Here is a 115,343-nt window from a genome sequence, read left to right as displayed (position 1 = left end):
GACAGCGTTTGCATTCTCGTTAGCCATGCTTCGCGAACCTACGCGATCTGTGATCTGGGCCGCATTTCAGGTCCCACTGAAGCTCACGCGCGATGAGCTCCGGACGGCCTCGCGCGGCGCGCGAAGTATCGGCCGTCCGCCTTGTCGAGGCTGATGGACTGGCTGAATGCCGCGCTCAGATTTTCGGCGGTGATGACGTCGTCCAGAAGGCCCTGAGAGACGACCTCCCCTTCCTTGAGAAGGAGTGCGTGGGTGAATCCCGGCGGGATTTCCTCGACGTGATGGGTGATCAGAACGGTAGCCGGGGCGTCCGGATCGGCAGCCAGTTCGGCGAGTCTAGCCACAAGTTCCTCACGTCCACCGAGATCGAGCCCGGCGGCGGGCTCGTCCAGGAGAAGAAGTTCGGGATCGGTCATCAAGGCTCGCGCGATGAGGACGCGCTTGCGCTCGCCTTCGGAAAGCGTCCCGTACGTCCGATCCGCCAGGTGCTCGGCGCCGAGGCTTTCGAGCATCTCCACAGCGCGCGAGGTGTCCATGGATTCGTACTCCTCGCGCCACCGACCGAGAACGGCGTAGCCCGCCGACACGACGAGGTCGCTGACCTTCTCGTCGCCGGGCACGCGGTTCGCCAACGACGACGAGGACAAACCGATTCGCGGGCGCAACTCGTTGACGTCGACCTTGCCGAGAACTTCGCCAAGGAGGTGGGCAGAACCACTGGTCGGGAAAGTCTCACCGGCCGCGATGCGCAGCAGCGAGGTCTTGCCGGCACCGTTGGGTCCGAGCACCACCCATCGCTCGTCCAGCTCCACTTTCCAGGTGACGGGCCCCACGAGAGTGGACCCTCCCCGACGGATGAGTACGTTGTCGAAATCGATGAGCAGATCTGGATCAGGTAGCGGCACCCGAACATCTTCCCGCACATTCTCCGGCCGTTCACGGCAGGATCATCTTGCGTGTCGCCTCTCATCGAAACTCACACCCCGACGCCCGGGTCTCCGTTCCCACTCGGCGCCCACATCGTGGACTCCGGAACCCAGTTCGCGGTCCACGCCCCAGCTGCGTCGAGCGTCCAGATCTGCCTGATCGACCAGGACGGAAACGAAGATCGCGTCGAACTTCGGCAACACACGTACGGAATCTGGCACGGAATCATCTCCGGGATCGGTGCGGGGCAGCGTTACGGAATTCGGGCGTCCGGCCCGTGGAATCCGCGCGCCGGGCTGAGACTTAATCCACACAAGCTGCTCGTCGATCCGTGGGCGCGCCGCATCGAGGGGGATCTCGGTGATCACCGTGCCCTCCTGTCGTACACCGACGATCCCTTCGGCGACCCGTCGACGGTCGACTCGCTCGGCCACGTGCCGCTGTCCGTGGTGACTCCCGGCCTCGCGCCCGCCGGAGCCCGCCTCGAGACGCCGTGGGAGGAAAGCGTCATCTACGAACTGCATGTGGGCGCGTACACCGCCAGTCATCCAGGAGTACCCGCCGCCCACCGTGGAACGTACCTCGGCCTGACGGCACCGGCCGTGATAGATCACCTCGTCTCACTCGGCGTCACCGCCGTGGAACTGCTTCCCGTACAGGCGTTTCTGACCGAACACAGCGTCCGCGAGCGAGGAATGCGCAACCACTGGGGATACTCGACGGCGTCGTACTTCGCCCCGCATCCCGGATACGCGGCAACTCCGGGCGGCGAAGTCACCGAGTTCCGGATCATGGTCGATGCACTACACGCGGCAGGCATCGAGGTCGTCCTCGACGTCGTCTACAACCACACCTGCGAGCAGAGTGTCGACGGAATCAGCGTCAGCTGGCGAGGTTTGGACGGCCCCGGCTACTACCTTCTCGACGGCGACGGCCGCGACATCGACCTGACCGGGTGCGGCAACACGGTCGACGCCTGCTCCCCCATCGCCGTGCGCATGATCACTGACAGCCTCCGCTACTGGGCCACCGAAATGGGTGTCGACGGCTTCCGATTCGATCTCGCGAGCGCGTTGGGTAGGCCGCGCGGCGGCGGCTTCGACCAGCGGGCGTCCATCTTGTCGGCCATCTCCTCCGATCCGGTACTGACCCGGTGCAAGCTCATCGCCGAACCGTGGGATGCCACTGCCGACGGTTACCAGGTCGGAAACTTCGGACTCCAATGGTCGGAATGGAACGACAAGTACCGCAGCACCATTCGCCAGTTCTGGAACGGCGGATCCAGCGTCCGGAAGGTCGCGTCACGTCTCGCCGGTTCCGAGGACATCTTTGCCGGCAGTGGCCGTCGCCCCTGGGCGTCGATCAACTTCGTCACAGCGCACGACGGGTTCACCGCCGCCGATCTCGTGGCATACAACCGCAAACACAACGAGGCCAACGGTGAAGACAATCGTGACGGCGCCGATCACAACGATTCGTTCAACCACGGAATCGAAGGCCCGAGCACCGATCCCGAGATTCAGGACGCCAGGGCACGTCACGTACGGGCGCTACTGGCCACACTCGTGCTGTCGACAGGTACCCCGATGATCACCGCCGGTGACGAGTTCGGCCACAGCCTCGGGGGGAACAACAACGCGTATTGTGTTCCAGCAGTTGCCTCCCCAGCCGAGTCGTGGGCACTGGACTGGACTACGGCCGATCAGTCGTTGATGCAGTTCGTCTCCCGAGCGTTCGGACTACGCCGAGCAGCACCAGCGTTGCGTCAGCCCGAATTCTTCGAAGGCAGAAGAAGACTGGAGCACCCGGACCTCGTCTGGTTCGACGCTGCCGGCGTCGAGTTCGACGACACCGCATGGTACGACGAGAGTCACCGAACGCTGCAGGCCTGGATCGACGGAGCCGACGTTCGGTCTCACACTCGGACCGGGCGCCCGCTGGGTGACGACAGTTGGCTCCTGATCCTGCATTCCGGTGGACCGGTTCAGGTCACCGTCGGCACTCCGGAATGGTTCGACGGCACATTGACTGCATCGTTCGATTCGGCGTCACCGACCGGCGAACCCGCTTCCACGGCCGAAGTTCCCGTCGGCACCGAGATTTCGCTGACCGGCCCCACGGTCTTGGCCTTACGTTCCGTGACACGTCCTCCGGTCACCGCTGCTGTCATGGAATCCGGCAGCACCTTGATCAGGAATTGAATGGTCGGTCCGATCCCGAAGGCGTACAACACGGTTCCGATGCCAACCGTTCCACCGAGGAGCCATCCGGTAGCGAGGACCGCGATTTCGATGCTGGTACGCACGAGCCTGACCGACAAGCCGGTGCGCGCCACCAGTCCTGTCATCAACCCGTCGCGGGGGCCCGGCCCCATGCCCGCGCCGATGTAGAGAACGCTGGCCAGTCCGTTGAGGAGGATTCCCGCGACCATGATCACGGCTCGAACTGGCATGGAATCAAAGACCGGCAAGAAGGCCAGTGAGGTATCCACCGAGATGGCAATTACAACGACATTGGCGACCGTTCCGAATCCTGGCCGCTGGCGGATCGGAATCCAGAGCAGCAGTACCACCGCACCGGTAATCGCAGTGATCACGCCGAAACTGAGCGAAACGTGCTCGGCCACACCCTGATGAAACACGTCCCAGGGATCCAAACCAAGACCGGCTGTGATCATCATGGCCATCGAGAAGCCGTACAACCACAGACCAACGAACAGCGAGGCGAATCTCCGTATCAACACTCGACCATCTTGATGGCCACTGGACTGTTCATCCATAGCCAAGTTACCGATACTGGACTGGTCGGTTACGTCTCTACGGAACCGCGATGACTGTCATGGAGCCTGGTGCCACTTCCGTGAAACCAGCGTCACGAACCGCGACGGCCTCCGACCGCTTCAATCGGTCTACTGCCTCGGCCCACTGTTTCGGACTTGCGTCGCGTACCGAGCAGCGAAAGTCGTTCTGCGCCCATGCCCAGCACTGTTTCTCGGACATGGCCGCTGCCAACAACATCGAGGCATGCCCTACCTGTGCCGACGCCTTGCCTACCGTCATCTCGAGCGCCGAGTCGATCCACAGCACCGGAAGACCGGGCTCGGGATGGCCAGGCTCGTCGTGCTCCAGGTCGGTGCCACCGATCTGCAACTTCTTGATACGCGGGTCCAGTTCTCCGACCGGCCCGGGAACCAGAGCCCGCGCCTGGGCACCATCCACGTCGACGGTGATTCCCGGCACCTCTTGCGCGGCGAGCCACTGGGCTCCACGCGCTCGGCGAGACACTTTCCGGATCCGGGCACCCACCCACGCCGAATAGTCCTCGTGCCACGGGCCGGGTTCCCCGTCTTCGGTGAACCCGACGCGTTCGTCCAGACACAGAGCCACAGCCGCCGTTGCGGCAGCCTCGAGCAGTGCAGTGCGCTTCGGCGGGTCTGCCTTCGGGATGTGGAGAATGATCGGCATCGCCAACACCAGTGCCGGATCCGCGGGATCGTCTCGCCCTCCGTACCCAGCAGCCAGCACCGCGTGGCGCTCGCGCCAGCGCGAATCGGGGCGGGACATCACAGCTGGATCGGAACTGAATGCTGGATCGGAACTCATGGAATCGGTACGCGTCGCACGCCACCGTCGACGGCGTCCGCAGCCTCGACCTCGTCGCGGGTCACACCGAGAATGAACAGCACAGCATCGAGGAAAGGATGCGACAAAGCAGCGTCCGCGACCTCCCGCAACGCAGGCTTGGCGTTGAACGCCACGCCCAGGCCCGCGGCGTTGAGCATGTCGATGTCGTTGGCACCGTCACCGACGGCGACGGTCTGTTCCATCGGCACACCGACCTGATCGGCGAACTTGCGCAGCGCAACGGCCTTCGCGGCGCGGTCGACGATTTCACCGATCACACGCCCGGTCAGCTTGCCGTCGACGATTTCGAGGGTGTTGGCGTGCACGAAGTCCAGTTCGAGTTCGTGTGCGAGGCCTTCGATGACCTGCCGGAAGCCACCCGACACCACGCCGCAGTGGAATCCGAGACGGCGCAGGGTGCGAATCGTGGTTCGCGCACCCGGCGTCAGTTCGATGCTCTCTGCCACCTCGTCGATGACGGAGGCGTCGAGACCGGCGAGTGTCGCCACACGCTGGTGCAGTGATTCGGTGAAGTCGATCTCGCCGCGCATCGCAGCTTCAGTGACGGCGCGGACCTCGTCCTCGACGCCGGCCTTCGCGGCGAGCATCTCGATGACCTCGCCCTGGACGAGCGTCGAGTCCACGTCGAACACGATCAGACGCTTGGCCCGGCGAGCGAGACCTGCGCGCTCGACCGCGATGTCGACGTTTTCGAGAGCGGCGACCTCGGCGAGTCCGGTGCGCAGCTTCGCGTCGCCGTCCGCCGTATCGGCCGCGCTGACGCTGAGTTCGAGGCCGGTGACCGGATAGTCGGCGACACCACGGATGGAATCGATGTTTGCGCCCTGCTTCGCGAGTTCGCGTGCAACCGATCGCATTGCGCGAGCATTGACCGGGCTACCGAGAACAACGACCGCGTGGGTGGACACCGCGGGCCGTCCGGGATCGGCACCGATTTCGATGTCGACGTTCATTCCGACCGTCGCCATCGCCTGTTCGAGTTCTTCCTGAAGCGCTTCGGGATCGTTCGGGCAGGCAACCATGACACCGAGTGTCAGTCGACCTCGAATCACCACCTGCTCCACGTCGAGTAGACGCACATCGTGCCGCGACAGCGCCGCGAACAGTACCGAGGTGACGCCAGGGCGGTCCGGCCCGGTCACAGTCACCAGAACAGTGGTGTCAGAGGCACCCACCGAAAACTCCGATCGTTTCTTCGTTCGCGTCTTGATCGTCACTATTGTGCCAAGCGAAAGGCCCCACCCGTTACTCGGGCGGGGCCTTCGCTGATTACTTCAGTGTGTTACTTCGCTCAGGAGCGGCTGTCGGTTCCGGGGTCGCCTTCGTCCCCGACCGTGAGCGGCTCGTGACGAGCATCTTCGAGCACGGTGCTGGCGTTCTTCCCGCCGTGGCCGGGGCCGACGTGCGCTTCCGCGCGCATCCGCTCCACCATGTGCGGGTAGTGCAGCTCGAACGCCGGACGCTCGCTACGGATGCGCGGCAACTCGGTGAAGTTGTGACGCGGCGGCGGGCAGGTGGTTGCCCACTCCAGCGAGTTTCCGTAACCCCACGGATCGTCGACGGTGACCACCTCGCCGTAGCGGTAGCTCTTGAAGACGTTCCAGATGAACGGAAGCGTCGAGGCACCGAGTACGAAGGCGAAGATCGTGGACACCGAGTTCAGAACCGTGAACCCGTCCGAGGGCAGGTAGTCGGCGTAACGACGCGGCATACCTTCGGCACCGAGCCAGTGCTGAACGAGGAACGTGCCGTGGAAACCGACGAACGTGGTCCAGAAGTGCCACTTGCCGAGGCGCTCGTCCATCATGCGACCGGTCATCTTCGGGAACCAGAAGTAGATACCGGCGTACGTGGCGAACACGACCGTACCGAAGACCACGTAGTGGAAGTGGGCGACGACGAAGTAGCTGTCCGTGACGTGGAAGTCGAGCGGCGGGCTCGCGAGGATGACACCCGACAGACCACCGAAGAGGAAGGTGATCAGGAAGCCGATCGAGAACAGCATCGGCGATTCGAAGGTCAACTGCCCCTTCCACATCGTGCCGATCCAGTTGAAGATCTTCACACCTGTCGGCACGGCGATCAGGAACGTCATGAACGAGAAGTACGGCAGGAGAACAGCGCCGGTTGCGTACATGTGGTGGGCCCACACTGCGATCGACAGAGCGGCGATGGCCAATGTTGCGTACACCAGGCCGCTGTAGCCGAAGATCGGCTTACGGCTGAAGACCGGGAAGATCTCCGAGACGATGCCGAAGAACGGCAGCGCGATGATGTACACCTCGGGGTGACCGAAGAACCAGAACAGGTGCTGCCACAGGAGCACACCGCCCGTTGCCGGGTCGAAGATGTGCCCACCGAGATGGCGGTCGACGAACAAGCCCATGAATGCAGCGGTCAGCAGCGGGAACGCCAGCAGGATCAGGATGCTGGTGATGAAGATGTTCCAGGTGAAGATCGGCATGCGGAACATGGTCATACCGGGTGCGCGCAGGCAGATCACGGTGGTGACCATGTTGACGCCACCGAGGATGGTGCCGAGGCCGGCGACGGCCAGACCCAAGACCCACAGGTCGGCGCCGACGCCGGGGCTGTGCAGCGCGCTGGTCAGCGGCGTGTATGCCGTCCAACCGAAGTCTGCTGCGCCACCGGGCGTGACGAATCCGGCTGTCGTGATGATCGCACCGAACAGGTACAGCCAGTAGCTGAACGCGTTCAGGCGCGGGAACGCGACGTCGGGTGCACCGATCTGGAGCGGAAGAATGTAGTTCGCGAAGCCGAAGACGATCGGGGTCGCGTACAGCAGCAGCATGATCGTGCCGTGCATGGTGAACAGCTGGTTGAACTGTTCGTTGGAAAGGAACTGCATGCCGGGTACAGCAAGTTCGGCACGCATCATCAGTGCCATGAGGCCACCGATGAGGAAGAAGGCGATGGAAGTCGCCAAGTACATGATTCCGAGCACCTTGGGATCGGTGGTCGTGATCATCTTGAAAATGAATGAGCCCTTGGGTCCCTGCCGCGGCGGGTAAGGCCTGGCCGGCGCTATCGTGGGGACTGGCTGGGGCGCTACGGCAGTCACTGATCCTCCTGAATGTGCCTTTGGTCGCTCCGCAGACTCCGTGAAAGAGCCCTTGGTTGCGCCCGCAGGGTCCGTCGCCCGGGCTGCGGACAACGGCTTCTGGCTTGCGCTCATCGAATCGTAGACCGTGACTCCGAGGCACCGCGACCCGGTCCTACTCTGCGTCGTACTCGAGCATCCGTTTTTGGGGGCACCAAACGAACGACCTGCGGTTTATGTTCCCTCGGGAGTCCGAACCCACATCCGAATCGGCGTGTCGTACCCGTCGAAGAATTCGGCCGGTGTCCGTTTTCGGCCATCTCCTCCACTGATAAGGTCACCCTCGCCTAACTCACCTCAGGAGTATTCAGTGAAATTCTTTCCCCGCCGCGCCGCGCTGGTAGCCGTCGCAGCCTCGATCGCCTTGGTCGTTCCAGCCTGCTCGAGTAACGACGAGCCCGCTGCAACCACCACCTCGACCGAGTCGGGCGCATTCCCCCGCACGATCGAACACTTCCGTGGAAGCACCGAAATCCCGGCAGCACCCCAGCGGATCGTCGCGCTCGACAACAGCTTCACCGACGCCGTCCTTCTCCTCGAATCCCCGCTCGTCGGCTACGTCGACTACCGCGAGCCCGGTCTGCCCGACTACCTCGGATCCTCGCGGGAGGAATTCGCCGCGGACGCCGTCTCGGTCGGCACGGTCAGCAGTGCAAGCCTCGAGAAGATCGCCGCACTGCAGCCGGACCTCATCATCTCCGCCGAGGTCCGCGACGGGAAGAACTACGAGCAGCTCTCCGCAATCGCGCCCACCGTCTTCACCCAGACAACCGGTCCGACGTGGAAGGACAACATCCGCGTAGTCGGTCAAGCGCTGGGCAAGGAATCGCTGGCCGAGGCGAAAATCTCCGAATACGAAACTCGCGCGGCTGCCGTCGGCAAGGAAATCAACGAGAAGGCGAACAACCCGGTCATCTCGGTAGTCCGGTTCGCCGGTGAACCGACCGCACGTCTCTACCGCACCACCTCGTTCAGCGGCATCGTTCTTCAGGACGCCGGATTGAAGCGCCCGGACAACCAGGGACCTGACCCCGCCGACGCCGGCAACATCATGATGAAGATCAGCCCCGAGCTGATCAACGAAGCCGACGCGGACGTCATCTTCATCAGCACCTGGCAGGACGCCGAGGGCAAGAGCGCCGAAGCCGCGAAGCCGTTCCTCGAGAGCCCGCTGTGGCAGACGCTTCGAGGACGCAAGGTCGACGTGGACGATTCACGGTGGATGTCGCCGGTCAGCATCCAGGGCGCCCACATGATCCTCGACGACCTCTCGGACACGTTCGAGGTGGACAAGCAGAACAGCTGAGTCGAACAGCTAACCTGAACGGCGCCCGCTCACACAGGAAGCCGTCGACTTGTCTGTTCTCTCACGCACGTCTGTTCTCTCACGCACGACCGCCCGCACGTCCGTTCGTCGTGTCTCGATCCTGGGGATCACCGCCACGATGCTCGTCCTCGGTGGTTGCTCGTCCGACTCGTCGGACGATCCGGCGAGCACCATCGTCCGGACCACTACGTCGATCGCCGGTGCCGGCGTGATGGGCATCGAACGCGACACCGCCACCGCGTGCCCGACGCCGACGCAAGCCGACCCGGGAGCGGGCCCCGGGGTGAAGCGTCGAGTCGTACACACTGCGGGTGAAACCGAGGTTCCTTCCGATCCCCAACGGATCGTGGTCCTCGACAGTGTCTCGATGGACGCCGTGTGCGCCCTCGGTCTGTGGGAGCGGGTAGTGGGCGCCGCAACCGGTGTCGACTCGCCTCAACCGTCGTACCTGGGTTTCGGCATCTCGGAGATTCCGAGTGTCGGCCCCGTGAGCGCACCTGACGTCAACGCCGTGAAGGCCGCCGCGCCGGACTTGATCCTCGGGTCCAGTCCGGCGTCCGACGGCTTGTACGGGCAACTCGACGCCATCGCCCCCACCGTGTTCGCGGGCTCGGATCCCGTGTACTGGAAAGCGCAGTTCGCCCTCGCCGGCCAGGCACTGGGCCGTTCGTCCGCGGCTGCGACGGAGCTGGACCGCTACCAGCAGGACGTCGTGCAGCTCGGCGACGCATTGAATGCATCGCAGACGCAGGCATCAGTGGTTCGGTTCGGTTCGAAGGACCTGCAGATCGAGGGCCCCGCATCCTTCGCCGGACAGATCCTCAGCGACGTCGGCGTCCGGCGCCCACCGGCGCAGCGATTGACCGATGCGACCACGGCACCGATTCCGGCCGACGATCTCAGCGCCGCCGAAGGGGACTTGATCTACGTACTCTTCGACGGGCCGAACGGTCGTACCTACGGCACCGAGGTCATGAAGAGCGACCAGTGGCAGGACCTCGCCGCTGCCACCGACCGACGTGTGTTCGTAGCGGAAGACGACATCTGGAGCGGAAACGGGATGACTGCTGCCCGTGCCGTATTGGCGGACTTGAAGGGAACCTTGAACGGATATGCCAGCTGACTGGAACGAACCACAACTCCGACATTCGAAGCGGCTCGCCACAACTGTGACGGTCGGGTTCTGACATGCCGATCCCGGAATTCATTGTCGCTTTGCGCGAGAAGGTCGGTCATGCGCCGCTCTGGCTGTCCGGAGTGAGCGTCGTGATCCGCGACGACGACGGCCGGATCCTGCTCACCCGCCGCGCCGACAACGGTCAGTGGGCCGTCGTGTCCGGCGTTCTCGAGCCTGGGGAGGAACCGTCGGCGGCGGCGGTGCGCGAGGCGAAGGAAGAAACCGGCGTCGACGCCGAATTGGTTCGGATCACGAGTATCGATGTCACAGAACCCATTACGTACCCCAATGGTGACGTGACTCAGTACCTCGACGTCTGCTTCCTGGCCAGGTGGACCGACGGAGATGCACACGTGGCGGACGACGAAAACCTCGAGGTCGCGTGGTTCGCGCCGAGCGAACTGCCTTCGGACATGACGGAAACCTCGCGTCTGCGCCTCGCAAAAGCGTTGCAGGACAAGCCGGAAGCGTGGTTTCAGCGCTAGCCCGCTCTCAATACACGGCCGAAGCCCGATTCCCGCGTGTGCAGGAGTCGGGCTTCGGCGTGTAGGTCGCTCTAGAAGTCCCAGTCGTCGTCTTCGGTGTTGACGGCTTTGCCGATGACGTAGGAGCTACCCGAGCCGGAGAAGAAGTCGTGATTCTCGTCCGCATTCGGTGAAAGTGCCGACAGGATAGCCGGATTGACGTCCGTCTCGTCCTTCGGGAAGAGGCCTTCGTAGCCGAGATTGTTGAGCGCCTTGTTGGCGTTGTAGCGCAGGAACTTCTTGACATCCTCGGTCAGACCGACGCCGTCGTAGAGGTCCTGGGTGTAGTCGACCTCGTTCTCGTAGAGCTCGAAGAGCAACTCGAACGTGTAGTTCTTGAGCTCTTCACGCTCGGCCTCGGTGAGCTGTTCGAGGCCCTTCTGGTACTTGTAGCCGATGTAGTACCCGTGCACAGCCTCGTCGCGGATGATGAGGCGGATGAGGTCTGCGGTGTTGGTGAGCTTGGCTCGCGAGGACCAGTACATCGGCAGGTAGAAGCCGGAGTAGAAGAGGAAGCTCTCGAGGAGCGTCGATGCGACCTTGCGCTTGAGCGGCGACTCGCCGTTGTAGTAGTCGAGAACGATCTGCGCCTTGCGCTGCAGGTTGGGGTTCTCCTCCGACCAGCGGAACGCGTCGTCGATGTCGGGGGTGGAGCACAGCGTCGAGAAGATCGAGCTGTAACTCTTCGCGTGCACCGATTCCATGAAGGCGATGTTGGTGTACACCGCTTCTTCGTGGGGAGTGATCGCGTCCGGGATGAGGCTGACGGCGCCGACCGTTCCCTGGATGGTGTCGAGCAGCGTCAGGCCCGTGAAGACGCGCATGGTGAGCTGCTGCTCCTGCGCGGTCAGCGTTCCCCAGGACGGGATGTCGTTGGAGACCGGCACCTTTTCGGGCAGCCAGAAGTTGCTGACGAGGCGATCCCATACCTCGGCGTCCTTCTCGTCCTGGACGCGATTCCAGTTGATGGCGGAAACGCGACTGACCAGCTTGACCATAATTCCTACCTAGCGAGAGAGATACTGCCGAATGTTGGCTTGCCTGAACACTACCCGTTGTGTCGGGTCCGCGATGCCAACACAACAACATGTGTCGCACGCGCCCCTCCACGAGTACAAAAAATGTGATATCAATTAAATATCACTTACCGATGGAAAGCGAGTCTCGCATGACCAGCACACCCACCGTGGCCGAGAAACCGACCGGTGTCGCCACCACAACGATCGCCGAACGCCCAGGCTGGGACCTGTCCGGCAGCTGGATGCTCCTCGGCGGCGTCCTTCTCTTCCTGGCCGGAATCGCGCTGTCCGTCGTTGGCGGAGTTCTGGGACTCTTCGCCCTGATTCCGGTCGGAGTGGTGCTGTTCATCGCGTCACTCCCCCTCCTGATGGGCCTGACCTTGGTGCAACCTAATCAAGCCCGAGTTCTGCAACTTCTCGGAAGCTCGTACAGCGGCACCTTGCGCACGCCGGGACTGCGATGGACAAACCCGCTGACGGTCCGTCGATCGATCTCGACGCGCATCCGAAACCATGAGACCGGTCAGGCGAAAGTGAACGACGCCGACGGCAATCCCATCGAGATCTCGGCGGTGGTCGTCTGGCAGGTGGCCGACACAGCGCTCGCCTCGTTCCAGGTGGACGATTACGAGGAGTTCGTCTCCGTACAGACCGAGGCGGCCGTCCGCCATATCGCCGGTAGCTACCCGTACGACGCCGAAGGCCGAGTCTCGTTGCGCGAGAACGCCGATATCATCACCACCACCTTGTCGGAGGAGGTTCACGCCCGCGTGCGTGCGGCGGGTGTCGAAGTTATCGAGACACGCATCAACAGGCTCTCGTATGCACCGGAGATCGCCAGCGCGATGCTTCGGCGCCAGCAAGCGGGTGCTGTGATAGCCGCCCGCAAGCAAATCGTCGAAGGCGCGGTGTCCATGGTCGACATGGCACTCAAGCAGCTCGAGGAGAAGCACGTCGTCGAACTCGACGAGGAACGCAAGGCCACGATGATCAGTAACCTTCTGGTCGTGCTGTGCGGCGACCGCGACGCACAACCGGTGCTCAACACCGGTTCGCTCTACCAGTAAAGGAAAGGCCACATGGCCACGGATCCAGCTCCGCGATCCGAGCGTAAGAAGATCCTTCTTCGGTTGGACCCAGCGGTACACGACGCCCTCGCCCGCTGGGCCGCCGACGATCTCCGAAGTACCAACGCCCAGATCGAGTTTCTCCTTCGGCGCGCACTCACCGAGCACGGTCGAATGCCGAAGAATGCCGGCAAGATGCACGGTCCCGGCCGCCCGCCGGCCTGATACCCCTGTGCGCCTTTTCGGTAGTAACCACTACCGAAAAGGCGCACGGGGGCGGAGCCCTCTACAGCATGCAGGAAACGCAGCCCTCGACCTCGGTGCCTTCGAGTGCCATCTGACGCAGACGGATGTAGTACAGCGTCTTGATGCCCTTACGCCACGCGTAGATCTGCGCCTTGTTGATGTCGCGGGTGGTTGCGGTGTCCTTGAAGAACAGCGTCAGCGACAGGCCCTGGTCGACGTGTTGCGTTGCGGCAGCATAGGTGTCGACGATCTTCTCGTACCCGATTTCGTAGGCATCCTGGTAGTACTCCAGGTTGTCGTTGGTCAGGTAGGGCGCCGGGTAGTAGACGCGGCCGATCTTGCCTTCCTTGCGGATCTCGATCTTCGACGCCACCGGGTGGATGGAGCTGGTGGAGTAGTTGATGTACGAGATCGAGCCGGTCGGCGGGACGGCCTGAAGGTTCTGGTTGTAGATACCGTGCTTCTGAACCGAAGCCTTCAGCTCACGCCAGTCGTCCTGGGTGGGGATGTGCAGCTTCGCATCGGCGAAGAGTCCGCGAACCTTGTCGGTTGCAGGCTCCCAGGCCTGGTCGGTGTACTTGTCGAAGAATTCACCCGAGGCGTACTTCGACTCCGGGAAACCCTTGAAGTACGAGCCGCGCTCGATGGCGATCTTGTTCGACGCACGCAGTGCGTGGAAGAGCACGGTGTAGAAGTAGATGTTCGTGAAGTCGATGCCTTCTTCGCTGCCGTAGAAGATCCGCTCACGAGCAAGGTATCCGTGCAGGTTCATCTGACCGAGGCCGATGGCGTGAGAGTCGTTGTTGCCCTGCTCGATCGACGGCACCGAGTAGATGTGCGTCTGATCGGACACCGCCGTCAATCCGCGGATCGACACTTCGATGGTCTTGGCGAAGTCGGGCGAGTCCATGGTCTTCGCGATGTTCAGAGAACCCAGGTTGCAGGAGATGTCCTTGCCGACCTTCGAGTAGGACAGGTCGTCGTTGAACAGTGAAGGCGTCGAAACCTGCAGGATCTCCGAGCACAGGTTCGAGTGCGTGATCTTGCCCTCGATCGGGTTCGCCCGGTTCACCGTGTCCTCGAACATGATGTAGGGGTAGCCCGATTCGAACTGCAATTCGGCGACGGTCTGGAAGAACTCGCGAGCTTTGATCTTGGACTTGCGAATTCGCTTGTCGTCGACCATCTCGTAGTACTTCTCGGAGACGTTGATGTCGGAGAACGGAACTCCGTAGATGCGCTCGACGTCGTACGGCGAGAACAGGTACATGTCCTCGTTCTTCTTCGCCAGTTCGAACGTGATGTCCGGGATCACGACGCCGAGTGAGAGCGTCTTGATACGGATCTTCTCGTCGGCGTTCTCACGCTTGGTGTCGAGGAACCGGTAGATGTCGGGGTGGTGCGCATGCAGGTACACAGCACCGGCACCCTGACGCGCACCCAACTGGTTGGCGTAGGAGAACGAGTCCTCGAGAAGCTTCATGATCGGGATGACACCCGAACTCTGGTTCTCGATCTTCTTGATCGGGGCGCCGTGCTCACGAACGTTGGTGAGCAGCAAGGCAACTCCGCCACCGCGCTTGGACAGCTGCAGTGCCGAGTTGATGGAGCGACCGATGGACTCCATGTTGTCTTCGATACGAAGCAGGAAGCAGGACACGGGCTCACCGCGCTGCTTCTTGCCCGAGTTCAGGAACGTCGGGGTGGCGGGCTGGAAGCGTCCGGCGATGATCTCGTCGACGAGTTCGACGGCCAGGTCTTCGTTGCCTGCGGCCAGGGTGAGCGCAACCATGCAGACACGATCTTCGAAGCGCTCGAGGTAGCGCTTACCGTCGAAGGTCTTGAGCGTGTAGGAGGTGTAGTACTTGAATGCACCCAGGAACGTCGGGAAGCGGAACTTCTTGGCGTACGCGTGATCGATCAGGAACTTCACGAAAGTACGTGAGTACTGATCGAGAACCTCGGGCTCGTAATAGTTTTCCTCGACGAGGTAGTCCAGCTTCTCGTCGAGGTTGTGGAAGAACACGGTGTTCTGGTTGACGTGCTGCAAGAAGTACTGACGGGCTGCAGCGACATCCATCTCGAACTGGATCTCACCGTTGGCGCCGTACAGGTTGAGCATGGCGTTGAGTGCGTGGTAGTCGAGACCGTTGGTGGAATCGCCGCCGCGCGCATCACGCTCTACGCTTCCTGCCGCGATCGTGTCAGTGATGGTTGGCGCCACTGCCCGTGCTCCTTCTCTGTTTCGAGATGATTCCAGAACTCCCCCAAGCCTTCTCGTACCCGGTCGACGTCCTCGGCAGTGCCCATGAGTTCGAACCGGTACAGAAAAGGAACGTGGCATTTCTGGGAAATGATGTTTCCTGCATAGCAAAAGGACTCACCGAAATTGGTGTTTCCCGCCGCGATCACTGCTCTGATCAACGACCTGTTGTGTGGATTGTTCAAAAAACGAATGACCGGCTTCGGTACATAACTGGTGTCGCGCCCTGTCACGGTGACCCCGCCACCATAGGTGGGCAGAATCAGCACATAGGGCTCGTCTACACGAAATGAGCCGTCACGGTCATGGATAGGTATACGTGTCGCAGGCAGGCCGAGACGTTGAACGAATCGGTGGGTGTTCTCCGACACGCTGGAAAAGTAGACCAGCGAAGTCATCGGTTGTCACCATTTTCTTGTACGGTGCCCGGAACTACTCAGATGTGTCGGCGGAGGTGTCCACCGCCGACACTGCGGCGCTTCAAGCAGCGACGGTCAGGGTCTTGATGCGATCGGGACGGAAGCCCGACCAGTGATCTTCACCGGCAACCACGATGGGTGCCTGGAGGTACCCGAGAGCCATGACGTAGTCGCGGGCTTCGGCATCCTCGGTGATGTCGATGACGTTGTATTCGAGACCGGCCTTGTCCAGGGCGCGGTAGGTGGCATTGCACTGAACGCAAGCGGGCTTGGTGTAGACGGTGATGCTCATGAGAGTCCCTCTTTCGCTTAGCCAACAAAGGCCGATGTAGTGATGTTCAGCACCGATACGACCGATTGCCGGAGTCTCGCTCGAGGCGTTCCGCGTTGTGGTCTCTCAGTGCTCAAGACACTACACCTAGTGGCCGACAGAAACACATAACGCGAGATGTTGTGAGTCACATCGTTGGAATTCCCAGGTCGCCCCAGTTCAGCGCCTTCATTTCCCGGCGCGTCGGCGTGTCGCGCGTCACAGTTTCTTTTTGTGCTCGCCAGCCTCTCGGAGCCGCGCCACGGACCTACCATGAGCGTCGTGGAAACACCCCCGAAGGACGAGGCTCCACGCCACGAGGCAACCGTGACGAGAACACAGCAGGTGACACCGTTGATGCGCAGAATCACCTTCGGCGGGGAGGGCCTGAGCGACTTCGAGACGAGTGGTAGCCCGGACGAACGGGTGCTCGTCAGATTCCCCCTCGATCCCCCTCACGCCCGTAGTTACACGGTCCGGCGCTGGCAGCCGTCGAAGAACGAACTGGAGATCGACTTCGTTCTCCACGGCCACGGCGGCGCGGCACTCTGGGCCGCGACTGCGCAACCGGGCGAGACCGTTCACCTCTCGACGACGAGCGGGTGGTTCACGCCGCCGGCAGGTTGCGACTGGCTGCTGATGGTCGCCGATCACGCCGCTCTGCCCGCGATCGGGCGAATTCTCGAAGAAGCACCCGACGGTCTACCGATCCACGTCATCGCGCAGGTACCCGCGCCGAGCGAACAGCAGACGTTCACGACGCGCGCCGACGCTCACTACCGATGGATCGAGGAATCGGACTCGCTGCTCGCCGAATTGGCCGACGCTGCCCTGCCCCCCGGCGAGGGCTACATCTGGTGTGCAGTCGAGGCCGCGACCGCCAGACGCATCCGCGCCCATCTGCGTCGAACATGGGAAATCCCGGCACCCCGCATGCACGTGATGGGTTACTGGCGGGAGGACAAGGAGAACTGGGAGCGTCGGTACGCCGTCGTCGCCGACCGTATCGACGCCGCGATGGGCGAAGCGATGATGGCCGGCAAGGATTTCGAAGCGGTTCGCGACGCCGTCGACGACGCGATGGAACGCGAAGGGCTTTAGCGCATATGGGCGTGACTCGCATACGAGTGAGGGCCATACCTTCCGGCATGGCCCTCACTCGTGAAACGGATTACGCGTTGACGAGCTGCTTGCCGGCGTCGACGAGGTCGGAGACGACCTTGGAGACCTGAGCGAGCACCTCTGCGTTCTCACGCGGGTGCAGCTCACCGAACAGTGCGCCGGTTCCACCGATGCTCAGTGCAGTGTCCTCGACGACCTTGCCGCCGGCGATACGGACCGCCTTGGTGGTGTCTTCGTGTGCCCACTTGGCGCCGTTGCCGCTGGGCGAAGCGCTGATGACTGCGACAGCCTTGTCCTTGACTGCACCGACACCGTACGGACGCGAGATCCAGTCGATGGCGTTCTTCAGAACTGCGGGAATGGTGCCGTTGTACTCGGGGGTGACGAGCAGGAACGCGTCCGCGTCGCTCGCAGCGGAGCGCAGTGCGTCGACAGCGGGGATGGAAGCACCCTCGACGTCGATGTCTTCGTTGTAGAAGGGGACGTCGGCGAGGCCTTCGAAGACCGTCAGCGTGGCACCCTCGGGTGCGGCGGACACAGCTGTCTCGGCAAGCTGGCGGTTGACGGATCCGGCGCGCAGGCTGCCGACGAGAACGAGAACATTGGTCTGTGACATAGCGAGTTTCCTTCGAGAGTGGTGCGGTTGGTGGCTCCGGTTGAAAGTTATATCAACTAAACGGACCGCGGTCCACTTACATTCCCCGGCCCTGTAACCTGATCCCGTGAGCGCAATCCCCCTCCCCCAGATCGGCGCCGCGCCGGTCGAGCGCGGTGACGCAGCACGTAACCGCGTACTTCTGCTCGACGCCGCAGCCCTCCTCGTTGCCGAGCGAGGTGTCGACGCGGTGACGATGGACGCTGTCGCGTGCCGGGCCGGTGTGGGCAAGGGCACAGTTTTTCGGCGCTTCGGCAATCGATCGGGACTGATGCAGGCACTGCTCGATCACACCGAGCGAGAACTGCAGCAGGCATTCATGTTCGGCCCCCCACCGTTGGGTCCGGGCGCGCCGCCGATCGAGCGCCTCATCGCGTTCGGACGAGCCCGGATTGCCATGGTGGAAGTACAGGGCGAAGTCCTCCGAGCGGCGGAAAACGCTCCTGAATACCGCTTCGGCGGTCCGGCCCGGGCTCTCGGCATCGCTCACGTCATCGGGCTTCTTCGAGGAGCCGGCGTCGAGGGCGACCTCGATCTGCTCGCTTCAGCACTGTTGGCACCGCTCGAAGCGTCGCTCGTCCTTCATCAGGTGCGCGATCTCGGGATGACCACCGAGCGCCTGGCGGCCGGCTGGGAAGACCTTGCCCGGCGCGTTACTCGATGTTGACTCCCCAGATCCGTCCCACCACTTAATGTGAGCCCATGCGCATCGCTGCAGCCGTCATCGGCCTCCTGACCATCGCCGCGGTAAGTGGTTGCTCCGCTTCGTCCGACTCCCCCGAAGACAAGACGGATCCCTCCGGTCGTGTGTTCATCTCGACCTCCGTGGATGGAACACAAATTCCCGGCGGCGGCCCGCTGACTCTCGACTTCAGCCAGGCCGGTCGAGTGTCCGCGAGCGCCGGATGCAACACGGCAAACGGTTCGGTCGAGTTCAACGACGGCACGCTGACCACCGGCACCATGGCGTCGACCATGATGGGCTGCCCTCCCGGCATCGCCGAGTCCGACTCCTGGACAACAACATTGCTGACCGCCGCGCCGGCGTGGAGCCTCGACGGCGACACCCTCGTCCTGACATCGAAGGACGCCACAGTCACCCTGCAGGACAAGAAAATCGTCACGCCGGATCGACCGCTGCAGGGCACGACGTGGACTGTCACGTCCCTCATCAGTCCCGATGCGATCAGTACGAGCCTGGCTCTGGAGACGTCAGCTCCCGAACTGACGATTGCCGCAGACGGTTCGGTCAGCGGGAGCACCGGATGCAATCGCATGACCGGAAGCGCCCAGACGTCCGACACCACAGTCACGTTCACGCCGATGGCAACCACGCGTATGGCTTGCCCCGAGGAGAACATGGACATCGAGCGCCAGATACTGGCGGTGCTCGACGGCGAAGTGAGCTACACCGTCGACGCCGACACGCTGACCCTGCGCAAGCCCGACGACACCGGATTGATACTGACTGCGCAGGCTTGACCAGACGCTGCAGGCTCGATCAGACGTTGTCGAGCAGCCAGCGCCCCAACTCGCGGGCGCTGGCATCGATCATCGCGGGCCAGTCCAAGGCCGAGTCGTCCGCGTGATCGCTGACGTGTTTGACGAGTCGGCAGGTAGCACCCGCTGCCTGCGCGGCGAATGCGATGGCAAATCCCTCCATGTCGACCAGATCGGCTCGCTGCGCAAGGGCGTCCCGGGTTGCAGCGTCGGCGATGAATGCGTCGCCGGTCGCCAACACCGAGTCGTCACCGCCGGCGAGCACCAAACGGTCCGCGACGTCGTGCCCCAGCGCTCGGATCGCGGTGCTGCTGATGTCGTGATTGATGACGACGCCGGGAACATAGAGGCCGCCGTGGTGCGCGTGCAGCGCACCGGCTGTCCCGATGTTGACGACCAGCGGCAGATCATCCCGCTCGTACCGCGCGAGAGCAGAGGCGACTGCTGTTGCAGCACTGACCTTTCCAATCCCCGTGATCAGCAGTTCGTATCCTTGCGGCACGTATGCCGCTTCCGACTTCGTCGCACTGACCACCAGAACGTTGTTCGCACTCATGTGCGCGACCGTACCGCCCCGGATACGGTGGCACTGCACGCGCCTGCTCACATCGCTAGAGTCCATTCATGGCCACACTGCGTGAAAGCATCATCGAAGAACTCGGCACAAAGCCGACAATCGACGCCGCAGCGGAGGTTCGCGCGCGAGTCCAGTTCCTGAAGGACTACGTGCGCTCGACCCCCGCCAAAGGGTTCGTTCTGGGAATCAGCGGCGGTCAGGACAGCACGCTCGCCGGAGCCCTCGCCCAACGCGCGGTCACGGAACTTCGTGAAGAAGGCCACGAGGCCGAGTTCGTCGCCGTTCGACTCCCCTATGGCGCTCAGGCTGACGAATCCGACGCTCAGATCGCGCTCGGCTTCATCAAGCCGGACCGCTCTCTCACGGTCAACGTCAAGCCTGGCGCCGACGCGACGGCCCGTGAGGCCTCCGAGGCGTTGGGGAACGGCGAACTACGCGACTTCGTCCGCGGCAACATCAAGGCGCGCGAACGAATGGTCATCCAGTATGCGATTGCCGGTCAGCTCGGCTATCTCGTGATCGGTACCGACCACGCCGCAGAAGCGATTACCGGCTTCTTCACGAAATTCGGTGACGGCGGTGTCGACATCACGCCGCTCACCGGCTTGAGCAAACGCCAGGGCGCTGCATTGCTGCAGGAATTGGGCGCACCCGAGAGCACGTGGCGCAAGGTGCCGACCGCCGACCTCGAGGACGACCGACCCGCGCTACCCGACGAAGTTGCCCTCGGCGTCACGTACTCACAGATAGACGACTACCTCGAAGGAAAGGACGTTTCCTCCGAGGTAGCCGAGAAGCTCGAGAAGATGTTCACCAACACTCGTCACAAGCGCACGGTGCCGGTCACACCCCTCGATGACTGGTGGAAGTAACTCCTACCAGAGCTCTTACCAGCGACTAGCTACCGAACAGGCTGCCGAAGACGTCGCCCAGCGAACCCGTTCCCGAAGCCGGATCCTTCTTCGCGAAGTTGGTGGTGCATCCGTTGAACTGCACTGCATCGACCAGCGTCGACGTGGCGGCGGAACCGGTGCCCACACTGACGCCGTAGTGGTCGACTACCGCGTTCGGGTTCGCGGCGACGATGTCAGCCAAAGGCACTGACACGCGGTCCTTGGCGCCGTCGATGTTCTGAGTGCTCCACCACACGCCCTTCTGGAGATCCGCGTGAACGCCGCCGTCAGCCGTCGGCGTGGCGTCGGGTCCCGGGACCCACACCAGGGTGGTGAATCCGTTCTCGAACTTTCCGCCGGTCGTTCCGGTGAGGCGGAGCTGGAACGCCGCAGTCGGCGTGGCGGCGCGCTCGGCAAAGCCGATCGCCTTGCCGACTGCGTCGGACAACTTGATACCGCCGGCCGAATGGTAGGAAACCGAACGATCGCCGGTACCGTCGACGGCCAGCTTCAGTGAACCGTCCTTGTCGAGAACGTTGTCGGCCGAATACGACGCGGTCTGATCCTTCTCGTCGGTGAACGGGATGCCCCACCCGTTCGGCGTCGCTTCGGTGGACAGGGTCGAGCACGAGGCTTCCGGCGCAGAAGAGCCGAGAGAACCGGTGGACGGAAGCGCAGTAGCAATTGCCGGAGCGGTGAGTGCAGCTGCTCCGAGGAGCGCTACGACGACTCCGACACGGCGCGTGGAATTAATCGACATTGAAATACCTTTCACATATCCCGAGTGGAATTGCGCCAAAATTAACACATGTCGACAATTACCAACAGCGAAGGTATTTCTTTTGTCATCCAAACAGATGACAATTCACCTTGGCAATTCGAAGTGCATTCGCTCCCCCAAAAGTAGGAGAAACTAAACAAAACGACCAGTGCTGGACAATTGACCAACAATGGAGAAAACGGAGATAGATGCCACTTGAGCTGGAGTGATCAAGATATAAATATTTGGACCGGCAAACCGAAAAAGGACAATACGTCGGCAGCCCACAAATAGCTACGCCGGCAATTCTCGGACTAGCCTCCAGCGAAAGGCGGAAGAATATCGACAGCGCTACCGGAGGCTCGAGAGACGTCGCGGGTCAACTCGTCACCGACGAGGAAAGCCGAGACCGACAGCACTCGCTCCATCTCCGGTCCGTATCGCCCGACCAGCACCGCCACCAACTCGGCAAGTGTGTTGTCAGGCGAGATGGCGACTACCTCGCTACGGCAACCGGATACATCCGCTGCAGCAGCAAAGTAACGAACCGAGATCGAATGCGGATCAGCCACCAATCGCTCCCATACTTCTTTCCGGCGGAACGAAGTCCGCGGCGTCGATGCCGTGCCCTGCCCACTTGTTCCACATCGCACCGCGCCACAAATCCGCTAGTTCGTCGTCACTTGCTCCAGCCCTGAGCGCGGCACGCAGGTCAACTTCACGGTCACTGAACAAACATGACCGAATTGTTCCCTCTGCGGTCATTCGCGTCCGATCGCATTCACTGCAGAACGAGCGGGTCACGGAAGCGATGATCCCTACCGTCATCGTGGTCCCGTCGACGCGCCATTCTTCAGCAGGAGCCGACGGATCTTCACGGCCGATTGCTTCCAATTCGAAACGGCTTCCCAAAACGGACAACAATTCAGCCGCGGTCACCATGTTCTCGCGTGCCCATGCATGGTCTGCGTCCAGAGGCATTTGCTCGATAAAGCGCAATTCGACGCCGGCTTCGAGGCACCACTGCAAAAGATCCGCCGCGCCGTGGAGCGTTTCACGCATCAGCACCGCATTGATCTTCAGTGGCGCGAGCCCGGCCGCAGCTGCCGCTCGAATTCCCGCGAGAACGGACGGCAACCTGTCTCGACGCGTCAATTCAGCGAAATGGGCGCGATCAACCGAATCCAGGGAAACATTCACGCGAGTCAAACCAGCTGCAGCCAGCTTTGCGGCACGATGTTCGAGCCCAACGGCGTTGGTAGTCATGGAAAGTGGAATTCCTGGCACGCGCGCGGCGCACCCCCCGATGATCTTTTCGAGGTCACTACGCATCAGCGGTTCGCCGCCGGTGAATCTCACCTCGCGAATACCGACTCGTTCGACGCCGATTCCGACTACTCGAATGATCTCGTCGGCACTCAGAAGATCTTCCGCAGCGATGGCCGGCAAGCCTTCCTCCGGCATGCAATACGTGCAACGAAGTGAACACTTCTCGGTGATCGAGACTCGCAGATCTCTGGCAACACGCCCGAACCTGTCGACCAGGAGATCCGTCTCGGGACGACCGGCGAGGGAGGCAGCGTCGAACCGCACGGTGGGAATTCCCATCGAGACCACTGTCATCACTTCACCAACTTCCGTATTGCTCCAGTATGACCGAAAGCCGTACTCCGTGTGTCGGACGGACCACACCGCCTAGGATCAAAACATGTCGAGGTTGTCGAGGTTACTGTCATGAGCGCGCGTTCGGTCGAGGAACACGCGTCGCACATCTCCGGATTGCTCACCGGCCTGCACACCCTCTCTCCGACGGCAGTTCCGACGGCAGAAGCGTTGGGGCGCATAACTTGCTCGGATATCGCATCGCCGGTAGACCTGCCACTCTTCCGCAACTCGCAGATGGACGGGTATGCCGTCGATGCTGCTTCTGTGGCCTCGGTTCCGACCACACTGACGGTTCGAGGCGTGATCGCCGCTGGAAGCGGAAAACCACCGAAACACCTTCCAGGATCGGCATTTCGCATCATGACCGGTGCTCCGCTCCCCGAGGGTGCCGACGCCGTTGTTCCGGTCGAGGACACAACGGGTGTCACCGAGCACGTCGTCACGATCGAACGGGGCAGGTCGGTAGGCGAATTCGTACGCGAACGTGGCAGCGACATCACCGCCGGAATGCTACTGGTCACGGCCGGAACGCACTTGGAACCTCGCCATATCGCCGCGCTGAGTGCTGTGGGCCTGGCCTCGCTCGACACCTACACGAAGCCACGGGTCGCGATAATTACGACGGGCGCCGAACTGAAAAGTGCCGGAACAACTCTCGAACCCGGTGAGATCTACGATTCCAACGGTCCAGCTTTGGCAACATTGGCCGAAGCCAACGGCGCCGATGTCGTATCCGTCGCCCGAAGCAGCGACGACCCCGCCGAGTTCCGCGAATTGCTCTCGTACGCAACCTCGGTCGCTGATCTGGTGTTCACCTCCGGCGGAGTGTCCATGGGCGACTTCGAGGTGGTGAAGGAAACTCTCACGCCTCTGGGAGCACACTTCGGCCACGTCGCAATGCAGCCGGGCGGTCCGCAAGGCACTGCAGTGGTGAACGAAGTGCCGGTACTGAGCTTCCCGGGCAACCCGGTGAGCACGATGGTCTCCTTCGAGGTCTTCGCACGGGGCGAACTGCGCCGGGCCGCGGGCCTGCCCGAGATCCCGCGCGAGCGACTCCCGTTGACTGCACCGCTGCGTTCGGTGGACGGCAAGCGGCAGTTCCTGCGGGCACGCAGAACTGCGGACGGAATCGAACTCGTTGCCGGACCCGGATCGCACCTTGTTGCAGCCATGGCGTGGGCCGACGTCCTGATCGACATCCCCGCCGCCGTGACCGAGCTCGGCGCGGGCGATCTCGTCGACGTCGTCCCGCTCTCGACTTCCTCGATCTGATTCACTCGATCTGATTCAAAGGACACTGATGACCGAATTGACACACGTCGACAGCGAGGGCCGAGCGCGCATGGTCGACGTCAGCGCCAAGGCCGAGACGACGCGTATCGCCGTCGCTGCCGGCGAACTCGTCACGACCGCCGAGGTAGTTCGCCTCGTCCGCGCCGACGGCATGCCCAAGGCTGATGTCCTCACCACCGCGCGCATCGCCGGAATCGCCGGTGCGAAGAAGACCTCCGAACTGATCCCGCTGTGTCATCAACTCGCGCTCTCGTCGGTCAAGGTGGAATTCGGGTTCACCGAAACATCGATCACCGTCGAGGCGACGGCGAAGACTCGCGGACAGACCGGCGTCGAGATGGAAGCACTCACCGCCGTCGCGGTAGCCGGCCTGACCTTGCACGACATGGTCAAAGCGGTGGACCCCGGAGCTACCATGAACGGTGTTCGTCTGCTCACCAAAGACGGTGGTAAGCGCGGACATTGGACCCGCGACACTCAGAACGCACAGACAGCTCCGGCGCACACCTTCACCTCGGCACGGTCCGCGACCGTCCTCGTGGCTTCCACCGGCGGTGCGAACGGCACCAGACCCGACACCACCGGACCCACGATCGCGACCTGGCTACGTGAACGGGACTTCGAGGTACGTGGACCGCTTGTGTACGCCGACGCCGACATCGCGGCGGGCATCGCTGACGCCAAGGAGGGCTCCCCGTCACTCGTCATCAGTACCGGCGGCACCGGGGCTTCCCCCACGGATGCCACCCCGGAAGCTACCCGGGCAGTCTTGACCCGTGAGTTGCCCGGCGTCGCAGAAGCGATCCGGACCAAGGGCCTCGAGAAGACACCGCACGCGTCGCTGAGCCGTGGTGTGGCAGGTCTCACAGGTACGACGGTCATCGTCAATCTTCCGGGTTCTCCCGGTGGAGTGAAGGACGGTCTCGCCGTCCTCGAACCCATCATCGATCACCTGCTCGCGCAGGTCGCAGGCGGAGGAGCGCACGATGAGTGAGCTACTGGCTCGGATCTCCGAGCAACCGATTCACGCAGACACCGTCGACGCCGCCGTTGCCGGTCCGAAGAACGGCGCTGTTGTGGTGTTCACGGGAACGGTGCGCAATCACGATGGAGGTCAAGCGGTTTCGGCGTTGGAGTACCAAGCGCATCCGGATGCCGAACGCTTCCTCCAGACGTGCTGCCAAGAGGTTGCGGCCTCGACCGGCCTGCCGGTTGCCGCGATCCATCGCGTCGGCCACCTCGAGATCGGCGACCTCGCACTGGTCGCCGCCGTCGCCGCGCCGCATCGAGCGGAGGCGTTTGCCGCGTGCGCCGAACTGGTGGAGCGCATCAAGCACGAGGTACCGATCTGGAAGCGGCAACACTTCGCGAACGGCGTCTCCGAATGGGTCGGGTTGTAGGTCGAACGCTCCGGGAAGGTAGAGTTGCGATCACTAGGTGCCTGAAATCGGGCATCCAGCGTCGTAGAACGCAAATTTTCTTGCTGAGTGCTCAATGCACCCGCTCTTCTTACGGCGAAGAAGCCTGCCGACCGGCAGCGCCGCCACCACTGTGCTTGATTGTTCGACCGGTTAATTCCCGTGTCGGCATCCGGGCACGAACACGTGCCCGAAAGGCTCTGAACACACTTGTCTGACATCTCTACGCCCGCTACCACCTTCGCAGCCCTCGGTGTGCGCGCACCGCTGGTGAAAGCTCTCGAAGACGGCGGAATCACTTCTCCGTTCCCGATCCAGATCGACACCCTCCCCGACACTCTCTCGGGGCGCGACGTACTGGGCCGCGGAAAGACCGGAAGCGGCAAGACCCTCGCGTTCTCCATCCCCATGGTCTCCCGCCTCGCCGGCGAACTGTCCGGAGGAAAGCGTCGTCCGGGTCGACCGCTCGGCCTCGTGCTCGCCCCGACGCGTGAGCTCGCCACCCAGATCACCGCAACCCTCGAACCGTTGGCCGCCGCATACGACTTGCGCGTGACCACCATCTTCGGTGGCGTCTCGCAGCACCGCCAGGTTCAGGCTCTCAAGGCCGGAGTCGACATCGTCGTCGCTTGCCCCGGTCGCCTCGAAGACCTCATGAAGCAGAAGTTCGTCAGCCTCGACGCCGTCGAGATCACCGTGCTCGACGAGGCCGACCACATGGCCGACCTCGGCTTCCTGCCCGTCGTCACCCGCATCCTCTCGTCCACCCCGCAGGACGGGCAGCGCCTTCTGTTCTCGGCAACGCTGGACAACGGCGTCGACAAGCTCGTCAAGCGTTTCCTCAAGAACGAGGTCATGCATTCGGTCGACGAGGCCAACTCCCCCGTCGCCGCAATGACGCACCACGTGTTCGACGTCGACGGCGTCGAAGCCAAGAAGGCTCTGGTCGAGAAGCTCGCTTCCGGTACCGGACGTCGCATCCTGTTCATGCGCACCAAGCACCAGGCTCGCAAGTTGGCTCGCCAGCTCACCGAGTCGGGCATCCCGTCCGTTGACCTTCACGGCAACCTCTCGCAGGCTGCTCGCGACCGTAACCTGGCGGCATTCTCCGCCGGTGAAGCGCGCGTCCTCGTCGCCACCGACGTCGCAGCGCGTGGCGTCCACGTCGACGACGTCGAGTTGGTCGTCCACGTCGATCCGCCGGCCGAGCACAAGGCTTACCTGCACCGCAGTGGTCGCACCGCTCGCGCAGGCAGCGCCGGCGACGTGGTCACCGTGGTTCTGCCCGAGCAGCGTAAGGATCTTGCGATCCTCATGCGCAAGGCAGCCATCAAGGTGACCCCGGTCCGTTCGACTGCCAACTCCGAGCACGTCGTCAAGTTGGTCGGCGACATCGCACCGCACGTCACGCCGGCTCCGAAGGCTCCTGCCCAGCCCAACGGTGGACGCGGACAGCGTCCCGCCGGCCAGGGTGGACGCGGCGGCGCAGCACGTTCGGGTCAGGCTCGCTCCGGACAGGGCGGTCAGTCACGCGGTGCTCGCACCGGCGGAGCTGCCCGTCAGGAACATGCCGGTGGTGGCGCTCGCCGTCCCCGCACCGGCGGCGGCGCTCGCACCGCAGGCTCCACCGGTGGCCGTCCCGCACGCTAGGCCACACCGCCGCCCCGCGCGCAACGCAGCCCGGTACAACTCAATAGGTTTCGTAATGGACAGCGTCGGCCAGTGGCCGGCGCTGTCGCCATCCGAAGCGTTCGAGATCCGGAACCTGTTGAAACTCGGTCACCTTGCCGACGCACAGCCACGCAATGGGGCGAACGGGTGACGGAATGCCCATGAGTTCGGTGAGGTACTTCTCGTCGTAGAACGAAACCCAGCCGATGCCGATCTCCTCGGCTACCGCGGCGAGCCACAAATTCTGAATTGCCAGTACCGCCGAGAACAGCCCGGTGTCGTCGACGGTATGACGGCCGAGGATGTTCGGGCCACCGCGCGACGGGTCGTAAGTGACGACGATGCCGGTACCACTCTCGGCGATTCCCTCGATCTTGATGGGGTCGAACGTCGAGCGGCGATCCTCGGGCAAGGACTGCGCGAATTTCACCCGGGCATCGGCGACGTGTGCCGCGAAGGTGTCGAGCGTCTCCGGATTACGAACGACGACAAAATCCCACGGTTGCGTGTTTCCCACGCTCGGCGCGCGATGGGCGGCGTCGAGAATGCGCATCAGAGTTTCGTCGGGGACGATCTCTCCCGAGAACTCGGCGCGAACGTCTCGGCGTCGCCGAATCGCTTCGTACACGGATACAGCTGATTCACTCACGCCCCGACGGTATAGCGGTGCAATCCCAGCATGGCGTCGGGGTGCGGTTCGACCGTTTCTTCGCGCATGCAGGCGCGGAGCGCGCTGCCGACCGCCCCCGAATCCATCCCGGTGCCGATCACGACCAGTTGCGTGGTTCGAGGTTCGCCCGACTTCCATCGCAGCGGCGTGATCCGGACATGATCACCCACCGATTGGATCTCGAATTTTCCTGTGTAGCCCGGAATCTCGAAGTTCACGAAGCCCTTGATGCGGTAAACACCCGACGGCTGATTCTCGAGAAAGTGCGTCAAGGCCCTGGCATCGAGAGGCGTCTCCGATGCGAAATCAACCGATTCGTAGCGGTGGTGCAGGTGATCGTGATGACACGAGCCGTCCTCGTGATCGTCGTCGTGCCCGTCGCGCAGGAGCTCGTCGAGGCTCAGTTGATCGCCCGGAGCAGGAGGGGTCACCTCGCCGGTATCGAACAACAGAGCGGGGTCTATCCGCGAGTGCGAGGTTTCCACCATCGGCGCTCGCGGATTCAACTCACGAATTTCGGCCGTGAATCGCTCGCGTTCGGCGACAGGAACGCTGTCGATCTTGTTGACTACCACCAGGTCTGCCAGGCGGACATGTTGATCGAGCTCGGGATGTTCGCGGCGAACGGTGGAGAAATTGGCTCCGTCGACCAGGACTACCAGGCCGCCGTAGACGACCGACGGGTTCTCACTTCCGAGGACGAGTCGAATCATGTTCCGCGGCTCGGCAAGCCCGCTGGCCTCGATGACGATCACGTCGATCCCGGACTGCCGGTGCGCCAACTTGTTCAGCATCTCGTCCATGTCCGAGACGTCGACAGCGCAGCACAAACAGCCGTTGCTGAGAGAGACCATCGAATCGACCTGACCGGCGACCATCATCGAGTCGATGTTGACGGAGCCGAAGTCGTTGACGATCACGCCGATGCGTACACCGTCGTTGTTACGCAGAAGATGGTTGAGCAGCGTCGTCTTGCCCGAACCGAGAAAGCCTGCGACGACTATTACGGGAATCTGCTTCTTCGCCACCACACAACCTTCCGAAACCACACGTACCGATCAGTGATCGTAGTGGAGTGTGGCTCCGGAAGGTTCACGCTGACAGCAGACTCACACCGTGCAGAGCGGACGGATGTCCGACGTGCCCTCGGTGGTCGGTGACGTCAGGATCGTGCATGCGTTGTATCCACGGGATTCGGCGACCCGGCGGATCTCACTCCAGCCTGCCGCGTCGACGACCGCCGACCGTGAGAGCACGAACCCGGAAAGCCTGAGCGGATCGCCCACCAGTGCCCACGAATAGTCGTCGGCAATGTAGGTGACGATGTAGTTGGGTGGGCCGTCCAAGCTTTCCTGTGAGGGCACCCCGGGGAAGCTCACGTGCAACTGGGCACCCGTTGCTGGATCGGTAACTCGGGCATTCCCGACGATCTCGTTGGCTTGACCGGTCCACGTCGTACACGTGTTCTTCACGCTCACGTTCGACGAATCGACGATCCCGTAACTCGCCCGGGTGTCCTTCGCGCACGCGAGGTTGAAGGGCTGAGGAATCGCCGCCACCTGGTTCCATTCCCCTACGTAGCGCGCGACGTCCAGGTTCGCCACCGGCTGCAAGGGTTCCCAGAGTGGGCTCGCCTGCGCGGTTCCCGAAAACATCGTCGCTGCGGCGCACACTCCCGCAATCGCAATCGCACTTCGCCCCGACCACTTCATGTCACTGCTCCTCGTCTGTACAACGCTCGATCGGCATTGGTTCCTCAAGGCATTCGGAGCTGACGAACTGGAGGATGGGGCGGTATGTAAAACTACTTTTGGTTTGTTATGGACCTACTTCACAAACCTTATGTAGTCTTTGCTAAAAGATAGCTGAAAGTCGGACGGAGCTACTGTGATGAAGGTTGTCGACTTAGGTCTAGAACGCACTCGCTATGCAGTCATCGACGAGACGATCGAGTCGAGGTGGCGCCGCGTCACCTCTATGCAGCACGACGCCGTTGCCGTCGTGACTCCGCGCGACCGGATCACTTTCGCCGAACTCGAACTCCGGACCGACGCATTGGTCCGCGAACTTCGCCTACGTGGGTCACACGGGGCACGCCCGGTTGCGGTCGATCTCGAACCAACGGCCGAGTCGGTGCCCGCCATCCTCGCCACTCTGATTTCCGGTCGGCCCTTGGTCATGATCGACCCACAACTCCCCGAGGCCCGCCGAGCGCACATCATGAGCACCTCGGGTGCAGTCCCGCTGCAGTCGATACTCGACGAGTCTGCTGCGACGGGCTTCAGATTCGACAGCGCGTTGGAACCATCGAGTTCCGACCCTGCAATGATCGCGTTCACGTCAGGCACCAGCGGGGCGCCCAAGGGAGTCGTGTTGAGCCACTCCATGTGCCTGAACAAGGCCGACGAACTCGCCGCAGCAATCGACCTGCGACCCGACGATCACATCGGGAACCTGTTGCCCGTCAGTTTCGGAGCCGGAATCACGGCCCTGATCATGGGCCTGATGAACGGAGTCACGGTCTTCTGCTGGGATCCACGTATCGACGGCGTCTCGGGAATCGACGACTGGCTGATCGAGTATTCGATCACGACCACGCACTGTGCGCCGTCCTTTCTGCGGGCGTGGTCGGATCTCGATTGCGATGCAGCAAATGATGATTCGATCGGTTCCCTACGCGTCGTCGTAACGTACGGGGAAGCAGTTCACGGCGAGGACTACGCGCGCCATCGCAGTCACGGCTTCGCTCGCGTCACGTACGTCAACTGGCTGGCCACCACCGAGACCGGTGTCGTCGCGTACAACGCGTTCCCACCACATTCCGAACTACCCGTCGGAGTGGTACCGGCCGGACGTGCTCGCGACGGCAAGGACGTACAGATCGTCGATGTGAACGGCGTGCCTCTCCCCGACGGAGAGATCGGAGAGATTCAGGTTGTCTCCAGTGATCTTGCCGACGGATACCACGGCGACCCGGATCGAACTGCAACACGATTCGCGCGACTGGGCGACGGAGTGAGCATCTACCGGACCGGTGACCGGGGCCGCATCGACGAACGCGGAGAACTGCAACTGCGGGGACGCGTCGACGACGCCGTCAAGATTCGGGGCTACCTGGTGGAGCCGATGGAAGTCGAGGCGCATATTCGTCGAATTCCAGGCGTCGCCGATGTTTTCGTGGCCGTCGTCCTCGAGAACGATCGACCGGAGATCGTCGCCTACGTGGTCCTGACCAAAGCCGTGATGGCACGGTCGGGCGCCGAGATGCGGCGCGAATTGGCGACATATCTGCCGGCCTGGATGCTCCCCCGACATTTTGTTCTGATGCCGGCGTTGCCCCGCAACGAAAGAGGAAAGGTCGATCGAACAGCGCTGCCCTCCGTCGAGGTGCGGTCCACTCCACCGACTCTCGCCGGGCCCGCCGAATTGTGGTTGTCCTCGATCTGGGAGTCGATTCTCGGTATCGACTCCATCGACCGTGAGGACGACTTCTTCGAACTCGGCGGCGATTCGCTTGCTTCAACCGAAGTGGTGGCAAAGATTCACGACATGTTCCGGATCCGGATCACGGCGGCGGAGTTCGCGGCCGCCAGTACCGTCAAAGACCTTGCAGCGCTGGTGGATCGGCGCAGAATCGATCCCGATGATCGCGTCTGTCACAACACGATGGTGCCACTGAAGCTCGAAGGCTCCGGGCGACCGCTGTTCATCATGAACGGAGCGGGGTGCCCATCGACGACGCTGTCCGCCTTGTCGAAAGCGCTTCACACCGATCGGCCGGTTTACGCACTTCAGCCACATGGCTTCGAATCTCGCGGACTACCCGACCGGTCGGTGAAAGCAAGCGCCCGCCGTTTCATTTTCGAAATCAAGAAGATTCAGCCCACCGGGCCATACCTCCTCGCCGGATACTCGTACGGCGGCTACGTGGCGCTGGAAATGGCGACACAGCTGTCCGAGTCAGGTGACACTGTCGAACACGTCACCGTTCTCGACACCAGAATCTCCACCGAGGCTGCCGCACGACTGGCTGGTCGAGCGGGCATCACTTTGGATCCGTCGATCGTCGACCTTGCACCACAACCATCCACCAATGCCCGCTGGAAGCCGACCAGACGCACCGTCGCGGCCATGTGGATCCGCACGCTGTTCGCCGGCATTCTGCAGTACCCGCCGGCCACCCAGTGGACCGTGTTCCTCTACAAAGGAGGCCAGGCGCTCCGGAAGCATCGGATACGAGCATGCGCCGCGCCCGTCACCGTGATCCGTGGGGCCACCAACAACCGTGGACGCGAGATCTGGTCACTCATTGCCACGGGCTCACTGGATTTCGACGACGTCGACGCGTGCCACGAAGACGTCGTCCGCCAACCGTACGTCCGCAAGACTGCGGCGATCATCGATCGAGTCTGTGATCGAGCGTGACCAGCGCTCCTCATGTCCAGCTGTAGAAGAAAGAGCGGCGCGGAGTGAGGGCCCAGTCGGTCGTCGACGAACACACTCGTTCCTTGACGAACGCACCCGCCCTGCCTGCGACGAACATGCCCGTTGCGTTGTCGACACGAGTGGTCCGCTGGAACACACCTCGCCGCCTCCCGAGACTGATGCACCGGCCTGCGAACTTCGGAGCCACCGGGCGCGGCGCGGAACCTTCGAGTCGATGCAGGATCGTCTCGGCCGCATGGACTCCCAAGGGAATCGCGGCCTGACAACTCATCCTCAGTAAAAGATCACCGACTGCGACCGCATCACCCGCACCGACGATGTTGGGGTGGGACGAGCATTCGAGTCGGTCGTCGACCTTCAGACGACCGAGACCGTCGACGGGAAGGCCACTTCGGCGCGCCAGATCGGGGACCCCGAATTCTGTCGCGAGAATCGTGCAATCTGCCTCCACCCGTGCGCCTCCCGCAAGCTCGCAGGACGAACCGTCGATCCGCGTCACCCGGGATTCGGTGACGATGTCGACCCCAAGATCGGTCAATGTTCTGAGAATTGCAGATCGCGCACGCTCTGACAGATCCGGGGCCACGATTCCTCCGGTCACCAAAGTGATTCGGCTGCTTCGCTGCTCAGCCAATTCTGCGGCAGTCTCGATTCCGGTGAGACCGCCGCCGACAACGCAGACCGTAGCCTTCCCGTCGAGTGTCGCCATTCTGGATTCGAGGCGAACCGCGTCCTCGAACTCGGAGACGCTGAACCCGTGCTCCGCCGCCCCGCCGATAGTGCTGGGTAACTGCCCACTTCCGACTGCGTAGACCAGATAGTCGTAGTCGAGCACACTGCCGTCGTCGAGGGTAAGCCCGCTGACCGCGGCGTCGATGTCCGTCACCGTCCCGAATACTCGGTGTGCCGCACGCGGTAGCGCCCTGTCGAACGAGACCGTCGCGTCGTAGCCAGCCGCGATCATCTGATGGAGCCTGATTCTTTGCACGAAGTGTGGGCGCGGATTCACGACGGTCACCGTGATGTCCGACCGAGTTCTCAGCAGTCGCTTCGCTGCCATGACGCCCGCATATCCTGCCCCGATTATCACCACGTGTGCACTCATGGTTCTCCGTTCCGCCAACGGTCCCCATGCTGAGAATGCACGGGATGATCAGGCCTCATCGCGGACGTTATTGAACATTGACGCCCTGGCGTTATGGCGGTCGACACATCTAGGCAGAACTGTGCTGCATGCAATAGAGACTCGAAAAACACAGGGTCGACAACACAACACTGGCTCGAATACAACAAATGCTCTGCACCGATTGGTGCAGAGCATTTGTCTTGGGTGGAGCTAAGGGGACTCGAACCCCTGACCCCCACACTGCCAGTGTGGTGCGCTACCAGCTGCGCCATAGCCCCGTATTCAGTTCACTCTAACAGTCGAACTCGCAGCGGCTGTTCTGCTTTCCGCTTGCTGGAAGAAAGTTACACCACTTGACTCCAGGGCAACAAATCGCCTGGTCAGAGCGAAGCGGCCGCTCCTCGTCGGAGCGGCCGCTTCAGCTCAGGAGGAGAGCTTGGAAACCCAGTCGCTGCTGCCCGTGTCAACGATCTTGCCGTTCGCCACTACCGTGGGCGTCCCGTTCGACCCGACATCCTTGAGCGCCTGGCTGGCGGCTGCGGCATTGGCCGCGGCGGCTTCGACGTTGGTACCGGAAGAGATGCAGGTTGCCACGTCCTCGGATGCGCCCGCATCACGAGCGATCTGGGCGAGGTCGTCGTTGGTGTGGTCGCTGCTGCCGCCCTCGGCCGGCTGCGTGTCGGTCGCGAAAAGCTTGTTGTGGAATGCGGAGTACGCAATCGCGTCACCACCCTGAGCGACGCAGAGCAGAGCGGCGCCGGCCCGTGTGGAGTAGTCACCGCTGCCCGACGCCCGGTTGAGGAAGTTCAGCATGTGGTACCGCACGGCGACGTCACCGTTGTCGACGGCGGCCGCGAGAGCCTGGCCACTGAGGTGTTCGAGAGCAGCACAGGCCGGGCACAGCGGATCCTCGAAGAGATCAATGGTTGTCGCGGCGGAGGGCTTGCCGAGCAGCACCACTCCATTGTCCTGCACCGTGACGGCAACTTCGGAACTCTGCACGGAGCCGTAACCGTCGTTCTGGGGCTTGTTCTTGCTGTTCGTCCACAAGACACCGCCGATGACGAGGGCCGCGATCACGAGCACCGCGAGGCCACCGATGATGTAGGTGGAGCGGCTCGAGACCGGTTCCGGCGAGTATTTGTTCTTGCTGCTCTTGGTGCTCACGCTGATGCAGTCCTTCGTGCGTCGAAACGATTTACCGATTGCTTACCTTGCCACTGAAGACTGAGTATCCACTGAGAACGCCGCGCGTGATCCGGGCCCCAGTGCGAGTGGCGAACGCGGGAACACGAGCAGCCAGACGGCAAGTGCCAAGAAGCCCAGGTCGCGGAGAATCTCCTTCGAATAGTCCCAAGCGCCGACGTCGGCTGCACCTCCGCCGCCGAAACATCCGCAGTCGATGGACAATCCCCTGGCCCACACCGAAATGATCACCGCAATGAGAACCGTGAGGATGACCACCGAGACTGCAGCGGATGCTCGCACCGCCAACCCGACGAGGATCAGCAGGCCCAGGACTATTTCGACCAGGGGAAGAGCCGTCGCCACCGGACCCACCAGTGACTCGGGCAATAGTTGATAGGCGCGCACCGCGATCTTCGTCTGAACGGGATCAAAGAACTTGAGTCCCCCGGAAATCAGCCAGACGGCCGCCAAACCCAATCGGGCCACAAGACTCACGATGCGAATTGCCACCCGATCGAGAGTACAGAATGCCCGGTCAGTCCAGGTTTGTCCGCGCAGGAGTATCCGTTAGCACCGTCACATCAGTCAGATCTTCTACAACGGATTCGACAGACTTCGTTCGCGACGGGACGAACAACCACCCCGTCGCCGACACGACAACGACGGCTCCCATCACTGCGAAGGCCGCCGAGTACGAAACATGTTGGGCGATCAGCCCGGCACAAATCGGCGCCACTACCCCACCGATGTCGGACATCATCTGGAATACCGCCAGGACGGGTCCACCTCGGGCCGTCGATCCGACAACATCGGCAACCGCGGCCTGCTGGGCCGGACTCATGAGGCCGGAGCCGACACCAGTCACTGCGGCAATGGCGAAGAACACCACGAGGTTGTCGGTGAATCCCATTGCGATGGTTCCCAGACCGCAGATGAGTAGGCCGCTCACGACAAAGGGCTTGCGTCCGAAGCGGTCCGAGAGTCGTCCGGAGACGATCAACACCAACGCATTGCCGACGGCGAAGATCGTCAGGGCGTAGGCCGCAATCGAGGGGTCTCGGCCGAGGAACTCGACGACGAACAGGGGAACCATGGCAACGCGAACTCCGAAGATCACGCCACCGAAGGCGAGGTTCGATCCGAGCGCTGCCCGGTACACCGGAGACTGGAGGCCTTCTGTGAGAGTCATCGACTTCACATCGACAGCCTTGTCCGGTGACGCCAAATGAGATCCACGCAGGCTCACGAAGACAACGAGCGCGGCGATCACCAACGCAATTGCGTAGATGATGAACGGCATCCGCAGACCGAACTGCAACAGCGCACCGCCGACCAGCGGGCCGCCGATCGATCCCATGAGAAAGCTTGTCGCGTACAGACCCGACACGCGGCCGCGACTGTCCGACGGTGACATGCGAATGATCAGCCCGAGGGCCGACACCGTGAACATGGTCGACCCGATGCCGCCCAACGACCGGAACAGCAGAAGTTGCCAGTACTCCCCCGCGAAAGCGCACGCACCGGTCGAGACCGCGACGATGAGAAGGCCGACGATGTAGACCGGCCGCTCACCGAGTTTCTGTACCAAAGTGCCGCTCATCGGCGCGAACACCAACCGCATGAAAGCGAAAGACGAGATCACGATCGTGGCGGCGGTGACCGATACGTCGAAGCTGCGTGCGAACTGAGGTAGTGCCGGGGCGACCAACCCGAATCCGAGGGCGATGACGAAGCTGGCGGCGACCAGTACCCAAATTTCCTGTGGCAGCTTGGCTGCACGAGTTTTCATGTCGCCCGGAATTCTAGCCGGGCGACATGAGCGGTCCGCGGGCTAGTTCGCCTTCAAGACGCCTGACACCAAGTCCTTGGCCGCTGCCTGAACCTGAGCCAGATGATCGGCGCCCTTCATCGACTCGGCATAGATCTTGTACACGTCCTCCGTGCCGGACGGCCTCGCTGCAAACCACGCGTTCTCCGTCGTCACCTTGAGACCACCGATCGCCGCGCCGTTTCCGGGCGCGGCAGTCAGTGTCGCGGTGATCGGTTCACCCGCCAGCTCGGTTGCACTCACCTGGTCGGGAGACAGTTTTGCCAAGACTGCCTTCTGTGCGCGTGTCGCGGGCGCATCGATACGTGCGTACGCCGGGCTCCCGAACTTCTCGGCCAACGCGGCGTAGTGCGCTGACGGAGACTCTCCCGTCACCGCGGTGATTTCCGACGCGAGCAACGCAAGGATGATGCCGTCCTTGTCCGTCGTCCAGACGGAACCGTCGTGTCGGAGGAAAGACGCGCCGGCGCTTTCCTCGCCGCCGAATCCCACAGACCCGTCGAGCAATCCGGGAACGAACCACTTGAACCCGACCGGAACCTCGAGCAATTCGCGGCCCAGGCTGCTCACGACACGGTCGATCATCGAGGAACTCACGAGGGTCTTGCCGACCTTGGTATCTGCGCCCCAACCTGGCCGGTTCGCGAACAGGTACTCGATGGCAACGGCCAAATAGTGATTCGGGTTCATCAAACCGCCGTCGGGAGTGACGATGCCGTGGCGGTCGGAGTCCGCATCGTTTCCGGTCGCGATGTCGTAGCGATCCCGAATCCCGATCAGCGACGCCATCGCGTCGGGCGACGAGCAGTCCATGCGGATCTTGCCGTCAGTGTCGAGCGTCATGAACCGCCAGGTCGGATCGACGAGTGGATTCACCACTTCGAGGTCCAGTCGATGAGTTTCGGCGATCGCGCCCCAGTAGTCGACGCTTGCCCCGCCGAGGGGGTCTGCACCGATCCTGATTCCGGCATCGCGGATCGCGTCGAGGTTGAGGACACTGGGGAGGTCTTCGACGTAGTAGCGGAGGAAGTCGTAGCGTTCGACGCGGTCCAGCGCTTGTGCCGCCGTCACACGCCGTACCCCGGAAAGCCCCTTGCGCAGTAGCTCGTTCGCTCGATCGGCGATAACCGACGTCGCATCCGTGTCCGCGGGCCCGCCGTGCGGCGGGTTGTATTTGAAGCCACCGTCACAAGGCGGATTGTGTGACGGTGTCACGACGATGCCGTCGGCTTTGGCCTCCGGACCCGTCGAGTTGTATCGCAAGATCGCGTGACTGACAGCCGGGGTGGGAGTGTAGGCGTCGCGTGAATCGACGAGGACGACGACGTCGTTGGCGACCAGGACCTCCAAGGCCGACAGCCAGGCCGGCTCCGAGAGCGCATGTGTGTCCCGGCCGATGAACAGCGGGCCGTCGATTCCCTGCGAAGCGCGGTACTCGACGATCGCCTGGGTTGTCGCCAGGATATGAGCTTCGTTGAACGCCGAGTCGAGACTGGAACCGCGATGTCCTGAAGTGCCGAAAAGTACCTGCTGCATCGGGTTCTCGGGATCCGGAGTGCGCGTGTAATACGCGGTGACCAGATGAGGAACATTGATCAGATCCTCTGGCAGAGCCACTTGTCCTGCTCGTTCGTGCGCCACGAATCCCCCTCGGCCCGGTGGTCGACCACTGTGTCGACGCGACTGTGGACAATTGTCTACCCTGGCCGCGTGGCGTGCACGCTCGGCGCCGGATCCGTCAATCCGTGATCTGGATTCCCAACCACGCAGCGGACAGTCCCACGATCAGACTGAGGACGATGTAGATCAGAGAAAGCGCCGTCTGGCGCCTCTCGATCATCCCGACGTTCTCGGTCGCGAAGGTCGAATAGGTGGACAAGCCGCCGCAGAAGCCGGTCGCCAGAAGTGCGGCCATCTCGGTGGAAAGAGCTGCCCCGGTGAACAATCCAAGGAGGAAGCAGCCGATCACGTTCGCGGCGAACGTCGCAGCCGGAAATCCCTTGTACGCGGGCACATACCGCGCCAACAGGTACCGGCCACTCGCACCAGCGCCGCCGCCGAGCGCCACCAGGAGAACTGTCATGCCGACGCTCCGTCCCGCGCGCGGATCCAGCGTTCACCGAGCCCTTTGCCCAGTGCTGCAGCGAGGATCGCGGGAATCAACGTCCCGAGAACATAGAGAATCGATCGCCACGGACTCTCCGTCACGGCGTGAACCGCGAAGGACGAGAAGGTGGTGAAGCCGCCGCAGAAGCCCGTGCCGAGAAAGAGGTACCCAACCTTGTTGTGCACGAGCAGGGCCGCGAGAACACCGAGAACGAACGAGCCGACGACGTTGATGACCAGAGTCGTCCAGATGTGGGGAAAGAGCTCCCCCAGACCGTAGCGGCTGAGCGCGCCCAACCCTCCGCCGACGGCAACCGCGCATACCGCAGCCGGCAGTTTCAGATCACCCATGCTCTGGCCTCACCCGAAAGAGCCTACGTCCCGGAGCGGGCTTTCGGCGGGCGAGGAATGAAGTAACTTGTCCGCTGCTGATACTCGCGATAGCCCGGACGCTGTTCCATGTGTCGCTCGAGCAACCGCGCTCCGGTGGCGAAGACCAGGAAGTACGTCATGGCGATCGGTGAGAGGACGGTCAACACCCCCGGCCACACGGACGCCGAGACGAGGAAGATCCCCCACCAGACACACGCGTCGCCGAAATAGTTGGGATGCCGCGTCCATGCCCACAAACCTTGATCCATGATGTGGCCACGGCTGGCCGGATCGGATTTGAACTCCTCCATCTGTCGGTCGCCGACCGTCTCGAACGTGACGCCGACAATCCACAGCGCGATTCCGAGTACGACAAGAAGTCCGAAGCTGCCGTTCGACACTGCTGCGACCTGGATCGGCAGGGAGACGAACCACAACGAAATCCCCTGCGTGAGATAGATCTTGCGGATCGCATACAGCGTTCGATTACCCGTCGCTCGTCCGAGCATTTCTTCGTACCGCGGGTCTTCACCTTTGCCACGCGATCGAATCGCCATGTGCGTCGCCAACCGCAGACCCCAGATCGCCACGAGCGCAAGCATCAGCAACCGGCGCCAGAGGTCGCCGGTTCCCACTATCGCGGACACGAGCGCGATCAGAACGAAGCCGGCGCCCCACGACACGTCGACAACGTTGTGGCGCCCGATCCGTACACCGATCGTGGCTGTCACCGCCATTCCGACGGCGATCGCCAGCAGACTCGTGAGTGTGACCACTCCGAACGCGCCCCAGTCGAATCCGTTCATCGCCGCGACACCCACTGCGGCCGTACCGGTTCCATACCCGATCGACCATCACCGTGCGGCCGGACCGACAGAATCTGATCGACGCCCATCCTGCCGTCCCGAAATGCAATTCCTCCGCCGACGAGGTAGAGACGCCACACCCGGGCGACTTCGACACCCACGAGATCCACGACGCGATCCCAGTTCGATTCGAAGGTCTCGATCCACGCGTCGACGGTCCGCACGTAGTGCTCACGCAGGGCGTGGACATCCCGCACTTCGAGTCCACCTTCCTCGATCATCGCAACAGTGCGACCGACGGGCCGCATGTACATGTCCGGCGCGATGAACGACTCGATGAACGGACCTCCCCCGGGGTGCGGGCCAGTGCGGGACATCTGCTGAATCAGCACACGGCCACCGGCAATAACATTGTCGTGAAGCGCTTTCACGTAGGTCGGATAGTTGTCCTCACCGACGTGCTCACCCATCTCGATGGACGCGACCGCATCGAAGGGACCGTCGGGAATCTCTCGATAATCTTGGAGGCGAATCTCGACCCAGTCTTCCAAACCGAGCGCGCGGACCTTCGCGTCGACAAAAGCCTTCTGCTCCGCCGAGATCGTGATTCCGACAACGCTGGCGCCGTACTCCCGCGCTGCATGCAGGCTGAGCGAGCCCCAACCACAGCCGACATCGAGAAACCGCAAGCCTCGCGCTCGATCGAGACCGACCTTGCGGCACACCAGGTCCAGCTTGTCTGTCTGTGAGTCTTCGAGCGTGTAGTCCGGTGCATCGGAAGTCCAATAGCCCGAGGAGTACGCCATGTTCTCGTCGAGGATCAATTGGTAGAAATCGTTCGACAAATCGTAGTGGTGCCCGATCGCCTCGCGGTCGCGGGCGAGGCTGTGCAGGCGCCCCTTCACCTGAGCCTGCGACGCCGGCGGAGCCAAAGGTCTCCCGAAAGCACCGAAGGATCGCGCAGCCTTGACCGCGGCCAGGACAAGCGACGGTGTCGGGGTAATCGACCCGAGCCCCCGCTCGGCAGACACCTTCCACACGTGTGTGAGTGCATCGCCTAGATCGCCCTCGACGTCGAGTTCACCGAGAACATATGCCTGCGCAGCCCCCAACTCGCCGGGATTCCAGAGCAAGCGTCGCAAAACGTTCGGGCTGTAAAGCGTCACCTTCGGAGCATCTTCCGGACCTGCTGTGCTGCCGTCCCATGCAGTCAACCGCACCGGAAGTTCGCCGCCGACAAGTGGACTGAGGATGTCCGAGAGACGACCCGCAACGCCGGTACCTTGTGTCGTTCGATCCATTGTGGCAGTCATCGCTGGTTCCTCCGATCGAGAACAATTTGCTGGACGTCGAGATACCCCGACCGAAACCCCGCCTCGGAGTAGCAGAGGTAGAAATGCCACATGCGCGCGAACACTGCGTCGAACCCGAGCGCGGACGCCTCGTCGGTGCGAGCGCTGAATCGCTCGTCCCACAGTCGCAACGTCTGCGCGTAGTGATCGCCCATCGACATCCGCTCACGCACCCGCAGGGTTGTCATGCGCTCGGTGACGTCCTCGATCGCCCGCACCGACGGGAGAAATCCGCCGGGGAAGATGTACTTGTGCACCCAGGTGTAGGTGTTGCGGGTCGCGAGCATTCGATCGTGCGGCATCGTGATGGCTTGGATCGCCGCGCGCCCACCCGGCGCCAGCAGGGCGTCGATCGTCTGGAAGTAGCTTCCCCAGTACTGGTGGCCGACGGCCTCGATCATCTCGACCGACACAACGGCGTCGTACTCCCCCTGTACTTGCCGATAGTCGAGAAGGTCGACCTGAACGCGATCTGCCAGTCCCGCAGCGCTTATCCGCTTCGCTGCCAATTCCTGCTGTTCGACCGAAAGTGTCACCGAGCGCACCGTCGCTCCCCGTTGGGCAGCTCGGATCGCCAATTCTCCCCAGCCTGTGCCGATTTCGAGCACTCGCGAACCGGGTCCGACACCTGCGCCATCCAGCAGTCGATCGATCTTCCGATGCTGCGCCGCTGCGAACACGTCCCACGACGGGGTAGCTCCTACCGACAAATCTTCGAAGAGAGCACTGGAATACGTCATGGTGTCGTCGAGGAACAGTTCGAACATCTCGTTCGAGAGGTCGTAGTGCCGGGAGATGTTCGAGCGCGTGTTCTGCGTCGAATTCCGCTCACTGCGAGGCTGCTTCGGAATGTAGAGGCCTCGTAGCCGCTGCAGGAAGTCGGGAATGAGCGTCGCCACGCGGGAGGCGAAGACTTCCAGGACCGCAGTGAGGTCGGATGCTTCCCAATCGCCCGCCATGTACGACTCGCCGAATCCGATCAAACCACTGTCACCCACACGAGCAGCGAAGTCGTCTGGGCGGTGAATGACCATCAACGGCGAATCGGGGCTACCGCCACCGGAGAACTCACCGTTGGGCATCTGGACACGCAGCGGCAAACGTGCGACCGCCTTGTGGAACAGGGCGCGGGCAACCGGTGATGCAACCCGCACTTTGAGCCCGCTCGGCACGGTGGCGACGCCCGGCCACCGCTCGGTTTCGATCGTGTGAGCGGAAGGTTCGGTGCCGAGAGTGGTTGTGGTCATTGCACTGCCTCCTGCGGGTGATGTTGCGGTCGGGGAACGATGGGTAAGCGCCTGGCCCACAGCCGGATTCCTTGAAATCTGATCTGCGCGGCGACTCGGAGCGGAGCCAGCGGGATGGCGAGCGCACTGCGCACGATCTCGCGCGTCGTCGCCGGCACACAACGACCGGACACCGTGGCCACGAAGGGCGCCTTGCCGTCACGGGCCAGAACTATCGAGAGCGCGAGCGCGGTGTCGGGTAGCGGAAGTCGCATCCGGTACTCGCCGTCCAGATCGTTGAACGGAGATACGTAGAACTCTTTGGACGTGCGAACCCCGCCACGTTCGTCGGTTTCGAGCAGGTAGCAGTGCCGTTCGCCGTAGGTGTTGTGAACCTCGGCAACGACGCACCGCTGACTGCCGTCGTCGTTCAGACACCAGAACACACTCAGCGGGTTGAACACATGGCCGAACACACGCGCGTTCGTAAGCATGAGGATGCGACCGCCGGCGAACTCCAGTCCGTTGGTTGTCAGAAAAGTCTCGACGTTGGCACGAATCGATCGAGCGGGGTCGCCGAGGTGATCCCCGGCGTCGAACTTCGCCAAGGGCCGCAAAGCCTTCGGGAGCTCGGGCAAATCGTCGACGTCGACGAGCCAACTGTAGCTTCGGTACTCGAACTCGTTGTGCAACGGCTCCGTTCGTACGTGCCGAATGCTCGTATGAACGATGGACGGCGTGATGGGTGCGGTCACGGCCACCGACCTCCGACGCGTTCGGCGGCGCGCAGGCCAGAGAGTGCACCGTCCTCGTGGAAGCCCCATCCGTGGTACGCACCGGCAAACGCGAGCACGTCCGAGTCCAACTCGGGAAGCCGCGCTTGAGCGGCGACGGAGGTGGGTGTGTACTGCGGATGCTCGTAGGTCATCTGATCGATCACCGAGTCCGGGGACACCATTTCGCCTCCCCCCAAGGTCACCAGGTAGCGCCGGCCGGTCTCCGGGAGCCGCTGCAACCTCGTCATGTCGTAGCTGACCAGAACGTGATCCGGCTTCGCGTTGCATTCAGGGATGTAGTAGTTCCACGACGCGCGCGCATTGGTGTTGCCGGGCAGCACATTCTCGTCGGTGTGAAGCTGGGTGTGGTTGACGGAGTACGGCATTGCGCCGAGGACCTGGGATTCGGCAGGCGTCGGATCCGCCAAAATCTTCAGTGCTTGCTGCGGATGCGTTGCGACCACGGCTGCGTCGAAGGTCTGGATCTGGTCGTCGCCGTCACGAATGTCGACGCGATCGTCGAACCGGTGGACGGCGCAAACCGGCGTGTTGAGGCGGATATCCCCGATGCTTTTGGCGACGAGACGAACGTATTCGCCCGATCCACCGGTGACTGTTCGCCAGGTCGGCGATCCAGTGACGCTCAGCATTCCGTGGTGATCGAGGAACGAGAACAGGTACCGCGCGGGATATTTCAGCGCCGAGCCGGGATCACACGACCAGACTGCCGACACGAGCGGAGTCATGAAGTGAGCGGTGAAGTAGTCGGAGAACCGGCCGCTGCGCAGAAACACCCCCAGTGTCTGGTCGGGTGCCGACGGATCCGTGTTGTCGAGCAGGGCTCGGGCACGGCGATGGAAGCGCTTGACCTCCATCAACATCGACAGAAAACTGCCGTTCACCAGCAGCCCCGGCGTCGGGAGAACGCCGCGCAACCCTTGGCCTCCCGAGTACTCGAGCCCGCACCCCCCACACCTGACCGACATGCTCATATCGGATTCCTGCGTAGGCACATCTAGTTCTGCGAACAATCGCAACAATGTCGGATAGGTGCGATCGTTGTGGACGATGAACCCCGTGTCGATGGCGAGGCTTCGCCCTTCCGGGTCGGTGACCGAATGGGTGTCCGCGTGCCCGCCGAGCCGTGAATCCGCTTCGTAGAGGGTGACGTCACTGTCCTTACTGAGCACCCACGCCGCTGTCAGACCTGCGACACCACTACCGACGACGGCCACCTTGCGCTTGTCGGAACTCATCGTCGTTCTCCCATCTTTGTTGCGGCTACCCCGCGACTCATTCCTGCGATTGCATCCGCGACGAGGCGATGCCAAGTCGCCGCCCGACGGAGCATGAAGTGGCCTGCGCCGTCGATGCCGATCCATTCAGCGCTCTTACCCGACTTCTGCAGTTCGTCGACCTTCCGGCGAGACGCTGCCGGGTCGGTCCACGAGTCGGCCGTGCCGTGGAGCACAACCAGCGGTGTGTCCGAATGCAGATTCACCGACGTTCCATCGGGCCACCACGGCGCCAGCGCGACCACACCGACCACCGCCGGATCGCCACATAGTTCGGCGGCGACCCGTCCGCCCATCGAGTGCCCCAGCAGGATCACCTGAGCTTGTGAATTACGTTTCGTTATCGCGTCGAGTGCGGCGCGGGCGTCGGCGACCGGACTGCGCTCGGCACCGTTCCAACCTCGAACTCGATAGCGAGCCTGCACCGCCTTGACACCGGAGAGGCGAAGCTGAGCGGTGAACGGGCACATCCGAAGGTTGGACAGATGCCAGGCGCGAGCCGGGCGATGGCTCGATACCTTTCCTCCAGGCAGCACTAGCACCACCAGGTGCTGGTCACCGTCCTGCTGTTGCCGTCGGTTGGGCGTCATACACGGCATTCGGAGCCGAAAACCATTTGGATGGGGTTCGTAGAATTTCTTTTGTGAATCGTGAAGCACTCGTCGGCGATGTCCTCGACGCCATGGACGCCAACTTGGTATCCCATGCCTGCCACCTGCATGAACACTTGCCGACGGGATCGGTCACGGTCTCTGCAGATGTTGTCGTCGCAGACAGCGGCCTCACCGACGACACTTTCAACATCATCGCTGGTGCGCGCTTCGCTGTACCTGCTGCTGAAGGCCCGGAAGAAGACCGACGACTACTCGACGTACTCGCGTGGCTTCGAGCAACCGGTCGTCCGTTCTCCTGGTGGACAGGTCCGCGCGACAAGCCCTCTGACCTCGGCGCTCGCTTGTCAGCCCTCGGCTGCGTGCGCTCCGAGGAAGAAAGAGCGATGACGGCAGACTTGGACGTCGTCCCACGCCCAACGCCTGTCTCAGAACTGTGCGTTCAGCGAGTGACGACTCGTTCGAAGCTCGCCGACTACGCCGCCGTGATGGCCGCCAATTGGTCGCCGCCCTCGACCGCAGTAATACGTTTCTTCGAAGACACCGCCGATGACATCCTCGATGAGCGCTCGCGGAGTTCGTTTGTCGTGGGATACGCGAACTCCCAGCCTGTCGCCGGAGCCGAGGTCCATTTTGCCGCCGACGTCGCCGGACTGTATGGGGTCGTCACACTCGAAACGGCGCGCCGACGCGGATTCGGCTCGGCGGTCACCCTTGCCGCACTCGACATCGCCCGCGAGCGAGGTGCCCGAACCGCTGTACTTCAGGCGTCCAGCGACGGCGCACAGCTCTATCGAAACGTCGGCTTCGAGGATGTCGGTACCTACGCCGAGTACTCGATCGGCAGCGGTTAGACGTCCCCGCGGGGACGCTTTCCGTCCTCATCCACGGATGTGTGTCGGTACTGGCATCTATTATCGAACGTACATTCGAAACATTGTCGGACACGCGCCGGGGGGCAACGATGAACGCAGAACTGACCGATACCGCAGCACTGATCAATGAAGAAACGCAGGGTTCCACCCGAAGCGACGTAGAGCAACTCGGCTCCGAAATCTGCGCTCTCGCCGGCCAGATCGCCGCGGCCACGGCTCGATTCCTTACCCTCCTGTCAAAATTCGACGAAGACCGCGGCTGGACCGGCCCTGGACTTCATTCGTGCGCCCACTGGCTGTCGTGGAAATGTGGAATGAGCCTGCACACCGGCAGGGAATATGTTCGCGTCGCCAAAGCGCTCCGACCTTTGCCCGAGATGCGGAAGGCCTTCGAGCAAGGCCGGCTGTCCTACTCGAAGGTTCGCGCACTCACCCGGGTCACGACGCCGTCAAACGAACAGCAGATGGTTCGGTTCGGATGCGAGGCGCCCGCAGCCCAGATCGATCGTCTCGCCGCAGGTCTGCGTAAAGCAACCGACAATGAATCCGGCAAAAGCAAAGCGCCCGAACATCTTCAGGTCCGCTGGCATTGGGACTCGGATACGGGCGAGTTTGTCATCAAAGGACGCCTGCCCGCACAGGACGGCGCCCGAATCCTCGCAGCATTGGCGGTGGCGGAACGTGAACGCACCCGAACCGCTGCCATCCGCCCTGTCGACGAGAAGGCTACAAAGAACCCGGCCGGAAATATCGGACCAGGACTCGTCGCGATGGCAGAGCTCGCCACCGCCGCAGTCACAGACCGCACGTCCAAGGCCGCCGCGAACGAAGTTGTGTTCTTCCACGAAGCGAACACCGTCCGCGTACCGAGTGGACCCGCGCTCCCCCAAAGTGCCGCCGAGGAAGTGCTCTGCAACGCGAAACTTCGCCTGGGAACGACAAAGGAGGGATGCGTTTTGAATCTGGGCCGAAGGACCCGCGTCGTCAGCGCCAAACAAATGCTGGCATTGAATTACCGCGACGGATGTTGCCGCACACCGGGTTGCGGGCGGACTCGCTTCTTACACGCACATCACGTGAAATTCTGGGGACGCGGCGGAAATACGGACTTGGACAATCTGATCATGCTGTGCGGCACCTGCCACCGCGCTGCATGACGGCCAGTTCACGATCACTACTCTCGGCGAGCAGAAGTTCGAGTTCCTTTACGCCAATGGTGACGTCATCGACCCAGCACCACCGACCGAGGGATTCGCTGATGGCCTACTGCGCGGAGACATACCCGACGACGCGATCATCCCAAGATGGGACGGCGAGCCCCTTCACCTCGATCACGCGGTCAGCGTCATCCTCGACGGTTGGGCCGCCTGAGGAAACATTGGTCTAGTCCAATCTGAATCTGCCGTGAACAACAGGACAACCCTCACATCCAGGTAGTGCAATTGGTCTAGTCCTATCGCAAGATGCTTAGCGTGACCAAGAAAATCGCACGCACCTCAGCCGCTATCACACTCCTCCTCGCCGGCGCTGTTGCTGCCGGAACTGCAACTGCTGCAGCAATTCCCGGATCGTCCGACCTCAATCCGTCGGCCGCCGAGAAGACAGTTGTCATCGGCCTCGACGGCACTATGCTCAGCCACATCAAGACCGCCGACGCTCCCCGCCTCCAGAAGCTGATCGCCGAAGGAACCAGCGGAGAATCTTCCATCCTCGGCCACACCACCATCTCCGGACCGTCGTGGTCGACCATCCTGACCGGAGTCTGGGATACCAAGCACGGAGTCAAGGACAACACGTACGCGGGCGCCCGCTTCGACCTCTACCCGAGCGTCTTCACCCGGCTGGAAACAGCAAAGCCCTCCCTCCTCACCGAATCGATCTCCACCTGGGGCGGCATCGACAACATCGCCTCCAGTGGGACACCGAAAGCCGATGTTGTCGTCACCACGGCCGATGCAGGTTCCGGAGCGGCCACCGACGCTGCGACGGCAGACGCCGTCGCCCGCGACATCACAGACAAGGGACCTGACCTGATCTTCACCCAACTCGATCAGGTGGACGGCGCGGGACATAGCGGCGGCACCAACGGCGCTGCGTACGAAGAGTCCATCGCCTCGGTCGATGCTCAGGTGGGCAAGATTGTCGATGCCGTCGATCAGCGCGCAGCAAAGACCGGTGAGAAGTGGACCGTACTGGTCACTGCGGATCACGGGCACAAGCCCGCCGGTGGGCACGGCGGTCAGACACCCGCGGAAGCAACGACATTCGTCATAGCACGCGGCTCGGGATACGCGGCCGGTCAGAACACAGACTCGTACACGATCGCTGACATCACCCCGACAATCCTCCAGAGCCTGGGCGTTGCATTGCCTGCCGATCTGGACGGCAAGCCGCTGGCCAAGGAAGCTCCCGGCTTCGTCGGCTCGGTCGACCTGGGATTCTTCGGCTCCTGATCGCAAGAAGGCCCGGGCCACACAGCAGAGTGCCGCAGCAAGACAGCAGCAAAAAGGCAGCAAAAAGGTCGGGCCGGAGAGCGTGTGCTCTCCGGCCCGACCTGTTGTGGAGCTGCCGGGAATTGAACCCGGGTCCTACGTTGAATCGCTAGGGCTTCTCCGTGTGCAGTTCGCTAAGTCTCTACTTGGATCTCCCAGTCTCGCGAACAAGCCAGGATGACGATCCCAGTCACTGTTTGATGTCCCATTCGACTCCGTGACCGAGCCGAACAGTAAAGCCCTCTAGCTGATGCCAGGAACCGGGTCGAGGGCAACCCCGGGCTGACAGACACGCTTCGCTACTTAGGCAGCGAGAGCGTAGTCGCGCTGATTGGAATCGGCGCTTATAGGTTTGCAGCGACGCTTACGGTGGTCTCTTGCCTGCACCGACACGCTTCCCCTAACTCAACACACGCAGTCGAAACCGTTCAGCCCCGTGTGTGCCCCGCGTCTTTCGTGGGGCTATTCACTATAACGCGCCGAAGTTCGGAAGTCATACCAATTAATCGGCGGCACTTTCCGTGTCCTTCGCCCCAGCCGTTTCCTGCACTGCACCCGCTTCCTGCACTGCACCCGTTTCCTGCACTGCAGCCATCTCACGCTCGGCGGCACCGGTGATGTTGGTGATCATCCCCTGGAAGACAACTCCGTGGAAAGGAAGGATCGAATACCAGTACGCCCGTCCTGCGAGCCCGCGAGGGAAGAAGACCGCGCGTTGATCGAGGTGGGAACCCACCGGCCGTCCGTCGGCACCGGCTGGGCCTTCTGATACTCGCAACTCCAACCATGCTCCGCCCGGGACCTTCATCTCGGCGCGCAATCGGAGCAACTTGCCTCGATCGATTTCTTCGACCCTCCAAAAGTCCAGGGCTTCGCCCGTGTTGAGCCGGCGTGGATCCCGCCTGCCCCGGCGCAGTCCGACACCACCGACCGCGCGGTCCATCCACCCCCGAATGGCCCACGCCAAAGGGAATGAATACCAACCGTTCTCGCCGCCGATCGACTCGACCACCGACCAGAGGGTTTTCGGATCCGCCGCGCAGTCACGTTCGCGATGATCGACGTAGACCGCTTCGCCGGCCCAATCCGGGTCGGATGGAAGAGGATCGGATGGAGCGCCCGCAATCGTTGCACCGGACCACGCCGTCTCCACCTCACCGGTGTCGATCTTTCGAAGTGCCAGTCGCACCGCTTCTCGATACGGCGTGAGGCCCTCGGCGGGAGGCGGGATGAAGCTGTCGATGTCGTGATTGTGCATCACCGCGTCGTTCTGCAGGGATTCGATCAGGGGCATCGCCAGACCTCGTGGGATCGGCGTGACCAATCCCACCCAGTGACCTGCCAGACGCGGGGTGAGGACGGGCAGGACGAGGATGCGTCGGCGTACCAATCCAGCGACGTCGGCGTAGGTGTTCATCATTTCGCCGTACTGCATGACATCCGGCCCACCGATGTCGAAGGCGCGGTTGACCTCCGGCGTCGTCGCCGCGGCTGCAATCAAATAGTGGAGTACGTCACGCACCGCGATCGGCTGAATGTTGTTGTGCACCCACTTGGGTGTGGTCATCACCGGAAGCCGATTGGTCAAGTGGCGCACCATTTCGAAGGACGCCGAACCCGATCCGATCACCACTCCAGCTTGGAACACAACCGCCGGAACCTCGGAGTCGAGCAGGATCCGACCGACTTCGAGCCGGGACTGCAAGTGAGTCGACAACTCTCGGTCGGAGGGATGAAGCCCGCCCAGGTAGACGATCCGTCGCACCCCCGCATCGCGGGCAGCGGCGGCGACGTTCTCCGCGCTTCGCTTGTCGATATCCGAGAACGACCCTCCCCCACCCATGGCGTGAACGAGGTAGTAGACCACGTCGATATCGTCGAAAACACCTGAGAGGGTGGCACTGTCGGTCAGATCCCCGCGCTTGATCTCCACCGAATCGTGCCAGGGAACATCGCGTAGTTTCTCCGGGCTGCGCACCACCACTCGAACTCGATGACCCTCTTCGACCAGGCGAGGGGCAAGACGTCCGCCGATGTATCCGGTCGCACCCGTGATCAACACTCTCACTGCGTCCATCACCCCACGCTACGCACAATTCAACTGCGAAGCGCGAGTGCAACCTCGAGGTCGTCGTTGGTCAACATCATGTTGATCCCCGCTCCGGCCTTCGCCCCGGCGGCTGCGGCCATGATGACCTGGGCACCCGGGTCCACGACATTGCCCGCAGCGAACACGCCGGGCACGCTTGTGGCCCCCATCATGTCGACTGTGACGAAATCGCCCATCATCGTCTCGGCGCGCTGCGCACCGAATGCGCGCAAGATCGCATCGTTGGGGTCCATCGTGAGGGCGCCACCGACAAAGACCGCCGAACGCGCGACCACACTGCCGTCGGCCAACCGCACGCCCACCAACCGATCATCCTCGACGACGGGACCGGCAACCTCACCCTCGACGATCGAAATACCGCGAGCCGCAAGCTTTTCCCGATCTTCGGAACTCAGTTCGGTGATGCGATGAAGGAAGAGAACCACGTCATCGGACCACTGGCGAACCATGAGCGCCTGGTGCATCGCAAATTCCGCGCTCCTGGCGATCACGCCGAGCGGCTGATCACGCACGCCATACCCGTGGCAGTACGGGCAGTGCAACACATCGCGTCCCCAACGCTCGCCGAAGACTTCGAGTTCTACCGGTAGGCGGTCCGTCAGACCCGTCGAAACAAGCACCTTGCGCACCTGAATCTTGCTGCCGTCAGCCAGTTCTACCGAGAATTTCTCGCCGTCCCGTGTCACGGAGACAACGGTGCCGTCGTGGAACTCGCCGCCGAATTTGCGGACCTCACCTCGGCCGATGGTCAACAATTCTGCGGGGTTCATGCCGTCACGGGAGAGGAATCCGTTCATGTGGTCGGCGGCCGCGTTCCGTGGCGATCCGTTGTCGAAGACGATCACGGACCTGCGTGCCTGACCGAGAATGAGTGCGGCGTTGAGGCCTGCCGCACCGGCTCCGATTACTGCTACGTCGAATGAGTTCTGCGTCATGAATCCAGAATGACAAGAGAACGCAGTCTTGACAAACGCTGTTGCCACTTTGGCAAAATGAGTGCATGACCGAAACATCGTTCGAAGCCGTACTAGCCGGCATCGGCCCTCGTCTACGTGCGTTGCGCCAACAGTCCGACATGACCCTGGCCGATTTGTCGGAGACCACCGACATCAGCGTCAGCACACTGTCGAGACTCGAATCCGGTACTCGCCGAGCCAACTTGGAGCTTCTGCTGCCGATTGCCAAGGCACACGGCGTCCCCTTGGACGACCTCGTGAACAGCAAGATCAAAGATCCGCGCGTGCGCGAAGAACCTCGGACGGTCGGATGTATGACGGTCATTCCGTTGACGAGTCAACCCGGCAATCTGCAGGCCTACAAGATGATCATCTCGCCCACCGACGACGATCGCGAACCGGGATCCCACGAGGGCTACGAGTGGGTCTACGTTCTGTCCGGGCGCATCCGACTCCAACTCGGCGACCGGGATTTCATCATGGGGGCAGGCGAGGCCGCCGAGTTCGACACGCACATCCCGCACCGCATCAGTGCTGCCGACGGACGGCCGGCCGAGGCGATCAGCCTCTTCGGAAAACAGGGCGAGCGGGTTCACCTACGCGCAGCGCCGGCCGACAGACGCGGCTGAGGAAAATTCTCCGAGAAGCGAGGACATCTACAAGCGGGTGACTCGGTGGAGCGGGTGCACATCGTTGAGAGATGACTGAGAATCCGGCCAAACCAATTCCACCTGTTGTACCGCGCCGCCTGTCTCCGCGCGAGATAGCTAGCCCGATGAATCATCATGACCGAGAAGAGGAATCCCGATGAGTGGAAAAACCACTTCCTACTGCGGTCCGGGCTCGTGCACGATTTGAATCGCTCCGATGAAGTGGTTCGGCGGACCCACCTTGTCGATGTATGGAATGTAGATGTTCGTTCGTCCCACAGGGCCTGCCGACCGCTCAGAGCTCTTGCAGGGTAATTGATCTTGCGTCCAATCATTCGTCGAGTTCGCGGGGCGACGAATTCACGTAAGTGGCGAAAACAAGGGGAATGACATGGAATTACGACAACTCGCGCGCGATCTTCAAGTCTCGCGTATTGGCTTAGGGTGTAACAACTTTGGTACCCGACTGGACCCTGAGGGGAGTACGGAGGTCGTCCGTACCGCCCTCGATGAGGGCGTCACCCACTTTGACACAGCGACGATGTACGGAAACGGACGCTCGGAGGAAATCCTCGGCAAGGCGCTCGCAGGTCAACGAGACCAGGTGGTAATCGCCACCAAAGCGATTCCACGCCCGCGTGAGGTCGATTACAAGCCCGGAGTACTCGCACGAAGCATCGAGTATAGCTGTGAGGCAAGCTTGCGGCGACTCAGCACCGACCGAATCGACTTGTACTACCAGCATGTCCCTGACCCCGATGCTCCACTGGAGGAGGCCATCGAGGCGTTGAATGGGCTGGTAGCCAAAGGGAAAGCCCGCCACGTAGCTTGCTCGAACTACTCCGCGGATCAGATGAGGCAGGCCGAGGGCATCGCCACCGGTACTGGCGCATCGCATTTATTGGCGAACCAGGTCGAATGGAATTTGCTCAACCGCGCGATCGAGGCAGACATTGTTCCCGCCGCACACGAGGTCGGAATGTCAATCATCCCTTTCTTTCCGCTTGCTTCCGGAATGCTCACCGGTAAGTACACGATGCGACGGCCGTTTCCGACCGGCAGCCGACTAGCCAGTGCGCCGTACTTCGCCACACTGGCGACGGAAGAGAACTTCGAGTACGTGGAGAAACTGTCAGCGTTCGCACAAGCGTACGGACACTCGATACTCGAACTCGCCATAGCGTGGCTGTGCGCGCAGGAGAGCGTTCCCTCTGTGATCATCGGTGCGATGAACCCCGAACAAGTGCGATCAAATGTTGCCGCCGCGGAGTGGAAGCTCGACGACGACGTTCTTGCGGCGCTGCCTTCGCGCCCCTGAAAGTCTGCGGTTCAACTCCTTTTGCTGATTTGACTACTGAGCAGCCAGATAGAAAACAAACGGCCCGCGCACTGGTAGCTCGCTTTCGCAGTCCAATGTTGGACTTCCAACCTGTAAGCCGCGTCGACCGTATTCGTTCCGCCGGCAGTCGCAACGACAGGACCAGCGCATCACCTCCGAGTGTGTGTGAGTGACGAAGAGAAGTGGCCATCGATGACCTACCAGGCTGTGCAGCCAATCGAGGGCACTGCCCTCTGCTGGGGATGCATCCCACACGCTGATTTGATACAGCTCGCCGAGTTGGCCCGTAGGGGCGGCTTTCCAGAGATCACTGTTCATCCCTCGCAATATTCGATTGTGAAGAGTGCCGACTCCCGAGTGCGGGAGCGCCTGGACGATCTAGGTGTGACTGTTGGCGTGATCGATGCGCTCATGACCTATCTACCCGGCTCTGCTCGACTGGATGAGGTACCTCCACACTGGCGCAAGCTCATGGTAGATCTCGACGAGTGTCTCGAAGCCGCTGAGGCGCTTCACGCTCGCACTCTCAACGTCGCCCATTTCTTGGGTGATCCGACAGTGAAGAGAAACGCGCTGGCGTCGGCGGTGCGACAAGTCGCCGACCGCGCAGCCGAGGTCGGAGTTCGTGTCAGTCTGGAGTTCATCCCCGGCACAGGAATACCGGATCTCGGTGCGGCGTTGGACATCGTCCGGCGAGCCGACCACCCCGGCGTTGGAATCCTGTTCGATACTTGGCACTTTCTGCGCTCGGGTGGTACGCCGACCCAGCTTGCAGAGGTTACCCATGGTCAGGTATTCGAATTGCAGATCAGCGATCGTGTCCAGCCTGGCCGCCACGATCCCTATGTACCGATGACCGGCCGCCTGGCTCCTGGCGAGGGAACGGCGCCGATCGCGGAGATTGTGCGGGCGTTGGGGGTCGTGGCTCCCGACGTCGTGTTGGGAGTCGAGGTGTTCACCGCTGATATCGGAGATCCGGAGGAAACCGTGGCCCACCTTTCCGCGGCCACTCGGATGTTCCTGCGGAGTACTGAATTTGGTTCGCCCGCGGGCATTGTCGAGCCGTCATGAGCTATTCCGAGGCCCTGAGTTTGGTGCGATACCAAACTCGCACCGCCGCCGCGTTTCCAATTTGGCCACTCCGCCAATCGGAGACCAGTTCAAACCACGCGGGACTCTTTTGACAGGATGGTGTCGGATCGGGGTATCCGGCGTGCAAGTAGCCCAGGTACTCGTCGAGGAATGAAACAGCGCGTTCCTACGATGGGTGTACGGGTCACAGCCGCTGAAAAGGAACTACGCCCCAGCGACGGCAATCATGCCGACTGCCGCCAGCGCCAACAGCATTCCCGCTTGTTGCACGCGGCTTACCCGCTCGCCCAGCATCACCATGGCGAGCAGAACCGTCGCAGCCGGATACAGCGAACCGATCACGCTGACCAGTGAGAGCATTCCGCCTTGGAAGGCGTAGATCATCGTCCCGTTCGCGACGACGTCGAGGACGCTGACGTACACCGCGAGCTTGAGTGGCTCGCCTCGTGGGAGAACGAAGTGACCGGCCGCCAGCGCGACCAACCACACCACGACGGTCGCGGCGCCTCGAGATACGGCCAACGCCCACAGCCCGCTGCCCTCGCCGATCTGGTGAAGTGCGATGAACGAGAGCGCAAATGCGCCACCGCTTCCGACGGTCAGAAGAGCCACTTGTCTGGTGAAGCGGAGGGTGATTCCGCCGGCAACCTCACCCGCGGTGTCGTCAGGCGACTCGCGGCTGACCAGGACGACGGCGACCAGCGCGACGGCAATACCCAGGTACGCGATCAACCCCGGCCGCTCACCGAAAGCGAAGCCGACGAGCACCGGAATGCCCGCCACCAGAACAGCTGTCAGCGGCGAGACCACCGACATGGGGCCGGTTGCCAGCGCGAGATAGAACCACCAGACCGCCAGACCACTCGTGACGCCCGCGATCGCACCCCAGATCAGACCGTTCGGCGTCAGCGTCCCGGATACGAAAGGTGCTGCGATCAGTACGATGACGAGCGAGAGTGGATACGAGACGATCACCACACGCAGTGCGGCAACTCGTCGTGACGCAACTCCCCCGACGAAGTCGCTGACTCCGTAGGCAACTGCCGCCACGAGGGCAAGCAGGATGGAGGTCAGCGCATGCCCTTGATACGACGACCGAGCTCGCGGGTCACCTCGCGCTCGGCGGTGCGCTTGGCCATGTCCTGGCGCTTGTCGTAGTCCTGCTTACCTTTTGCCAGTGCGAGTTCGACCTTGACCTTGCCGTCGTTGAAGTACATCGACAGCGGGACCAGCGTCTGGTTTCCCTCGCGGGTCTTGCCGACGAGGTGCTCGATTTCACGCTTGTGCAGCAGGAGCTTTCGAGTACGACGTGGCGAATGGTTGTTCCACGTGCCTTGCGTGTACTCCGGAATGTGCAACGAGCGCAACCACACTTCGCCGTTGTCCACCGTGGCGAACGCGTCGACGAGCGACGCCTTGCCTTCACGCAGACTCTTGACCTCGGTCCCGACGAGAGCGATGCCGGCCTCGTAGGTGTCGATGATCGTGTAGTTGTGGCGTGCTTTGCGATTGGTCGCAATGACCTTGCGGCCCTTTTCCTTCACTGTCCGGGCCTCTCAGTCCGCTGTCTTGCTGTCGAATGGTTCTTGCTGTTCCAGCATAGAAGCTCGTGCAAACCGATTATTCGCGGACGTACAGACGCAGCGTCACGTACGCCGTCACCGCGGCCATTCCGACACCGGCAAGTACGAGGATCGGCGAGACGAACAGCACGTCACTGTTGGATATCCGCGCCACGATGTTCGCTTCGTAGACGTCGGACAGGACCCCGTCGATGAAGACGTTCTTCGCCGTGAACAGTCCGGCAATGGCGAGCACCGCACCGATCAAGGCCGCCACGACGGCTTCGAGGAGGAACGGAAGCTGGGTGTACCAACGCGTCGCGCCGACCAACCGCATGATGTTGACCTCGGTACGACGCGTGAACGCGGCGATCTGGACCATGTTGGCGATGAGCAGGATGGCCGCTATCGCCTGGACGATCGCGATCGCGAACGCTGCGTTGCGCACTCCACCGAGCACGCTGAACAGTCGGTCCACCAACTCGCGCTGATTGAGCACACTCTCGACGCCGGGCCTCGAACCGAAGGTGTCGTTGATGACGCCGAACCGCTCCGGGTCACTGAGCTTGACCTTGAACGACGCCGGGAAGCTGTCCGGGCTCACCAGGGCTGCCAGTTCGGGCTGGTCCTTGAACACGCGCTCGGTGGCGTCCTTCACGGCGTCTTCGCGGTTGAGGTACTGAACCGCGACGACGGACGGAGTCTGCTCGAGTTCCTTGCGCAACGAACTGCAGATCTCCTGCTCGCAACCGGGATCGGCCGAAGAGATGTCGTCGGTCAGGAAGATCTGCACCTCGACTCGTTCGAGGAAGATCTGCTGGGTCTTGCCTGCCATCTGCACGACCAGCAGACCGCCGCCGAAGAGTCCGAGGGAGATCGCCGTCGTCAAGATCATGGCGATGGTCATCGTGATGTTGCGGCGTAGGCCGGTCAGGACTTCGCTGAAAATAAAGCTGGCGCGCATCGGGGAATCCGATTCCTTCTCGAGAGGCCGGTTGTTTCACGACAACCGGTGGGCGTACGGGACGTGTGGTCGTAGTCGGCGCTACCTGCCGACGCCGTACACACCCCGCGCTTCGTCTCTGGTCACCTTGCCGAGATCGAGTTCGATGACGCGTCGACGCATGGAGTCGACGATGTGGTGATCGTGGGTCGCCATCACGACGGTGGTGCCGGTGCGGTTGATCCGCTCGAGCAGCAGCATGATGTCCTGGCTCGTTTCGGGGTCCAGGTTGCCGGTGGGCTCGTCGGCGAGCAGCACGAGAGGGCGGTTCACGAATGCGCGGGCGATGGCGACGCGCTGCTGCTCACCGCCGGAAAGTTCGGTGGGCAGTCGATCGGCTTTGCCGGCCAGACCGACCATGTCGAGAACCTCGGGCACAGTGCGCGCGATGACGTTGCGGGGCTTGCCGATGACTTCCAACGCAAAGGCCACGTTCTCGGAGACCGTCTTCTGCTGAAGCAAGCGGAAGTCCTGGAACACACAGCCCATGCTCTGGCGAAGCTTCGGCACGCGGCGGGCCGCCAACTTGTTGACGTGGAAATCCGCGACCTCGATGTCGCCGGACGTGGGCGACTCCATCTTGAGCAGCAACCGCATGAACGTCGACTTGCCGGAGCCGGAGGGGCCGATGAGGAAGACGAACTCCCCCTTCTCCACCTCCACACTGACCTTGTCGAGCGCCGGCCTGGTGGAGGCCTTGTAGGACTTCGACACATTCTTCATGCTGATCACAACTAGCCAGTCTAGCCGTTATCTAACGGTGACCTTGGCGCCACGCGCGAGCACCCTCGTCCTTATCCGGTACCGGTGGTCGCGGGTGACTGCGGCACAGACGTCGGTGCCTGCATCGCCGCGCCGGGTTGGGGAACGGTCGTCGTCGCCGGAGTGGTCGGCACCGTGGTCGCGGACTGTTCGGCGTTGCCCGGCGCAGGCGCGGGACCCGAAGTCGGCGTCGGAGAACCTGAGCTGCCCGTGCTCGATTCCGGAGACTGGGTCTCGGACGTAGTCGTCGGCTCGGCCGAGGACGGCACGGGGGTCGTCGTCGACGGTTTGACCGAGGGCGCGACGTAAGGCTCGGTCTGCGACGTGTCCACGCTGGGCGGTGGTGTCACTGCGGTCGGGTCCTCAGGATTGAGATACGTATGCAACAGATACGTCAATATCCACGCCACGATGAGAATGAAGGTAGAGGTTCGCATCCGGCCGCCGAAAATCCGGGACGGGAGCCAGTCCAGGTGAAACAGTCGGTCGAGTCCGCGGCGCGGTTCCTGATCGGTCATTCGCTCGCCTCCTCGGTCCGTACGGTGTGCAGATCCGGTGACACCGTGATCCCCTGACGTCGCAGTGCTGCGGCGACGCGGACGCGAAGAGCGCGTCCGACCTGGAACTGTTTGCCAGGGAGTGTGCGCGCGACCATCCGCACGTTGACCTGATCGACCTCCAGGCTTTCGACGCCCATGACCGTGGGCTCGTCGAGCAGCAGTTTCTTGAGTCCGCGGTCGGCCATCGCGTCGACTCCGACCTGGCGAAGCACCTCGTTGACCCGGGTGAGATCGGCGGTCGCCGGAACCGGAACGTCGATGACGGCGCGTGCCCAATCCTTGGACAGGTTGGTCGCTTTCACGATCTGCCCGTTGGGAACGGTGATGACCTCGCCGTCGGAGTTCCGCATTCGCGTCACGCGCAGGGTCACGTCCTCGATGACACCCTCGGCGTCGTCGGAGGAGCCGGTGATCGCAAGTCGCACGGTGTCACCGAAGCCGTACTGACGTTCGGTGATGATGAAGAAACCGGCAAGAATGTCCTGCACGACGCGCTGCGCACCGAAACCGAGCGCCGCACCGAGAACGGTCGCCGGCGCGACGAGACTTCCGATCGGCAGGTTCAGTTGGTCGAGAACCTTCAGCGTCGCGATCACGTAGATGAACGTGATGACCACCCAGGTGATGACCTGCGCGACCGAGTGACGATGCTTGGTCGCCTCGGAACGAACCAGCGCATCGCCCAACTGATAGTTGGAGTCGATCTGGTCGGTGACCTTGTTGCCTCCCCAACTGACCAACCGGGCGAGAATCATCGCCCCGAGCACGGTCATGAGGACGGACAAACCGGTGGTTTGAAGCCAATCGAGCAGGTTCTGCCCAGGTCGAAGTAAAGTCATCGTGCCTTTCGGTATCCGAACGCTATGCGGACTGGTTCTCGCTCATGCGCCAGCGGATGCCGGCCTCGAGGAACCCGTCGATGTCGCCGTCGAGCACTGCCGACGGGTTGTTGACCTCGTACTCGGTACGCAGGTCCTTGACCATCTGGTACGGATGCAGAACATAGGAGCGCATCTGGTTGCCCCACGAGCTGCCGCTGTCGCCCTTGAGCGCATCCATCTCGGCGCGCTCTTCCTGACGCTTGACCGCGAGCAGCTTCGCCTGCAGGACGCGCATCGCCGACACCTTGTTCTGGAGCTGCGACTTCTCGTTCTGACAGGTGACGACGATTCCCGTCGGGATGTGCGTGAGTCGAACGGCGGAGTCCGTCGTGTTGACCGACTGGCCGCCGGGACCGGACGAGCGGTAGACGTCGACGCGGATGTCGTTCTCGTTGATCTCGATGTGGTCGGTCGTCTCGACGACCGGCAGTACCTCGACCTCGGCGAACGACGTCTGACGACGCCCCTGGTTGTCGAAGGGGCTGATGCGAACGAGCCGGTGGGTGCCCATCTCGACGGACAACGTGCCGTACGTGTACGGGCCTTTGATCGCGAACGTCGCGCTCTTGAGTCCGGCTTCTTCGGCGTACGACGTGTCGTAGACCTCGACGCCGTAGTCGTGCTTCTCCGCCCAGCGGATGTACATACGCATGAGCATCTCGGCCCAGTCTGCAGCGTCGATACCGCCGGCACCGGAGCGGATGTTGATGAGCGCGTCGCGCTCGTCGTACTCGCCCGAGAGCATGGTCTTGACTTCCATCGCCGCGATGTCGTCTCGCAGGCTCGCGCGCTCGGCGTCGGCGTCGGCCACCGCGTCGGGGCCTTCGTCTTCTGCCAGTTCGTAGAGGATCGGCATCTCGTCGAGTCGCTCGCGTAGTGCCACGATCCGGCGCAGCTCGGCCTGCGCGTGGGAGAGCTGGCTCGTGACCTGCTGGGCGTGTTCCTGGTCGTTCCACAGACCCGGGTCGGCTGCCTGGTGCTCGAGCTCGTCGATGCGTCGGCGCAGCTCCTCGACGTCCACAACCGATTCGCAGGTGCGAAGGGTGGTGTCGAGGGCGTTCAGGTCTGCAATTACGTCGGGATGCACGGTTCTCAAGGCTACCGGGTGCCGACCTCGGCCCTGCCGCCCGTCACGTATTGGGATCACCGGGACTGGAAGCCTTGCCAACCTCGCTCCGAGGGAACCTACTGGAACGATGACTGTCACCGACGAATACCTGCAGAACAACGCCGCCTACGCCGAGCAGTTCACCGGACCGCTCCCCCTCCCACCCAGCAAACACGTCGCCGTACTCGCCTGCATGGACGCCCGCATCGACGTCTATCGGGTGCTCGGAATCAAGGAAGGTGAATCGCACGTCATCCGCAATGCGGGTGGAGTCGTCACCGACGACGAGATCCGATCCCTGGCCATCAGCCAGCGTCTGCTGGGAACTACCGAGATCATCCTCATCCACCACACCGACTGCGGAATGCTGACGTTCACCGACGACGACTTCAAGCGATCCATCCAGGACGAGATCGGCATCAAACCAAATTGGGCTGCCGAATCGTTTCCCGACATCGACGAGGACGTCCGTCAGTCGTTGAAGCGCATCGAGAACAGTCCGTTCGTCACCGCGACGACCTCCCTACGCGGATTCGTCTTCGACGTCGCAACCGGAAAGCTGAACGAGGTCCTCCCCGATTGAGCCGGTAGGTTGTGTACCCGTGACCGATCGCGCATCCGACCTCGCACTCGCCCTCCGTATCGCCGACGAGGCTGACGCGATCACTCGCGCCCGCTTCGGCGCCCTCGACCTTCGAGTGGACGACAAGCCGGACCTCACCCCCGTCTCCGACGCCGATCTGGCTGTCGAGCGAGCAGTGCGCGCGACGCTCGGTGAGCATCGTCCTGCGGATTCCGTACTCGGCGAAGAATTCGGCGGCGACGCAGTCTTCGAGGGCAGACAGTGGGTGGTCGACCCCATCGACGGGACCAAGAACTTCGTCCGCAACGTACCGGTGTGGGCCACGCTGATCAGCTTGCTCGAGGACGGCGTCCCGGTCATCGGCGTCGTGAGCGCACCTGCACTGAATCGGCGATGGTGGGCTGCAACAGGTTTGGGTGCACATACGTCCTTCGGGGACAGTGATGCGCGGGCGATCCAGGTATCCGCCGTCGATCGCAGCGAGTCAGCGAGCCTGAGCTTCTCGAGCCTCTCGGGGTGGAAGGACCGCGGAATTCGCGATCAGTTCGTCGAACTCACCGACCACGTCTGGCGCGTGCGCGGTTACGGGGACTTCTTCTCCTACTGCCTCGTGGCCGAAGGCGCCGTCGACATTGCTGCCGAACCCGAGGTTTCCCTGTGGGATCTGGCAGCGCTCGACGTATTGGTCCGTGAGGCCGGCGGCGCGTTCACCGATCTGGACGGCGGCGCAGGTCCGCACGGCGGCAGCGCGGTCGCCACCAACGGACTGCTGCACGAAGACGTTCTGGCCCGCCTGCGGTAACACCCGAGTACCAGAACATCCCACCCGCCGCAAGGGTCCGAGGGAGGAGTTCCGACAGGCCCGTCGGCAGGATTCGGCACGACATCTCGGCCCGTTGACTGGAAGTAGTTGATCACGCACTACTTCCAGGAGAACGATGAACCGGATTTCCAGGCGCACGATTCTGTTCGGTCTGGCCGCAGCGCCCCTCGGGCTCGCGGTGGGCTGCGGCGCCGACCCGGCAGCGAAGAGCGCCACGTTGGCGGTGGCCGGAACTTCGCGTCCGCTACCGATTCCACCGCTTGCCGAATCCACCGTCGACGACGCCGGTGTTCGCCACTTCACACTTCGTGCCGGTGCCGGGACCACCGAGATCGTCGCGGGAAAACTCACCGACACTTGGGGTTTCAACGGATCCATTCTGGGGCCGACCGTCCGCGCCGAACGCGGAGAATCTGTCGCATTCACGATCGACAACACACTGGCAGAGCCCACGACCGTCCATTGGCACGGCATGCATCTGCCCGCCCGATACGACGGCGGCCCGCACCAGACCATCGAAGCCGGCGGACGCTGGGAACCGGCGTGGACGATCGGCCAGTCGGCGTCGACGCTCTGGTATCACCCACACCCGCACGGATCCACCGAACGGCACGTGCAGCGCGGTCTCGCCGGACTGTTCCTGATCGACGACGCCGACACGCGGGCGTTGGACATCCCCAAAACCTATGGTGTCGACGATGTTCCGCTGATCATCCAGGATCGTCGATTCCTCGCCGACGGCAGCTTCGACGAATCGGATCCGACCGACATAGGCCTGCTCGGCGACACGATAGTCACCAACGGCATCTCCGACGCCTACCTCGACGTCACCACCGGGGTCGTCCGGTTACGCATTCTGAACGGCTCTTCCGGCCGTCTCTACAACCTGGGGTTCCCCGACGACCGCACCTTCGATCTGATTGCCACCGACGGCGGACTGCTCGAATCACCTATTGCGATCAAGCGGATTCAGCTCAGCCCCGGCGAACGAGCCGAGATCGTGGTTCGCGTCGACCCCGGTGCGACGACCACACTGGTGTCGTTCCCGATCGAGGACGGCGGTGGCGTGAGTTCCTCCGACGCCGAGAACTTCGGCATGAACGACCGCTTCGACATCCTCGAACTGCGGGGCGTTGCCAGCCGCGCGTCACGGTCGACTCTCCCGGCGCAGTTGGCCGTACTGCCGAGTCTGGATCCGTCGAAGGCAAGCGTTTCCCGAACCTTCGATCTGCAGTGGTACATGATCAACGGGCAACGAATGGACATGAACCGCATCGACTTCGAGGCCGAGGTCGGCGCGACCGAGGTGTGGACGATCACCAACAAGGACAACTGGCCACACAATTTCCATGTCCACGACGTACAGTTCCAGATCCTCGACGTCGACGGTCGCACTCCCCCGCCGCACTTGCGCGGACTCAAGGACACCGTCTACACACCGCCGGGCAGCAGGGTTCGCGTCGCACTGCAGTGGTCCGAGTACACCGATCCCACCTTCCCGTACATGTTCCACTGCCACCTGCTGATGCACGAGGACCAAGGGATGATGGGCCAATTCCTCGTCCTCGAACCGGGACAGAAGGCGGCTCCGATGCAGATGGACATGCCGATGGACATGCCGATGCCTGGTTCGCACTCCGGTCACTGAAAGTTCTGCAAGTGGTACACGGCGAGGCGAACCCGATTGTCGCAACCGGTCTTCGACATCAGGTTCGCCACGTGCGTCTTCACCGTGGTCACACCGAGATGCAGCGTGTCCGCGATCTCCTGATTGCTCTTCCCTTCTGCCACCAGCGCGAGGACCTGCGATTCGCGATCGGTCAACGGAACCTTCTCCGTCGCAGCAGTGTCTGCGATACCACCGATCACCGCTCGATCCACAACGCGGCGGAGAAGTTCCGGAGTGAACACCATCTCGCCCTCGGCGATCCGCCGAATGGCACCGAGCAACTCGGCGGGTTCGGTGTCCTTGACGAAGAATCCCGAAGCCCCCGCGGCGAGTGCGGGATACAGATGATCGTCGTCGTCGAAGGTGGTCAGCACGAGGATGCGCGCTCGACGACCGGCCTTGACGATCTGCTGCGTGGCGCCGATCCCGTCCAGCCCGGGCATTCTCAAGTCCATCAGAATCACGTCGGGATCCAATTCTGCAGCGAGCGCTACCGCCTCGACGCCGTTCGACGCCTCACCGGCCACGGTCATGTCCTCGGCTGCCGCGCACAGCATCCGCAAACCGGCGCGCACAAGTCGCTGGTCGTCGACGATCAGCACGCTGATCACGAGACATCGCCCGAGACAACGAGTGGAATACTCACGTGCACTTCCCATTTCCCGTCACTGTTGGTGCCGGCGGTCATCTCGCCGCCGACCAACTCCGCACGCTCCTGCATTCCCACCAGGCCATGACCTGCACTCCGAGGCGATCCCTCGACGTCGTTGACAACCCTGACATGCACCCGGCTGTCTTCGCGACCGACCGAGACCGATACCAGCCCCTTCTTGTCGCCGTGCTTCATGACGTTGGTCAGTGATTCCTGAATCACCCGCAACAACGTCAGCCTCCCGATCGCGTCGAGATCGGCTGCGCCTGACTCGACATTCTCCTGGGCATCGAAGACTGCCTGCACCTCGAAACCCGCCGCACGCACACGATCTATCGCCGCCTCGATTTCCGCCTCGACGGCATCCGGCTCGACCAGAGCGACCTCACCGAGCGAAGGATCACGAAGTGCGACCAGGAGGCGACGGATATCGGCCAGCGCATCGGACGCAGTCCCACGCACATCCGCGAGGACCTCACGCACGGCCTCGTCCTGGGGCGCCAAGACATGTTGAGCCACGCCGATTCTCAGGACGATCGATGCCATGTGGTGCGCAACCAGGTCGTGCAGTTCGCGGGCGAGCGCACTGCGCTCCGCAGCGCGGGTCTGCGCAAGATTGTTCGCGGCCAATTCACGCTGCGAGCGTAGATACAGCCCGAGCAGCAGTGGCAACCCCACGTACGCAAGCACTTTCACAGCCGTCGTGACAGACCAGAACGCTTCGTGAGATTCGAACCAGATACCCGCGAGCACCGAACCGCACCATCCTGCTGCCGATACGGCAACCATTTCTCTACGCTCGGCCCGCATCGTGACGTCGACGACGGCGACCGCCCCGAGATACGGAACAAGCTCGGACAGCCCCCAGGCGTCGGCGACGAACATCGGAACGGCGAGCGCCGAGATGACCAGGGACGCGAAGACCGGCCATCGACGGCCGACGGCGAAGGCGAGCGCCGACAGCATCGACAGAATCCAGTAGGTGAGGGGAACTCGATACTCCCCCGGATACGTGCTGGCGATCAACAGGCACGGGACCACCACCAACGGCGTGTAGCGCACGTACCGCTGTATCCGATCTGGCACCTCTGTCCGGTTCACCCCTCGAGCCTATGACGCGCATCATTTCGCGGTTTCTCGACAACAGACCTTACTGATGAGTAAGATAAGGATCGTCCAACGCCCCAACACCGAGAAACAGCTGGTGATCATGACCAAGCAAGACAGTGTTGCCCCCGACAAGAGCGCTCAGCGCAGCGAATCGGGCGCGCAGCGCGGCGGCGCCAAGGGTGCGCCCCGCGACACGTCCGCCGTCGGCCTGAACCCGATCAAACGCGACGCCATGGGCGCAGCCATGCGTGTGCTTACCAAGATCACCGGTTCGGAACTGGCCGAGAAGTTCAATCTGCGTCAGACCATCGATCGCGTGACCTACGAGGGCACCAAGACGGGCTTCAAAACCCTGGGTGCCGCCACTCGAGGATTCCAGAAGGTCTCGGGCAACGGCGCACCCAAGCGCCTGCCCGACAACCCGAGCAAGAACGCCGACTACTTCGATCTGACCCCCGACGACGACCAGAAGATGATCGTCGAGACCGTGCGCGAGTTCGCGGCCGAGATCCTGCGTCCCGCAGCGCACGACGCCGACGGCGCAGCGCAGGCACCCGCCGATCTCTCCAAGCGCGCGGCCGAACTCGGCATCACGCTGATCAACGTTCCCGAAGAACTCGACGGAGCAGCTGCCGATCGCGGCGCAGTCACCAATTCTCTTGTCGCCGAGGCACTTGCGCACGGAGACATGGGGCTTGCACTTCCGATCCTCGCACCCAGCGGCGTTGCAGTCGCACTGACGCAGTGGGGCACCGACGCGCAGCAGAAGACCTACCTTCCGGCCTTCACCGGCGAGCAGGTCCCCGGCGCAGCAGTGGTGGTCAACGAACCACGCGCACTGTTCGATCCGTTCGCCCTGCAGACCAAGGCAGTTCGCTCCCCCAGCGGCTACAAGCTCAACGGCGTCAAGAGCTTGGTGCCCGCCGCGGCTACGTCCGAACTCTTCGTCATCGCCGCAGAACTCGACGGCAAGCCCTCCTTCTTCATCGTCGAATCCGACACCAAGGGACTCGTCGTCGAAGCAGATCCCAGCATGGGACTGCGCGCCGCAGGCCTGGGTCGCCTGATCCTCACCGATGTCGCTGTGCCGGAGTCCGCACTGCTCGGCGACGGTGACGCCGAGCAGCGCAAGGCCGAATACGCCGACGCGATTCGCCTGGCTCGCCTCGGTTGGGCGTCCATGGCCGTCGGAACCAGCCAGGCAGTTCTCGACTACGTGATTCCGTACGTCAACGAGCGCGAAGCGTTCGGCGAGCCGATCAGCCACCGCCAGGCGGTTGCCTTCATGGTCGCCAACATCGGCATCGAACTCGACGGACTGCGCCTGGTCACGCTTCGGGGCGCTTCACGCGCCGAGCAGGGCTTGTCCTTCGCTCGCGAATCCGCTCTGGCCCGGAAGCTGGCTTCCGAGAAGGGCATGCAGATCGGCCTCGACGGTGTGCAACTCCTCGGTGGACACGGGTTCACCAAGGAACACCCGGTCGAGCGCTGGTACCGCGACCTCCGTGCCATCGGCGTTGCCGAGGGCATCGTCCTCATCTGACGCCGCTGAACTTCCAGGAGAACCACGATGATCAACCTCGAACTTCCCAAGAAGCTCAAAGCATCAGCGAACCAGGCACATCAGGTCGCGGCGCAGATCTTCCGACCCATTTCACGAAAGTACGATCTCGCTGAGCACGAGTACCCCGTCGAGCTCGACACCATGGCCGCCATGGTCGAAGGCCTCTCCGATTCCGGTGGAGACATCGGCGGTGCCAGCGGCGGACGGTCCGACGCGAGCGCCAAGGGTGGCAACGCCAACGGCGGCAACATGTCTGCGCTCCTCAACTCGCTCGAAACGTCTTGGGGCGACGTCGGACTCATGCTCTCGATCCCCTACCAGGGGCTCGGCAACGCCGCGATCGCCGCAGTGTCAACCGACGAACAGCTCGAACGTTTCGGCAAGGTGTGGGCCTCGATGGCCATCACCGAACCGAGCTTCGGTTCCGACTCCGCCGCCGTGACCACCACCGCCGTTCTCGACGGCGACGAGTGGGTTCTCAACGGCGAGAAGATCTTCGTCACCGCCGGTGAGCGTTCGACGCACATCGTCGTGTGGGCGTCGGTCGACAAGTCGAAGGGCCGAGCGGCCATCAAGTCGTTCGTCGTTCCGCGTGACGCACCGGGCCTGAGCGTTGCTCGCCTCGAGCACAAGCTGGGCATCAAGGCCTCCGACACCGCAGTACTCCTGCTCCAGGATTGCCGCATTCCCGCGGACAACATCCTCGGCAGCCCGGAGGTCAACGTGGAGCAGGGCTTTGCCGGCGTCATGCAGACGTTCGACAACACCCGGCCCCTCGTTGCAGCCATGGCCGTCGGCGTCGGACGCGCAGCTCTCGAAGAACTGCGCGGCATCCTGACCGAAGCCGGTGTCGAGATCTCCTACGACACACCGGTCTACAACCAGCATGCAGCTGCAGCCGAGTTCATCCGTTTGGAAGCCGACTGGGAGGCCGCGTACCTGCTGTCTCTGCGCGCGGCGTGGATGGCCGACAACAAGAAGCCGAACTCGCTCGAAGCGTCCATGTCCAAGGCGAAGGCCGGCCGCACCGGCACCGACGTGACGCTCAAGGCAGTCGAGTTGGCCGGCACTTACGGCTACTCGCAGCGCCCGTTGCTCGAGAAGTGGGGCCGCGACTCGAAGATTCTCGACATCTTCGAGGGCACCCAGCAGATCCAGCAGCTGATCGTCGCACGCCGTCTACTCGGAAAGTCGTCCGCCGAACTGAAGTGACGGTCGCACGGACCAGATCCCGAAACACTCCGCCCCGCCACCTTTCGAGGTGGCGGGGCGGAGTGCTCGGTCGCCATCGTGAAACTTCACCACCGAAACCTGATTGCGCATTAGTGTGTAATCAGTCCTACAACGACGCTGGGAAGAGGTTCACGTATGCCCGGATTGGTCACCAAGGTCACTGACACCATCGGCGCGGCGGGGGTTATGTTCCGAGCCGGACTCGTCCCGTTCCCTCGCCTCGATCGCGGACTCAAATCCATTGCAGCCGTGGACAAGTACGGACCCTTTGCCGGGCCGGTCCATGCACACGCCGAGAACGGCTACGATGCGGTGGCGATCATCGACGAGCGCGGACCCATCACCTATGCCGAGCTCGAGCGTCAGAGCAACGCGTTGGTCCGGGCGTGGCAGGCCGACGGCATCACCTCCGACTCCGTCATGGGTGCGATGTGCCGTAACCATCGAGGCTTGGTCCTGACCATGCTGGCGGCAGCAAAGAACGGAACGAAGCTCGTTCTCATGAACACGGGCTTCGCTCGGCCCCAACTCGTGGACGTCGCAGCGCGTGAGAAGGTTGTCGCCTTCGTCTACGACGACGAGTTCGCGGACATCGCCGATGCCTTGCCGGACGACGTCGTCGTCTATCGTTCCTGGCCAGAGGGCACAGCCGCTGACGGTTCCACGGCAGCTACTCTCGACGAGGCCATCGCCGGACGCACCACGTCGTCGGTGCCGGCACCCGAGAAGAACGGTGGCTTCGTCCTCCTCACCAGCGGCACAACGGGAACTCCCAAGGGTGCGCCGCGTGGCCACACCTCCCCTCTCGCGTCGGCACAGTTCCTCGACCGCGTGCCGTTGCGCCGCGGACAGACCATGATGATGGCGGCCCCCGCCTTCCACGGAACCGGTGTCTCGCAGTTCGCTCTCGCGTTGGCGCTCGGCCAGACCGTCGTCATGCATCGAAAGTTCGATCCGGAGAACACGATCAAGCTTGTCGCCCAGTACAAGTGCGACAGTCTGGTCGTGGTCCCGACGATGCTCACTCGCATCATCGACCTCGGTCCCGACGTGCTGTCCAAGTACGACACGTCGAACCTGAAGATCATCTTCTCGGCAGGTTCGTCACTCTCACCCGACCTGTGCAAGCGAGTCACGGCCTCGTTCGGGTACGTCCTCTACAACCTGTACGGATCCACCGAGGTCGCAGTGGCCACGGTCGCGACTCCCGAGGATCTGACCATTGCGCCGGGAACCGCGGGCCGCGCTCCGGTGACCTGTCACGTCGAACTGTTCGACGAGAACAACAAGAAGATCACCACCCCACACACGATCGGCAGGATCTTCGTCGCCAGCGGGCTGAGCTTCGAGGGATACACCGACGGGCGCGACAAGGAACGTATCGACGGACTTCTCTCGACCGGCGACGTCGGACACTTCGACGCCAACGGCCTCCTCTTCGTCGACGGCCGCGACGACGACATGATCGTCTCCGGTGGCGAGAACGTCTACCCGCTCGAAGTCGAGAACCTGCTCGCCGATCGCGAGGACGTCTTGGAAGCGGCAGTCATCGGAGTCGAGGACGCCGACTTCGGGCACCGTCTGCGAGCGTTTGTCGTCGTCGCCCACGGCGCCGACCAGAACTCCGACGAGCTGAAGGATCACGTCCGGTCGAATCTCGCGCGCTACAAGGTTCCCCGCGAGATCGTCTTCATCGACGAACTTCCCCGCAACGCCACCGGAAAGCTGTTGCGCCGCGTCCTGATCGAGATGGAGATCAGCGAAGACTGAGCACAGTCACAAAGCTCTGAGCGTGCGGATCAATTCCGCCTCGTCGACGCGAGTGGAGTGCCCGTCGCGGAGCACGACCTCGCCCGCAACCAACACCGTGTCCACTATCTGACGACTGCCCGTCGTGAGAATGGACGCGCCCGGATCTCGCACCGGGAGGCAACCGAAGTCGCGTTCGAACCGAATCATGGTGAGGTCGGCGGGATCGCCCACGGAGATCCCGCCGGACCTGGCCGGCAGACCGAGTGCTGCGTTTGCACCGCCGGATGCGATGTCGATCATGGCTTCGAAGCCGAGCAGGTCGGCGCGGCCGCGCGCGGCTCGCTGCACGTAGGCGCCGGTGCGCAGCGTCTCGAGCATGTCCTGAGTATCGTTGCTGGCTGCGCCGTCCACACCCAACCCCACCGCGATCCCCGCGTCGAGGAAACTCGGGACGGGCGCGATTCCGCTACCGAGGCGCATGTTGCTGACGGGGTTGTACGACACTCCGACGCCGCGCTCCGCCAGCACCTTCTGACCACGGTCGTCGAGTTCGACGCAGTGGACCGCCAGCACCCGGTCCCACAAGAAACCATGGGAATCCAGGTAGTCGACCGCGTTCATGCCCGCGTGTTCGGTACACATCGTGTTGTCGGTCTGCGTCTCGAGCAGGTGAATCGAGACCGTCAGGTCGCGAGCCTGCGCGAACTCACGCACTTCCGACATCCCCTCCGGGGTCAGCGAACGCGGGTTCGGTACCGCGACTGCCACGTCAATGCGGGAACCGGCGACGTCCCGCATCATCTGATCCGTATGTGCGAGAACGTCTCCGAGTGGTTGCATGAGCCGCGGATCGAAGCCCCACTTCCTCGTCTTGTCCGCCCGGTCTGCGGTTCCGCGTCCCAGCACCGCACGAATCCCGGTGTCGTGCAACGCCCGGATCACGGCATCGTGAACCTCGCTGGACGGGTGCGGCCACATGTGTTCGACCAGGGTGGTCGTACCGCTGCGCAATGCCTCCAGCGAGGCTGCGACAGTGGCCGCGTATGCGCGCTCGGGAGTGATCTGAACCGACTCTTCTGCGACCGCGAGTAGCCATTCGAGAAGCGGTGCCCCTTCGGCGATCCCACGCATCAGTGACTGCTGAAGGTGCGTATGGGTGTTGACGAACCCAGGGATCAGATACGCCCCCGATCCGTCCACACTTCCAGGTGTGGCGGTGCCGGTCGACTTCTCGATCGATTCGACCACCCCATTCGAGACGACGACGTCGTGGCCGGTCAGCCATTGCCCGCCGCTGTACAACGTCACGTCCCGGATGATCACGTCGGTCATGTTCTTGGGCGCGGTAGTCATCGCCAGTTCTCCTGAAAGTGTGTGACGGAACGGATACGGATCAACGCGCGAAGTTCGCGCGTACTCGCTGGTCGATGTAGTCCTCGGCAGTGATCGGCGGGTACTTGCCCGCCGGCCCCTCGATGGTCACGTCGCGGTTCGCCTGAGCGAAGAACGCGAGGCTGTAGCGGGCTCCCCGATAGTCGGTGACTCCGGGACTCTTGACTCGATGAAAATTCGACGGCAGGACGTCATCACTCCATCTCATCAGCATGTCGCCGATGTTGCAGGTGATTGCTTCCTCAGCCGGCACCACCGACGTCCATTCCTGGGTGTCCATCTCCTTGCCCGGGCACAGTTGCAAGCCGCCCTGACCGTCACGCTGGAAAAGCAATGTCAGGCAATCGAAATCGGTGTGTGCTCCGGCACGCCACATCCCTTCGACATCTGCGTCGGCGGCAAGGGGGAAGTAGTGGAGTAGTCGCAGCGTGCTCTGGTAGGTGTCCACCGACGGGTCATGTGCCCTGGTGAAGAAGTCTCGTTCGAATCCCAGCTTCTCGGCGAAGCACGACAACAGGTCCATCGCAATGCCCCAGCACTTGGCTTCGAAGTCCAGGATCGTTTCGCGGAATCCGCCCAATTCGTCTGCAGTGGGCCACAGATCACCCATATGCGGGCGGGTCACCTGATAGGACTCTTTCTGATCAGGTGTTCCGATGGACGGACGCACCTGCGTCATGCTCTCCCAGCCGGAGTTGAAACCCTTCTTGAGCGGATACTGCGCTTTGACCTCAGTGGGCAGTGCAAAGAATCGCTCGGCCGCTGCGAAAGCCTCGCGGACCTGGTCCAGATCGATCCCGTGATTGACGATTTGGAAGAATCCGATGTCGGTTGCTGCCGACCACAACTCCTCGGCGATCTCGCTGCGCCGGTTCTCGAAATCCGAGAGATCGATTCTTCGGACCTCGCGGTCGGTGGTCTCCGTGCCCAGGCCACCCATGCGGGTCTCGCGGTTGAGTTCTGTCATGTCGTAAGTCATTTGCTGTCAGCTCCTTCAGCGGATTCCGATGGACCGATCGGTGAACTTGTCGGTGTAGATCTCTTCTGCAGTCAATGACTGCGGTATCGCCGCACCCCCGGCGTTCAGGATGGGCTTCAGTTCTTCGACGGTGTGAGCGACTCGCGTCATGTCGAACGTGCCGACGGATCCGTCCGCCTCGTTCGCGATCAGGCCCTTCTCTTTCAAGAGTTGGGCACTGAACGCTGCTTCACCCTCGGTGTAGGGAGAGAACGACACGTCCTGCGAGACGACGTCGACAATGGCAGCATTCGCCGTATCCGGCGCAGTGATGTAGTCCGCGGTGGCCTGCTGAATGATCGGAACCAGCTTGCTCAAACACGGGGAGAGTGTCTCGACCTTGTCGGCACGAACGGAAACATTGGACGCGTAGATGTCGAAACCCGAATCTTTCAGCAGGTCATAGGAAACCGGCTTGTCCCACGCCGGCGTCTCCTTCTCGTACGTGTACGGTTCCGAATTCGCGAATCCTTGCTGAGCGATGGTCGGGTCACCGACAAATCGCGAGGGAGCTCCGTCGTAGCTCGTGTCGAGCTGAGACCGCTTCAGTAGGCCTTTCGCCACGAGCCACTGCGGAAACAGTTGCTCCTTGGAAACGACGACACTCGCGTCGGACTTGCCGATATCGGCAACACTCGCCCATTCCGGATGAGACTCTTTGTCCCACATGAGGATTGCCGGGCTGTACTTGAGCAATGGCGTGACGGCCACAACGGGCTGACTTGCCGCTGCCGCGATCACCTGATCGCCGTGCACCAAGCCGAGAGTGATCGAATCGTCGACGTACATCTGGGAGCTGACGGATTGGAACCCGATTGCCGGTCCCCCGGCCCGCAAGGTCAAGTCGACTCCGGTGTCCTTCCCTCCGGCGACAAGAGTCCCACTGACGGACTTGTCGTCGGTGTCGACCGAATAGCCGGGACCAAGCATCTCGAAGAGCGCCCCCATATCCGACTGTGGCTGCCATTGGAGTTGAGCCACAACGTTTTCCGGACAGAGACCCGCTAGGTTCTGAGCCTCGGCAGCTGGTTCGAGAGATTCAGCCTTGGCCGTCTCAGCCTCACTGGAGCTGCACGCAGTCAATCCGATGGCTGCACACATGGCCAGTGCCGCGCCCGCCGCTCCCACACTTCTGCGATTGGAATGCACCTTGCGATTTGAATACACAGCGTCTCCTTCGTGAAAACAATTGGGATGTGGGCGAACCAGGAAGGGTGATCCGATGAGCACACTCTGCAGCACGTGGATTACATGCAATCGACTCGTTGTTTCCATCAGGTAACGTGCGCCAGGATTCTCGCTTCACCTGCAATGTCACCTCACATTTACATTCAGCAACCTAGGCGACATACATGCAATTCAAGATGGTTCATACATATTGAACAACTTTTGCATGCATTATCGAACCGGAGGCTCAGATGGAACTCGCGAACACGATGCAGGATGCCGACGCTCGCAAGCTCACCGCACCGATGCAGATGGTCTTTTCCGATGTCGTCAAGAAGTTCGATACCGGCACTGTCGCGCTGGACGGCATCGATCTGAACGTGGAGCGAGGAGACTTCGTCGCCGTGGTCGGACCCTCCGGCTGCGGCAAGTCGACTTTGTTGCGCATGGCGGCCGGCCTCGAGCGACCGACCAGCGGCGCGGTTGCCCTCGACACCGAATCAGTTGGCTTCATCTTCCAGGAGCCGACTCTCCTCCCCTGGCGAACCGTGCAGGCCAACGTCGAATTGTCCGCCGAACTCGGTGGCGGCGACAAAGCAGCCCGAAAGTTGCGCGCCGACGAGGCAATTCGCGCAGTGGGCCTGGCGGACTTTGCGAAACAACTGCCCAACGCGTTGTCGGGCGGAATGAAGATGCGCGTCTCGTTGGCACGTGCGCTCACCCTCGCACCTGCTGTGATGCTGCTCGACGAACCTTTCGGTGCTCTCGACGAGATGACACGACTGGAGATGCAGGTAGAGCTGCAAAGGCTCTACACCGACAAGGGGTTCACCTCGATGTTCATCACGCACTCGGTATCCGAGGCCGTGTACCTCGCAAACAAGGTGGTCGTCATGACCGCCCGGCCCGGACGAATCCATTCGGTCGTGGACATCGATTTCCCGTACCCGCGTAGCCCGGAACTGCGCTACGACGCCCGATACACCGAACACGTCGCCGAGATCTCGGCCAGTCTCCATGGGAGCTCACGATGACCGAAGTCCTTGCAGTGCAACAGGGCACCGCACGCAATTCCGCCGTTCGCACTGATTCTGCGACCGCCGCGCGAGCACAGTCACAGCCCGGACGGCCCTCGCGAATGAGAGCGCTCGGCACCTTCCTTCTCTATCCGCTGCTCTCACTTGCCGGCGCGGTCGCAGCGTGGTCGATCGTCAGCTACCTCGTTCTCTCCCCGGAACGTCGATTTCTCCTTCCGCCGCCGAGTCAAGTACTGACAAAGTCGCTACTCGACTGGAAACACCTCTCTCCCATGCTCGAAGCCCTCGCAGTGACGGCACAGGTAGCACTGGTCGGCTTCGTGGTCGCGGTGGCAGTCGGCGTCGGAACCGGCGTGCTGATGAGCCAGGCCAAGTGGATCGAGCGGATCGTCTATCCCTATGCCGTTGTGCTGCAGGTCATTCCCATCCTCGCCATCGTCCCCCTCATCGGGCTCTGGTTCGGCTACGGTATGACCGCGCGTACCCTGGTGTGTGTTCTCATCGCAGCCTTCCCGATCATCACCAACACACACTTCGGATTGCAATCGGTCGATCGCGGACTGCACGAACTGTTCACCCTCGGCCGCGCGTCCCGTTGGGATCGATTGGTGAAACTCGAACTGCGAGCGGCAATGCCGGCTATTCTCACCGGCATCCGCACCGCCTCCGGCCTTGTTGTCGTCGGTGCCATCATCGGCGACATGTTCTTCGCCAAAGGACAACCCGGGATCGGAACGCTGCTCGACGTCTACCGAAGCCGCCTTCAGTCCGAGGATCTGATCGCCGCGATCGTGATCGCGTCGGTGTTCGGTGTCCTCGTCTTCTCTGCCTTTGGATTCCTCTCACGTGTGCTCGTCGGTAAGTGGCACACGTCCGGCCGCAAGGACTTTAAATGACCCACGAAACTCCTGTCTTCGAAATCCCTACGATCGATATCAGCCCGTACCTCCGCGGCGAGGCAGCGGTTGCAAACGCCACCAACAGCACTGCCTGTGCGGAAGTGGCAGCTCAACTCGATCGCGCGTGCCGGGAGGTCGGATTCATACAGATTGTCGGACACAGCATTCCACGATCGGCGACCGAAGGACTGGCCGACGCTCTCGACGAGTTCTTTGCTCTCCCACTGACGGTGAAGAACAACTATCGCCGTCCCTCGTCCGAGAACCGCGGCTACTCACCACCGAAATCGGAATCACTCAGCATGAGCCTGGGCGTCGCCGCTGCGAACCAGATGAACGATTTCTACGAAGCAATAGTCGTGGGCACAGAGGTGAGCGACTATCCGGGCGTCGACCTACCCGAGTCCAGCTACGCCGCCAACACCTGGCCCGTGGCCGCGCCCGGATTCCGACCGGCAATCGAAGAGTATTTCCGTCATGCCCAGGGCTTGGCACGAATCCTGATGTGCGCCTTTACCGACGCTCTCGGATTGCAGCCCGGGTACTTCGATTCGATGCTCGACCATTCGATCGACGCGATGAAGATGAACAACTACGCACTGCCCGAGGGCGAGATCCGCATCTCCGGCGACATGACGGGAATGGGCGCTCACACCGACTTCGGAATCTTGACCATCCTGTGGGCAGATCGAGTTCCGGGTCTTCAAGTTCTGAGTGCCGACGGCTTATGGCACGACGTCCAACCTGCCGACGGCGCACTCTTGATCAACCTCGGCGACGCGATGGCACGCTGGACGAACGACCGATGGCGCTCGACAGTGCACCGAGTCGACCCACCTATCGTCGATGGTCAGATCATCCGACGTCGCTCTGCCGCATTCTTTTTCGACGGGAACTACGACGCCGTCATCGAAGCACTGCCAGGGACTCTCACACCGGGCGAAGTGGGATACCCGCCGATCACGATCGCTGAGAACATCGCGGCCAAAGTGGCCGGACTGAAAGGCGCGACGGCGCCCGAGGTCGACAGTCGCAGCGCTGACCGGGTGCGCGCCGCTGGATAGCGCTCCCGGGTACCGTCGACATCGTGCAGGATCGAAGTGAGGACAAGATGACCACCACCGAACGAGCTTTACTCACCGAGTCCGTGCACGAGACGCTTCGCGAACTGATCTTTTCGGGCGAGCTGGCGCCGGGGACACCACTGAGTGTTCCCGCGCTGGCGAGCAAGCTCAATGTCAGTCGAACGCCGGTCCGCGAGGCCGTGCAGCAGTTGATCTACGAGGGCATCGCCGTCCACACACGGAATGCGGGTGCAAAAGTCGATTCGCTGGACGCGGAGTCTCTGCGCGCGGTCTTCGAGGTGCGTGAGGTACTCGACGGTCTCGCGGCGTTCAACGCGACGGCCAATGCCACGCACGAAACCGTGTCACAGCTGAACAAGATGGTGCAGGTGCAACGCGAACTTCTCGAGAGCCCGCCGGATCAGCGTCGGGATTCGAAGCTCGACCTCGAGTTCCACACCTTGATTCGTGAGACTGCATGCAATCACCCGCTCAGCGAAGCCCTGCATCGTCTGGATGGTCAGTCACACCTCTACCGTTCGGACATGTGGAGCCTCGAGCTCAATCGGCGGATCGCCGTCACCGAGCACGCACGTATAGTCGCGGCCATCGAATCGGGTGACGCCTTGGGGGCGAGGACTGCCGCGAGCGCACACGTAGCCGGGCTACTCGTCCGAACAACCCGGACCTGAAGCTTTACCGAAATGACGGAAACAGCGTGTCAGGCCAGGTGATGTCGCCGTCGTTCTCGTCCACGAACGTACCGACACAGTCGCGCCCCAAAGCGCTGATCGCTCCCGAGATGACCTCTGGATGCTCGAGCTCGGTGAGGTGGTCTCCTCCGGTTCCGGCCCCGGGAACGCCATCGACGTACACCCGGCACTGGCCCCCGTCCAACCGACCGTCCGCCCACTCGCCCGAACTCTGCACCACCGAATAGTAGGCAGATCCAGGAGTGTCCTCACCGGCATTGAGCTTGGTGAGAACTTCGGAGAACATGCAGGTGTCGTAACCGTCGGCAGGGCCTTGTACGCAGCCACCGGGGCTACCGTACTGTGGCGCACCGATGGCGACGAATGAATCCACTACTTCGGAGCCACCGAGGAACTTCGCGTAGTACCGGGAGCTCAGTCCACCCGCACTGTGCGCGATCACCCCGACGGAGTCAGCGCCGGTAGCGTAGGAGCGAATCGAATCCGCAATCAGCTCGGCGTCGGCCGCAATCATCTTGCCGGGTGCGTCGACGAAGTGTGTCTCGTAGCCCGCAGCGCTCAGTGCCTTGTCGAGGGCGCGGTAGGTCGCCTGGTGCGTTTCTCCCGAGTTGTAGAGCTGCTGCCCCGGAACGATGAAGACCACGCGCTTCGCATCGGTGATCCGCCCACCGGCGGCAGCGCTTCCTGCCGAGAACGCCAGAGCGGTGGTCACCAGCGAAGTAGTCACCGCCATCGCCAAGAGAATCTTCGAGAGTCGCACGTCGCCACCCTACGACGGCTGCGCACAAAAAAAGGACCGCCGCACTGGATTCCAGTGCGGCGGTCCTTTTCTAGTAGCGGGGACAGGATTTGAACCTGCGACCTCTGGGTTATGAGCCCAGCGAGCTACCGAGCTGCTCCACCCCGCGATGCATGGACAAAGTTACACGAGCAGGTGAACGGAACGCAAATCGCCTGCGCTGGAGCGAAATACACGCCTGAAAGTCGAAGAATCGGGTGACTGGGTTCACAAAATGCCCGTGAGCATCAACACATAACAAGCATGTAACGAACGTACGTCGAAACGGCATCGGAAAGGCTCTACCAGCACAAACGCTAAAATTTTGGGTCGAGAGCAGACCAGACAGTCCGGAAAATTGCGAATCGACCCTCGTTCGACGCTCCCGTACGGTCGGTCCCGGCCCGAATCAACCGGGCGAACGCCGACCCGCCGCTGCTCCACTCTGCCCCGCGGGATCGGAACCCCCGAAACCTTCGAGGGGCAGAGACACGGAGAGACAAGCGCCCGGGAAAGTCAGCATCATCGCCGACCCGCAGGCCCGCCGATGTCAGCAAGCGCGGAGAGGATTTACCCCGACATGACGTACACCAGCATCAGCAAGCGTGCATTCGGCACATTGGCAGTAGCCGGCGCACTTGTCGCAGTGCCCCTCACCATGAGCACCGGCACCGCTTCCGCAGCCACCCACAACTGGGACGGCGTCGCACAGTGCGAGAGCGGTGGCGACTGGAACATCAACACCGGAAACGGCTACTACGGCGGCCTGCAGTTCTCGCAGAGCACCTGGACCGCCAACGGTGGCACCGGCTCGCCCGCCAACGCTTCCAAGGAAGAGCAGATCCGCGTCGCCGAGAACACCCTGCAGAGCCAGGGCCCCGGCGCATGGCCCGTCTGCGGCCAGCGTCTGACCGTCGCGAGCGAGCCTGCAGTCGAAGAAGCTCCCGCCGCAGCGCCGGCTCCCGTCGCCGAGGCACCCGCAGTTGCTCCCGCCATCGAGATCCCGGCCGAGCTCAAGCCCGCCGCACAGCAGGCTTACGACACCGCTCGTGACCTCGCCGGCCAGTACGGCTTCGCCGCACAGTTCCAGCAGCTCTCCGATGCCAACGCACCGATCGTTGCAGCACTGCGCTGATTCAGCTCGTACAGCTTCACCTGAGAACACAAGAAGGCCCGCCATCCGATCGGATGGCGGGCCTTCTGTGACTCACGAACGAGGTCGACTAACTGGGCGGCAGCGCCTGGTAAGCGTCAACCGCCTTCTGCAGGCGATCCAGCGCGGCTCCGTAACCACTGAAGTCACCAGTCTGTTGCGCAGACTTCAATGCATCCATGGCAGCGTTGACCTCTGCCAGAGCCTTCGACACATCTTCCGATGATGCCGGACCTGTAGGCGTCGTCGGCGCCGTCGGCGCGGGGGTGGTCCCGGTTCCCGCCGGCGGTTCCGTCGTGGCAGTTCCACCCGGTGCGGTGGCAGCACCCGCGGCTCCACCATTGTCGAAGACCTGATCGAGCGCCTCGGCCAACGTGGATGCGTAACCGACACGAACCCTGCTGCCAGCCTTCGCAGACTCCTGGTAACTCACCAGAACTCGGGAAAGCTGCGGGAACGAAGTCGTTGTGTTACTTCGCTCGGTATACATGGGTTCGACGTAGAGAATTCCACCCTCTGCGATCGGCAAGGCCAACTGGTTGCCGTATCGGATCGTGTTGGTTCTCTCCAGCAGTGCCTTCTCCGAGCCCACGCGAGCATCCGAGATCATCGAGTTCTGCGACTGTGACGGACCCTGCGTCTGTTTGTTGACGGGCAACTGCAGAACAGTGATCTTGCCGTAGTCCTTCGGATCCGAATTCACGGTGATGTAAGCCGACAGGAAGTCTCGCTGGAATCCCACCATCGGACTTGTGAGCCGGAACGACGGCGCGCCGGTTTCCTGGTCCCCCACCATCACGTAGTACGGCGGTTCATTTTCCTTCGAATTCTCCACCGTCGGCTCGTTGGGCACCGACCAGAAAGCGTTGTTGGTGAAGAACTCGGTCGGATTGTCGACGTGGTACTTCGCCAACATTTCCCGCTGAACCTTGAACAGGTCTTCGGGATAGCGGAAGTGTGCCCGCAAATCGTCCGAGATATCACTCTGCGGCTTGACCGTGTCCGGGAACACACCCTTCCACGCATTGAGTACCGGGTCGTTGTCGTCGACCTGATAGAGCGTCACGTTGCCGTCGTAGGCATCGACGGTTGCCTTGACCGAGTTGCGGATGTACGAGACTTCCTTCTTCGGCAACAAACGACCGGTCGTTGCATCCACACTGTCCGCGACCAGTCCGTCCAGCGAACTGCGCTGTGCGTACGGGTAGTTCTCCAGCGTGGTGTACGCATCGACGATCCAGACGATCTTGCCGTCGACTGCGGCCGGGTACGCATCTCCGTCAGTGGTCAACCACGGAGCAACCTGACCGACGCGATCGCGAGGATCACGGTTGTAGATGATCTTGGAATCCGAACCGACGGCACCCGAGAAGAGAATGTTCCTCTCCGTGTACTTCGCCGCGAAAGCCAAGCGATTGACCCAGTTTCCGATGGAGACGCCGCCGGAACCGGTGTAGGTGTACTTGGTCTGCTCCGTGTCGTATTCGCGAGCTTCCGAACCACCGGCACCACCGACGATTGCGTAGTCGTCAGCGCCTTGACCGATGACCTCGCCGTAGTAGATGCGCGGTTGATCGACCTTGATGACCTGTGTTCCCGCGTCCTGCGAGGCGATGTCGCTGACCGTGTAGATCGGGTAGCCCGCATTGTTGTTGTTCGCGTTGTCCTTCGTCGGGTCCAGGACCGGCGCAGTGATCTTGTTCGCCGGAGCGGCCACCAAGCCGTCGCCGTGGGTGTAGACCGTGTGCTTGTTGATCCAGTCCGTCTGGTTTCCCTGCAGGTTGTTCGGTGAGATCTCACGCGCCGCCACGATGTAGTCGCGCATCTCACCGTCGATGTCGTAGCGATCGATGTCGAGCGAGGGCGGGAACCCGTAGAAGTTCTGACGCTGTTGCTGCTGGGTGAAAGTGGGCGACAGAATGTTCGGATCGAGGAGACGAGCATTGGCAATAGTGGTGACGTCTGCCGGCACCTCGCGCGGAATTGCGTCGCCGTCACCCGAGTAAGGCTGATATGTGACCTTGTCGTCCGTGATTCCGTAGGCCTGCCTGGTGGCCGCGATGTTCCGCTCGATGTACGTACTCTCCTTGTCCGCCGCGTTGGGCTTGACGGAGAACTGCTCGACGATCATCGGCCAGACTGCGCCTACGAGCACGGACGAGAGAACCAGCAGAGCAACGGCCATAGCCGGGATACGAAGGTCGCGGGTGAAGATCGCAGCGAAGAAAGCCAAAGCACAGATGATCGCGATGGACATCAATATCAGCTTTGCCGGGAGCACAGCCATGATGTCCGTGTACCCCGGGCCGGTGAACGTCGGCTCTTTACGGCCGCTCGAAAGCAACGAGTAGCGATCGAGCCAGTAGGCGACGGCCTTCAACAGCACGAAAGTGCCGGCCAGAACAGCCAACTGCACACGAGCGGCGGTAGTGAACGTCCCCGCTCGTCCGGCCAATTTGATTCCACCGAAAACGTAGTGGGTGATCAGATTTGCCACGAAAGCCAGCAGGATCGAGACGAACAACCAGTTGAGAACGAAACGGTAGAACGGCAGATCGAACGTGTAGAAGCTGACGTCCATGTTGAACTGCGGATCGGTGATACCGAATGCCTGGCCGTTGAGGAACAACTGGATAGTGACCCAGTTGGCCTGCGCGATGAGACCGGACAGGATGCCGATCGCTACCGGAATGATCACGCCGAACAGACGAAGACGCGACATAACGGTGGTGCGGTAGCGCGCGATCGGATCATTGGGCCCGGAGACCGGGACGAACACCGGGCGTGCGCGGTACGCGAGAAGCATCGCGAGCCACACGATGGCGCCGACGACAATTCCGACGACCAGGAAGAGCACGAATCGCGTCAGCAGAACCTTGGTGAAGACACCGCGGAAGCCGACTTCGCCGAACCACAACCAGTCCGTGTACATGCCGATCAGTCGCGGCCCCACGAGCAGCAAGGCCGCCACTACGACAGCCACCACCAACAAGATTCGACTGCGTCTGGACAGAGAGGGTAAACCTGCGGGGGGCCGCATGCCCACGTGCCACGCTCCAAGATTTGGCGACGCCGTGGCGTCGCAACCGATTGCATCGATCACTGCGGCCACGCCCGAGTGGACTTGGCCGTTTCCGACCACTCTACGTAACAACGGTCACGGGTTGACAACACGGAGAGCGGGGAGCCGGACAGAAGGTGGGAGGATGAACGTGTGAGTGAAGAGAATATGAGCAGATCACCGAGTGCCCTCGCCCGGTGCGTTCATGAAGTTGTCGACCACATCGACGCCGAAGGCTGGGATCAGCCGCCGAAGCTGTACGCGTTGGTACCCACCGAAATGCTCGCCGCGGCCGAACCCGGACTGCTCGACCAACTCGCCGAGGGCGCCGAATACACACCGATCGAACAGGAATCGCTTCCCGAGGACATCATCGGCGGTTCACGGGCACTCGACGAGTTCCTGGCGACGACGCATTGGCCCGAGTCCGTGCAGGGTTGCATCCTGGTGCAGGAGATCGTCGTCCTGCCGCCCGAGGCGGAATCGGATCTCGACCACGCCACGGCGCCGGTGTTGACCGATCAGCACGCGGCGGACGAGGTCGCGCGGCTGACGGCCAACGCGCATCCCGATCGACGCGAGGCTCGACTGTTCGTCGGCGTGCTCCGTGACGGTCCCTCGCTGTCGCTCCTACAGATGCGTCCCGACGAGGATGCGGATCCGTACGGTGACTTGGAACTGCTCACCTACGACGGTCTTGCACCTCACCTCGTGCACGCCCTGTACGCGACGCTCGACGAGGTCGAAGAAGACTGACAGAGTCGTCGGCGGCCAGGCAGCTTTCAGCAGCGGGGTGCGTCGCCGCCCGTGTTGAGGCTCTCGAGTGAGTCCACTGCGCCGGGCAGTTTGTCGACCTTGACGAGTCGAAGCCCGTCCGGCGCATTCTGTTTCGCCTCGTCACAGTTCTGGGCCGGCACGAGGAAGGTCTCAGCACCGGCTTCGGACGCGGCGATCAACTTGTACCTGATGCCGCCGATCGGACCGACCTCGCCGTCGGAGTCGATGGTGCCCGTTCCGGCCACGAACTTTCCACCGTTGAGCTCCCCCGGAGTCAGCTTGTCGACCAAGGCCAGTGTGAACATCAGTCCGGCAGAAGGACCGCCGATGTCGGCGAGATTGAACTGCACGGTGAAGGGAACGTCCGGGACCTCGTTGGGTGTGACGCCGAGGTAACCCGATTCGGGCTTGTTGGGCCGCGCCCCGACGGTGACCGGCACCACGGTCTCCACACCCTCACGAAGGACGGTGACGTCGATCGCGGTGCCGGGCGCGATCGCACCGACCGTGTCCTGAACGCCGGTGATGGTGGTTACCGGAGTGTCGCCGATCTTGACCAGGACGTCGCCTTCTTGCAGGGCACCCGCAGCGGGACCGTCCGGAGTCACCTTCGAAACAGTCAGTGCCACCGGCTTGCCGAGAAAGTGCAGTGCCGCCAACTCGGCACTGTCCTCGGATTGCTGGAAGTCGGCCGTGTTGGCCTGCTGAATCTCTTCCTTCGACTTCTCGGGCGGATAGATCTCCGAGCGAGGGACGAGTCCGTTGCTGCCACTCGCCCACAGTCCGAACGCTTCGAAGATGTTGAGGCCGTCGCGAACCGACACCGTTGTCATGTTGAGGTTGCCGTCGGTGGGATCGACCTCGGTCCCCTGGATGTCCACGACGGGCTTACCGTCGACGTCGCCGAGCGTGTTGAAGGTGGGGCCCGGACCGAGTGCGACATAAGGAACAGTGACCATTGTTCCGACGACTCCCAACACGACGATGGGTGCGAGTGCGGCCAAGAGCGTCACTATCCGTCGATTCACCTGATCCAGAGTAAAGCGCGAAGGCTCCGGAGCACCGATCGCACCGCCTGAGCGCCGTGCGTGTTCGCCGTCAGCGTGACTCGGAGGGCGACTCCGACCGCTCGAGCCTTGTACCGTTGAGGTATGAGCAATATGCCGTTCGGCTTCTCCAACTCCGACGACGATCCCGATCGCGACAAGAACGCGGCGGGTGGCAATCCGTTCGGGGGTGGTGACATGCCGTTCGGGTTCGGCGCGGGCGGTGAGGGATTCGATCCGGCTCAGCTCGGCCAGATGCTCACCCAGTTCGGGCAGATGCTGAGCGGAATGGGCTCGTCGATGGGCCAGGGCGGTACGTCCGGCCCGGTCAACTACGACATCGCCAAGAAGCTGGCACGCCAACAGATCGGATCGGTCACACCGATCACCGAGGGCAACGTCAAGGCGATCGCCGACGCCGCGCACCTGGCCGAGATGTGGCTGGACGCCGCGACAACGCTCCCTGCCGGAGCGAGCCGCACTCTTGCGTGGACTCCGAACGACTGGCTCGACAACACGATCGACACCTGGAAGCGACTCTGTGATCCGGTGGCCGAGAAGGTAGCGGGCATGTGGGTCCAGGGTCTTCCGGCCGAAGCACAGCAGATGGCTGGCCCGATGCTGGGCATGCTCGGCCAGATGGGCGGACTCGCGTTCGGCTCGCAATTGGGCCAGGCACTCGGCCAACTGTCCACCGAGGTGCTCTCCTCCACTGACATCGGCCTGCCCCTCGGCCCCGAAGGCACCGCGGCCCTTCTCCCGGCTGCGGTTCAGGCTTTCAGTGAGGGTCTCGAACAGCCGCATCAGGAAGTTCTGGTCTTCCTCGCCGCGCGGGAAGCCGCTCATCAGCGCCTTTACAGTCACGTTCCGTGGCTGCGCCAGCGTGTTCTCGCGACAGTGGAGGAATACGCCCGCGGAATCACCATGGACTTCTCGGCGATGGAAGAATTCGCCAAGGACCTCGATCCATCCGCTCTCACCGATCCGAGCAAGCTCGAAGCGCTGATGCAGCAGGGCACGTTCGAGCCGCAGAACACACCGGAGCAGAAAGCCGCTCTCGAACGTCTCGAGACTCTGCTTGCGCTGGTCGAGGGTTGGGTGGAGACGGTCGTCACCGCCGCACTCGGCGAGCGACTGCCTGGTGTTGCCGCGATGAGTGAGACGTTGCGGCGTCGCCGCGCTACCGGCGGCCCCGCCGAACAGACCTTTGCGACGCTGGTCGGACTCGAACTTCGTCCTCGCAAGGTCCGTGAAGCGGCCGGTTTGTGGCAGAAGCTCACTGCGGAAGCCGGTATGGACGTTCGCGACGGCGTCTGGTCGCATCCCGACCTGATGCCCGATTCGAGCGATCTCGACGCACCGGACGGATTTGTCGCCCGTGTCCTCGGCGCCGGCGAAGCCGGTAATTTCGACGACCCGATAGCCCAGCTCGAAGCCGTCGTGGCAAAAGAGCGCGCGGCCGAGGAAGCGATGGACAAGACCCGCGAGGACGACGAAGAGAAGTAATCTCTTCTCGACACATTTTCGCAGATCAGCCGCGATGACGGCCTGTGGATAACTGCCGCTGACGGGGACTCGCCGAGGGCCCGTCGTGCCAGCATCGAATGATGACCGGTCACACGCACGACGACACCAGACAAGACAGCACTTCACAGCGATCCGCGGGACCCCGATGGGACCCGCGGATTGCTGTTCTGTCGCGCCCGGACGGTCGACTGCAGCTGGGATGGACCCCCGGACGTGCCGTCGTGCTGATTCTGCCTGTCGGGGTCGACGATCGCGCGGTGAAGTCGATCCTGCGCAAAATGGACGGCTCGAGATCCCGCGCAAACATCCTCTGGGAAGCGTCGAGGCGCGGGATTCCCACGTCGGTGACGGAGGAGTTGCTCGAGCAACTCGCCGATTCCGGTTTCGTCCACACTGCCCGCAGAAGCACCGCGACGGTCCGGATTCACGGTGTCGGTCCGCTCTCTGATGCCATCGAGCGCGCACTCGTCACCGGCGGGGTCAGCACGCGTCGCTCGCGCGGGTATCGCAACACCGACGTCGTGCGCACGTGGAACGAACAACTGGTGGTCCTGGCCGACGACGTCGTGACTGATCCTCGTCTGGTCAGCGATCTCGTTCGCTGTGGACTCCCCCACCTTTCCGTCCGCATCCGCGACGGCAACGGTGTGGTCGGTCCTCTTGTCCTGCCTGGTCAGTCGAGTTGCCTGCGGTGCGCAGACATCCTCCGATCCGAACTCGACCCTCATTGGCTTCATCTGTCCGCGCAGCTACTCGGCAGCGCAGGCCACGCGGAATCGGCGATGATCCATGCAAGTGTCGCGCTGGCCCTGGCCGAGATCGACTCCGCATTATCGGAGACAGCGGCGACGCATGCGGCCAGTCTGTCGTCGACGCTCGAGATCGCGCTCCGTCCGTATCGGATCACAACCAGGCGCTGGCCTCGGCAAATATCCTGCAGTTGCCAATACCTGGCACCTGTTTCGGGCAAAGGACGCCCCAGTCAGACATGATGGTGTGGTGTCCGAGATCCCACGCAAGAGTTCTGCCCGTACTGCCAAACTCGCGAGCATCCCCCTGGGGATGGCCGGTCGCGCCGCCATGGGCTTCGGACGCAAGCTCGCCGGCGGCGACAAAGGCGAGATCGACGCGCAGTTGAGCGCGAAGGCGGCCGAGCAACTGTTCGCGGTGCTGGGCGAACTCAAGGGCGGCGCGATGAAGCTGGGCCAAGCGCTCAGCGTCATGGAGGCGGCAATTCCGGAGGAATTCGCCGAGCCGTACCGCGAGTCGCTGAACAAGCTCCAGGCCGCCGCCCCGCCGCTGCCGACCAAGCAAGTCCACAAGATGCTCGACCAGCAACTCGGAACCAAGTGGCGCGACCGATTCCAGTCGTTCGACGACGAACCGACCGCGTCGGCAAGCATCGGGCAGGTTCACCGAGCCGTCTGGGCGGACGGCCGCGACGTAGCCGTGAAAGTTCAGTACCCCGGCGCCGACGAAGCTCTACGCGCCGATCTCAAGACCCTGGGCAGATTTGCCGGTCTCTTCGGTTCGGTCATGCCCGGTGTCGACGTACGGCCCGTGATCGAGGAGTTCACCGCGCGCACGGAGGAAGAACTCGACTATCGGATCGAGGCGAACAATCAGCGAGCTTTTGCCAAAGAGTTCGACGGAGATCCCCAATTCGTGATCCCGCACGTCGTGGCGAGCGCGCCGAAAGTGGTCGTGACCGAATGGATGACGGCAACCCCGTTGACCAGAATCATCGAGAGTGGAACGCCGGAGCAGCGCAATGCGGCCGGTGCACTACTCGCCGAATTCCACTTCGCGTCTCCGGCCCGTGTCGGATTGCTCCACTGTGACCCGCACCCCGGCAATTTCATGCTTCTCGAGGACGGCCGACTCGGCGTCATCGACTTCGGTGCTGCTGCGCCGTTCCCGAACGGACTGCCACGGGTTCTCGGCACGATGGTGCGCTTGGCTGTCGAGGAACAATTCGACGAGTTGACGGAGTTGTTGCGCGCCAACGGTTTCGTGATCCCCGGACGCACGGTGACCGACAAGGAGATCGCGGATTACCTGCGACCCTTCACCGACCCGATCCAGACCGAGTCATTTCACTTCACTCGGGCATGGCTGCAAAAGGCCGCCGGAACCGCCACTGACTTCAACAGTGCGCAGTTCCGAACGGCCCGTGCACTCAACCTTCCGGCCGAGTATTTGATGATCTTCCGTGTTCTTCTCGGTTCGGTCGGCATATGCGCCCAGTTGGACGCATATGCCCCGTACATGGAAATCCTGACTCGTTGGTTGCCAGGGTTCGCGGAGCCGGTTCTGGATGACACCGGCTCCGCCGAATAAGACACCGGCTCCGCCGAATAGGGCTCTCACGCGCACACAAGTTGCTTGCGTGGGCGCCCTCTCGGTCTCTTGCGCGCTATGACGGCCCCCTGATCGAGGATCTCGCCGCCCCACACCCCCCACGGCTCGGCGCGGTCGAGAGCCGCACTGAGACAACGGGAACGGATGGGGCACTGCGCGCACAGTGCCTTCGCCTGCTCGAGTTCGGCCGGAGCTTCGGCGAACCAGAGATCGGGGTTGGATGCCCGGCACGGCAGGTCGCGGCGGGTGGACGCGACCTCGATGAACGTGACTGCAGCCGAAGTGACGTCGGTGGAAGTTACTGCAGTGGTGGAGTTTTCGGATTCCACGCGGATTGTCTGGGCAGACAACTCGGTCTCCTAGTGCTCGGATGCGAAACTGTGTCGCACGATATGGGTTCGATGGGTGCGAACCTGAGCCGAGTCGGAAACCAGATGAAGAGGGCTATCCAACACAAAGGCCACGGTCCGCAGGGGCTGCGGGTCCGTGGCCGTAAGTGAACGGATGTGTCCTACCGAGAAATACCTCGATGGCTTAAGAACACGGACTCGACAGCTGCTTTCTTTGCTGCTGCTTGAGGGCGCAGGCGGAGCGCATGCTGCGCCCATCCCGCTGCACGCGGCAGCATGGGGGCGGCAACAGCGAACTTTGCGCTTGCGCACGCTTCGTAAGAGATCAAGTTCGTCATTTTCTTGCCACCTCCATTTCGTGTCGGTCCGGATAGTTTCTGCGCACAGGTTGCCCCGTAACACTGAAAACCAGAGTAGAGAATCTGCCGAATCTGCACAACCTATTTTTGACCTGCGGTTATGTAACTCACCGTTGTCGATTCGGATGTGTTGTCAGATATCGAGTGTTGCCGCTCGCAGTTCACCGCGAATGACAGCTAGTACGTCTTCCCCGAAGTTGTCGAGTTTCTTCGGCCCGATTCCAGGGATCGAAACCAGTCCACGATTATCTTGTGGTCGTTGTTCGGCAATAGCCATCAGTGTGTTGTCACTGAAGACGACATAGGCCGGAACTTTGAGTTCTCTGGACTTGTCCAGACGCCAGGCCTTGAGGTGCTCGAGCAATTCCAGGTCGACATTGGACGGGCATTTTTCGCAGCGCCCGAGCATGGTCGCCGACGTCCCGATCAACGGTTTGCCGCATACGCGGCAGCGCGGACGCTTCTTGTTTCCCGACGACGGCGCGGCGACGCGCGAGGCCGGCGAGTCCTCCGGGATTAGTCCGTTGAGAAATCTCGACCGGCGACGGGACTTGCGTCCACCCTCATTGCGGGCCAATGCCCACGACAGCTGCAGATGCTCGCGAGCGCGAGTAACCCCCACGTAGAGAAGCCGACGCTCCTCCTCCACCGCGACGTCGTCGGCGCCAGAATTGGCGTCGCCGAGAACGTGTTGGATAGGCAGGGTGCCGTCGTTGAGGCCGACCAGGAACACCGCATCCCATTCGAGCCCCTTGGCCGCGTGGAGGGAGGCCAGCGTCACACCTTGCACGGTCGGTGGGTGCCGCGCCTCGGCTCGGGCCGTGAGCTCCTGTAGAAGCCCGGTGAGCGTCAGTTCAGGTTCGTGGACAAGTTGTTCTTCGGTGAGCGCCACGAGAGCCGAGAGCGACGCCCAGCGCTCGCGTGCCTGAGTACCCGAAGGCTCTTCGTTGGTCAGGCCGAGCGGCGCGAGCACAGCGCGGACGAGTGAGACCAGCGCTTCGCCGTTGTCTGCACCTTCGGGGAGGTCGTCGCGTCCAGCTGCCTGACGCAGCGCTGCCACCGCCTGACGTACCTCGGTGCGAGTGAAGAAGCCCTCTCCACCGCGCACCTGGAACGGAATGCCCAGCTTCGTCAGGGCCTGCTCGTGCGCCTCCGACTGAGCATTGATCCGGTACAGAACAGCGATCTCGGCCGCAGGGGTGCCTGCCGCGATCAGCCGTTTGATCGCCCGCGCAACGCCGAGTGCTTCGGCCGGCTCGTCGTCGAACTCCATGAACTCCGGCTCAGGCCCCGGAGCGCGCTGCCCGATCAGCTGCAGACGCGTCCCGGCGATCCGCCCGCGCGCGGCACCGATCACGCGGTTCGCCAACGACACGACCTCAGGGGTGGAGCGGTAATCCCGTTCGAGCCGAACGACGGTCGCTTCGGGGAATTTCCGGGAGAAGTCCAACAGATAGTTGGGGGTGGCTCCGGTGAAGGAGTAGATGGTCTGATTCGCATCGCCCACCACGGTCAGATCGTCTCGGTCGCCCAGCCAGGCGTCGAGCACACGCTGCTGCAGTGGGGTGACGTCCTGATACTCGTCCACGACGAAGCAGCGATACCGCTCGCGGAACTCGTCGGCGACTGTCGAATGCTCTTCGAGAGCTGCCGCCGTGTGCAGTAGGAGATCGTCGAAATCAAGCAGCATGCCGTCCTGGCCGCGTGCTTTCAGCTCTTCGTATGCGGCATACACCTGGGCCACCTTGGTGGCATCGACCGGTGCCTCACGGCGAATCTTGGCGATCGCGCGTGGGTAATCCTCCGGCGCGATCAGCGACGCCTTCGACCACTCGATTTCACTGGCGAGGTCGCGGACGCTTTCCGTGCTGGTGGACAATCCCACCCGGGCTGCGGCACTGCTGACAACCGCGAACTTTCGGTCCAGCAGACGCCACGGCGTGTCGCCGACAACCTGCGGCCAGAAGTACTTCAGTTGACGGAGAGCAGCAGCGTGAAAAGTTCGAGCCTGCACCTGCGGCCCACTCCCGCCGACGCCCAGCTCACGGAGACGTCCACGCATTTCCCCGGCCGCACGAGCGGTGAACGTCACGGCAAGCACCTGACCGGCCGACACGTGACCGTCGGCAACCAGATGAGCGATCCGGCGCGTGATGGTGCGGGTTTTGCCTGTTCCAGCGCCCGCGAGGACACATACCGGGCCGCGTGGCGCGAGCACGGCGGCCGATTGTTCTGGATCCAGTCCGGTGTCCGCAGGCATGGGGACCATCATGGCAGGACGTTCCGACACTCCATTCGCCGCGCCCGACGGTATGTGGGCAAGAGAACACGGGCCGATACGGAACAACGCTCTCGGTCGTGGTGTTATATCCGCCGTGACTTCTACCGAAAATGCGCCTGCCCTGACCATCTACTCGACCACGTGGTGCGGCTACTGCCGTCGCCTCAAGACGCAGCTCAACGCGTCGGGGATCGAGTACACCGAGATCGACATCGAGAACGATCCGGCAGCAGCCGATTTCGTCGGCAGCGTCAACGGTGGCAATCACGTCGTTCCGACCGTGAAGTACGGCGACGGCAGCGTTGCGACCAACCCGTCGCTCAACCAGGTCAAGCAGGCTCTGGGTCTGTAGACCTTCTCCGGCTGCTACTTGACCCAGCTCTCGAGCATTCCGCGAGCGATGGAGATCGACCCGGGCAGCAGCAGTGGCGCGTCCGCTTCCGAACCCCAGTCGCCGAGTTCGAGAGCGGCGCGCACCTCGTCTTTCGTGAACCAGGTGCCCTCGGCGATCTCGCCGTCCGCGAACAGCAGCGGAGCGGCGGGGTCGCCGATTGCGGCGAAGCCCAACATCACCGAGCGAGGGAACGGCCAGGGCTGGCTCCCGAGGTATCGAACGCTGTGCACGTCGATACCGACTTCTTCCTTGATCTCGCGGACAACACACGTTTCGAGTGACTCCCCGGCCTCGACGAATCCCGCGAGAATCGAGAAACGGCGCTGCGGCCAGGTCGGCTGACGCGCGAGTAGAACTCGATCGCCGCCGTCGTGCACCAGGCAGATGACCGCCGGATCCGTTCGGGGAAACTCCTCGTGGCCGGTGGACGTGGAAATGCGTGACCAGCCGGACATCGTGGGTTCACTCGGTGCGCCGTCGATAGCGCTGAATCCGGCACTGTCGTGCCAGTTGAGAATCGCGACCGCACCGGTCAACAAACCGGCGTCCGCGTCGTCGAGTGTTCCGCCGAGCATCCGCAATTCAGACAAAGTGCCCGCCAGCAGCGACACCCGCACCGCCCAGACGTGGCGATTCTCCCGAATTCCCAGGAACACCGCGCCGCGCACCGGTTCGGGCCCCAACTCGGTTGCCTCGGCGAAGACCAATTGACCTTCCGGCGACACCTTGACCTGACCCCGTGAATTCACACGGAGGAGCAGTGCGTCCGCCCAACCCGTCGTCAGTGCAGCGGCGTCAGACCGCAATTCCTCGGCGCGGCCGACGCTCGAGCGTGAGAGCAGAGGTGTTTCGGTCAGCTGGAAGTCGTTCACGCTCACGACATTACTGCGCGCACGAAGCTCGGTAACACTCAGTTCGTGACGCGGCGAATGTAGAGCAGTCGATCGTTCTCCTCGACGGCGTCCACCTCGGGCGAACCGACGCGAACCAGACGGCCGTCGCGAACGACCCCGAGCACGATGTCGGAGAGATGACGCGGAGAGCCGCCGACCTCGTCGCGCTCGACGGCACGCTCGGCAATCGCGAATCCGGCCTCCGGAGTCAGCAGGTCTTCGATCATCTCCACGACGGTCGGCGTCGTGGTCGCGATGCCGAGGAGTCGACCCGCCGTCTCCGAGGACACGACGACGGAGTCTGCGCCGGACTGACGCAGAAGATGCGCGTTGTCGGCTTCACGGATGGCTGCGGCGATCTTGGCTTTCGGCGCGATTTCGCGGGCTGTCAGCGTCACGAGCACTGCGGTGTCGTCACGGTTGGTTGCCACGATGATCGACGACGCATTCTGCGCACCTGCCAACCGAAGTACGTCCGATTTCGTCGCCGAACCGAATACCGTCACCAGGCCTTTGCTCGCCGCCGAATCGAGGACGGTCTGATCGGTGTCCACGACCACGATCTCCGACGCCGGTACACCGTCACCGAGCATTGCTTCGATTGCCGTCCGCCCCTTGGTCCCGTATCCGACGACGACGGTGTGATTACGCACGTGCTGCCTCCAACGCTGAATTTTGAACGCCTGACGCGAACTCTCGGTCAGAGCTGAAAGTGTGGTTCCGACCAACACGATCAAGAAGAAGATCCGAAGTGGCGTGATCAACAGGACGTTGACCAGGCGCGCCGACGGCGTGAACGGAGTGATATCGCCGTAGCCGGTGGTCGAGAGCGAAACCGTCGCATAGTAAATGCAGTCGAGCAGCGACAGCTCGTTGTCCTGTGCGTCCCGGTATCCCGCGCGATCGATGTACACGATCAACACGGCGGCGCCGAGAGCACCCAACGCGATGAGAACTCGCTTGTAGATGGCCCGCGCCGGACTTGTCTGTAGCTGGGGAATGCGCAGCACCCCGACAAGGGCGAAGTCAGGCTGATCGGTCAATGCTTCCGACCTGGTCAAACGCGCCCGGAGCTTACCGGCCATACATCGACTCTCTCACTCGAACTTACGAAATACCTACACGGACATCGGCAGGCAGCGTAACCCTCGAAGATCGACTTCGGAACTCGGGCGCCGAATAGCGCGCGGGTCGTGGCGCCGGTAGTGGCAAGAAGGTCCACCGTGAGGCAGGCTGGGCAAATGCCTTTCACCGGTTCGACGTCCACTCCCAGCCAAGCGGCCGCTCTTCGTTTGTCGGCCCTCCTTCTCGGCGCCGGCACCATGCATTTCGTGGCGCCTTCCTTCTTCGACAGCACCGTTCCCCGCCAGCTTCCCGGACAGGCCCGCACCTACACCCAGGTGTCCGGCGTCGCGGAACTGGCGATCGGCGCTGCCTTGGCCGTGCCGAAGACCCGCAAGCTCGGCGCGGGCCTTGCCGCCGCGCTCTTTGTCGCCGTGTTCCCCGCCAACATCCAGATGGCGATCGACTGGTGCCGAAGCCCGAAGACGTCCACACCGCAGAAGATCGGTTCGATCGCACGTCTTCCCCTGCAGGTTCCGCTGGTGACCGAAGCACTCAAGGCTCGTCGAAACGCAAGCTAATCTTGCGCGCCTGCCGTTCGGATGAGGCGAGCGAGAGCCTCACCGTCCGGCAGGTTCTCGGGTGCGATGGTGCGACCCGATCGAACGTAGTGAAACGCCGCCCGCACCTTGTCGGCCGGAAACTGTTCGTTGCGCCCCGCCGAACGGGCTCTGGCCGACATCAATTCGGCCCAGGCCACCCGATACGCGGCCAACTGCATCACAACAGCGTCCTCGTTGGCGGCCGACGGTTCGGCACCGGTCTTCCAGTCGATCACCGTCCATCCGCCGTCGGGATCGGCGAACACAGCGTCGATCCGACCGCGTAAAACCGTTCCGGCAATGGATGTTTCGAAAGGAACTTCCACTTCGATCGGGCTGCGATTGGCCCACGGGGACCGCAGGAACGCATCCTGAAGTTTCACCAGATCGGTCTCGGGACCCGCGCCGGTATCCGCGGCGCCGGGTAGTTCGTCGAGATCCAACAGTCGGGTCGCACCGAACCTTCGCTCGATCCAGGCGTGAAAAGCCGTGCCGCGCCGCGCGAGCGGGTTAGGTGGGTACGGCAGTGGTCTACGCAGCCGTGCCGCGAGTTCATCCGGATCTGCCTTGAGGTCGACGAGCTGAGTCACCGAAAGCTGCGCCGGGAGAATCACTTCGGCACGCGCGTTTGCCCGGGCTTCGCGCTCGGCCAGTAGAACGTCGACGTCCGAGGCCCAGTTCTCCGGATCGTCCTCCGGTTCTTCCGTCTCTTCGCTGTCTTGCGGCAGCGATGCAAGTGCGGACAGGACGCTCGCGGCTCCGGCCTCGACCGCGCCGCGACGCGCACCCAGCGGGTCGGGCGGCCACTGCGCAGTACGGGGTGTGGAGGCCAACGGGTTCTCGGTGTCGGGTTCCGGTGCAGGCGCCCATTCCTCCACGACGCCGATCGCACCGCGTGAGTCTTCTTCACCGGCATCGTTTTCGGCCGTGACCATCTGATGCAGCTCGTCCAGGAACTCCGAAGGCCCCTTCGGTTCCGAACCGGACTCCGCCCAGTGATGCGCCGAGATGAACAGCGCCCGTTCGGTTCTGGTCAGCGCGACGTAGAACAGTCGCCGGTCCTCGTCCAGTCGACGGTTGGACAAGGCCTTCTTGTGCGCCGTGATCGCGTTCTCGAGGTCCTTGCGGTTGTAGAGCTCCTCGAGGTCGAGCACCGGAACTCCGTCGGCCGAATCAGCGTCGACCGCCCGGTCACCACGCAAGGACGGTGGCAGTTCGGCGAGCGCCCCGAGCCACGATCCGGACGCGGTGGACGAGGGGAACACCCCGTCGCTGACATGCGGGATCGCCACTACTTCCCATTCGAGCCCCTTCGCCGAGTGCACGGTCAAGATCTGCACGCGATCCGGCGCCACCTCCACTTCGCCCGGAGTGAGGCCCTTTTCGATCTGTTCGGCGGCCGCGAAGAATGCGAGCATCCCGGGCAGATTGGCTGTTGGACGCGTCGCGTAATTGGCGACGACGTCGGCAAATGCGTCGAGATGCTCGCGGCCCGCGGTCCCGACGACACCGACTCGGGTTCGCGCGCCTGCCTCGATTCCGATACCGAGCACCCGCTCGACCTCCGCCACCAGTTCGGTGAGCGGCTGGCCGATACGTTCGCGCAACGACGCCAACTCTGCCGCTATCGCGTTGATGCGTGTGTACCCGAGAGCTGAATAACGTTCTGCCGGGCCTGGATCGGAGATCGAATCGACCAATCCTGCTTGCTCGGCGTTCTCCCCCGGCAGCGCGTCCTGAACTGCCGAGGTGAGCGCCTCGGCGTCCGTGACCGCACCCGCTGTTCCGTATCCGGCGGAGATGGCAAGTTCGCGGGAGCGTTGCGAGAGTGCGGCGAGGTCCTTCGCGCCGATCTGCCATCTCGCTCCGGTGAGCAGCCGAACGGCGGCGCTGCCCGCCAGCGGATCGGCGACCACTCGGAGCATGGCGATCACGTCCGCCACCTCGGGTGTGTGCAGGAGCCCACCGAGTCCGACCACTTCGACGGGCAGACCTTTGGACCGCAAAGCCTCGGCCAGCGGGGCAGCATCGGCGTTGCGGCGGATCAACACCGCTGCCGTGGGCGTCGGGCGGTCTTCGGCACGTGCCGCCTCATATTCTTCGGCGATCTTCTCCGCAACCCACTGACGTTCCTGTTCGACGTCTCCGAGCAGCGCCAGTCGAACGTCTCCGGCGACGGCTCCCGGCCGCGCACGAAGTGTGCTGACGGCCACACCGCGTCGGCGCAACGGTGCCGACGACAGGTTTGCCAGTTCGAGAGCCTCCGGCGGGTTACGCCAACTGGTGAGCAGTTCGAGCGTCGGAGCCGGCTTTCCGTTGGCAAGCGGGAAGTCGGTTGCAAACCGTGGCAGGTTGGCCGCCGACGCGCCTCGCCAACCGTAGATCGACTGCATCGGATCGCCGACGGCTGTCAGCGCCAACCGGCCGTCGGCTCCCCCGCCGAACAACGAGGACAACAACACTCGCTGAGCGTGACCGGTGTCCTGGTACTCGTCGAGCAGAACTACCCGAAAGCGCTCACGCTCGGTTTGCCCGACCTCGGGATGTTCGGAGGCGACACGGGCCGACAGCGACATCTGGCTGCCGAAATCCAATGCGCCTTCACGCCGCAGCGTCTCACCCAGCCGGGCAACGAGGGGCAGTAGCTCGATGCGTTTGTGTTGCACATCAAGGTAATTCAACAGCTCTTTGCTCGGCCCACCCCGCTGTTTCGGACCGGCGGGCAGAGTGTGAATCAGCTTGTCCAACTCGGTGTGAGCCTCGAGCAACTGCTCGGGGTCGACCAGGTGCTCCGCCAACTGACCGGCAAGGGCCAGAACGGTTTCGGTGATGGACCCCGGATTCTTGTCGGTGTCCAGATCACTGTCCCAGCCGCTCACGACGCGGTGCGCAACCTGCCACAGTTCGGTCTCGGACAACAGCGTCGCCGAGGGTTCGATCGGCAACAGCAGTCCGTGCTCGGACAGCAACCGTCCCGCGTAAGCATGGTAGGTACTGACTTCGGGTTCCCCGGCCAGAATCCGGGAACGCACTCCGCCGGTCGGGTCGAGTGCCCGCAGAACGTCCGAACCCGCCAGTCGCGCCAAGCGCTTGCGGATTCGCGACGTGAGCTGTTGTGCCGCTTTGCGCGTGAAGGTCAATCCGAGAACGGCCTCGGGATCGACGAAGCCGTTGGCCACCAGCCACACGACGCGAGCAGCCATCGTCTCGGTCTTACCGGCACCGGCACCGGCGACGACCAATGTCGGACCGAGCGGTGCGGCGATGACAGCCGCCTGTTCCGGCGTCGGCGGGTGTTGACCGAGCGCGACCGCCAGGTCGACAGGATCGATCTTCGGTCGGCGTGCCTTCTGCGTCGCGGCAGCCACTTAGTTACTCACCTGTCGTCCCTCGTCGTGTGCCGGGCAACTCGAGCGCACCGGGCAATGTCTACATCCGTCGTTGACCCTGGCCAGATACTGCGGCCCTTGGGTCGCTGCCGCTGCGTTGTGGATGACGTCTCGCCACATCTCGACGGCTTCGGCCGTCAGCGGCGGCTGAACTCGCTGCGCCGCACCGTCTTTCTTGTTGGACTTGGCCACGAATACCAGGCGTGCACCGCCGGGTTGTGTGGCCGGTTCGCCGGCAATCGCACCTTCGGCCGCTGCGACCTGGTACGCCGCCAACTGCGCGTGAGATTGCGCGGCCTCGTTGCTGACAGGGTTTCGCGCAGTCTTGACGTCGACAACCACCGGACGGCCTTCGGTGTCGCGCTCGAGCCGGTCGATCCGGCCACGAAGCTTGACCGCAGGCGCTCCCTCCTCACGTGGTTCGAGGACCCCCTCGACCGCGACCTCGACGCCGACTTCGGTCAGTTCGCCGCGAGTTGCGTTCATCCAGGCGGTGAACGTCGCCAGCATCTCCCGAGTTCGATTGAGTTCGCGGCGCGAGTACCACTGCGATCCCAGATCGATGGATTCCCAGGCATTTTCGAGTGCCTTCTCGACTTGATCCGGTGGAATCCGGCCGGCCAATGCCTGCACCAAGGTATGGACCAGCGTACCGGCGATCGCATGAGTGTTGTCTCCGTCGCTGCCGCCATGACGCTCGAACACCCATCGGAGAGGGCATGTTTCGAGAAGCTCGATGGTGGACGGCGATAGTGAAACCGGTCCGTCCTCGGGCTGCCACATGGGAGCAGCGGTACTCGGCTCGGCTGTGCCGTACCACTGATCCGGGTGCGCGCCGCGTACCCCGGCAGCAGCCAGACGTGCCAACTGGCGAGCGGCCCGGGAATGCTTCTCGGGGTCGAAATGCGCGATGTCGGGATCACACACGACGCTGCGAAGCTGTGCGACCAGTGCAGGCAGCGACAGAACCCGGGTATCCCCGGTCTCGGGTGCAACGACGTCGAGATCGGAGGACGGATCGTCCGAGTACGCGTCACCACGGATCAATTCGTCCACGAACCGCGAAGGCACCAAGTCGGTGTCCCCCGAAGCCGATTCGACTGCGGTGATCAGCAGACGGCGACGAGCACGGCTACAGGCAACCAGGAACAACCTGCGTTCTTCGGCCAGAAGCGGTGCGGTTCGCGAGAGTCGTTCGGCAGCCGAGTCACTACCGTCGGAGACTCCGTTGACCAGGTCGATCAGCGCTTCGGTACGCAGTAGCGATCCGCGTGCCCGCAAACTCGGCCAGAGCCCCTCCTGCACACCCGCCACCGCCACGACCGCCCATTCGCGACCCGCCGCGGCGTGAGCGCTGACCACGGTGACGGCGTCGGGAGTGATGACCGATCGGCTCCGCGAGTCGGTCGGTATCTCCTGGCTGGTCAAGTAGTCGACGAAACCGGCGAGTTGCGAACGCGGCAACCGGTCGACGTAGTTGGCGGCCGCGTCGAAAAGTGCGACGACTGCGTCGAGGTCTCGATCGGCCTGTGAGCCGATCGGTCCGCCGCGCGCCGACGCAGCCGCCCAGCGTCGTTCCAGCCCCGTCGCCTGCCATGCTGCCCACAGAACTTCTTCGACCCCGAGACCTCGCTCGAGAGGCACTCGGGCCTTGCGAAGGACCGACAGCACGCGATTGAGTGCCGCAGCTTCGACGTCTGTCAACTTGCCCATGAGGCGCTTGGACTGCGCACGATCCTCGTCGATCAGAATGAGCCGCAACAACTCCGAGGAGTCCCGATCACTTCCCGATGCCAACTCGACCCGGCGCAGGCCACGACGCAACCGGCGCAGGGTGACCGGCTCGGCGCCGCCGATGGGACCGGCCATCAGGGCAAGCGCGTCGTCGCCGGTGAACTGATCGCCGCCGAGCGCCCGAAGGACCAGCAGCAGGCCGGACACTCCGTGTTGCCTGGCCAGCGGCAATTCGGTGGCAGCGGTCGTGACGGGTACCCCGGCCGCGAGCAGGGCTCGCCGGAGAGGGGCGAGAGTGCGCGGGACCGACCGAACGATGACGGCCATGTCGGACCAAGCAATCCCGTCCAGCAGATGCGCCCGGCGCAAGGTATCTGCGACGACTGCCGCTTCTTTGGCCGTCGTACCGAGAACCCGCACCGACGCCCGCCCCGGGTCCTCATCGGTGAGATCGGATGGAACCGCGATGCGATGAGCGAGGTTGCCGGGCAGCCGCGCAGCGATCTTCGCCGCGATCGACGCGACGTCGGCGTTGTTGCGAAACGTGGTGGGCAGGACGATCTGGCGCTCGTCTCCGCGCTCGGCGAGTCCGAGTAGGAACGCCGAATCCGCACCGCGGAACCCGAAGACCGACTGATCGGGATCACCGGCGATGACCGTGCCCGCAGTTGCGGTTCCGATCAGCCGAACCAGCTGCGCCGCCTGCGGATCCAGATGTTGTGCGTCGTCGACGAGTAGGTGCCGGATCCGAGCGCGCTCGGAGCGAAGCAATTCGGGATCGGTGGCGAACGCGGTCAATGCCGCGCCGATCAACTCGGCCGCGTCGAGTGCCGGCGCCGTCGCCTCCGGAGCCTCGACACCGACACTGCCGCGTAGCAGCACGCCTTGCTCGTAGGCCTCGGCGAACCGCCCGGCCGCCACCCACTCCGGACGTCCACGCTTCTTGCCGAGCTTGACCAGATCTTCGGGACCGAGTCCGCGCTCGTTCGCTCGCAACATCAGATCTCGAAGTTCGACGGCAAAGCCGTTCAAACCCAATGCGGGTCGCAGGCGCTCCGGCCACCGGAGCGCACCGTCTTCGATGTCGCCGCGCAACATCTCTCGGAGCACCGAGTCCTGCTCGGCGCCGGTGATCAGGCGTGGCGGCGCGTTGCCGTGCGCTGCGGCTTGAAGCCGGAGTACGGCAAAGGCGTACGAGTGAACGGTGCGGACCAACGGCTCACGAGTTGCCTGCGGTCCGCGTTCTTGTTCGTACCCGAGCAACCCGGCCGTGATCTGCTCGCGGACCTGCGTCGCTGCCCGGCGCGACTGGGTGAGCACCAGGACCGATTCAGGATCTTCGCCACCGGAGATCTTCTGCACTGCCAGATCCACGAGAAGGGACGTCTTGCCCGTTCCGGGGCTGCCGAGTACCTGCCAGGGACTCCAGGCGGCCCCCGAGCCGAATGAAACAGGGCCGAACGCGAGTTGGAAAGGATCCTCGGACGGCGGCGCGAACAGCCGGGCCGTCCCTTCGTCCCATGTTCGGGGTATCGGAGACGGCGCAGTTCGGTGCACCAACCGCGCCCGCGGGATGGTGACCTTGCTGCGTGTTGCCGTCTCACTCACCCAGGCATTCCACCAGAGCGCACCGACAACTCACACATCGCCTGCTTCCGGCATGATTGACCTCGTGTCTGCACTCCATACGTATCTCTACGGACCCGTCGGGGCACCGGAGATCCTTTCGCTGCACGGTCTGACCGGTCACGGCCGACGTTGGCAGTCGATGGCCGAGAACCAACTGCCCGAAGCGCGCTGGATCTCGCCGGATCTACGCGGTCACGGGCGTTCCACCTGGGCTCCTCCGTGGAACATCGAATCCCACGTGGCGAGCCTGCTGGAGACGCTCGACGAACATGCCACCGGACCGGTGGTGATCGTCGCGCATTCTTTCGGCGGAATGCTGGCGCTGCACCTCGCGGCCACCGCACCGGAACGCATTCGTGGGCTCGTCCTGCTCGACCCGGCGATCGGGTTGGATCCGACTTTCATGCAGGAAGTGGCCGAACTCACAATCGGCTCACCGGATTACACCGATGCGGCAGAGGCCTACTCCGAGAAGATTCACGGCTCGTGGGGTGAGGTTCCCACCCAGGACCTCGACGTCGAGATGGCTGAACACCTGATCGAACTGGGCAACGGACGCGTCAACTGGCGCCTGTCCACGCCCGCGATCGTGACCGGGTGGGGCGAACTCGCTCGCCCGATCGTGCTGCCCCCGTCGTCGATGCCAACCGTGCTGGTTCAGGCGATGAAGGTCCAACCGCCGTACGTCACCGACGAGTTCCGGGCAGCGCTCACCGAGCACCTCGGTGAAAATCTGACCGGTGTCGAATTCGACTGTGACCACATGGTCCCGCACGTGCGGGCCGACGAAGTCGCCGCCCTCGTTCGCAGCATGCTCTGAAGGAACCGACATGGCAGCCACCACCGAAGAGCAGATCGAAGAGGTACGGCGCCTCATCGCGTCGATTCCGGCCGGTTTCGTGGCGACGTACGGCGATATCGCTGATGCTGCAGGACTTTCCAGTGCTCGCACGGTCGGTTGGATCATGCGAACGGACTCTGCCGACCTGCCGTGGCATCGGGTTCTCGGCGCCTCCGGCAAACCGTCGGCGCACCTGGCTCATCGTCAGATCGCCAAGCTCGAACTCGAAGGCGTGCCGATCAAGGACGGTCGGATCGACCTGAAGAAAGCTCGGTATCACTTCTGATTCACGTGTCACCGGTCGTCGTGACGCGGGCGATGGGGCAGCATGGAGGTATGACCGTCACGCCGCCGACAGCCGCCCTCATTCTGGCGGGTGGTCGCGGGACCCGAATGGGTGGTGTCGACAAACCCGGCCTGCTCGTTCACGGCCGCAGGCTCCTCGACATCGCGCTTTCAGCGACGGCGCATCTGGACGCCGTCGTCGTGGTCGGTCCACATCGCCCTGAACTTGATCCTGGCATCACTCAAACTCAGGAAACTCCGGCCGGAGCCGGCCCTGTCGAGGCGATCTGGGCCGGATTGTCTGCGACCCGGTTACCCGACGACGCCGTGGTGGTGGTCCTGGCGTCCGATCTGCCGCACATCGAGGCCGTATCAGTCGACGCTTTGATAGCTGCCACGTCGACGGACAGTCCGGTGACGTGTGCCGTGGACGAGAACAACCGAACCCAATTCCTGCTCTCCGCGTGGACATTTCGCGAGCTCCGGCAACGCCTGTCCACATTGCGGGAGAGTTCGGGGTTGGAGAATCAACCTATGAAAGCGATTGTCACCGAACCGTTCTCGACGCTGCGTGTCACTGGTACCACTGACTGCGACACACCGGCGGACATCGACCGCGCGCGAAACCATCCGCGCCTGACGATCGAGCAAGCCCGCGCCGCCGTCAGGAACTCACTGACAGCATTGTCACCACACCGGGCCGCCCTCGCCGACAGTCTCGGAGCAACGCTCGCGCAGCCTCTCGTCGCCCTGGGTGATCTTCCTCGATCCGATGTCTCGGCGATGGACGGGTACGCCGTCTCCGGCGAGGGTCCCTGGCGAATCCGCACCGAGATCCGTATCGCGGGCGCCGACGGGCAACTCGAACTCGGTGAAGGCGAAGCGATTCGCATTGCCACGGGAGCACACCTGCCCCTCGGCGCCACCTCGGTGATTCGTGACGAGTATCTGTCCGTCGACGAGCCATCTCGGATGGTACGGAGACTGCCGGATGCGCCGCACCGCAACGACGCTCGACCACGAGGGGAAGATTGGACCACCGGATTCACGATCGCCCCGACTGGTACCGCGGTGACTCCGGCGGTGGTCTCCGCAGCTGCCAGCGGTGAAGTGTTCGACGCCCTCGTCCGTGGTCCGGTACGGGCACGCGTGACAGTCACCGGCGACGAGATCCGGCGGACCGGTCCACTGCGTGAAGGTCAGACCCGCGACTCCGTCGGTGGGATTCTCCCCTACCTACTGGAAAGCAACGGCGTACGGTGCGTGGCGGATTCGCACCTGAGGGACACGGCCGACAGTTTCGAGCGTGTACTGGCGGATGCGACTGAACAGGACCTGCTTGTTGTCATTGGTGCCACGGGCGGCGGCGCTGCCGACGAAATGCGCAGTGCGCTCGATCGACTCGGCGCTCGCACGATTGTCGGGCGAGTCGCCTCGCGCCCGGGCGGATCTCAAATAACGGCTGTCCTGCCCAGTGGTCGGGTGGTTCTCGGCCTCCCCGGCAACCCGTACGCCGCAGTGACCACCCTGTTGACGATGCTGCCCACCGTCGTGGCCGCCTTGACGGGAAGCGACACCCCACCGCCACTGCTCGGCATCATCGAGAACGCCGCTGCGGTGACTTCCGATGCGGTACGCCTACTGCCGGTCACACAATCCGCCGACGGTCGCTGGCGCGCCGAACCGTCTGTACGTACCGCACACCTGGCGGGGTTGATCGGGCGCTCCGCGTTTGCACTCGTTCCGCCACACGCGGAAGACGATGCCGTCGCCGAAGTGGTTGTCCTCCCACGCTGATCGGGTCAGTCGTTTGGGCGCCTACGCCGGTTGACCCCGACCACGCCGACCACTGTCGCAAGCACCAGCGAATACACGCCCCACAGCACCAAGAACGGCAGCAACCAGCCGGCATCAACGGTCTGACCGCGCGGTCCGACGCAGTACAGCGTGAAATTGGTGGACGTACCGTCGCCGTCGGAAAAGGTATCCGAGACGACCATCGCGCTCGATGTGGGAGCTTCACAGAAAATCGGCGCCAAATGAGCGACCTGTCCTGGCCAGATCACCGAAGACAGTAGTGCAGCAAAGATTCCCACGACCACGATCACCACTACGGAGATCAGCAACGGAGCGATACGGCGGCTCACAGCGGGTGCACCAGGAAGGGAGTTCCGTCAGGCTCGAAGACCACCAGCGCCCGCGAGCGTGGAGATTCCACCATCACGGATGCGCGAATCGCCTCGGTGCGACTGACCGAGATCCCGGTGACTTCGCCGTCGTCGACACCGCTGGTCTCCAGCGCGTCGTCGACCAACTTCTCGAGGTTCGTCAATGCCGGCACTTGATCCAGCGTGAACGATCGTGCATCGAGATCGTCGGTGACACTGACTTGCACGGGGCTCGGCTCGCCGAGAATGACTCCGTCGAAAGAGAATCTGTCGAGCTGGGTCGGCTTCCCGGGGTCTCGAACGGTGACTCCGAGCGTCTCGATCGGGCTGATGTCGATGCTGGTCACCGATACCGCGTCGACGCCGTATCTATGTGCGAGGCTGTCGAACCCGCCTCGCACCAACTCCGACGTCATCCCACCGCCACGTTCGCGCATCTGATTGTCGAAATCCATCCGATCGACGGCACCGATACATCCGCTCAGACTCGTGGCCGCCAAAGCGATGGCTACCGTCCACAGCGCCGACCGCACCTGCGAGGACGCGAATTTCATGAGCGGAGCGTACCGCGAGTGTCCGGTTCCATCCCGGTGGACTGCGCGTCGCACGAATTACTGTCGGCGACTCGTGGGATCATCGCGCCATGAATCGTGTCGACGAAGGATTCGAACCGCCGGACGCATTGGTCGAGTGGTGCCGCTCCCGCACCTTTCCACTGCACGTCCTCGACGACGAAGCCACCGTCGACCTGGATTGGTGGAACGCACACCTGAAGGACGCCGGCCACACCATCAGCCTGCGCGGGCGTGATCTCGACGGCAAAGTGATCACCGAAGGTCGAGCCATCGTTCAACGCAACGACCTTCGCCCGTCGAGCGATCTCGTTGTCGCCCAGCACGACGGCCTCGGACTACTGTTTCTCTGCGCGGCCTGGCAGGGCTCGCACGAGAGCCGACGTTTCACACGGCGGTTCCCCAACGTCTTCAATCCCCATCACCGCGAGGACGAGGATCCGCTGACCCAGATCACAGCCATTCTCGATCACTGCTCGAAAAACAAGTCGATGCCCGTCGTCCGGCGCGACACCTGGTCCGGGTGGCCACTCACCCCCGGTGTCGGGGTATCGCTGATGGCCGCTTTCATGTGGGCAGTGGGCGTACAGGACGAAGGCCGACGCGCTCAGATGATCGACCAGTACGGAGTCTCGACGCTCATCCACGAGGGCTGGCTCGAGGATCCTTCCGTCACCGGCTTCACGACGCGTCGCTACCGCCGGTACTGCGAACTTCTCGACAGCTGGGCCTATGCCGCCGGCACCCAACCCGAGATCGTCGAGATGTGGTTGGTGAAAAGGTGGAGTGCGCGGTTGGCCCAAGCACGCAACGACGTGAGCGCCCCCACCCTGTTCTAACTCTCAGAACGGCTGCATCTCAGAACGGCTGTATCTCAGAACGGCTGCATCTCAGAACGGCCAGGCAGGGAGAGTCGGCAGCCCCACCCTCGTCGGCCTCCCGACCAACCAGGCCAAGGTCTCCGCGTCGGACAGCGACGGCACTCGTACACCCGGGACCGCCGTCTCGAGTGCGCCCAACTGACTGGCGAGAGTGAATTCCACGAACTCGGCAGGCCAGTCGTGGCAGGTGTAACCGATGTCGAGGTCCATCAGGTGAATCTCGATCTCGTTCCAGCGCAGGATCGGTAGATCGAATGCCGTCACAGGTTTGCGCCACGGCACCGGTGTGTCCAGTCGATCTGTCGGGATCTCGCACAACGCGTCGACCAGCCTCGTTCCCGAGAAGCGGTAGTCGAGGGCCAACAATTCAGCCGGGCGATCTGCGCCCTCTTCGATTGCAGCATTGCGCGCATCCGGCCCCCCTGGATACATCTCCCCCGATTCGCCGCCCTGCACGCCGGCAACAAATCTGCCCAGCGCGTCGGCGTTGCGCGACATGTGCGTCACGACGTGTCCCCGACTCCACCCGGGGAGCCCGGAGGGCTCCCGCGCCTGCTCTTCGGTCAGTGCACCGATGAGAGCCTGTGCCTTGACGTCGGATTCACGAACTGCTGCGACCAGGTCGGCATACGTCGGCGTTACGGAGTGAGACGTCATGCAGCGATACTAGTTCCCTTCGCGCACTCTCATACCGATTCACGACAAGGTCCACCACTCCCGGATCGACGCCGAGCGGTTCGGTCACACCATCGGCTCCTGCGGCGTGCAACCTTTCGTGGAACAGCCCGTGCGCGAGGAGGTACGAGGCGACAAAAACTCGCTTCGCGCCGCGAACGCGTGCTGCTGCAACAACATCGGCTACCTTCGGCTCCCCGGTCGCGATGTACCCGATGTCGACACGAGTCCCCGCCGCTTCGGCAAGCATCAGCGCAGCACGCTCGACGTCTCGCAGCGCCCGCGCATCGGACGACCCGGCGGCAGCAAGCACTGTCGCGTCACCCGGATTCCACCCCGCTTCGGTCAAGCGCCGAAGCAGCACGCGTGCAAGCGCCGGATCGGGTCCGAGTGCGGGCGTCACACTCACAGCCGAGTGCTCACTGATCGCCACTTCGCGTCGAACATCGGTGTGAACGTGGTAGCCGGACGCCAGGAACGCCGGTACGAGAATCGCTCGCCCCGGAGTGTCCCGGAGGACTTCCGAAGGTGACGGACCGAGCACATCGACAAAGGCAACGCGCGTGCGTCCAACGCGCGTGCCGACGGCGTCGGCCAGTGCGGCAACCATTTCCACGCCACGTGCACTACGCGTGCCATGAGCTACCAGGACGAGGACATCGTCATCGCGTTGCATAGTCACCTGGATTCTGTACGTAGTCGCCGGGGTCGAGGGCAAGTCGATAGCCCCGCTTGACCACCGTCTGAACGGCTTTGGGCGCGCCGAGGCACGCGCGCAATCGGGCGACGGCGGTCTCGACGGCATGGGTGTCGCCGCCGCCGCCGGGAAGAGAAGCCAGCAGTTCGTCGCGGGAGACGACTCGACCGGGGCTGGCACCGAGAGTGCGGATCAACGACATCGCAGCCGGCGGCAATTGCTTCACTTCACCGTCCACGACTACGCAACCGCCGCGAATGCTGATTTCGTGTTCGCCGGCTTGAATCTTGTTGGCTCGCTGCGGGAGTTCGTCGACGATGTGTCTCGCGAGCGCGCCCAGACGTGCCCGCGCCGGGGCTGTGGTCGGTACATTCAACGCTTCGAGCGGCGCCGAGGTGACCGGGCCGACGCACATGGCCGCCACCGGACCCCGCATCGCGTCGAGAATGTCTCCGAGATCCCCGGTCTTGTCGGCGCGCATCAACATCGAGGCTACGGCCGGTGCACTGGTGAAACTGACGGCGTCGATTCCGGCTGACGCTATGGCGTCGATCATCCGGTCGAGCAGCGTCGGATCCTCCGGCGGTTCCCATCGATAGACGGGCACCGCGATGACCTCGGCGCCGGCCTCGCGCAACACCTGACAGAAGTCGGGAATCGGCTCCCACTCGGTGGTCGCACCATGCAGTTGTACAGCGATCCGCTTTCCCGAGACACCTTCTGCCAGAAGATGTTCGAGCACCTCGGCGGAAGACTCGGATGCCGGTGACCATTCCTCACGAAGGTCGGCCGCGCGGATTGCTCCCTTGGCCTTCGGTCCTCGCGCGAGCAGACGAGCCGAGCCCAACGCGGATCCGAGATTTTCCGCCTCACCCCACCCGTCGGCTGCTTCCAGCCAACCCCGGAATCCGATCCCGGTGGTGGCGACGACCACCTCGGGAGGATCCGAGATGATCTGCTGTGTCACCCTTTCGAGCTCACGGTCGTCGGCCAACGGAATGATTCGAATCGCCGGAGCGTGAACGACATCCGCTCCCCGACGAGTCAGCAAGGTCGCGAACTCCTCGGCGCGGCGCGAAGCAGTGATACCTACCGTGAATCCAGCCAACGGCATGTCGTCACTCACGAGACTGCATCGGCGACAGTCGAGCGAACACCCTGCATCTGCAAGCTGTGTACCTGAACGACTCCAGCCCACACGCGAACGCCGTACACCGGCAGCGCAACCGACGAGTCGTCCAGCGCCCGGCCGTCGACCAGCGAGAACGCCTGCTTGAGCAGTGGCGAGACCACGATCGGCTCACCGTCCCGGTCGCCGACGAGTCCGCGAGACATCACCGCGGCGCGGCCGTACGGATCGAAGTTGCTGACAGCCCGGAGTGTGCCGTCCTCGAGTAGGAACAGCGCCACCTGCTCGCCGCCGCGAAGAAGCACGGCAACTCCGCGTCCAGGGATCAGATGGCTCAGCGGGCAGGCCGACGTCCATTCGAGTCGATCCGAATCCAGCTTGGCGATCTGCGCATCGATGACACTCATCGAAGTCCTCCTGTCGATCCGGCGACAACGTCGCGCGGGTTCTTGTCTACGTTTCTACGGATCCCGTGTTTCCCACGGGTTACGCGACTATTACCGGCGCGTGGGGATGCTCGGCATGCCCATCAGGACCGGAACCTTGCGCACTCCGGTCTCGTCGAACACAACCGTCGGGTCGGCTTCTTCCGGTGCGTTGACGAACGAGACGAACCTCGACAATTTCTCCGGATCACCCAGCACACCGGCCCATTCGTCCTGGTAACCCTCGACGTGCTTGGCCATCAGTGCCTCGAGTTCCTCGCCGATACCCAGGCTGTCTTCACAAATCACGGCCTTGAGGTGATCGAGTCCGCCTTCGAGTGATTCGACCCACGGCGCCGTGCGCTGGAGGCGATCGGCAGTACGGATGTAGAACATGAGGTAGCGGTCGATGTACTTGACCAAGGTCGCGTCGTCGAGGCCTCCGGCAAGCAACTGAGCGTGTTTGGGCGACTGTCCGCCGTTACCGCCCACATACAGATTCCAACCGTTCTCCGTCGCGATGACGCCGACGTCCTTGCCTCGCGCTTCGGCACATTCACGGGCGCAACCCGAGACGCCGAACTTGATCTTGTGCGGCGAACGCAGACCGCGGTAGCGATTCTCGAGGTCGACGGCCATACCCACCGAATCCTGGACACCGTAGCGGCACCAACTCGAACCGACGCAACTCTTGACCGTCCGGAGGGACTTGCCGTACGCCTGACCCGATTCCATCCCGGCGTCGACGAGGCGCTTCCAGATCGCGGGCAACTGTTCGACGCGGGCACCGAACAAGTCGATGCGCTGACCGCCGGTCACCTTCGTGTACAAGCCGAAGTCTCGCGCCACTTCTCCGATGACGATGAGTTGCTCACCCGTGACCTCGCCGCCAGGCATCCGAGGTACCACGGAGTACGTACCGTTCTTCTGGATGTTCGCGAGGAAGTGATCGTTGGTGTCCTGCAACGACGCCTGCTGGCGGTGCAGGATGTGATCGGAGTCCGTCGATGCCAGAATCGAAGCGACTACGGGCTTGCAGATGTCGCAACCGGCGCCCTTGCCGTACTTGGCGATCAGCGCCGAGAAGGTTCTGGTCTGCGTCGACTGGACGATCTGGAACAACTCGGCCCGCGACTGCGCGAAATGTTCGCACAGTGCCTTCGACATCACGACGCCGGAATCGGCCAGCAGCTGCTTCACGGTGGGAAGGCAACCGCCACAAGTGGTTCCGGCGCTGGTGCACGCCTTCACCGAAGCGATGTCGCATGCGCCGGCTGCGATTGCACCGCAGATGGCTCCCTTCGTCACGGCGTTGCACGAGCACACCTCGGCGTCGTCGGGCAGCGAGCCTGCACCCGGCTTCTCCCCCGCAGGCGAGATCAATGTCGCCGGGTCACCGGGTAGTTCGCGACCGACCAGCGGGCGCAGCGACGCGTAGGCCGATGCGTCACCGACAAGAATGCCGCCGAGCAGGATCTTCGCGTCGTCGGAGACCACGAGCTTTGCGTACGTCCCCTTGGACGCGTCGCTGAGGACGACTTCGAGGGCGCCCGGTGAGGTCGCCATCGCGTCACCGAAACTGGCGACGTCGACGCCCATGAGCTTGAGCTTGGTGGACATGTCCGCGCCCGGGAAATCCGCGGCGCCGCCGAGCAGACGATCGGCCACGATCTCGGCCGTCGTGTAACCGGGAGCGACCAGACCGTAGCAACGGCCTTCCACCGCAGCACATTCGCCGACGGCATAGATGTTCTCGTCCGACGTCACGCAGCCGAGGTCGGTCAGAATGCCACCGCGCTCCCCCACTGCGATGCCGGCGTCGCGGGCCAGCTGATCACGCGGACGTACTCCGGCGGAGAAGACGAGCAGCGACGCGTCGATGGTGGAGCCGTCGGAGAGTTCGACCACGATTCCATTGTCGGCCTGCGAAATTCCCGCCGTCCCGACACCGGTGTGGACAGTGAGCCCGAGTTCGGTGACGAGGCGAGCGAGCAGTGCGCCACCACCCTCGTCGACCTGCATCGGCATCAATCGCGCATTGTGTTCGACGACGTGTGCCGTCATTCCCATGAGCGAGAGAGCATTTGCGGCCTCGAGTCCAAGCAAACCTCCGCCCACCACGACGCCGACAGCGCCAGGACCAGCCTTCTCGGCGGCGGCCCGGATACCGTCGAGGTCGTCGAGGGTGCGGTAGACAAAACATCCGTCGCCCTCGTGCCCCGGCACGGGTGGCACGAACGGATACGAACCGGTCGCCATCACCAGAGCGTCGTAGGAGATCGTCTCGCCGGTTGTCGTCGTGACCGTGCGTGCATCTTTGTCGATCGAGAGCGCGCCTTCCCCCACACGGAGGTCGACCAGGCTGTCGCCGTCGTAATCGTTGCCGGCCAGTGCCAATTCCTTGGGGTCCCACGCTCCGACGTACGAGGACAGCCCGACTCGGTCGTACGCTGCGTACTGCTCGTCGCAGAGTACGGTCACCGACCAGTTGTTCGCTTCGTCGCGCGAACGCAGTGCCTCGACGAATCGGTGTCCGACCATTCCGTGTCCGATGACAACAACCGACTTGCTCATGACGCCTACTTCCTGAGGTACGAGATAGTTCTGAGATTCTGCGGACCGCTCACGCCGTGACTGCGACCTTCGCCTCGTCGACGTCTGTGGTCAGCGTCGACGGCTTGCGCAGGAAGACGAACCAGGTGACTGCGATGCAGGCGATGTAGAAGGCCAGGAACACCCAGAAGGCCATGGTCGCCGACTTCGCGGGGCTGCTGTACGACGCGCGCAGCACCAGGTTGATGCCGACGCCGCCCAAACCGCCTACCGCACCGGCAAATCCGATGAGAGCGCCGGAGATACTGCGCGACCACGTTGCCTTCTCGCTTCGATCCATGTGGTCGAAGCTCTGGGCCTTCGCCTCGAAGATCGCCGGGATCATCTTGTAGACGGATCCGTTTCCGATGCCCGAGAGCAGGAACAGGGCGATGAAGCCGAGAACGAATGTCACCATGATTCCGGCGCTGGCGACGCCCGCGGTGTTGTCGTCCATCGTTCCGGCCGTCACGAGTATCGATGCCGCGAATGCCATGGCGACAAACGTCCACATGGTGATCTTGCCGCCGCCGATGCGGTCGGCCAGTTTGCCACCGAGCGGCCGGGCGATCGAACCGAGGAGTGGTCCGATGAAGGCGATCTGTGCTGCATGCAGCGCCGCCGCGGCCGGAGTGGCACCGCCGGCGAGGAAGTTGATCTGCAGAACCTGACCGAAGGCGAAGCTGAATCCGATGAAGGAACCGAACGTACCGATGTACAGGAAGCTGATCACCCACGACTCGGAGAACTTGAGTGCCTTGGCCATGGAGCGCAGGTCCGACTTCTGGTTGCCCAGGTTGTCCATGAACAGCGCGGCACCGACGGCGGCGGCCGCAATGAACACGAGATAGACGGCGCAGACGATCCACGGAGCGCGGTTACCGACGGTGGCGATCACCAGCAGACCGATCAGCTGAATCATCGGCACACCGATGTTGCCGCCGCCGGCATTGAGACCGAGCGCCCACCCCTTGAGGCGTTGCGGGTAGAAGGCATTGATGTTGGTCATCGACGACGCGAAGTTGCCGCCGCCGATACCTGCAGTGGCCGCTACCAACATGAACGTGGTGTACGACGCACCCGGGTTCATCATCAGGTAGAGCGTGAGAAGTGTTGGCACGAAGAGGAACAGCGCACTCATGACGGTCCAGTTACGACCGCCGAACCGTGCGGTGGCAACCGTGTAGGGAATGCGGAGGACCGACCCGACAAGTGTGGGCACTGCGACGAGGAAGAACTTTCCGGCCGCGTCGATGCCGTAGATATCCGTCGGCATGAACAACACCATCACGGACCAGATCGACCAGATCGAGAAGCCGACGTGTTCGGCTACCACTGACCAGATCAGGTTCCGCTTCGCGATGTCCTTGCCGCCGGATTCCCAGGCGTCGACGTCCTCTGCATCCCAATGCTCGATGTAATGACTCACCAGGGCCTCCTGAATATGTTGGAGACCCAAAGGTAGAAAATGGTTATTGCGCCGGTGCTGCGTGCGATGACCGCGAAGTCAATTGATCCTCACCCGGTAACAAGACCGGGTGTGAGCTAGTTTTTCGCAGGTGCGTGCCAGGAATCCTCGAGCATCCGAGGCTTGCATGCCTGGTAGGCGCCCAGGAGCACCACGATCACAGCGACGACGAGCAGGCCGAACGGCGCAGCGTATCCACCGGACACGTCGTGGAAAACGCCGAACAGGAGCGGACCGAGGCAGGCAACGGAGTAGCCGATGCCCTGGGTGAAGCCGGACAGTGCCGAGGAACCGATGTGCGAACGAGTACGCAGGTTGATCAGTGTGAGCGACATCGGGAACGTGCTCGGACCGAGGCCCAGGACGACAACCCACACGACCGGCGCCGCCATCGGGGCAAAGTACAGCCCGCCCATGCCGACCAGGTAGCAGACGGCACACGCGATCACGACAGGGAAGGGATTGGCCATGCGGGCGCACAGCGTCGGTGCACCGAAAGCTGCGACGAGCCCGATCACCGAGAACATTCCGACCATCGTTCCGCCGAAGGCGTCACTGGCTCCGGCGTCACGAAGGATCGAGGGAATCCACGTGAACATCGAATACGTGATCAGTGAGGTCATGCCGAACATGCCGGCCATCCCCCAGGCCACGGGAGAACGCCAGACCTGACCGCGTGGCTGTTCTGCCACTGCCGCAACCGAATCCGATGCATTCTCGACGGACCCGGCTTCGTTCGCGCGAGCCTTGCGCGAGCGAGCGAGGGTGATCAACCACGGCACTGCTGCGGCGAAGCCGAAGGCGGACCACCAGCCGATCGAGAACCGCCACCCGAAGGCGTCGGCGACCGGGACTGCGACGAACGCCGGAACGATGGTGCCGATCTGCACGGCCACGATGTAGACCGAACTCATGGTGGCGAGGCGATCCGAGAAGTACCGCTTGACCAACGGCGGGATCACGACATTGCCGATTCCCATGCCTGCCAGTGCCAGAGCCGAGAGGGCCAGCAACGACCATGTCTGAGACATCATGGCGCGCAACAACATTCCGACGCCGGCCATGAGCATCGCGACGAGGGCCGTTCGCTCGAGCCCGATACGTTTCGCGATGGCGGGAGTGATGAGACCGAAGATGGCGAACATTGCGGTCGGAACCATGCCGAAGACACCGACGATCGAGGCGGAGAAGCCGATCTCGTCGCGAATCTCGGCCGCCAAAGGCGAGAACGAGGTCACCGCAAGTCGAAGTACGAGCGCAGACATCGCAATCGCAGCGAAGACGAGCACACGGCCTTGTATCAACGAGCGGGTTTCGGTTCTCTCCAGTTGAGCAGTCACCGGCAAATCATAGGATGACCGGATGAACTCGCACAAGCGCGGTAATCTAACGTCACATTCACACCACTTACCCGGACCCGAGGAAACAACCACGTGCAACCCGTTCGACGCGCAAGTCTCATCTCGCAGGTCACCGAACAACTCCGCAACGAGATCCGGAGCGGAACCTGGCCGATCGGTTCCAAAATCCCCACCGAACCGGAACTGTCGGAGCTGACCGGGACCGGTCGCAATACCGTGCGCGAGGCGGTCCAGGCGCTCGTACACGCCGGAATGCTGGAACGTCGTCAGGGATCGGGCACCTACGTCGTTGCTGTCTCCGACCTCGGTGGCACTCTCGGCAACTACTTTGCCGGTGCCCACCAGCGGGATGTACTCGAACTTCGGCGCGCACTCGACATCACTGCAGCCACCCTCGCCGCCGCACGGCGAACCGAAGACGACATCGCCGAACTGACGCGGCTACTCGAGCTTCGCACCGCGTCATGGGAGGGTCAGGACGTCGACGCTGCCACCACCGCGGACGTCGCCCTGCACCGAGCAATCGTCGCGGCCAGCCACAACGAGGTCTACCTGGAGTTCTACGACTCCCTGCTCCCGGTCATCGAGACCACGATCCAACAGCACATCGATGCAACCGGCGAAGGATTCCACTCGCAGCACGCGAACCTCGTCAACGCTGTCGTCGACGGGAACACCGTGGCCGCCTCGAACGCCGCACGCGAGCTGTTCGAGGGCCTGGTCTCGGACTTCGGTACCGGCGCCCCGATCTAGAGCAGCAAGCGCACGATGTCGGACGTACGGGCCAACCCCGGGAACGCGTCCGCCGTCGAGCGAGGATGCAGAACATGAACCGCCAAGCGGAACATCACCGCACGTAGAAGCATCTGCGGCCACTCGGGGAGATCTTCCCACCGGCCGACCAGTGCCTCGTCGGCACCGCCCCACGAGATCGCGTCGACCACAGCGACGGCGGCGGCCCACGCAGCCGGCCGCCAATACGGCGTGATGTCGGTGATTCCGGGCGCCATACTGCCCGAGAACAGCACTGTCCCGAACAGATCGCCGTGCACGAGCTGGTCCGGGCTCTGCACCGGCTTACGCAAAGTAGCGAGCCCGGCGATCAGTTCCAGACTCTTGCGACCGTCAGGAGTGGGCGTCTCGAGTTGCTCGACGCCCTTCGCGATCCTCAGCGGAACCGTTTCCCATGCCGCGCGATCAGCGGCGACGAATACGTCGACCTCGGCCCACGGCGGCACGGGCGGTTGCGCAAGGAAGCGCGGGCGCTCGAGCGAGGCCGTCGCCGCATGCAGTCGGCAGGACATCGAGACCACTTCGTCGTGACGTGGTTCCGGCGATCCGACGATGAAGGTGTCGGCACGCCAGCCCGAGACGACGTAACGACCGT

Annotated in this window: 106 protein-coding genes, 2 tRNA genes, 1 other RNA gene and 1 pseudogene (1 of these 110 running past the window's edge); 43 read left to right on the top strand and 67 right to left on the bottom strand. The window is 62.9% G+C overall.

What is annotated here, in order from left to right; translation table 11 throughout:
- Both QM609_RS18790 and QM609_RS18785 read right to left on the bottom strand, forming a co-directional pair.
- On the bottom strand, nucleotides 1–27 hold the start of the coding sequence (locus QM609_RS18790; RefSeq protein WP_003944751.1) for an NUDIX hydrolase. 792 nt of this gene lie to the left of the window's left edge; 27 of the gene's 819 nt are visible here — the first part of the coding sequence; its start codon is at nucleotides 25–27; its stop codon lies beyond the left edge, outside the window.
- 56 nt (nucleotides 28–83) lie between these two features.
- On the bottom strand, nucleotides 84–905 hold the full coding sequence (locus tag QM609_RS18785) for an ABC transporter ATP-binding protein (RefSeq protein ID WP_003944728.1): 822 nt from the start codon (nucleotides 903–905) through the stop codon (nucleotides 84–86).
- A gap of 51 nt (nucleotides 906–956) precedes the next feature.
- Between QM609_RS18785 and glgX the strand changes: the two are divergent.
- Nucleotides 957–2,999: pseudogene (gene glgX, locus QM609_RS18780) on the top strand (glycogen debranching protein GlgX); the annotation flags it as partial.
- Here the strand turns inward: glgX and yczE are convergent.
- The 4 genes from yczE to ctaD all read right to left on the bottom strand — a co-directional run bounded on the left by yczE (nucleotide 2,912) and on the right by ctaD (nucleotide 7,653).
- Nucleotides 2,912–3,706, bottom strand: a complete 795-nt coding sequence (yczE, locus tag QM609_RS18775) for a membrane protein YczE (RefSeq protein ID WP_306170108.1) — start codon at nucleotides 3,704–3,706, stop codon at nucleotides 2,912–2,914. The pseudogene glgX and the gene yczE sit on opposite strands and share 88 nt — an antisense overlap.
- Nucleotides 3,707–3,743: 37 nt before the next feature.
- The gene (locus QM609_RS18770) at nucleotides 3,744–4,490 is read right to left on the bottom strand and encodes a peptidyl-tRNA hydrolase (RefSeq protein ID WP_050655141.1); all 747 of its coding nucleotides are present in this window, start codon (nucleotides 4,488–4,490) and stop codon (nucleotides 3,744–3,746) included.
- Between the two features lie 35 nt (nucleotides 4,491–4,525).
- The gene (gene serB, locus QM609_RS18765) at nucleotides 4,526–5,746 is read right to left on the bottom strand and encodes a phosphoserine phosphatase SerB (protein WP_003944761.1); all 1,221 of its coding nucleotides are present in this window, start codon (nucleotides 5,744–5,746) and stop codon (nucleotides 4,526–4,528) included.
- 116 nt (nucleotides 5,747–5,862) lie between these two features.
- Nucleotides 5,863–7,653, bottom strand: coding sequence for an aa3-type cytochrome oxidase subunit I (gene ctaD / locus QM609_RS18760; protein WP_020907234.1), 1,791 nt, complete (start codon nucleotides 7,651–7,653; stop codon nucleotides 5,863–5,865).
- 349 nt (nucleotides 7,654–8,002) lie between these two features.
- On the opposite strand from ctaD, the gene QM609_RS18755 reads away from it, so the two are divergent.
- From QM609_RS18755 to QM609_RS18745, 3 genes are all read left to right on the top strand, one after another.
- On the top strand, nucleotides 8,003–8,998 hold the full coding sequence (locus tag QM609_RS18755) for an ABC transporter substrate-binding protein (protein WP_050655126.1): 996 nt from the start codon (nucleotides 8,003–8,005) through the stop codon (nucleotides 8,996–8,998).
- A gap of 49 nt (nucleotides 8,999–9,047) precedes the next feature.
- Nucleotides 9,048–10,142 carry an iron-siderophore ABC transporter substrate-binding protein gene (locus QM609_RS18750; protein WP_042924484.1) on the top strand — a complete coding sequence of 365 codons (1,095 nt, stop codon included), beginning with the start codon at nucleotides 9,048–9,050 and terminating at the stop codon, nucleotides 10,140–10,142.
- Nucleotides 10,143–10,207: 65 nt separating this feature from the next.
- On the top strand, nucleotides 10,208–10,681 hold the full coding sequence (locus tag QM609_RS18745) for an NUDIX hydrolase (RefSeq protein WP_042450043.1): 474 nt from the start codon (nucleotides 10,208–10,210) through the stop codon (nucleotides 10,679–10,681).
- A 71-nt stretch (nucleotides 10,682–10,752) separates the two neighbouring features.
- Here QM609_RS18745 and nrdF read toward each other — a convergent pair whose 3' ends face one another.
- The gene (nrdF, locus tag QM609_RS18740; protein WP_003944744.1) at nucleotides 10,753–11,718 is read right to left on the bottom strand and encodes a class 1b ribonucleoside-diphosphate reductase subunit beta; all 966 of its coding nucleotides are present in this window, start codon (nucleotides 11,716–11,718) and stop codon (nucleotides 10,753–10,755) included.
- 170 nt (nucleotides 11,719–11,888) lie between these two features.
- Between nrdF and QM609_RS18735 the strand changes: the two genes are divergently transcribed.
- Both QM609_RS18735 and QM609_RS18730 read left to right on the top strand, forming a co-directional pair.
- Nucleotides 11,889–12,806, top strand: coding sequence for an SPFH domain-containing protein (locus QM609_RS18735; protein ID WP_003944699.1), 918 nt, complete (start codon nucleotides 11,889–11,891; stop codon nucleotides 12,804–12,806).
- Between the two features lie 12 nt (nucleotides 12,807–12,818).
- Nucleotides 12,819–13,031 (top strand): type II toxin-antitoxin system antitoxin, encoded by a 213-nt coding sequence (locus tag QM609_RS18730; protein WP_003944723.1) that lies wholly within the window; start codon nucleotides 12,819–12,821, stop codon nucleotides 13,029–13,031.
- Nucleotides 13,032–13,092: 61 nt separating this feature from the next.
- Here QM609_RS18730 and nrdE read toward each other — a convergent pair whose 3' ends face one another.
- From nrdE to nrdH, 3 genes are all read right to left on the bottom strand, one after another.
- The gene (nrdE, locus tag QM609_RS18725; protein WP_003944756.1) at nucleotides 13,093–15,276 is read right to left on the bottom strand and encodes a class 1b ribonucleoside-diphosphate reductase subunit alpha; all 2,184 of its coding nucleotides are present in this window, start codon (nucleotides 15,274–15,276) and stop codon (nucleotides 13,093–13,095) included.
- On the bottom strand, nucleotides 15,234–15,713 hold the full coding sequence (gene nrdI, locus QM609_RS18720) for a class Ib ribonucleoside-diphosphate reductase assembly flavoprotein NrdI (protein WP_003944767.1): 480 nt from the start codon (nucleotides 15,711–15,713) through the stop codon (nucleotides 15,234–15,236). The genes nrdE and nrdI overlap by 43 nt, the downstream gene beginning before the upstream one ends.
- Before the next feature lie 82 nt (nucleotides 15,714–15,795).
- On the bottom strand, nucleotides 15,796–16,026 hold the full coding sequence (gene nrdH, locus QM609_RS18715; RefSeq protein WP_003944717.1) for a glutaredoxin-like protein NrdH: 231 nt from the start codon (nucleotides 16,024–16,026) through the stop codon (nucleotides 15,796–15,798).
- A gap of 291 nt (nucleotides 16,027–16,317) precedes the next feature.
- Here nrdH and QM609_RS18710 point away from each other — a divergent pair, with 291 nt between their 5' ends.
- Complete coding sequence (locus QM609_RS18710; protein WP_050655125.1) at nucleotides 16,318–17,145, top strand: siderophore-interacting protein; 828 nt, start codon at nucleotides 16,318–16,320, stop codon at nucleotides 17,143–17,145.
- 70 nt (nucleotides 17,146–17,215) lie between these two features.
- On the opposite strand, the gene QM609_RS18705 is transcribed toward QM609_RS18710, so the two are convergent.
- Entirely contained in the window at nucleotides 17,216–17,782 is a 567-nt protein-coding gene (locus tag QM609_RS18705) for an NAD(P)H-dependent oxidoreductase (protein ID WP_030534957.1), read from the bottom strand.
- A gap of 106 nt (nucleotides 17,783–17,888) precedes the next feature.
- On the opposite strand from QM609_RS18705, the gene QM609_RS18700 reads away from it, so the two are divergent.
- Nucleotides 17,889–18,488 (top strand): TetR/AcrR family transcriptional regulator, encoded by a 600-nt coding sequence (locus QM609_RS18700; RefSeq protein ID WP_003944690.1) that lies wholly within the window; start codon nucleotides 17,889–17,891, stop codon nucleotides 18,486–18,488.
- 35 nt (nucleotides 18,489–18,523) lie between these two features.
- Nucleotides 18,524–19,303 carry an META domain-containing protein gene (locus tag QM609_RS18695; protein WP_007736061.1) on the top strand — a complete coding sequence of 260 codons (780 nt, stop codon included), beginning with the start codon at nucleotides 18,524–18,526 and terminating at the stop codon, nucleotides 19,301–19,303.
- Between the two features lie 19 nt (nucleotides 19,304–19,322).
- Here QM609_RS18695 and QM609_RS18690 read toward each other — a convergent pair whose 3' ends face one another.
- Nucleotides 19,323–19,877 carry a nucleosidase gene (locus QM609_RS18690; protein ID WP_003944766.1) on the bottom strand — a complete coding sequence of 185 codons (555 nt, stop codon included), beginning with the start codon at nucleotides 19,875–19,877 and terminating at the stop codon, nucleotides 19,323–19,325.
- 68 nt (nucleotides 19,878–19,945) lie between these two features.
- On the opposite strand from QM609_RS18690, the gene nadE reads away from it, so the two are divergent.
- Entirely contained in the window at nucleotides 19,946–20,770 is an 825-nt protein-coding gene (gene nadE, locus QM609_RS18685; protein ID WP_003944695.1) for an NAD(+) synthase, read from the top strand.
- Between the two features lie 25 nt (nucleotides 20,771–20,795).
- On the opposite strand, the gene QM609_RS18680 is transcribed toward nadE, so the two are convergent.
- The 3 genes from QM609_RS18680 to moaA form a co-directional block, all read right to left on the bottom strand.
- On the bottom strand, nucleotides 20,796–21,551 hold the full coding sequence (locus QM609_RS18680) for a hypothetical protein (RefSeq protein WP_003944763.1): 756 nt from the start codon (nucleotides 21,549–21,551) through the stop codon (nucleotides 20,796–20,798).
- Nucleotides 21,552–21,865: 314 nt separating this feature from the next.
- Nucleotides 21,866–22,123, bottom strand: coding sequence for a MoaD/ThiS family protein (locus tag QM609_RS18675; protein WP_003944706.1), 258 nt, complete (start codon nucleotides 22,121–22,123; stop codon nucleotides 21,866–21,868).
- On the bottom strand, nucleotides 22,116–23,174 hold the full coding sequence (gene moaA, locus QM609_RS18670) for a GTP 3',8-cyclase MoaA (protein WP_047271625.1): 1,059 nt from the start codon (nucleotides 23,172–23,174) through the stop codon (nucleotides 22,116–22,118). Before moaA ends, QM609_RS18675 begins: the two co-directional genes overlap by 8 nt.
- Before the next feature lie 111 nt (nucleotides 23,175–23,285).
- Here moaA and QM609_RS18665 point away from each other — a divergent pair, with 111 nt between their 5' ends.
- From QM609_RS18665 to QM609_RS18650, 4 genes are all read left to right on the top strand, one after another.
- Nucleotides 23,286–24,488 (top strand): molybdopterin molybdotransferase MoeA, encoded by a 1,203-nt coding sequence (locus QM609_RS18665; protein ID WP_003944714.1) that lies wholly within the window; start codon nucleotides 23,286–23,288, stop codon nucleotides 24,486–24,488.
- Between the two features lie 28 nt (nucleotides 24,489–24,516).
- Nucleotides 24,517–25,503, top strand: a complete 987-nt coding sequence (gene moaCB / locus QM609_RS18660; RefSeq protein WP_047271627.1) for a bifunctional molybdenum cofactor biosynthesis protein MoaC/MoaB — start codon at nucleotides 24,517–24,519, stop codon at nucleotides 25,501–25,503.
- The gene (locus tag QM609_RS18655; RefSeq protein WP_007731311.1) at nucleotides 25,496–25,909 is read left to right on the top strand and encodes a molybdenum cofactor biosynthesis protein MoaE; all 414 of its coding nucleotides are present in this window, start codon (nucleotides 25,496–25,498) and stop codon (nucleotides 25,907–25,909) included. Before moaCB ends, QM609_RS18655 begins: the two co-directional genes overlap by 8 nt.
- Nucleotides 25,910–26,137: 228 nt before the next feature.
- Nucleotides 26,138–27,577: a DEAD/DEAH box helicase gene (locus tag QM609_RS18650; protein ID WP_042450056.1), complete on the top strand. Its 1,440-nt coding sequence runs from the start codon at nucleotides 26,138–26,140 to the stop codon at nucleotides 27,575–27,577.
- Nucleotides 27,578–27,617: 40 nt separating this feature from the next.
- Here the strand turns inward: QM609_RS18650 and bluB are convergent, their stop codons facing one another.
- From bluB to QM609_RS18635, 3 genes are all read right to left on the bottom strand, one after another.
- On the bottom strand, nucleotides 27,618–28,247 hold the full coding sequence (gene bluB, locus QM609_RS18645; protein ID WP_007731309.1) for a 5,6-dimethylbenzimidazole synthase: 630 nt from the start codon (nucleotides 28,245–28,247) through the stop codon (nucleotides 27,618–27,620).
- Complete coding sequence (locus QM609_RS18640) at nucleotides 28,244–29,296, bottom strand: CobW family GTP-binding protein (RefSeq protein ID WP_007731308.1); 1,053 nt, start codon at nucleotides 29,294–29,296, stop codon at nucleotides 28,244–28,246. The genes bluB and QM609_RS18640 overlap by 4 nt, the downstream gene beginning before the upstream one ends.
- A gap of 81 nt (nucleotides 29,297–29,377) precedes the next feature.
- Nucleotides 29,378–29,980 (bottom strand): lipocalin family protein, encoded by a 603-nt coding sequence (locus tag QM609_RS18635; RefSeq protein WP_047271630.1) that lies wholly within the window; start codon nucleotides 29,978–29,980, stop codon nucleotides 29,378–29,380.
- Nucleotides 29,981–30,158: 178 nt separating this feature from the next.
- Here QM609_RS18635 and QM609_RS18630 point away from each other — a divergent pair, with 178 nt between their 5' ends.
- On the top strand, nucleotides 30,159–32,693 hold the full coding sequence (locus QM609_RS18630; protein ID WP_283337337.1) for an AMP-binding protein: 2,535 nt from the start codon (nucleotides 30,159–30,161) through the stop codon (nucleotides 32,691–32,693).
- A 10-nt stretch (nucleotides 32,694–32,703) separates the two neighbouring features.
- On the opposite strand, the gene QM609_RS18625 is transcribed toward QM609_RS18630, so the two are convergent.
- The 14 genes from QM609_RS18625 to QM609_RS18560 form a co-directional block, all read right to left on the bottom strand.
- Nucleotides 32,704–33,819: an NAD(P)/FAD-dependent oxidoreductase gene (locus QM609_RS18625; RefSeq protein ID WP_047271634.1), complete on the bottom strand. Its 1,116-nt coding sequence runs from the start codon at nucleotides 33,817–33,819 to the stop codon at nucleotides 32,704–32,706.
- Between the two features lie 226 nt (nucleotides 33,820–34,045).
- Nucleotides 34,046–34,118, bottom strand: a tRNA-Ala gene (locus QM609_RS18620).
- 145 nt (nucleotides 34,119–34,263) lie between these two features.
- Complete coding sequence (locus QM609_RS18615; RefSeq protein ID WP_007731305.1) at nucleotides 34,264–35,007, bottom strand: DsbA family protein; 744 nt, start codon at nucleotides 35,005–35,007, stop codon at nucleotides 34,264–34,266.
- A gap of 42 nt (nucleotides 35,008–35,049) precedes the next feature.
- A complete protein-coding gene (locus tag QM609_RS18610) occupies nucleotides 35,050–35,538 on the bottom strand; it encodes a MauE/DoxX family redox-associated membrane protein (RefSeq protein ID WP_003942318.1) in 489 nt (162 codons plus the stop codon).
- A 25-nt stretch (nucleotides 35,539–35,563) separates the two neighbouring features.
- On the bottom strand, nucleotides 35,564–36,817 hold the full coding sequence (locus tag QM609_RS18605; RefSeq protein ID WP_047271636.1) for an MFS transporter: 1,254 nt from the start codon (nucleotides 36,815–36,817) through the stop codon (nucleotides 35,564–35,566).
- A gap of 42 nt (nucleotides 36,818–36,859) precedes the next feature.
- Complete coding sequence (pgm, locus tag QM609_RS18600; RefSeq protein WP_047271638.1) at nucleotides 36,860–38,497, bottom strand: phosphoglucomutase (alpha-D-glucose-1,6-bisphosphate-dependent); 1,638 nt, start codon at nucleotides 38,495–38,497, stop codon at nucleotides 36,860–36,862.
- Nucleotides 38,498–38,594: 97 nt separating this feature from the next.
- On the bottom strand, nucleotides 38,595–38,939 hold the full coding sequence (gene crcB, locus QM609_RS18595; RefSeq protein ID WP_003942344.1) for a fluoride efflux transporter CrcB: 345 nt from the start codon (nucleotides 38,937–38,939) through the stop codon (nucleotides 38,595–38,597).
- Nucleotides 38,936–39,313, bottom strand: coding sequence for a fluoride efflux transporter FluC (locus QM609_RS18590; protein ID WP_007731302.1), 378 nt, complete (start codon nucleotides 39,311–39,313; stop codon nucleotides 38,936–38,938). The genes crcB and QM609_RS18590 overlap by 4 nt, the downstream gene beginning before the upstream one ends.
- Nucleotides 39,314–39,336: 23 nt before the next feature.
- Nucleotides 39,337–40,140, bottom strand: coding sequence for a DUF1295 domain-containing protein (locus tag QM609_RS18585; RefSeq protein ID WP_047271823.1), 804 nt, complete (start codon nucleotides 40,138–40,140; stop codon nucleotides 39,337–39,339).
- On the bottom strand, nucleotides 40,137–41,453 hold the full coding sequence (locus QM609_RS18580; RefSeq protein ID WP_047271640.1) for a class I SAM-dependent methyltransferase: 1,317 nt from the start codon (nucleotides 41,451–41,453) through the stop codon (nucleotides 40,137–40,139). Before QM609_RS18580 ends, QM609_RS18585 begins: the two co-directional genes overlap by 4 nt.
- Nucleotides 41,450–42,739: an SAM-dependent methyltransferase gene (locus QM609_RS18575; protein ID WP_007731299.1), complete on the bottom strand. Its 1,290-nt coding sequence runs from the start codon at nucleotides 42,737–42,739 to the stop codon at nucleotides 41,450–41,452. The genes QM609_RS18580 and QM609_RS18575 overlap by 4 nt, the downstream gene beginning before the upstream one ends.
- Nucleotides 42,736–43,479 carry a DUF1365 domain-containing protein gene (locus QM609_RS18570; protein WP_050655123.1) on the bottom strand — a complete coding sequence of 248 codons (744 nt, stop codon included), beginning with the start codon at nucleotides 43,477–43,479 and terminating at the stop codon, nucleotides 42,736–42,738. Before QM609_RS18570 ends, QM609_RS18575 begins: the two co-directional genes overlap by 4 nt.
- On the bottom strand, nucleotides 43,470–44,750 hold the full coding sequence (locus QM609_RS18565; RefSeq protein WP_047271643.1) for an NAD(P)/FAD-dependent oxidoreductase: 1,281 nt from the start codon (nucleotides 44,748–44,750) through the stop codon (nucleotides 43,470–43,472). Before QM609_RS18565 ends, QM609_RS18570 begins: the two co-directional genes overlap by 10 nt.
- Complete coding sequence (locus QM609_RS18560; protein ID WP_007731295.1) at nucleotides 44,747–45,379, bottom strand: alpha/beta fold hydrolase; 633 nt, start codon at nucleotides 45,377–45,379, stop codon at nucleotides 44,747–44,749. The genes QM609_RS18565 and QM609_RS18560 overlap by 4 nt, the downstream gene beginning before the upstream one ends.
- A gap of 53 nt (nucleotides 45,380–45,432) precedes the next feature.
- Between QM609_RS18560 and QM609_RS18555 the strand changes: the two genes are divergently transcribed.
- The 3 genes from QM609_RS18555 (at nucleotide 45,433) to QM609_RS18545 (ending at nucleotide 48,728) form a co-directional block, all read left to right on the top strand.
- A complete protein-coding gene (locus QM609_RS18555) occupies nucleotides 45,433–46,254 on the top strand; it encodes a GNAT family N-acetyltransferase (RefSeq protein WP_082238979.1) in 822 nt (273 codons plus the stop codon).
- Between the two features lie 110 nt (nucleotides 46,255–46,364).
- Nucleotides 46,365–47,432 carry an HNH endonuclease signature motif containing protein gene (locus tag QM609_RS18550; protein ID WP_007731294.1) on the top strand — a complete coding sequence of 356 codons (1,068 nt, stop codon included), beginning with the start codon at nucleotides 46,365–46,367 and terminating at the stop codon, nucleotides 47,430–47,432.
- 306 nt (nucleotides 47,433–47,738) lie between these two features.
- The gene (locus tag QM609_RS18545) at nucleotides 47,739–48,728 is read left to right on the top strand and encodes an alkaline phosphatase family protein (RefSeq protein ID WP_232319030.1); all 990 of its coding nucleotides are present in this window, start codon (nucleotides 47,739–47,741) and stop codon (nucleotides 48,726–48,728) included.
- 104 nt (nucleotides 48,729–48,832) lie between these two features.
- Here QM609_RS18545 and ssrA read toward each other — a convergent pair.
- The 3 genes from ssrA to QM609_RS18530 all read right to left on the bottom strand — a co-directional run bounded on the left by ssrA (nucleotide 48,833) and on the right by QM609_RS18530 (nucleotide 51,812).
- Nucleotides 48,833–49,203, bottom strand: a transfer-messenger RNA (tmRNA) gene (gene ssrA, locus QM609_RS18540).
- Nucleotides 49,204–49,269: 66 nt separating this feature from the next.
- Nucleotides 49,270–50,844, bottom strand: coding sequence for an SDR family oxidoreductase (locus QM609_RS18535; protein ID WP_050655121.1), 1,575 nt, complete (start codon nucleotides 50,842–50,844; stop codon nucleotides 49,270–49,272).
- Nucleotides 50,845–50,864: 20 nt separating this feature from the next.
- A complete protein-coding gene (locus tag QM609_RS18530; protein ID WP_050655138.1) occupies nucleotides 50,865–51,812 on the bottom strand; it encodes an NAD(P)/FAD-dependent oxidoreductase in 948 nt (315 codons plus the stop codon).
- 65 nt (nucleotides 51,813–51,877) lie between these two features.
- Here QM609_RS18530 and QM609_RS18525 point away from each other — a divergent pair, with 65 nt between their 5' ends.
- From QM609_RS18525 to QM609_RS18515, 3 genes are all read left to right on the top strand, one after another.
- Nucleotides 51,878–52,462, top strand: coding sequence for a helix-turn-helix domain-containing protein (locus tag QM609_RS18525; protein WP_007731290.1), 585 nt, complete (start codon nucleotides 51,878–51,880; stop codon nucleotides 52,460–52,462).
- Nucleotides 52,463–52,874: 412 nt separating this feature from the next.
- On the top strand, nucleotides 52,875–53,801 hold the full coding sequence (locus QM609_RS18520; protein WP_050655120.1) for an aldo/keto reductase: 927 nt from the start codon (nucleotides 52,875–52,877) through the stop codon (nucleotides 53,799–53,801).
- A 213-nt stretch (nucleotides 53,802–54,014) separates the two neighbouring features.
- Nucleotides 54,015–54,893 (top strand): sugar phosphate isomerase/epimerase family protein, encoded by an 879-nt coding sequence (locus QM609_RS18515; RefSeq protein ID WP_076948538.1) that lies wholly within the window; start codon nucleotides 54,015–54,017, stop codon nucleotides 54,891–54,893.
- Between the two features lie 225 nt (nucleotides 54,894–55,118).
- Here QM609_RS18515 and QM609_RS18510 read toward each other — a convergent pair whose 3' ends face one another.
- The 7 genes from QM609_RS18510 to prfB form a co-directional block, all read right to left on the bottom strand.
- Nucleotides 55,119–55,988, bottom strand: a complete 870-nt coding sequence (locus tag QM609_RS18510; RefSeq protein WP_482628527.1) for an EamA family transporter — start codon at nucleotides 55,986–55,988, stop codon at nucleotides 55,119–55,121.
- Nucleotides 55,985–56,458 (bottom strand): SsrA-binding protein SmpB, encoded by a 474-nt coding sequence (gene smpB / locus QM609_RS18505; protein ID WP_003942330.1) that lies wholly within the window; start codon nucleotides 56,456–56,458, stop codon nucleotides 55,985–55,987. The genes QM609_RS18510 and smpB overlap by 4 nt, the downstream gene beginning before the upstream one ends.
- A 76-nt stretch (nucleotides 56,459–56,534) precedes the next feature.
- Nucleotides 56,535–57,440 carry a permease-like cell division protein FtsX gene (ftsX, locus tag QM609_RS18500; protein WP_003942367.1) on the bottom strand — a complete coding sequence of 302 codons (906 nt, stop codon included), beginning with the start codon at nucleotides 57,438–57,440 and terminating at the stop codon, nucleotides 56,535–56,537.
- A gap of 81 nt (nucleotides 57,441–57,521) precedes the next feature.
- Entirely contained in the window at nucleotides 57,522–58,202 is a 681-nt protein-coding gene (gene ftsE / locus QM609_RS18495) for a cell division ATP-binding protein FtsE (RefSeq protein WP_020969258.1), read from the bottom strand.
- 71 nt (nucleotides 58,203–58,273) lie between these two features.
- On the bottom strand, nucleotides 58,274–58,759 hold the full coding sequence (locus QM609_RS18490) for an Rv3103c transmembrane domain-containing protein (RefSeq protein ID WP_076948539.1): 486 nt from the start codon (nucleotides 58,757–58,759) through the stop codon (nucleotides 58,274–58,276).
- Nucleotides 58,756–59,640, bottom strand: a complete 885-nt coding sequence (locus tag QM609_RS18485; protein ID WP_003942304.1) for a mechanosensitive ion channel family protein — start codon at nucleotides 59,638–59,640, stop codon at nucleotides 58,756–58,758. Before QM609_RS18485 ends, QM609_RS18490 begins: the two co-directional genes overlap by 4 nt.
- A 22-nt stretch (nucleotides 59,641–59,662) precedes the next feature.
- A complete protein-coding gene (gene prfB / locus QM609_RS18480; protein ID WP_003942364.1) occupies nucleotides 59,663–60,769 on the bottom strand; it encodes a peptide chain release factor 2 in 1,107 nt (368 codons plus the stop codon).
- Between the two features lie 109 nt (nucleotides 60,770–60,878).
- On the opposite strand from prfB, the gene QM609_RS18475 reads away from it, so the two are divergent.
- From QM609_RS18475 to QM609_RS18465, 3 genes are all read left to right on the top strand, one after another.
- A complete protein-coding gene (locus QM609_RS18475) occupies nucleotides 60,879–61,373 on the top strand; it encodes a beta-class carbonic anhydrase (protein ID WP_007731285.1) in 495 nt (164 codons plus the stop codon).
- Nucleotides 61,374–61,392: 19 nt separating this feature from the next.
- Nucleotides 61,393–62,175, top strand: a complete 783-nt coding sequence (hisN, locus tag QM609_RS18470) for a histidinol-phosphatase (protein ID WP_007731284.1) — start codon at nucleotides 61,393–61,395, stop codon at nucleotides 62,173–62,175.
- A gap of 136 nt (nucleotides 62,176–62,311) precedes the next feature.
- A complete protein-coding gene (locus QM609_RS18465; RefSeq protein WP_050655118.1) occupies nucleotides 62,312–63,844 on the top strand; it encodes a multicopper oxidase family protein in 1,533 nt (510 codons plus the stop codon).
- On the opposite strand, the gene QM609_RS18460 is transcribed toward QM609_RS18465, so the two are convergent.
- Entirely contained in the window at nucleotides 63,838–64,476 is a 639-nt protein-coding gene (locus QM609_RS18460) for a response regulator (RefSeq protein ID WP_047271656.1), read from the bottom strand. The two genes, QM609_RS18465 and QM609_RS18460, sit on opposite strands and share 7 nt — an antisense overlap.
- Complete coding sequence (locus QM609_RS18455; RefSeq protein ID WP_228232573.1) at nucleotides 64,473–65,618, bottom strand: sensor histidine kinase; 1,146 nt, start codon at nucleotides 65,616–65,618, stop codon at nucleotides 64,473–64,475. Before QM609_RS18455 ends, QM609_RS18460 begins: the two co-directional genes overlap by 4 nt.
- Before the next feature lie 103 nt (nucleotides 65,619–65,721).
- Here QM609_RS18455 and QM609_RS18450 point away from each other — a divergent pair, with 103 nt between their 5' ends.
- From QM609_RS18450 to QM609_RS18440, 3 genes are all read left to right on the top strand, one after another.
- Nucleotides 65,722–67,170 (top strand): acyl-CoA dehydrogenase family protein, encoded by a 1,449-nt coding sequence (locus QM609_RS18450; RefSeq protein WP_050655137.1) that lies wholly within the window; start codon nucleotides 65,722–65,724, stop codon nucleotides 67,168–67,170.
- Between the two features lie 27 nt (nucleotides 67,171–67,197).
- Nucleotides 67,198–68,403: an acyl-CoA dehydrogenase family protein gene (locus tag QM609_RS18445; RefSeq protein WP_003942363.1), complete on the top strand. Its 1,206-nt coding sequence runs from the start codon at nucleotides 67,198–67,200 to the stop codon at nucleotides 68,401–68,403.
- Between the two features lie 156 nt (nucleotides 68,404–68,559).
- Nucleotides 68,560–70,194, top strand: coding sequence for an acyl-CoA synthetase (locus QM609_RS18440; RefSeq protein WP_003942348.1), 1,635 nt, complete (start codon nucleotides 68,560–68,562; stop codon nucleotides 70,192–70,194).
- A gap of 6 nt (nucleotides 70,195–70,200) precedes the next feature.
- Here the strand turns inward: QM609_RS18440 and QM609_RS18435 are convergent, their stop codons facing one another.
- Genes QM609_RS18435 through QM609_RS18425 form a run of 3 tightly spaced genes read right to left on the bottom strand, consistent with a single transcriptional unit; the run spans nucleotide 70,201 to nucleotide 73,753 of the window.
- The gene (locus QM609_RS18435) at nucleotides 70,201–71,529 is read right to left on the bottom strand and encodes an amidohydrolase family protein (protein ID WP_007731280.1); all 1,329 of its coding nucleotides are present in this window, start codon (nucleotides 71,527–71,529) and stop codon (nucleotides 70,201–70,203) included.
- Between the two features lie 40 nt (nucleotides 71,530–71,569).
- The gene (locus tag QM609_RS18430; RefSeq protein ID WP_003942293.1) at nucleotides 71,570–72,547 is read right to left on the bottom strand and encodes an isopenicillin N synthase family dioxygenase; all 978 of its coding nucleotides are present in this window, start codon (nucleotides 72,545–72,547) and stop codon (nucleotides 71,570–71,572) included.
- A 15-nt stretch (nucleotides 72,548–72,562) separates the two neighbouring features.
- The gene (locus QM609_RS18425) at nucleotides 72,563–73,753 is read right to left on the bottom strand and encodes a nitrate ABC transporter substrate-binding protein (RefSeq protein ID WP_082238981.1); all 1,191 of its coding nucleotides are present in this window, start codon (nucleotides 73,751–73,753) and stop codon (nucleotides 72,563–72,565) included.
- 251 nt (nucleotides 73,754–74,004) lie between these two features.
- Between QM609_RS18425 and QM609_RS18420 the strand changes: the two genes are divergently transcribed.
- Genes QM609_RS18420 through QM609_RS18405 form a run of 4 tightly spaced genes read left to right on the top strand, consistent with a single transcriptional unit; the run spans nucleotide 74,005 to nucleotide 77,445 of the window.
- Nucleotides 74,005–74,787, top strand: a complete 783-nt coding sequence (locus QM609_RS18420) for an ABC transporter ATP-binding protein (RefSeq protein WP_003942349.1) — start codon at nucleotides 74,005–74,007, stop codon at nucleotides 74,785–74,787.
- Entirely contained in the window at nucleotides 74,784–75,686 is a 903-nt protein-coding gene (locus QM609_RS18415) for an ABC transporter permease (RefSeq protein WP_042450093.1), read from the top strand. The genes QM609_RS18420 and QM609_RS18415 overlap by 4 nt, the downstream gene beginning before the upstream one ends.
- A complete protein-coding gene (locus tag QM609_RS18410) occupies nucleotides 75,683–76,753 on the top strand; it encodes an isopenicillin N synthase family dioxygenase (protein ID WP_042450095.1) in 1,071 nt (356 codons plus the stop codon). Before QM609_RS18415 ends, QM609_RS18410 begins: the two co-directional genes overlap by 4 nt.
- 47 nt (nucleotides 76,754–76,800) lie before the next feature.
- The gene (locus QM609_RS18405) at nucleotides 76,801–77,445 is read left to right on the top strand and encodes a GntR family transcriptional regulator (protein ID WP_007731273.1); all 645 of its coding nucleotides are present in this window, start codon (nucleotides 76,801–76,803) and stop codon (nucleotides 77,443–77,445) included.
- Nucleotides 77,446–77,449: 4 nt separating this feature from the next.
- Here QM609_RS18405 and QM609_RS18400 read toward each other — a convergent pair whose 3' ends face one another.
- Nucleotides 77,450–78,226 (bottom strand): esterase/lipase family protein, encoded by a 777-nt coding sequence (locus tag QM609_RS18400; RefSeq protein WP_042450097.1) that lies wholly within the window; start codon nucleotides 78,224–78,226, stop codon nucleotides 77,450–77,452.
- Nucleotides 78,227–78,300: 74 nt separating this feature from the next.
- Nucleotides 78,301–78,374, bottom strand: a tRNA-Met gene (locus QM609_RS18395).
- Between the two features lie 450 nt (nucleotides 78,375–78,824).
- Between QM609_RS18395 and QM609_RS18390 the strand changes: the two genes are divergently transcribed.
- Nucleotides 78,825–79,379, top strand: a complete 555-nt coding sequence (locus QM609_RS18390) for a transglycosylase family protein (RefSeq protein ID WP_003942299.1) — start codon at nucleotides 78,825–78,827, stop codon at nucleotides 79,377–79,379.
- 88 nt (nucleotides 79,380–79,467) lie between these two features.
- On the opposite strand, the gene QM609_RS18385 is transcribed toward QM609_RS18390, so the two are convergent.
- Complete coding sequence (locus QM609_RS18385) at nucleotides 79,468–82,443, bottom strand: UPF0182 family protein (protein ID WP_076948549.1); 2,976 nt, start codon at nucleotides 82,441–82,443, stop codon at nucleotides 79,468–79,470.
- A gap of 168 nt (nucleotides 82,444–82,611) precedes the next feature.
- Between QM609_RS18385 and QM609_RS18380 the strand changes: the two genes are divergently transcribed.
- A complete protein-coding gene (locus tag QM609_RS18380; protein ID WP_019747831.1) occupies nucleotides 82,612–83,214 on the top strand; it encodes a PPA1309 family protein in 603 nt (200 codons plus the stop codon).
- A gap of 26 nt (nucleotides 83,215–83,240) precedes the next feature.
- Here QM609_RS18380 and QM609_RS18375 read toward each other — a convergent pair whose 3' ends face one another.
- Nucleotides 83,241–84,263, bottom strand: coding sequence for a YlbL family protein (locus QM609_RS18375; protein WP_050654906.1), 1,023 nt, complete (start codon nucleotides 84,261–84,263; stop codon nucleotides 83,241–83,243).
- Between the two features lie 123 nt (nucleotides 84,264–84,386).
- Between QM609_RS18375 and QM609_RS18370 the strand changes: the two genes are divergently transcribed.
- The 3 genes from QM609_RS18370 (at nucleotide 84,387) to QM609_RS18360 (ending at nucleotide 88,148) form a co-directional block, all read left to right on the top strand.
- Nucleotides 84,387–85,787 carry a zinc-dependent metalloprotease gene (locus tag QM609_RS18370; RefSeq protein WP_003942352.1) on the top strand — a complete coding sequence of 467 codons (1,401 nt, stop codon included), beginning with the start codon at nucleotides 84,387–84,389 and terminating at the stop codon, nucleotides 85,785–85,787.
- 98 nt (nucleotides 85,788–85,885) lie between these two features.
- On the top strand, nucleotides 85,886–86,800 hold the full coding sequence (locus QM609_RS18365) for a hypothetical protein (RefSeq protein WP_050654905.1): 915 nt from the start codon (nucleotides 85,886–85,888) through the stop codon (nucleotides 86,798–86,800).
- Between the two features lie 4 nt (nucleotides 86,801–86,804).
- The gene (locus tag QM609_RS18360) at nucleotides 86,805–88,148 is read left to right on the top strand and encodes an ABC1 kinase family protein (protein ID WP_007731259.1); all 1,344 of its coding nucleotides are present in this window, start codon (nucleotides 86,805–86,807) and stop codon (nucleotides 88,146–88,148) included.
- Nucleotides 88,149–88,174: 26 nt separating this feature from the next.
- On the opposite strand, the gene QM609_RS18355 is transcribed toward QM609_RS18360, so the two are convergent.
- Together QM609_RS18355 and QM609_RS18350 are read right to left on the bottom strand one after the other, a co-directional pair.
- Entirely contained in the window at nucleotides 88,175–88,498 is a 324-nt protein-coding gene (locus QM609_RS18355; RefSeq protein WP_003942321.1) for a WhiB family transcriptional regulator, read from the bottom strand.
- A gap of 513 nt (nucleotides 88,499–89,011) precedes the next feature.
- Nucleotides 89,012–91,150, bottom strand: coding sequence for an ATP-dependent DNA helicase UvrD2 (locus tag QM609_RS18350; protein ID WP_003942300.1), 2,139 nt, complete (start codon nucleotides 91,148–91,150; stop codon nucleotides 89,012–89,014).
- 103 nt (nucleotides 91,151–91,253) lie between these two features.
- Between QM609_RS18350 and QM609_RS18345 the strand changes: the two genes are divergently transcribed.
- Nucleotides 91,254–91,511 (top strand): mycoredoxin, encoded by a 258-nt coding sequence (locus QM609_RS18345; RefSeq protein WP_003942350.1) that lies wholly within the window; start codon nucleotides 91,254–91,256, stop codon nucleotides 91,509–91,511.
- A gap of 14 nt (nucleotides 91,512–91,525) precedes the next feature.
- Here QM609_RS18345 and nudC read toward each other — a convergent pair whose 3' ends face one another.
- Both nudC and QM609_RS18335 read right to left on the bottom strand, forming a co-directional pair.
- Nucleotides 91,526–92,425, bottom strand: a complete 900-nt coding sequence (gene nudC, locus QM609_RS18340; protein ID WP_007731249.1) for an NAD(+) diphosphatase — start codon at nucleotides 92,423–92,425, stop codon at nucleotides 91,526–91,528.
- Nucleotides 92,426–92,463: 38 nt separating this feature from the next.
- A complete protein-coding gene (locus QM609_RS18335; RefSeq protein ID WP_003942296.1) occupies nucleotides 92,464–93,531 on the bottom strand; it encodes a potassium channel family protein in 1,068 nt (355 codons plus the stop codon).
- A gap of 156 nt (nucleotides 93,532–93,687) precedes the next feature.
- On the opposite strand from QM609_RS18335, the gene QM609_RS18330 reads away from it, so the two are divergent.
- Entirely contained in the window at nucleotides 93,688–94,089 is a 402-nt protein-coding gene (locus tag QM609_RS18330) for a DoxX family protein (RefSeq protein ID WP_003942341.1), read from the top strand.
- On the opposite strand, the gene QM609_RS18325 is transcribed toward QM609_RS18330, so the two are convergent.
- Together QM609_RS18325 and QM609_RS18320 are read right to left on the bottom strand one after the other, a co-directional pair.
- Nucleotides 94,086–97,478 (bottom strand): ATP-dependent helicase, encoded by a 3,393-nt coding sequence (locus QM609_RS18325; protein WP_047271670.1) that lies wholly within the window; start codon nucleotides 97,476–97,478, stop codon nucleotides 94,086–94,088. The genes QM609_RS18330 and QM609_RS18325 overlap by 4 nt on opposite strands.
- Entirely contained in the window at nucleotides 97,479–100,841 is a 3,363-nt protein-coding gene (locus QM609_RS18320; protein ID WP_050654904.1) for an ATP-dependent helicase, read from the bottom strand. It abuts the gene before it with no gap.
- 52 nt (nucleotides 100,842–100,893) lie between these two features.
- On the opposite strand from QM609_RS18320, the gene QM609_RS18315 reads away from it, so the two are divergent.
- The 3 genes from QM609_RS18315 to QM609_RS18305 are packed head-to-tail and all read left to right on the top strand — an operon-like array spanning nucleotide 100,894 to nucleotide 103,785.
- Nucleotides 100,894–101,682 carry an alpha/beta hydrolase gene (locus QM609_RS18315; RefSeq protein ID WP_007731246.1) on the top strand — a complete coding sequence of 263 codons (789 nt, stop codon included), beginning with the start codon at nucleotides 100,894–100,896 and terminating at the stop codon, nucleotides 101,680–101,682.
- Between the two features lie 10 nt (nucleotides 101,683–101,692).
- A complete protein-coding gene (locus QM609_RS18310) occupies nucleotides 101,693–101,989 on the top strand; it encodes an MGMT family protein (protein WP_003942322.1) in 297 nt (98 codons plus the stop codon).
- 50 nt (nucleotides 101,990–102,039) lie between these two features.
- Entirely contained in the window at nucleotides 102,040–103,785 is a 1,746-nt protein-coding gene (locus QM609_RS18305; RefSeq protein WP_050654920.1) for an NTP transferase domain-containing protein, read from the top strand.
- A 5-nt stretch (nucleotides 103,786–103,790) separates the two neighbouring features.
- Here the strand turns inward: QM609_RS18305 and QM609_RS18300 are convergent, their stop codons facing one another.
- Together QM609_RS18300 and QM609_RS18295 are read right to left on the bottom strand one after the other, a co-directional pair.
- Complete coding sequence (locus QM609_RS18300) at nucleotides 103,791–104,135, bottom strand: hypothetical protein (RefSeq protein WP_003942308.1); 345 nt, start codon at nucleotides 104,133–104,135, stop codon at nucleotides 103,791–103,793.
- The gene (locus QM609_RS18295; protein ID WP_050654903.1) at nucleotides 104,132–104,710 is read right to left on the bottom strand and encodes a hypothetical protein; all 579 of its coding nucleotides are present in this window, start codon (nucleotides 104,708–104,710) and stop codon (nucleotides 104,132–104,134) included. Before QM609_RS18295 ends, QM609_RS18300 begins: the two co-directional genes overlap by 4 nt.
- A gap of 89 nt (nucleotides 104,711–104,799) precedes the next feature.
- Here QM609_RS18295 and QM609_RS18290 point away from each other — a divergent pair, with 89 nt between their 5' ends.
- Nucleotides 104,800–105,567 (top strand): 8-oxoguanine DNA glycosylase OGG fold protein, encoded by a 768-nt coding sequence (locus QM609_RS18290; protein WP_003942311.1) that lies wholly within the window; start codon nucleotides 104,800–104,802, stop codon nucleotides 105,565–105,567.
- Nucleotides 105,568–105,618: 51 nt separating this feature from the next.
- Here the strand turns inward: QM609_RS18290 and QM609_RS18285 are convergent, their stop codons facing one another.
- The 7 genes from QM609_RS18285 to QM609_RS18255 form a co-directional block, all read right to left on the bottom strand.
- Complete coding sequence (locus QM609_RS18285) at nucleotides 105,619–106,266, bottom strand: maleylpyruvate isomerase family mycothiol-dependent enzyme (RefSeq protein ID WP_007731241.1); 648 nt, start codon at nucleotides 106,264–106,266, stop codon at nucleotides 105,619–105,621.
- Entirely contained in the window at nucleotides 106,211–106,960 is a 750-nt protein-coding gene (locus tag QM609_RS18280; RefSeq protein WP_037130090.1) for a sirohydrochlorin chelatase, read from the bottom strand. Before QM609_RS18280 ends, QM609_RS18285 begins: the two co-directional genes overlap by 56 nt.
- On the bottom strand, nucleotides 106,947–108,107 hold the full coding sequence (locus tag QM609_RS18275; RefSeq protein WP_003942336.1) for a uroporphyrinogen-III synthase: 1,161 nt from the start codon (nucleotides 108,105–108,107) through the stop codon (nucleotides 106,947–106,949). The genes QM609_RS18280 and QM609_RS18275 overlap by 14 nt, the downstream gene beginning before the upstream one ends.
- Nucleotides 108,104–108,517: a nitrite reductase small subunit NirD gene (gene nirD, locus QM609_RS18270; RefSeq protein WP_003942316.1), complete on the bottom strand. Its 414-nt coding sequence runs from the start codon at nucleotides 108,515–108,517 to the stop codon at nucleotides 108,104–108,106. The genes QM609_RS18275 and nirD overlap by 4 nt, the downstream gene beginning before the upstream one ends.
- A 90-nt stretch (nucleotides 108,518–108,607) precedes the next feature.
- Nucleotides 108,608–111,109, bottom strand: a complete 2,502-nt coding sequence (gene nirB / locus QM609_RS18265) for a nitrite reductase large subunit NirB (protein ID WP_050654902.1) — start codon at nucleotides 111,107–111,109, stop codon at nucleotides 108,608–108,610.
- 49 nt (nucleotides 111,110–111,158) lie between these two features.
- Entirely contained in the window at nucleotides 111,159–112,559 is a 1,401-nt protein-coding gene (locus QM609_RS18260; protein WP_085989607.1) for an MFS transporter, read from the bottom strand.
- A gap of 113 nt (nucleotides 112,560–112,672) precedes the next feature.
- Nucleotides 112,673–113,935, bottom strand: coding sequence for an MFS transporter (locus QM609_RS18255; protein ID WP_019747810.1), 1,263 nt, complete (start codon nucleotides 113,933–113,935; stop codon nucleotides 112,673–112,675).
- A 93-nt stretch (nucleotides 113,936–114,028) separates the two neighbouring features.
- Between QM609_RS18255 and QM609_RS18250 the strand changes: the two genes are divergently transcribed.
- Nucleotides 114,029–114,709 carry a FadR/GntR family transcriptional regulator gene (locus QM609_RS18250; RefSeq protein ID WP_003942319.1) on the top strand — a complete coding sequence of 227 codons (681 nt, stop codon included), beginning with the start codon at nucleotides 114,029–114,031 and terminating at the stop codon, nucleotides 114,707–114,709.
- Here QM609_RS18250 and QM609_RS18245 read toward each other — a convergent pair.
- The coding region (locus tag QM609_RS18245) for a TIGR02569 family protein (RefSeq protein WP_283337334.1) at nucleotides 114,706–115,343 on the bottom strand (638 nt) is incomplete at its 5' end. The two genes, QM609_RS18250 and QM609_RS18245, sit on opposite strands and share 4 nt — an antisense overlap.

The sequence above is a fragment of the Rhodococcus sp. IEGM 1302 genome (assembly GCF_030056935.1).
In the GTDB taxonomy this organism is placed as follows: Bacteria; Actinomycetota; Actinomycetes; order Mycobacteriales; family Mycobacteriaceae; genus Rhodococcus_F; species Rhodococcus_F qingshengii.
Note: the sequence above shows the minus strand (reverse complement) of the source record. Positions and strands in the feature narration are given on the sequence as shown.

Coding starts and splice junctions, on each gene's coding strand:
- yczE (WP_306170108.1), bottom strand. CDS start 3,706: ATGGATGAACAGTCCAGTGGCCATCAAGATGGTCGAGTGTTGATACGG.
- QM609_RS18770 (WP_050655141.1), bottom strand. CDS start 4,490: ATGTCCCGCCCCGATTCGCGCTGGCGCGAGCGCCACGCGGTGCTGGCT.
- QM609_RS18745 (WP_042450043.1), top strand. CDS start 10,208: ATGCCGATCCCGGAATTCATTGTCGCTTTGCGCGAGAAGGTCGGTCAT.
- nrdF (WP_003944744.1), bottom strand. CDS start 11,718: ATGGTCAAGCTGGTCAGTCGCGTTTCCGCCATCAACTGGAATCGCGTC.
- QM609_RS18735 (WP_003944699.1), top strand. CDS start 11,889: ATGACCAGCACACCCACCGTGGCCGAGAAACCGACCGGTGTCGCCACC.
- QM609_RS18730 (WP_003944723.1), top strand. CDS start 12,819: ATGGCCACGGATCCAGCTCCGCGATCCGAGCGTAAGAAGATCCTTCTT.
- nrdI (WP_003944767.1), bottom strand. CDS start 15,713: ATGACTTCGCTGGTCTACTTTTCCAGCGTGTCGGAGAACACCCACCGA.
- nrdH (WP_003944717.1), bottom strand. CDS start 16,026: ATGAGCATCACCGTCTACACCAAGCCCGCTTGCGTTCAGTGCAATGCC.
- QM609_RS18710 (WP_050655125.1), top strand. CDS start 16,318: ATGAGCGTCGTGGAAACACCCCCGAAGGACGAGGCTCCACGCCACGAG.
- QM609_RS18705 (WP_030534957.1), bottom strand. CDS start 17,782: ATGTCACAGACCAATGTTCTCGTTCTCGTCGGCAGCCTGCGCGCCGGA.
- QM609_RS18695 (WP_007736061.1), top strand. CDS start 18,524: ATGCGCATCGCTGCAGCCGTCATCGGCCTCCTGACCATCGCCGCGGTA.
- QM609_RS18690 (WP_003944766.1), bottom strand. CDS start 19,877: ATGAGTGCGAACAACGTTCTGGTGGTCAGTGCGACGAAGTCGGAAGCG.
- nadE (WP_003944695.1), top strand. CDS start 19,946: ATGGCCACACTGCGTGAAAGCATCATCGAAGAACTCGGCACAAAGCCG.
- QM609_RS18680 (WP_003944763.1), bottom strand. CDS start 21,551: ATGTCGATTAATTCCACGCGCCGTGTCGGAGTCGTCGTAGCGCTCCTC.
- moaA (WP_047271625.1), bottom strand. CDS start 23,174: ATGACAGTGGTCTCGATGGGAATTCCCACCGTGCGGTTCGACGCTGCC.
- QM609_RS18665 (WP_003944714.1), top strand. CDS start 23,286: ATGAGCGCGCGTTCGGTCGAGGAACACGCGTCGCACATCTCCGGATTG.
- moaCB (WP_047271627.1), top strand. CDS start 24,517: ATGACCGAATTGACACACGTCGACAGCGAGGGCCGAGCGCGCATGGTC.
- QM609_RS18655 (WP_007731311.1), top strand. CDS start 25,496: ATGAGTGAGCTACTGGCTCGGATCTCCGAGCAACCGATTCACGCAGAC.
- QM609_RS18635 (WP_047271630.1), bottom strand. CDS start 29,980: ATGAAGTGGTCGGGGCGAAGTGCGATTGCGATTGCGGGAGTGTGCGCC.
- QM609_RS18630 (WP_283337337.1), top strand. CDS start 30,159: ATGAAGGTTGTCGACTTAGGTCTAGAACGCACTCGCTATGCAGTCATC.
- QM609_RS18625 (WP_047271634.1), bottom strand. CDS start 33,819: ATGAGTGCACACGTGGTGATAATCGGGGCAGGATATGCGGGCGTCATG.
- QM609_RS18605 (WP_047271636.1), bottom strand. CDS start 36,817: ATGAAAACTCGTGCAGCCAAGCTGCCACAGGAAATTTGGGTACTGGTC.
- crcB (WP_003942344.1), bottom strand. CDS start 38,939: ATGACAGTTCTCCTGGTGGCGCTCGGCGGCGGCGCTGGTGCGAGTGGC.
- QM609_RS18590 (WP_007731302.1), bottom strand. CDS start 39,313: ATGGGTGATCTGAAACTGCCGGCTGCGGTATGCGCGGTTGCCGTCGGC.
- QM609_RS18585 (WP_047271823.1), bottom strand. CDS start 40,140: ATGAACGGATTCGACTGGGGCGCGTTCGGAGTGGTCACACTCACGAGT.
- QM609_RS18580 (WP_047271640.1), bottom strand. CDS start 41,453: ATGACTGCCACAATGGATCGAACGACACAAGGTACCGGCGTTGCGGGT.
- QM609_RS18575 (WP_007731299.1), bottom strand. CDS start 42,739: ATGACCACAACCACTCTCGGCACCGAACCTTCCGCTCACACGATCGAA.
- QM609_RS18565 (WP_047271643.1), bottom strand. CDS start 44,750: ATGAGTTCCGACAAGCGCAAGGTGGCCGTCGTCGGTAGTGGTGTCGCA.
- QM609_RS18560 (WP_007731295.1), bottom strand. CDS start 45,379: ATGACGCCCAACCGACGGCAACAGCAGGACGGTGACCAGCACCTGGTG.
- QM609_RS18550 (WP_007731294.1), top strand. CDS start 46,365: ATGAACGCAGAACTGACCGATACCGCAGCACTGATCAATGAAGAAACG.
- QM609_RS18545 (WP_232319030.1), top strand. CDS start 47,739: ATGCTTAGCGTGACCAAGAAAATCGCACGCACCTCAGCCGCTATCACA.
- QM609_RS18535 (WP_050655121.1), bottom strand. CDS start 50,844: ATGGACGCAGTGAGAGTGTTGATCACGGGTGCGACCGGATACATCGGC.
- QM609_RS18530 (WP_050655138.1), bottom strand. CDS start 51,812: ATGACGCAGAACTCATTCGACGTAGCAGTAATCGGAGCCGGTGCGGCA.
- QM609_RS18525 (WP_007731290.1), top strand. CDS start 51,878: ATGACCGAAACATCGTTCGAAGCCGTACTAGCCGGCATCGGCCCTCGT.
- QM609_RS18520 (WP_050655120.1), top strand. CDS start 52,875: ATGGAATTACGACAACTCGCGCGCGATCTTCAAGTCTCGCGTATTGGC.
- QM609_RS18515 (WP_076948538.1), top strand. CDS start 54,015: ATGACCTACCAGGCTGTGCAGCCAATCGAGGGCACTGCCCTCTGCTGG.
- ftsX (WP_003942367.1), bottom strand. CDS start 57,440: ATGCGCGCCAGCTTTATTTTCAGCGAAGTCCTGACCGGCCTACGCCGC.
- ftsE (WP_020969258.1), bottom strand. CDS start 58,202: ATGAAGAATGTGTCGAAGTCCTACAAGGCCTCCACCAGGCCGGCGCTC.
- QM609_RS18490 (WP_076948539.1), bottom strand. CDS start 58,759: ATGACCGATCAGGAACCGCGCCGCGGACTCGACCGACTGTTTCACCTG.
- QM609_RS18485 (WP_003942304.1), bottom strand. CDS start 59,640: ATGACTTTACTTCGACCTGGGCAGAACCTGCTCGATTGGCTTCAAACC.
- QM609_RS18475 (WP_007731285.1), top strand. CDS start 60,879: ATGACTGTCACCGACGAATACCTGCAGAACAACGCCGCCTACGCCGAG.
- QM609_RS18465 (WP_050655118.1), top strand. CDS start 62,312: ATGAACCGGATTTCCAGGCGCACGATTCTGTTCGGTCTGGCCGCAGCG.
- QM609_RS18445 (WP_003942363.1), top strand. CDS start 67,198: ATGATCAACCTCGAACTTCCCAAGAAGCTCAAAGCATCAGCGAACCAG.
- QM609_RS18440 (WP_003942348.1), top strand. CDS start 68,560: ATGCCCGGATTGGTCACCAAGGTCACTGACACCATCGGCGCGGCGGGG.
- QM609_RS18435 (WP_007731280.1), bottom strand. CDS start 71,529: ATGACTACCGCGCCCAAGAACATGACCGACGTGATCATCCGGGACGTG.
- QM609_RS18430 (WP_003942293.1), bottom strand. CDS start 72,547: ATGACTTACGACATGACAGAACTCAACCGCGAGACCCGCATGGGTGGC.
- QM609_RS18420 (WP_003942349.1), top strand. CDS start 74,005: ATGGAACTCGCGAACACGATGCAGGATGCCGACGCTCGCAAGCTCACC.
- QM609_RS18415 (WP_042450093.1), top strand. CDS start 74,784: ATGACCGAAGTCCTTGCAGTGCAACAGGGCACCGCACGCAATTCCGCC.
- QM609_RS18410 (WP_042450095.1), top strand. CDS start 75,683: ATGACCCACGAAACTCCTGTCTTCGAAATCCCTACGATCGATATCAGC.
- QM609_RS18405 (WP_007731273.1), top strand. CDS start 76,801: ATGACCACCACCGAACGAGCTTTACTCACCGAGTCCGTGCACGAGACG.
- QM609_RS18390 (WP_003942299.1), top strand. CDS start 78,825: ATGACGTACACCAGCATCAGCAAGCGTGCATTCGGCACATTGGCAGTA.
- QM609_RS18370 (WP_003942352.1), top strand. CDS start 84,387: ATGAGCAATATGCCGTTCGGCTTCTCCAACTCCGACGACGATCCCGAT.
- QM609_RS18365 (WP_050654905.1), top strand. CDS start 85,886: ATGATGACCGGTCACACGCACGACGACACCAGACAAGACAGCACTTCA.
- QM609_RS18350 (WP_003942300.1), bottom strand. CDS start 91,150: ATGATGGTCCCCATGCCTGCGGACACCGGACTGGATCCAGAACAATCG.
- QM609_RS18335 (WP_003942296.1), bottom strand. CDS start 93,531: ATGGCCGGTAAGCTCCGGGCGCGTTTGACCAGGTCGGAAGCATTGACC.
- QM609_RS18330 (WP_003942341.1), top strand. CDS start 93,688: ATGCCTTTCACCGGTTCGACGTCCACTCCCAGCCAAGCGGCCGCTCTT.
- QM609_RS18315 (WP_007731246.1), top strand. CDS start 100,894: ATGATTGACCTCGTGTCTGCACTCCATACGTATCTCTACGGACCCGTC.
- QM609_RS18310 (WP_003942322.1), top strand. CDS start 101,693: ATGGCAGCCACCACCGAAGAGCAGATCGAAGAGGTACGGCGCCTCATC.
- QM609_RS18305 (WP_050654920.1), top strand. CDS start 102,040: ATGACCGTCACGCCGCCGACAGCCGCCCTCATTCTGGCGGGTGGTCGC.
- QM609_RS18295 (WP_050654903.1), bottom strand. CDS start 104,710: ATGAAATTCGCGTCCTCGCAGGTGCGGTCGGCGCTGTGGACGGTAGCC.
- QM609_RS18290 (WP_003942311.1), top strand. CDS start 104,800: ATGAATCGTGTCGACGAAGGATTCGAACCGCCGGACGCATTGGTCGAG.
- QM609_RS18285 (WP_007731241.1), bottom strand. CDS start 106,266: ATGACGTCTCACTCCGTAACGCCGACGTATGCCGACCTGGTCGCAGCA.
- QM609_RS18280 (WP_037130090.1), bottom strand. CDS start 106,960: ATGCAACGCGATGACGATGTCCTCGTCCTGGTAGCTCATGGCACGCGT.
- nirD (WP_003942316.1), bottom strand. CDS start 108,517: ATGAGTGTCATCGATGCGCAGATCGCCAAGCTGGATTCGGATCGACTC.
- nirB (WP_050654902.1), bottom strand. CDS start 111,109: ATGAGCAAGTCGGTTGTTGTCATCGGACACGGAATGGTCGGACACCGA.